Source organism: Tenacibaculum sp. MAR_2009_124, from assembly GCF_900105455.1.
Lineage (GTDB): Bacteria > Bacteroidota > Bacteroidia > Flavobacteriales > Flavobacteriaceae > Polaribacter.
In genome coordinates, this window is record NZ_FNSF01000002.1 from 463,530 (window position 1) to 578,872 (window position 115,343).

120 protein-coding genes, 2 tRNA genes, 1 pseudogene and 1 riboswitch (2 of these 124 cut by a window edge) are annotated in these 115,343 nt (G+C 32.7%); of the genes and pseudogenes, 74 read left to right on the plus strand and 49 right to left on the minus strand.

Annotation, left to right across the window (positions count from 1 at the left end):
* On the minus strand, positions 1-342 hold the 5' portion of the coding sequence (locus tag BLW23_RS08505) for a zinc ribbon domain-containing protein (protein WP_093668814.1). 429 nt of this gene lie to the left of the window's left edge; the window shows 342 of its 771 coding nt (coding positions 1-342); it begins with the start codon at positions 340-342; the stop codon falls past the left edge of the window.
* A 3-nt stretch (positions 343-345) separates the two neighbouring features.
* Positions 346-1,440, minus strand: coding sequence for a Nif3-like dinuclear metal center hexameric protein (locus BLW23_RS08510; protein WP_093668815.1), 1,095 nt, complete (start codon positions 1,438-1,440; stop codon positions 346-348).
* A 60-nt stretch (positions 1,441-1,500) separates the two neighbouring features.
* Here BLW23_RS08510 and lpxK point away from each other — a divergent pair, with 60 nt between their 5' ends.
* Both lpxK and BLW23_RS08520 read left to right on the plus strand, forming a co-directional pair.
* Positions 1,501-2,532: a tetraacyldisaccharide 4'-kinase gene (gene lpxK, locus BLW23_RS08515; protein WP_093668816.1), complete on the plus strand. Its 1,032-nt coding sequence runs from the start codon at positions 1,501-1,503 to the stop codon at positions 2,530-2,532.
* Positions 2,533-2,576: 44 nt separating this feature from the next.
* A complete protein-coding gene (locus BLW23_RS08520; RefSeq protein WP_093668817.1) occupies positions 2,577-3,032 on the plus strand; it encodes a thioredoxin family protein in 456 nt (151 codons plus the stop codon).
* Between the two features lie 11 nt (positions 3,033-3,043).
* Here the strand turns inward: BLW23_RS08520 and BLW23_RS08525 are convergent, their stop codons facing one another.
* The 12 genes from BLW23_RS08525 to BLW23_RS08580 all read right to left on the minus strand — a co-directional run bounded on the left by BLW23_RS08525 (position 3,044) and on the right by BLW23_RS08580 (position 19,656).
* Positions 3,044-4,108: a mannose-1-phosphate guanylyltransferase gene (locus BLW23_RS08525; protein ID WP_093668818.1), complete on the minus strand. Its 1,065-nt coding sequence runs from the start codon at positions 4,106-4,108 to the stop codon at positions 3,044-3,046.
* A 23-nt stretch (positions 4,109-4,131) separates the two neighbouring features.
* Positions 4,132-4,764 (minus strand): SprT-like domain-containing protein, encoded by a 633-nt coding sequence (locus BLW23_RS08530; protein WP_093668819.1) that lies wholly within the window; start codon positions 4,762-4,764, stop codon positions 4,132-4,134.
* Complete coding sequence (locus BLW23_RS08535) at positions 4,727-5,410, minus strand: SDR family NAD(P)-dependent oxidoreductase (protein ID WP_093668820.1); 684 nt, start codon at positions 5,408-5,410, stop codon at positions 4,727-4,729. Before BLW23_RS08535 ends, BLW23_RS08530 begins: the two co-directional genes overlap by 38 nt.
* A 90-nt stretch (positions 5,411-5,500) precedes the next feature.
* Entirely contained in the window at positions 5,501-6,454 is a 954-nt protein-coding gene (locus BLW23_RS08540) for a YjgN family protein (protein ID WP_093668821.1), read from the minus strand.
* A 98-nt stretch (positions 6,455-6,552) separates the two neighbouring features.
* Positions 6,553-7,221, minus strand: coding sequence for a hypothetical protein (locus tag BLW23_RS08545; RefSeq protein ID WP_143032130.1), 669 nt, complete (start codon positions 7,219-7,221; stop codon positions 6,553-6,555).
* An 87-nt stretch (positions 7,222-7,308) separates the two neighbouring features.
* Entirely contained in the window at positions 7,309-8,451 is a 1,143-nt protein-coding gene (locus tag BLW23_RS08555; protein ID WP_093668824.1) for a hypothetical protein, read from the minus strand.
* A gap of 11 nt (positions 8,452-8,462) precedes the next feature.
* Complete coding sequence (locus tag BLW23_RS08560; RefSeq protein ID WP_093668825.1) at positions 8,463-9,899, minus strand: SusD/RagB family nutrient-binding outer membrane lipoprotein; 1,437 nt, start codon at positions 9,897-9,899, stop codon at positions 8,463-8,465.
* 11 nt (positions 9,900-9,910) lie between these two features.
* Positions 9,911-10,471 (minus strand): hypothetical protein, encoded by a 561-nt coding sequence (locus tag BLW23_RS23655; RefSeq protein ID WP_255362770.1) that lies wholly within the window; start codon positions 10,469-10,471, stop codon positions 9,911-9,913.
* Positions 10,444-13,158, minus strand: coding sequence for a SusC/RagA family TonB-linked outer membrane protein (locus BLW23_RS08565; RefSeq protein ID WP_255362771.1), 2,715 nt, complete (start codon positions 13,156-13,158; stop codon positions 10,444-10,446). Before BLW23_RS08565 ends, BLW23_RS23655 begins: the two co-directional genes overlap by 28 nt.
* A gap of 416 nt (positions 13,159-13,574) precedes the next feature.
* Positions 13,575-14,900: a SusD/RagB family nutrient-binding outer membrane lipoprotein gene (locus BLW23_RS08570; protein WP_093668826.1), complete on the minus strand. Its 1,326-nt coding sequence runs from the start codon at positions 14,898-14,900 to the stop codon at positions 13,575-13,577.
* Positions 14,901-14,912: 12 nt separating this feature from the next.
* Positions 14,913-18,086: a SusC/RagA family TonB-linked outer membrane protein gene (locus tag BLW23_RS08575; RefSeq protein WP_093668828.1), complete on the minus strand. Its 3,174-nt coding sequence runs from the start codon at positions 18,084-18,086 to the stop codon at positions 14,913-14,915.
* 124 nt (positions 18,087-18,210) lie between these two features.
* Positions 18,211-19,656, minus strand: a complete 1,446-nt coding sequence (locus BLW23_RS08580; RefSeq protein WP_143032131.1) for a BamA/TamA family outer membrane protein — start codon at positions 19,654-19,656, stop codon at positions 18,211-18,213.
* A gap of 341 nt (positions 19,657-19,997) precedes the next feature.
* Here BLW23_RS08580 and rpsL point away from each other — a divergent pair, with 341 nt between their 5' ends.
* From rpsL to BLW23_RS08780, 40 genes are all read left to right on the plus strand, one after another.
* The gene (rpsL, locus tag BLW23_RS08585; protein WP_093668831.1) at positions 19,998-20,378 is read left to right on the plus strand and encodes a 30S ribosomal protein S12; all 381 of its coding nucleotides are present in this window, start codon (positions 19,998-20,000) and stop codon (positions 20,376-20,378) included.
* Between the two features lie 32 nt (positions 20,379-20,410).
* Positions 20,411-20,887 (plus strand): 30S ribosomal protein S7, encoded by a 477-nt coding sequence (rpsG, locus tag BLW23_RS08590; protein WP_093668833.1) that lies wholly within the window; start codon positions 20,411-20,413, stop codon positions 20,885-20,887.
* 5 nt (positions 20,888-20,892) lie between these two features.
* Positions 20,893-23,010 (plus strand): elongation factor G, encoded by a 2,118-nt coding sequence (gene fusA, locus BLW23_RS08595; RefSeq protein WP_093668835.1) that lies wholly within the window; start codon positions 20,893-20,895, stop codon positions 23,008-23,010.
* Between the two features lie 5 nt (positions 23,011-23,015).
* Positions 23,016-23,321 carry a 30S ribosomal protein S10 gene (gene rpsJ / locus BLW23_RS08600; RefSeq protein ID WP_075342599.1) on the plus strand — a complete coding sequence of 102 codons (306 nt, stop codon included), beginning with the start codon at positions 23,016-23,018 and terminating at the stop codon, positions 23,319-23,321.
* A gap of 299 nt (positions 23,322-23,620) precedes the next feature.
* On the plus strand, positions 23,621-24,238 hold the full coding sequence (rplC, locus tag BLW23_RS08605) for a 50S ribosomal protein L3 (protein ID WP_093668837.1): 618 nt from the start codon (positions 23,621-23,623) through the stop codon (positions 24,236-24,238).
* A complete protein-coding gene (gene rplD / locus BLW23_RS08610) occupies positions 24,238-24,867 on the plus strand; it encodes a 50S ribosomal protein L4 (RefSeq protein WP_093668839.1) in 630 nt (209 codons plus the stop codon). Before rplC ends, rplD begins: the two co-directional genes overlap by 1 nt.
* An 8-nt stretch (positions 24,868-24,875) precedes the next feature.
* The gene (gene rplW, locus BLW23_RS08615) at positions 24,876-25,166 is read left to right on the plus strand and encodes a 50S ribosomal protein L23 (RefSeq protein WP_093668841.1); all 291 of its coding nucleotides are present in this window, start codon (positions 24,876-24,878) and stop codon (positions 25,164-25,166) included.
* A gap of 11 nt (positions 25,167-25,177) precedes the next feature.
* Positions 25,178-26,002 (plus strand): 50S ribosomal protein L2, encoded by an 825-nt coding sequence (rplB, locus tag BLW23_RS08620; protein WP_093668843.1) that lies wholly within the window; start codon positions 25,178-25,180, stop codon positions 26,000-26,002.
* Positions 26,003-26,008: 6 nt separating this feature from the next.
* Positions 26,009-26,287 carry a 30S ribosomal protein S19 gene (rpsS, locus tag BLW23_RS08625; protein ID WP_093668845.1) on the plus strand — a complete coding sequence of 93 codons (279 nt, stop codon included), beginning with the start codon at positions 26,009-26,011 and terminating at the stop codon, positions 26,285-26,287.
* 10 nt (positions 26,288-26,297) lie between these two features.
* A complete protein-coding gene (gene rplV / locus BLW23_RS08630) occupies positions 26,298-26,702 on the plus strand; it encodes a 50S ribosomal protein L22 (RefSeq protein WP_093668847.1) in 405 nt (134 codons plus the stop codon).
* 11 nt (positions 26,703-26,713) lie between these two features.
* Positions 26,714-27,433, plus strand: a complete 720-nt coding sequence (rpsC, locus tag BLW23_RS08635; protein ID WP_093668849.1) for a 30S ribosomal protein S3 — start codon at positions 26,714-26,716, stop codon at positions 27,431-27,433.
* Positions 27,434-27,452: 19 nt separating this feature from the next.
* The gene (rplP, locus tag BLW23_RS08640; RefSeq protein ID WP_093668851.1) at positions 27,453-27,884 is read left to right on the plus strand and encodes a 50S ribosomal protein L16; all 432 of its coding nucleotides are present in this window, start codon (positions 27,453-27,455) and stop codon (positions 27,882-27,884) included.
* 11 nt (positions 27,885-27,895) lie between these two features.
* Complete coding sequence (rpmC, locus tag BLW23_RS08645; protein ID WP_093668853.1) at positions 27,896-28,087, plus strand: 50S ribosomal protein L29; 192 nt, start codon at positions 27,896-27,898, stop codon at positions 28,085-28,087.
* An 18-nt stretch (positions 28,088-28,105) separates the two neighbouring features.
* Positions 28,106-28,363 (plus strand): 30S ribosomal protein S17, encoded by a 258-nt coding sequence (rpsQ, locus tag BLW23_RS08650; RefSeq protein WP_093668855.1) that lies wholly within the window; start codon positions 28,106-28,108, stop codon positions 28,361-28,363.
* Between the two features lies 1 nt (position 28,364).
* The gene (rplN, locus tag BLW23_RS08655; RefSeq protein WP_093668857.1) at positions 28,365-28,733 is read left to right on the plus strand and encodes a 50S ribosomal protein L14; all 369 of its coding nucleotides are present in this window, start codon (positions 28,365-28,367) and stop codon (positions 28,731-28,733) included.
* Positions 28,734-28,746: 13 nt separating this feature from the next.
* On the plus strand, positions 28,747-29,055 hold the full coding sequence (gene rplX, locus BLW23_RS08660) for a 50S ribosomal protein L24 (protein ID WP_093668859.1): 309 nt from the start codon (positions 28,747-28,749) through the stop codon (positions 29,053-29,055).
* 2 nt (positions 29,056-29,057) lie between these two features.
* Positions 29,058-29,606 carry a 50S ribosomal protein L5 gene (rplE, locus tag BLW23_RS08665; RefSeq protein WP_093668861.1) on the plus strand — a complete coding sequence of 183 codons (549 nt, stop codon included), beginning with the start codon at positions 29,058-29,060 and terminating at the stop codon, positions 29,604-29,606.
* A gap of 4 nt (positions 29,607-29,610) precedes the next feature.
* Positions 29,611-29,880 (plus strand): 30S ribosomal protein S14, encoded by a 270-nt coding sequence (rpsN, locus tag BLW23_RS08670; protein WP_093668863.1) that lies wholly within the window; start codon positions 29,611-29,613, stop codon positions 29,878-29,880.
* A gap of 291 nt (positions 29,881-30,171) precedes the next feature.
* Positions 30,172-30,843 carry a LytR/AlgR family response regulator transcription factor gene (locus BLW23_RS08675; RefSeq protein WP_176829781.1) on the plus strand — a complete coding sequence of 224 codons (672 nt, stop codon included), beginning with the start codon at positions 30,172-30,174 and terminating at the stop codon, positions 30,841-30,843.
* A gap of 204 nt (positions 30,844-31,047) precedes the next feature.
* On the plus strand, positions 31,048-32,172 hold the full coding sequence (locus BLW23_RS08680) for an acyltransferase family protein (RefSeq protein WP_093668867.1): 1,125 nt from the start codon (positions 31,048-31,050) through the stop codon (positions 32,170-32,172).
* A gap of 306 nt (positions 32,173-32,478) precedes the next feature.
* Positions 32,479-32,877 (plus strand): 30S ribosomal protein S8, encoded by a 399-nt coding sequence (rpsH, locus tag BLW23_RS08685; protein WP_093668869.1) that lies wholly within the window; start codon positions 32,479-32,481, stop codon positions 32,875-32,877.
* A 15-nt stretch (positions 32,878-32,892) separates the two neighbouring features.
* Positions 32,893-33,438, plus strand: a complete 546-nt coding sequence (gene rplF, locus BLW23_RS08690; RefSeq protein WP_093668871.1) for a 50S ribosomal protein L6 — start codon at positions 32,893-32,895, stop codon at positions 33,436-33,438.
* 20 nt (positions 33,439-33,458) lie between these two features.
* Complete coding sequence (gene rplR / locus BLW23_RS08695; protein WP_093668873.1) at positions 33,459-33,809, plus strand: 50S ribosomal protein L18; 351 nt, start codon at positions 33,459-33,461, stop codon at positions 33,807-33,809.
* Between the two features lie 11 nt (positions 33,810-33,820).
* Complete coding sequence (gene rpsE, locus BLW23_RS08700) at positions 33,821-34,342, plus strand: 30S ribosomal protein S5 (protein WP_410529750.1); 522 nt, start codon at positions 33,821-33,823, stop codon at positions 34,340-34,342.
* An 11-nt stretch (positions 34,343-34,353) separates the two neighbouring features.
* Positions 34,354-34,536, plus strand: coding sequence for a 50S ribosomal protein L30 (rpmD, locus tag BLW23_RS08705; RefSeq protein ID WP_093668877.1), 183 nt, complete (start codon positions 34,354-34,356; stop codon positions 34,534-34,536).
* Between the two features lie 11 nt (positions 34,537-34,547).
* Positions 34,548-34,997, plus strand: a complete 450-nt coding sequence (gene rplO / locus BLW23_RS08710) for a 50S ribosomal protein L15 (protein WP_093668879.1) — start codon at positions 34,548-34,550, stop codon at positions 34,995-34,997.
* Between the two features lie 14 nt (positions 34,998-35,011).
* Positions 35,012-36,337 carry a preprotein translocase subunit SecY gene (gene secY / locus BLW23_RS08715; RefSeq protein ID WP_093669386.1) on the plus strand — a complete coding sequence of 442 codons (1,326 nt, stop codon included), beginning with the start codon at positions 35,012-35,014 and terminating at the stop codon, positions 36,335-36,337.
* A 1-nt stretch (position 36,338) separates the two neighbouring features.
* Positions 36,339-36,554, plus strand: coding sequence for a translation initiation factor IF-1 (gene infA, locus BLW23_RS08720; RefSeq protein WP_093668881.1), 216 nt, complete (start codon positions 36,339-36,341; stop codon positions 36,552-36,554).
* Positions 36,555-36,566: 12 nt separating this feature from the next.
* A complete protein-coding gene (gene ykgO / locus BLW23_RS08725) occupies positions 36,567-36,683 on the plus strand; it encodes a type B 50S ribosomal protein L36 (protein WP_010181906.1) in 117 nt (38 codons plus the stop codon).
* A gap of 2 nt (positions 36,684-36,685) precedes the next feature.
* A complete protein-coding gene (gene rpsM, locus BLW23_RS08730) occupies positions 36,686-37,051 on the plus strand; it encodes a 30S ribosomal protein S13 (protein WP_093668883.1) in 366 nt (121 codons plus the stop codon).
* Positions 37,052-37,084: 33 nt separating this feature from the next.
* Positions 37,085-37,471: a 30S ribosomal protein S11 gene (gene rpsK / locus BLW23_RS08735; RefSeq protein WP_093668885.1), complete on the plus strand. Its 387-nt coding sequence runs from the start codon at positions 37,085-37,087 to the stop codon at positions 37,469-37,471.
* A 115-nt stretch (positions 37,472-37,586) separates the two neighbouring features.
* Positions 37,587-38,192: a 30S ribosomal protein S4 gene (rpsD, locus tag BLW23_RS08740; protein WP_093668887.1), complete on the plus strand. Its 606-nt coding sequence runs from the start codon at positions 37,587-37,589 to the stop codon at positions 38,190-38,192.
* A gap of 97 nt (positions 38,193-38,289) precedes the next feature.
* Positions 38,290-39,282, plus strand: coding sequence for a DNA-directed RNA polymerase subunit alpha (locus BLW23_RS08745; RefSeq protein ID WP_093668889.1), 993 nt, complete (start codon positions 38,290-38,292; stop codon positions 39,280-39,282).
* A gap of 60 nt (positions 39,283-39,342) precedes the next feature.
* Positions 39,343-39,825 (plus strand): 50S ribosomal protein L17, encoded by a 483-nt coding sequence (gene rplQ / locus BLW23_RS08750; protein WP_093668891.1) that lies wholly within the window; start codon positions 39,343-39,345, stop codon positions 39,823-39,825.
* Positions 39,826-39,911: 86 nt separating this feature from the next.
* On the plus strand, positions 39,912-40,607 hold the full coding sequence (locus BLW23_RS08755; protein WP_093668893.1) for a hypothetical protein: 696 nt from the start codon (positions 39,912-39,914) through the stop codon (positions 40,605-40,607).
* 257 nt (positions 40,608-40,864) lie between these two features.
* On the plus strand, positions 40,865-41,971 hold the full coding sequence (gene carA / locus BLW23_RS08760; protein ID WP_093668895.1) for a glutamine-hydrolyzing carbamoyl-phosphate synthase small subunit: 1,107 nt from the start codon (positions 40,865-40,867) through the stop codon (positions 41,969-41,971).
* 127 nt (positions 41,972-42,098) lie between these two features.
* Positions 42,099-43,388 carry a phosphopyruvate hydratase gene (eno, locus tag BLW23_RS08765; RefSeq protein WP_093668897.1) on the plus strand — a complete coding sequence of 430 codons (1,290 nt, stop codon included), beginning with the start codon at positions 42,099-42,101 and terminating at the stop codon, positions 43,386-43,388.
* A 321-nt stretch (positions 43,389-43,709) separates the two neighbouring features.
* Positions 43,710-44,462 carry a hypothetical protein gene (locus tag BLW23_RS08770; RefSeq protein ID WP_093668899.1) on the plus strand — a complete coding sequence of 251 codons (753 nt, stop codon included), beginning with the start codon at positions 43,710-43,712 and terminating at the stop codon, positions 44,460-44,462.
* A gap of 350 nt (positions 44,463-44,812) precedes the next feature.
* Positions 44,813-46,099 carry a citrate synthase gene (locus BLW23_RS08775; protein WP_093668901.1) on the plus strand — a complete coding sequence of 429 codons (1,287 nt, stop codon included), beginning with the start codon at positions 44,813-44,815 and terminating at the stop codon, positions 46,097-46,099.
* Between the two features lie 116 nt (positions 46,100-46,215).
* Positions 46,216-47,169, plus strand: coding sequence for an arginase (locus tag BLW23_RS08780; RefSeq protein WP_093668903.1), 954 nt, complete (start codon positions 46,216-46,218; stop codon positions 47,167-47,169).
* A 61-nt stretch (positions 47,170-47,230) separates the two neighbouring features.
* On the opposite strand, the gene BLW23_RS08785 is transcribed toward BLW23_RS08780, so the two are convergent.
* Positions 47,231-48,103: an MBL fold metallo-hydrolase gene (locus BLW23_RS08785; protein WP_093668905.1), complete on the minus strand. Its 873-nt coding sequence runs from the start codon at positions 48,101-48,103 to the stop codon at positions 47,231-47,233.
* 131 nt (positions 48,104-48,234) lie between these two features.
* On the opposite strand from BLW23_RS08785, the gene BLW23_RS08790 reads away from it, so the two are divergent.
* The 9 genes from BLW23_RS08790 (at position 48,235) to moeB (ending at position 56,265) form a co-directional block, all read left to right on the plus strand.
* On the plus strand, positions 48,235-48,564 hold the full coding sequence (locus tag BLW23_RS08790; protein WP_093668907.1) for a winged helix-turn-helix transcriptional regulator: 330 nt from the start codon (positions 48,235-48,237) through the stop codon (positions 48,562-48,564).
* A gap of 249 nt (positions 48,565-48,813) precedes the next feature.
* Positions 48,814-48,908, plus strand: a riboswitch (TPP riboswitch).
* Between the two features lie 67 nt (positions 48,909-48,975).
* The gene (gene thiS / locus BLW23_RS08795) at positions 48,976-49,176 is read left to right on the plus strand and encodes a sulfur carrier protein ThiS (RefSeq protein ID WP_093668909.1); all 201 of its coding nucleotides are present in this window, start codon (positions 48,976-48,978) and stop codon (positions 49,174-49,176) included.
* Positions 49,177-49,218: 42 nt separating this feature from the next.
* Entirely contained in the window at positions 49,219-51,078 is a 1,860-nt protein-coding gene (gene thiC, locus BLW23_RS08800) for a phosphomethylpyrimidine synthase ThiC (RefSeq protein WP_093668911.1), read from the plus strand.
* A gap of 74 nt (positions 51,079-51,152) precedes the next feature.
* Entirely contained in the window at positions 51,153-51,755 is a 603-nt protein-coding gene (locus tag BLW23_RS08805; protein WP_093668913.1) for a thiamine phosphate synthase, read from the plus strand.
* 3 nt (positions 51,756-51,758) lie between these two features.
* On the plus strand, positions 51,759-52,514 hold the full coding sequence (locus tag BLW23_RS08810; RefSeq protein ID WP_093668915.1) for a hydroxymethylpyrimidine/phosphomethylpyrimidine kinase: 756 nt from the start codon (positions 51,759-51,761) through the stop codon (positions 52,512-52,514).
* 79 nt (positions 52,515-52,593) lie between these two features.
* Positions 52,594-53,235 (plus strand): thiamine phosphate synthase, encoded by a 642-nt coding sequence (gene thiE / locus BLW23_RS08815; protein ID WP_093668917.1) that lies wholly within the window; start codon positions 52,594-52,596, stop codon positions 53,233-53,235.
* A 24-nt stretch (positions 53,236-53,259) separates the two neighbouring features.
* On the plus strand, positions 53,260-54,027 hold the full coding sequence (locus BLW23_RS08820; protein WP_093668919.1) for a thiazole synthase: 768 nt from the start codon (positions 53,260-53,262) through the stop codon (positions 54,025-54,027).
* Between the two features lie 15 nt (positions 54,028-54,042).
* Positions 54,043-55,155, plus strand: a complete 1,113-nt coding sequence (gene thiH, locus BLW23_RS08825) for a 2-iminoacetate synthase ThiH (protein WP_093668921.1) — start codon at positions 54,043-54,045, stop codon at positions 55,153-55,155.
* Between the two features lie 54 nt (positions 55,156-55,209).
* Entirely contained in the window at positions 55,210-56,265 is a 1,056-nt protein-coding gene (gene moeB / locus BLW23_RS08830; RefSeq protein WP_093668923.1) for a molybdopterin-synthase adenylyltransferase MoeB, read from the plus strand.
* 8 nt (positions 56,266-56,273) lie between these two features.
* On the opposite strand, the gene BLW23_RS08835 is transcribed toward moeB, so the two are convergent.
* The 5 genes from BLW23_RS08835 to BLW23_RS08855 all read right to left on the minus strand — a co-directional run bounded on the left by BLW23_RS08835 (position 56,274) and on the right by BLW23_RS08855 (position 61,806).
* Complete coding sequence (locus BLW23_RS08835) at positions 56,274-56,489, minus strand: hypothetical protein (RefSeq protein ID WP_093668925.1); 216 nt, start codon at positions 56,487-56,489, stop codon at positions 56,274-56,276.
* Entirely contained in the window at positions 56,479-57,618 is a 1,140-nt protein-coding gene (locus BLW23_RS08840) for a hypothetical protein (protein WP_143032132.1), read from the minus strand. The genes BLW23_RS08835 and BLW23_RS08840 overlap by 11 nt, the downstream gene beginning before the upstream one ends.
* A 391-nt stretch (positions 57,619-58,009) precedes the next feature.
* Positions 58,010-60,652: a T9SS type A sorting domain-containing protein gene (locus BLW23_RS08845; protein WP_093668929.1), complete on the minus strand. Its 2,643-nt coding sequence runs from the start codon at positions 60,650-60,652 to the stop codon at positions 58,010-58,012.
* Positions 60,653-60,731: 79 nt separating this feature from the next.
* Positions 60,732-61,163 carry an SRPBCC domain-containing protein gene (locus BLW23_RS08850; RefSeq protein ID WP_093668931.1) on the minus strand — a complete coding sequence of 144 codons (432 nt, stop codon included), beginning with the start codon at positions 61,161-61,163 and terminating at the stop codon, positions 60,732-60,734.
* Positions 61,164-61,236: 73 nt separating this feature from the next.
* On the minus strand, positions 61,237-61,806 hold the full coding sequence (locus tag BLW23_RS08855; RefSeq protein ID WP_093668933.1) for a Crp/Fnr family transcriptional regulator: 570 nt from the start codon (positions 61,804-61,806) through the stop codon (positions 61,237-61,239).
* A 171-nt stretch (positions 61,807-61,977) separates the two neighbouring features.
* Here BLW23_RS08855 and ctlX point away from each other — a divergent pair, with 171 nt between their 5' ends.
* The 3 genes from ctlX (at position 61,978) to BLW23_RS08870 (ending at position 64,530) form a co-directional block, all read left to right on the plus strand.
* A complete protein-coding gene (ctlX, locus tag BLW23_RS08860) occupies positions 61,978-62,910 on the plus strand; it encodes a citrulline utilization hydrolase CtlX (RefSeq protein ID WP_093668935.1) in 933 nt (310 codons plus the stop codon).
* 6 nt (positions 62,911-62,916) lie between these two features.
* Positions 62,917-63,447 carry an alpha/beta fold hydrolase gene (locus BLW23_RS08865; protein WP_093668937.1) on the plus strand — a complete coding sequence of 177 codons (531 nt, stop codon included), beginning with the start codon at positions 62,917-62,919 and terminating at the stop codon, positions 63,445-63,447.
* A 219-nt stretch (positions 63,448-63,666) separates the two neighbouring features.
* Positions 63,667-64,530 (plus strand): OmpA/MotB family protein, encoded by an 864-nt coding sequence (locus BLW23_RS08870; protein WP_093668939.1) that lies wholly within the window; start codon positions 63,667-63,669, stop codon positions 64,528-64,530.
* A gap of 74 nt (positions 64,531-64,604) precedes the next feature.
* Here the strand turns inward: BLW23_RS08870 and BLW23_RS08875 are convergent, their stop codons facing one another.
* The 3 genes from BLW23_RS08875 to BLW23_RS08885 form a co-directional block, all read right to left on the minus strand.
* Positions 64,605-65,057 carry a hypothetical protein gene (locus BLW23_RS08875; protein ID WP_093668941.1) on the minus strand — a complete coding sequence of 151 codons (453 nt, stop codon included), beginning with the start codon at positions 65,055-65,057 and terminating at the stop codon, positions 64,605-64,607.
* 195 nt (positions 65,058-65,252) lie between these two features.
* A complete protein-coding gene (locus BLW23_RS08880) occupies positions 65,253-68,147 on the minus strand; it encodes an FAD-binding and (Fe-S)-binding domain-containing protein (RefSeq protein ID WP_093668943.1) in 2,895 nt (964 codons plus the stop codon).
* Between the two features lie 2 nt (positions 68,148-68,149).
* Entirely contained in the window at positions 68,150-68,608 is a 459-nt protein-coding gene (locus BLW23_RS08885; RefSeq protein WP_093668945.1) for an Lrp/AsnC ligand binding domain-containing protein, read from the minus strand.
* A gap of 244 nt (positions 68,609-68,852) precedes the next feature.
* Between BLW23_RS08885 and BLW23_RS08890 the strand changes: the two genes are divergently transcribed.
* Complete coding sequence (locus BLW23_RS08890) at positions 68,853-69,665, plus strand: DUF1338 domain-containing protein (protein ID WP_093668947.1); 813 nt, start codon at positions 68,853-68,855, stop codon at positions 69,663-69,665.
* 123 nt (positions 69,666-69,788) lie between these two features.
* On the opposite strand, the gene BLW23_RS08895 is transcribed toward BLW23_RS08890, so the two are convergent.
* The 4 genes from BLW23_RS08895 to BLW23_RS08910 all read right to left on the minus strand — a co-directional run bounded on the left by BLW23_RS08895 (position 69,789) and on the right by BLW23_RS08910 (position 75,333).
* Positions 69,789-70,904 (minus strand): WD40/YVTN/BNR-like repeat-containing protein, encoded by a 1,116-nt coding sequence (locus BLW23_RS08895; protein ID WP_093668949.1) that lies wholly within the window; start codon positions 70,902-70,904, stop codon positions 69,789-69,791.
* Positions 70,905-71,210: 306 nt separating this feature from the next.
* The gene (locus BLW23_RS08900) at positions 71,211-71,645 is read right to left on the minus strand and encodes a hypothetical protein (RefSeq protein ID WP_143032133.1); all 435 of its coding nucleotides are present in this window, start codon (positions 71,643-71,645) and stop codon (positions 71,211-71,213) included.
* A gap of 18 nt (positions 71,646-71,663) precedes the next feature.
* On the minus strand, positions 71,664-74,177 hold the full coding sequence (locus BLW23_RS08905; protein ID WP_093668953.1) for a T9SS type A sorting domain-containing protein: 2,514 nt from the start codon (positions 74,175-74,177) through the stop codon (positions 71,664-71,666).
* Between the two features lie 61 nt (positions 74,178-74,238).
* On the minus strand, positions 74,239-75,333 hold the full coding sequence (locus BLW23_RS08910) for a bestrophin family protein (RefSeq protein ID WP_093668955.1): 1,095 nt from the start codon (positions 75,331-75,333) through the stop codon (positions 74,239-74,241).
* A gap of 276 nt (positions 75,334-75,609) precedes the next feature.
* Between BLW23_RS08910 and BLW23_RS08915 the strand changes: the two genes are divergently transcribed.
* From BLW23_RS08915 to BLW23_RS08935, 5 genes are all read left to right on the plus strand, one after another.
* Positions 75,610-77,106: a sulfatase gene (locus BLW23_RS08915; protein WP_093668957.1), complete on the plus strand. Its 1,497-nt coding sequence runs from the start codon at positions 75,610-75,612 to the stop codon at positions 77,104-77,106.
* Positions 77,107-77,357: 251 nt separating this feature from the next.
* A complete protein-coding gene (locus tag BLW23_RS08920) occupies positions 77,358-79,856 on the plus strand; it encodes a M14 family metallopeptidase (protein WP_093668959.1) in 2,499 nt (832 codons plus the stop codon).
* A gap of 103 nt (positions 79,857-79,959) precedes the next feature.
* Positions 79,960-80,115 (plus strand): YqaE/Pmp3 family membrane protein, encoded by a 156-nt coding sequence (locus BLW23_RS08925; protein ID WP_093668961.1) that lies wholly within the window; start codon positions 79,960-79,962, stop codon positions 80,113-80,115.
* 79 nt (positions 80,116-80,194) lie between these two features.
* On the plus strand, positions 80,195-80,536 hold the full coding sequence (locus tag BLW23_RS08930; RefSeq protein ID WP_143032134.1) for a hypothetical protein: 342 nt from the start codon (positions 80,195-80,197) through the stop codon (positions 80,534-80,536).
* 175 nt (positions 80,537-80,711) lie between these two features.
* Positions 80,712-81,077, plus strand: coding sequence for a hypothetical protein (locus tag BLW23_RS08935; RefSeq protein ID WP_093668965.1), 366 nt, complete (start codon positions 80,712-80,714; stop codon positions 81,075-81,077).
* An 11-nt stretch (positions 81,078-81,088) separates the two neighbouring features.
* Here the strand turns inward: BLW23_RS08935 and pafA are convergent, their stop codons facing one another.
* A complete protein-coding gene (pafA, locus tag BLW23_RS08940; RefSeq protein ID WP_093668967.1) occupies positions 81,089-82,729 on the minus strand; it encodes an alkaline phosphatase PafA in 1,641 nt (546 codons plus the stop codon).
* 116 nt (positions 82,730-82,845) lie between these two features.
* On the opposite strand from pafA, the gene BLW23_RS08945 reads away from it, so the two are divergent.
* The 4 genes from BLW23_RS08945 to BLW23_RS08960 all read left to right on the plus strand — a co-directional run bounded on the left by BLW23_RS08945 (position 82,846) and on the right by BLW23_RS08960 (position 84,680).
* Positions 82,846-83,586, plus strand: coding sequence for an MlaE family ABC transporter permease (locus BLW23_RS08945; RefSeq protein ID WP_093668969.1), 741 nt, complete (start codon positions 82,846-82,848; stop codon positions 83,584-83,586).
* 1 nt (position 83,587) lies between these two features.
* Positions 83,588-84,352, plus strand: a complete 765-nt coding sequence (locus BLW23_RS08950; RefSeq protein ID WP_093668971.1) for an ABC transporter ATP-binding protein — start codon at positions 83,588-83,590, stop codon at positions 84,350-84,352.
* A gap of 133 nt (positions 84,353-84,485) precedes the next feature.
* Positions 84,486-84,558, plus strand: a tRNA-Lys gene (locus BLW23_RS08955).
* A gap of 39 nt (positions 84,559-84,597) precedes the next feature.
* A tRNA-Tyr gene (locus BLW23_RS08960) sits at positions 84,598-84,680 on the plus strand.
* 91 nt (positions 84,681-84,771) lie between these two features.
* On the opposite strand, the pseudogene BLW23_RS08965 reads toward BLW23_RS08960, so the two are convergent.
* Both BLW23_RS08965 and BLW23_RS08970 read right to left on the minus strand, forming a co-directional pair.
* Positions 84,772-85,727, minus strand: a pseudogene (locus BLW23_RS08965) (ISL3 family transposase).
* Positions 85,728-85,746: 19 nt separating this feature from the next.
* Entirely contained in the window at positions 85,747-86,100 is a 354-nt protein-coding gene (locus tag BLW23_RS08970) for an ISAon1 family transposase N-terminal region protein (protein WP_093669388.1), read from the minus strand.
* A gap of 304 nt (positions 86,101-86,404) precedes the next feature.
* On the opposite strand from BLW23_RS08970, the gene BLW23_RS08975 reads away from it, so the two are divergent.
* Together BLW23_RS08975 and BLW23_RS08980 are read left to right on the plus strand one after the other, a co-directional pair.
* Positions 86,405-87,613, plus strand: a complete 1,209-nt coding sequence (locus tag BLW23_RS08975; RefSeq protein WP_093668973.1) for a DUF4200 domain-containing protein — start codon at positions 86,405-86,407, stop codon at positions 87,611-87,613.
* Between the two features lie 132 nt (positions 87,614-87,745).
* Positions 87,746-88,597, plus strand: coding sequence for a CPBP family intramembrane glutamic endopeptidase (locus BLW23_RS08980; RefSeq protein ID WP_093668975.1), 852 nt, complete (start codon positions 87,746-87,748; stop codon positions 88,595-88,597).
* 62 nt (positions 88,598-88,659) lie between these two features.
* On the opposite strand, the gene BLW23_RS08985 is transcribed toward BLW23_RS08980, so the two are convergent.
* Positions 88,660-91,506, minus strand: coding sequence for a C10 family peptidase (locus tag BLW23_RS08985; RefSeq protein WP_093668977.1), 2,847 nt, complete (start codon positions 91,504-91,506; stop codon positions 88,660-88,662).
* A gap of 395 nt (positions 91,507-91,901) precedes the next feature.
* Here BLW23_RS08985 and BLW23_RS08990 point away from each other — a divergent pair, with 395 nt between their 5' ends.
* The 4 genes from BLW23_RS08990 (at position 91,902) to BLW23_RS09005 (ending at position 97,622) form a co-directional block, all read left to right on the plus strand.
* Positions 91,902-94,304 (plus strand): TonB-dependent receptor, encoded by a 2,403-nt coding sequence (locus tag BLW23_RS08990; protein ID WP_093668979.1) that lies wholly within the window; start codon positions 91,902-91,904, stop codon positions 94,302-94,304.
* A gap of 78 nt (positions 94,305-94,382) precedes the next feature.
* Positions 94,383-95,495, plus strand: a complete 1,113-nt coding sequence (locus BLW23_RS08995) for a C1 family peptidase (protein ID WP_093668981.1) — start codon at positions 94,383-94,385, stop codon at positions 95,493-95,495.
* Between the two features lie 137 nt (positions 95,496-95,632).
* The gene (locus tag BLW23_RS09000) at positions 95,633-97,081 is read left to right on the plus strand and encodes a DUF389 domain-containing protein (RefSeq protein WP_093668983.1); all 1,449 of its coding nucleotides are present in this window, start codon (positions 95,633-95,635) and stop codon (positions 97,079-97,081) included.
* Positions 97,082-97,190: 109 nt separating this feature from the next.
* Positions 97,191-97,622, plus strand: a complete 432-nt coding sequence (locus BLW23_RS09005) for a hypothetical protein (RefSeq protein ID WP_093668985.1) — start codon at positions 97,191-97,193, stop codon at positions 97,620-97,622.
* Positions 97,623-97,653: 31 nt separating this feature from the next.
* Here BLW23_RS09005 and BLW23_RS09010 read toward each other — a convergent pair whose 3' ends face one another.
* From BLW23_RS09010 to BLW23_RS09045, 8 genes are all read right to left on the minus strand, one after another.
* Entirely contained in the window at positions 97,654-97,863 is a 210-nt protein-coding gene (locus BLW23_RS09010; protein WP_093668988.1) for a hypothetical protein, read from the minus strand.
* A gap of 6 nt (positions 97,864-97,869) precedes the next feature.
* On the minus strand, positions 97,870-98,610 hold the full coding sequence (locus BLW23_RS09015; RefSeq protein ID WP_093668990.1) for a hypothetical protein: 741 nt from the start codon (positions 98,608-98,610) through the stop codon (positions 97,870-97,872).
* A gap of 49 nt (positions 98,611-98,659) precedes the next feature.
* On the minus strand, positions 98,660-98,857 hold the full coding sequence (locus tag BLW23_RS09020; protein WP_093668992.1) for a hypothetical protein: 198 nt from the start codon (positions 98,855-98,857) through the stop codon (positions 98,660-98,662).
* Between the two features lie 461 nt (positions 98,858-99,318).
* On the minus strand, positions 99,319-100,419 hold the full coding sequence (locus tag BLW23_RS09025; protein ID WP_093668994.1) for an OmpA family protein: 1,101 nt from the start codon (positions 100,417-100,419) through the stop codon (positions 99,319-99,321).
* Positions 100,420-100,536: 117 nt separating this feature from the next.
* Positions 100,537-101,433 (minus strand): Ppx/GppA phosphatase family protein, encoded by an 897-nt coding sequence (locus BLW23_RS09030; protein WP_093668996.1) that lies wholly within the window; start codon positions 101,431-101,433, stop codon positions 100,537-100,539.
* 8 nt (positions 101,434-101,441) lie between these two features.
* Positions 101,442-101,930 (minus strand): SixA phosphatase family protein, encoded by a 489-nt coding sequence (locus BLW23_RS09035; protein ID WP_093668998.1) that lies wholly within the window; start codon positions 101,928-101,930, stop codon positions 101,442-101,444.
* Positions 101,931-101,960: 30 nt separating this feature from the next.
* The gene (gene pdxH / locus BLW23_RS09040; protein WP_093669000.1) at positions 101,961-102,608 is read right to left on the minus strand and encodes a pyridoxamine 5'-phosphate oxidase; all 648 of its coding nucleotides are present in this window, start codon (positions 102,606-102,608) and stop codon (positions 101,961-101,963) included.
* A gap of 143 nt (positions 102,609-102,751) precedes the next feature.
* Complete coding sequence (locus BLW23_RS09045) at positions 102,752-102,955, minus strand: hypothetical protein (protein WP_093669002.1); 204 nt, start codon at positions 102,953-102,955, stop codon at positions 102,752-102,754.
* A 284-nt stretch (positions 102,956-103,239) separates the two neighbouring features.
* On the opposite strand from BLW23_RS09045, the gene BLW23_RS09050 reads away from it, so the two are divergent.
* The 3 genes from BLW23_RS09050 (at position 103,240) to BLW23_RS09060 (ending at position 106,612) form a co-directional block, all read left to right on the plus strand.
* On the plus strand, positions 103,240-105,399 hold the full coding sequence (locus BLW23_RS09050) for a TonB-dependent receptor (protein ID WP_093669004.1): 2,160 nt from the start codon (positions 103,240-103,242) through the stop codon (positions 105,397-105,399).
* 136 nt (positions 105,400-105,535) lie between these two features.
* Positions 105,536-105,955 carry a DUF2141 domain-containing protein gene (locus tag BLW23_RS09055; protein ID WP_093669006.1) on the plus strand — a complete coding sequence of 140 codons (420 nt, stop codon included), beginning with the start codon at positions 105,536-105,538 and terminating at the stop codon, positions 105,953-105,955.
* A 33-nt stretch (positions 105,956-105,988) separates the two neighbouring features.
* Positions 105,989-106,612, plus strand: a complete 624-nt coding sequence (locus BLW23_RS09060; RefSeq protein WP_093669008.1) for a hypothetical protein — start codon at positions 105,989-105,991, stop codon at positions 106,610-106,612.
* 143 nt (positions 106,613-106,755) lie between these two features.
* Here the strand turns inward: BLW23_RS09060 and BLW23_RS09065 are convergent, their stop codons facing one another.
* The 8 genes from BLW23_RS09065 to BLW23_RS09100 form a co-directional block, all read right to left on the minus strand.
* The gene (locus tag BLW23_RS09065) at positions 106,756-107,184 is read right to left on the minus strand and encodes a DUF1801 domain-containing protein (protein WP_093669010.1); all 429 of its coding nucleotides are present in this window, start codon (positions 107,182-107,184) and stop codon (positions 106,756-106,758) included.
* Between the two features lie 83 nt (positions 107,185-107,267).
* Positions 107,268-107,756 (minus strand): DUF2938 family protein, encoded by a 489-nt coding sequence (locus BLW23_RS09070; RefSeq protein WP_093669390.1) that lies wholly within the window; start codon positions 107,754-107,756, stop codon positions 107,268-107,270.
* Between the two features lie 157 nt (positions 107,757-107,913).
* Entirely contained in the window at positions 107,914-108,768 is an 855-nt protein-coding gene (locus tag BLW23_RS09075) for a helix-turn-helix domain-containing protein (protein ID WP_093669012.1), read from the minus strand.
* 44 nt (positions 108,769-108,812) lie between these two features.
* Complete coding sequence (locus BLW23_RS09080; protein ID WP_093669014.1) at positions 108,813-109,316, minus strand: hypothetical protein; 504 nt, start codon at positions 109,314-109,316, stop codon at positions 108,813-108,815.
* Complete coding sequence (locus tag BLW23_RS09085; protein WP_093669016.1) at positions 109,317-109,799, minus strand: GNAT family N-acetyltransferase; 483 nt, start codon at positions 109,797-109,799, stop codon at positions 109,317-109,319.
* A gap of 204 nt (positions 109,800-110,003) precedes the next feature.
* The gene (locus tag BLW23_RS09090) at positions 110,004-110,501 is read right to left on the minus strand and encodes an SMI1/KNR4 family protein (protein ID WP_093669018.1); all 498 of its coding nucleotides are present in this window, start codon (positions 110,499-110,501) and stop codon (positions 110,004-110,006) included.
* Positions 110,447-111,055: a hypothetical protein gene (locus tag BLW23_RS09095; protein WP_093669020.1), complete on the minus strand. Its 609-nt coding sequence runs from the start codon at positions 111,053-111,055 to the stop codon at positions 110,447-110,449. The genes BLW23_RS09090 and BLW23_RS09095 overlap by 55 nt, the downstream gene beginning before the upstream one ends.
* A complete protein-coding gene (locus BLW23_RS09100) occupies positions 111,048-111,635 on the minus strand; it encodes a hypothetical protein (RefSeq protein WP_093669022.1) in 588 nt (195 codons plus the stop codon). The genes BLW23_RS09095 and BLW23_RS09100 overlap by 8 nt, the downstream gene beginning before the upstream one ends.
* A gap of 496 nt (positions 111,636-112,131) precedes the next feature.
* Between BLW23_RS09100 and BLW23_RS09105 the strand changes: the two genes are divergently transcribed.
* Positions 112,132-113,844: a CDC27 family protein gene (locus BLW23_RS09105; RefSeq protein ID WP_093669024.1), complete on the plus strand. Its 1,713-nt coding sequence runs from the start codon at positions 112,132-112,134 to the stop codon at positions 113,842-113,844.
* A gap of 181 nt (positions 113,845-114,025) precedes the next feature.
* Here the strand turns inward: BLW23_RS09105 and BLW23_RS09110 are convergent, their stop codons facing one another.
* Together BLW23_RS09110 and BLW23_RS09115 are read right to left on the minus strand one after the other, a co-directional pair.
* Positions 114,026-115,096: a phosphotransferase enzyme family protein gene (locus tag BLW23_RS09110; protein WP_093669026.1), complete on the minus strand. Its 1,071-nt coding sequence runs from the start codon at positions 115,094-115,096 to the stop codon at positions 114,026-114,028.
* A 196-nt stretch (positions 115,097-115,292) separates the two neighbouring features.
* Positions 115,293-115,343: the final stretch of a nucleotidyltransferase family protein gene (locus BLW23_RS09115; protein WP_093669028.1), read on the minus strand. The gene runs 858 nt beyond the window's last position; the window shows 51 of its 909 coding nt (coding positions 859-909); the start codon falls outside the window, past its right edge — the gene reads right to left on this strand; the stop codon is at positions 115,293-115,295.

Below are 115,343 nucleotides of genomic sequence, written 5' to 3' on the forward strand. Positions count from 1 at the left end.
TGATAACTGAATTTCTAACTCTTGATATTCAACTTCTTTTGTTAATGAATCAAATTCACGGTTATTTCGAACATTTTTTTGTTGATCTTCGTATTTAGCGATCGAACTTTTAGCTTCAGTTATTGCTTGTTTTTTACTTGCAATATCACTTTCTAAACTAGCTACATCACTAGCAAGGTTTGAAAGTCTTGTGTTTAATCCGGCAACTTCATCTTCTAAATCTTCAACTTCTAAAGGTAATTCTCCTCGAACGTTTCTAATTTCATCAATCCTTGAGTCAATTAGCTGTAAATCATATAACGCTCTTAATTTCTCTTCTACCGTTACTTCTTTTTTTGCCATCTTTTATATATAGTATATTGGATTTGTACTTTCTTCACTTAAAATAATTGCAAAAGTACTAATTTTTTTGTTAAGATAATCAACCAAAAGATTTTTTGTAAACTGTTCGCTCTCATAATGTCCGACATCCAGTAACAATATTTTCTTTTCAGCTTTAAAAAACTCATGGTACTTAAAATCAGCACTAATATAAGCATCTGCATTAGCTTTTATAGCGGCATTAATAGCAAAACTTCCGGAACCTCCCAAAACAGCAACTTTCTTAATTGATTTTTGCAATAATTCGGAATGTCTAATGCAATCAGTTTTAAAAGTTTCTTTAATAAAGTTAAGGAACTCTTTTTCGTTTAGTTCTTTAGGTAACTCACCAATCATTCCCATACCAATATTTTGGTTTTTATTGTTAAGAGTTATGATTTCGTAGGCTACCTCTTCGTATGGATGATTGTTAAATAATGTTTTTAAAATAGTGCTTTCTCTAAAACTATCGTAAGTTACAGTTATACATGTTTCTTCTGCAAATACTTGTTCTCCTTTTTTCCCTAGAGAAGGATTTGAATCATCACTTCCTTTAAAACTTCCGATCCCAGTAGTATTAAAAGAACAGTTGTCATAGTTGCCTATATTTCCCGCTCCAGCTTCAAAGAGTTTATTTCTGAGCTTTTCTGCATTGTTGTTCGGTACATAAGTGGTGAGTTTTTTGATAGTACCTTTTTTAGGTATTAATGTTTTTGGGTTTTGTAAGCCTAAAACCTCGCACATTTTACCTGAAACTCCTTGTTTAACATTGTCTAAAGCTGTGTGAATTGCGTAAATAGCAATATTATTCTGAATAGCTTTTAAAACAACTCGTTCAACATAATTGTTCCCATTTAAGCGCTTAAGTCCTGAAAAAATAATAGGATGAAAGCTAATTATTAAATTACAGTTCTTTTCAATGGCTTCGTCTACAGTTTTTTCTAGTGTATCAAGAGTAACGAGTACTCCTGTTACTTCTGTGTTATAATTCCCAACAAGTAGTCCAACATTATCGAAATCTTCAGCATAGGAAAGAGGAGCAAGTTTCTCTAAATAGTTGGTAACATCTTTTATTTGCATAATGGCTTTTTCATGATTTACTAATCATCAAAGTTAAGATTTTTAATTATTTTCGTCGTGATGAAAGTACTACGTTTTTTACTGTTTCCTGTTGCCATTGTTTACAATATAATTACATCTATAAGAAATCTGTTTTTTGATATAGGTTTTTTTAAACAAAAAGAGTTTGATATACCTGTTGTTGCTGTTGGTAATTTAAGTGTTGGAGGGACAGGGAAGTCACCTCAAGTGGAATACTTAATTAGATTATTGAAAGAAAAGTATCGAATAGCTACTCTAAGTAGAGGGTATAAAAGAAAAACTAAGGGATTTCAATTGGTGAATGAAACTCATTCAGCGGAGGATGTGGGAGACGAACCAATGCAATTTTATAAAAAATTTAAAGAGTTAACAGTGGCTGTGGATGCCAATAGAGTGAATGGAATAGATCAATTAATAGAAAATAGTAAAGCCGAAGTTGTATTACTAGATGATGCATTTCAGCATAGAAAAGTAAAAGCGAGTTTCTATATTTTGTTAACTAAATATGATGATTTATATTCCGATGATTTTGTTTTACCAACCGGTAACTTAAGAGAGAGTAGAAGAGGAGCGAAAAGAGCGAATGTAATTGTGGTTACTAAATGCCCGAATAATTTATCCGAGGAAAGACAACGAACAATTGTAAAGAAACTTAAGATATCAGGTAGTCAGCAGGTATTTTTTTCAGGGATAAAGTATGGGCAAAAGATATATTCTTATAAAGAGAGTATGAATTTGGGTGATTTGAAAAATTCGGAGATAGTTGTGGTAACAGGAATTGCTTCTCCAAAGTCTTTGCTACAGTTTTTGAGAGAACAAGAAATTGATTATAAACATATAAAATTTCCTGATCATCATAATTTTTCGGAAAGGGATCTTAGTGATATTAGAACGACTTTAAAAAGTATACCAGCAAAAAGAAAACTTGTGTTAACAACTGAAAAGGACTATGTTAGATTGGGAGAGTCGATTGACAATCTTTATTATTTACCTATAGAGAGTAGCTTTTTGAATAAAGAAAAAGAGTTCAATATTATGGTTTTAAATCATATTGATTCTATAAGAAGTTAATTCTGGTATCGTTTTTGTTATCTTTAAATTTTAATTGTAGAATTATGAAAACTAATTGGTTTATTTTGTTATGCTTTGTTTCTTTGATTGTTTTCTCGCAAGAAAATCAGACGATGGAATTCAAAGTAACTGCTAAATGGGAGTCAACGTTTGAGATTGCAAAAAAAAGGGCTAAACAAGAAAGAAAACCGATTTTAATTTACTTTTCAGGCTCAGACTGGTGTGGTCCTTGTATTAAATTGGATAATGAGTTATTTCATACAAAGAAATTTCAAGATTATTCAAAAGATAAATTTATTCTCTATATGGCAGATTTCCCTAGAAATAAAGATTTAGTTTCAGGCAAAGTGAGTAAAACAAATAAAAAATTATCGAAAAAGTATAATAATTCTTTCCCTATGGTGTTGGTTATTAGTAAGAAAGGGAAGGTTTTAGGTGAGCGCAGAGGTAGTTATTTACCTGACTCATATTATTCTTTTTTCGAATCAGTCTTAAATTAAAAAAACAGGTTTTAGATTCCGAATTTATCTTTTGCGCTTGCCGCAATTTGCTTAATTTCCTGTTCGTTTTCTTTTGGGCAAATTAAAAGAACATCATCTTTCTCAACAATAATAAAATTATCTAGTCCTTGAATGATGACTTTTTTATTATTTTCAGTTCTTACCATGTTACCATTCGAATTTTCAAAAATAGTTTGCGCTCCAACGATGGCATTTTCATTTTCATCTTTATTTAATTTGTTATAAAGAGATCCCCAAGTTCCAAGATCATTCCATCCAAAGTTTACAGGAATAACAAAAACATTTTTCGCATGTTCCATAATCCCAAAATCTATAGAAATGTTTTCACATTTAGCGTAGTTTTCTTCAATAAAAGACTTTTCTACGTCTGTATTGTAAACATTTTCTATATCTAATGTTTTTACCATTTCAGGAAGAAATTCACTAAAGGCTTTTATGATACTTTTTGCTGACCATACAAATATACCAGCATTCCAAAGAAAATCTCCACTCTTTAAAAATTGTTTAGCTTTTTCGAGGTCGGGTTTTTCAGTGAAATTTTTAACAGCTTTTATGTTGGAAGAGTTGTTTTCAAATTGAATATATCCATACCCTGTGTTAGGGGAGTCTGGTTTAATACCCAGGGTCATTAAAATATCTTCTTTTTCACAAGTATCAAAAGAAGTTTTGATATTGTTTATAAATTCAGATTCGTTTTCTATCCAATGATCGGAAGGAGCAACAAGTATAACCGCATCTGGATTCTCTTGGTATATTTTTAGCGCAGCATATAATATACAAGGAGCTGTATTTCTCATGGCAGGTTCTAAAAGAACTTGGTTCTTATGAACATCAGGAAGTTGATTTAATACTAGCTCTTCATAATCTTTATTGGTAGCAATTAATATGTTCGATGAAGGTATAAGTTCGTTAATTCTATTAAAAGTTTTTTGAATTAAAGAATCACCAGTTCCTAACATGTCGTGAAACTGTTTCGGATATTCTTTGGTGCTAACTGGCCAAAACCTTGAGCCAATTCCTCCAGCCATTATAACTGCGTAATAATTACTTTCCATACTATCGTATTAATTTCTTTTGATTACTCTATGAGTATAACTTCGGCATTTTGGTTAAAAAGATATGTACGTTTATTGCTCAGATTTAAACACTCATAACGAGTTCTTCTTTTGTTACCTCTCTTGTATAAAACGTCTTTAAATTTAAAGATACCATTATTAGGAATTTCAAAGATAAAATTCTTTCCTTCTCCCGCCACTCCATAGCGCAAAGCTAACGATAAATTTACATCTGTATCGGTACTTGCCTTAGGATTTTTTAAATAATTAGCAAGATGTGGTAATATAGATAAAGGATAAATTTCGGGCTTTAAAAAAGGAAGCATTAAATGCTGAAAAACCGTTTTCCACTCTTTTCCATGTGGTTGAACTCTTCCAAATTTTGTATGTGTAACATGGTGGGCAATTTCATGAACAAGTGTCAATAAAAATTGATGTGGGTTCAGATTATTATTCACTGTAATTTGCATTTTTCCATTTGGAAGACTTCTAAAGTCACCATGTTTTGTTTGACGCTGTCCAACAATTTTTAAGGTAACTCTATGTTTATTAATTAAATACTCTATTAAAGGTAAAGCTTTTTCTGGAATATAGTTGCTTAGAGCCAAAAAATAAATATTAAGGGGTTGAACTAGATACTTGTAACGTTTTTCCATTGTAGTATTTGTTCCCATTTAAGGAAAAATCAAATACATAGTCGGCCATTTCACTAGCTGATAAAGGGGCTTGATACCCTGGGAAGGCTTCTTCTAACATTTCAGTTTGAACAGCTCCTAAAGCAAGTACATTAAAAGCTATTTGCTGTTCTTTGTACTCTTCTGCAAGTAATTCCGATAAGGTTATGACAGCGCCTTTAGCGGAACTATAAGCAGCTAGTCCCGGAAACTTCATACTTCCTTGAATTCCTCCCATACTACTAATCGTTACAACATGGCTTTTTAAAGGCATAAAAGGAATTATTTTTTTTGTTAATTCAGCTACGGCAAACACATTTACTTTATAAACCTCTTCAAAATCTGAAAATGAAAGTTCTGAAAAGGGTTTATTAATTAGCTTACCGGCATTATTTACTAAAATATCCACTTGTTTCCAATTAGATTTGATGAAACCAATGGCGTTATCAAGACTATTTATGTCGGATAAATCGGTAGATATTGAAGTGATATTTTCTAATTTAAGTGCTTCCGTAGGTTTAGTGTTTCTTGAAAGAGCAAGAATTTGATGTCCGTCTTTTGCAAGTTTTTTTACGAGTTCAAAACCAACACCTCTGCTAGTACCAGTAACAACAATATGTTTTTTCATTAGTAGAGTTCTTTATTAAGAGTATAATGTTTAATACAGCTATTTATTTTTTTAGGTAATTAAAATATCAAGTTATCTTGTAAATAGTACTTAAACTAATTTGAAATCTAAGAAACCTTCTTTCGAATCTGTTTTATAGCTTGTCTGTTGAATTTCATTTATTTTTAAATTGTCATCAATTTCTATAAATGAAGCTAAAGCTGCGTATGTTCTTGTAATTACCCATGGTGTTGCTATACCAAAAGAAAAAATTATTAGAGCAAAATTAACAATATATAAACTAAAAACATCTCCTACCTTAATATTTAAAGTTAAGTTTGTTTTGGTTTCATCTTGATTCACTTCAATATTATTAACATAGAAGTCCAAGAGCTCTTTAATGTACCAGAAAGTGTATATACCTAGTGTAAGGGGAGATAGAAGGATGAGTTTTAATTGTATCCAAAACAATTTTGCGCCGTCTCCCTGGAATTCAAATGAGAGGTTACCAAACCTTAAATGTCTAATAACATATCTTCTTATTTCAATTACAAACCAAGGAGTATATATTCCTAAAGTTAGAAAAGTAATTAATAATCCAGAGATGAATTTCCAAAATAACTCTGATTTAGAACCGAGATAGTTAAATTGAACACCTTTCCATGTTGTTTTTTGGCTCCTATACTTTAAAGTTCCATGGATGATTAGAGGAGCTAGAACCATAAGTGTTAAGTAGGAACCAATTAATAAGATGGTTTGAGTAATACTACTATTACTAGCGACAGAAGTAAATAGCAAGCTATAAGCAACTATTATAAACAAAAAAACAACTAGGAAGCTTTTAAAAACATCCTTAGGATTTCCGTGAAAATTGAAATTATTATCTTTTAAAATGGTTGAGTTGCTGTGAAATTTTAGCAATTCAATTTTAGCCCATGGATAATAAATTCCAAGGGTCAATATTGTTAACAGGACGTTTTTAAAGAAAATTAGTGCAAATTCTGATCCGTTTCCTTGGTATCTTAATTGCTTGTCTGCTGATTTATTTTGAGTTAACTTTTGCATTAATAGTCTGTTTTTATTAATCAAAAGTCCAAATTTATTTCAAGTTGTGCAAATTCTGGTTTCGATATTGAAAAGTTAATCAAATACTAGAAGAGAAATTAAGACTTTAATATTTCTATAAGATCTTCGTCTTTTTTAACGTTATATTTTCTGAACTTTCTTTTTTGATCTTCTTTTCCTAGTAATTTTAAAATTTTTGATTTTGAAGAAGGAAGTTTAATAAGTTTTCCATTTTGTATTAAATATCTACTGGATTTGGCGGAAACAGTTTGATGGTAAAGACCTAAAGATTGTTTTGAAGCTACTGAGTTCTTTTTTAAATAATAAAATTTGACCAGTTTTAATTTTTGATTTGAGAATAAGAGCTGATAGTATTTATTGTCAATGGGTAAATCAATGTCAGTTGGTTTGAAAATTTTTTGCTGGAAAGTAATGCTCTTTATGGAGTTTTTCTTTAATAGAATAACTTCATTATCAATAAAAATTTCCATTCTCTTGTCGTATACATTGTAGTTACATTCTTTAAAATTGAACGTTTTATTATCTATTGTTTGCACTTTACACTTATTCCATTCTTTAGAAAAATAGTAGGTTCCTTGCGATTTAACTGAATGTTCTCCGTTGTTGCGTGATTTTACTTTTATCATTGCAAAGTTTTCGAAGTTATTGTTAAATACTCCATTCGTAAATGGAACCGCTCTTCCTTGGGCATTTGAGTTTATCGAAATGCAAAAGATTGATAATAGTAGAATTAGTTTAGTTTTCATAGGTTATATAATCTGGGGTTATAAATTAAAAAGAGGAAGATATTAGCTTCCTCTTTATTAAATTTAATAGTAAAAAAAGAGTTGTATCTATTCGAGTATACTACCTTCTTTATAAGTAATATTTACTTCTTCGTTTCCATTTGTATAAACGATGTCTCCGATTTTAATCATACCATAAAAAGTTGTACCGTCTCTCAAAATTTTATAAAGATAAATGTCGTTAAGTTCTAATGGTGTTATTGATGAAATGCTTGAGCCAGCATTAAAATCATCTCTTATCATGAATAAATCTCCCGCACTATAATAATCTTCTAAGTCCTGTCCAGATAGGTTGAGCTTTAAGAATGCAATAGATCCAGCAGATGTTATAGTAGAGGCACTATAAGTAACTTCTGCGGTTGCCGATTCAGAGAAGCTAAATTCATTGTTGCTATTCGAAAAAAGATTATCTCCTGCCGTATTTGTTGTTTGTGTATTAATAGCAACAGAAGTTTCTATTGATTCAGAAATACTTCCTTTTTTAGCTGTTACTCTGTAGTATAGAGTATCTCCTATTTGTAAATTATACTCGTTTATATAAGCTAAAGTTTTTAGATCAATAATATCAGATTCAGTATTGAAAGAATTTCCTGTGTCAGAATAAGTTCCATTGCTGTTTTTTTTCCATTCTACTATAACCTCATCAATCGAAGCCTTGGCTGTAAATATGTCATATGAAATTTCTTTTTTGACGGCATTGCCATTTTCATCAGGTTGATTATAAGGATTTTTATATTCAATTTCACTAACTTCTGTTTCTAAGGATAAGGCCTTTTTAACAGTAACAGGATGTTCGTTATCAATTGTTTTTCCATTTGATAATTCAGTAACTATTGATACATTAAAAACACCATAATCAACGGTATTTCCTTGATCGTCTTGAAATTGATTATATGGAGCTAAAGATGAAGCATTATAGGTAGCTTTTTCATCCGAGATTATTGAAGCATCCGAGACTCTGTTTCCATCTTTTAAAATGCTAATCGATTGGATCGAAATATTAGCGTCAGTGAATATTTTTAAATCGAGATCCTCATTAGTGTCAAAATTAGTAATACTAGAATTTACAGGTATTACATTCCCTCCTAAGTCATCAAAGTTATAGGGAGATTCATTGGTGTCACAAGATGTTAGTACTAATAAGCTTAGGGCAGATGTTGCTAGTAAGCTTTTATAAATTGATTTTTTCATTGTCCTAATTTTTAATTTATATCCCAAAATAACTTATTCGTTTTAGTATCTCCACCGATTGCACTAGAAGCTGAACTGTATTGGGCTCCATTTAATGTAGCTTCTGAAACAGGGTATAAAAACCTTGTAGGGATATCTGCAGAGGTCATGCCAGCTGGAATATTTAATGTTGGTTGATCAAAAACTCTCCAAGTTGTCCAACCTTCAAAACCGTTGTTATACATAGCAATCCATTTTTGAGTTGCTATTTTTTGTTTCCAGTCTCCAGCAGCAGTTGTATAAGCAACACTTGCTTGAGTAAGATAAGCAGTAGCTTCAGCTGCTGATTTTTCCCATTCAAGAATTGAAGTCGTAATACCAGCGTTATAATATTCTTCAATAGTATTTGATACTGTATAAGATCTTGCCGCTGCTTCTGCTAATAAGAAGTTTACTTCAGCAGCAGTAATAATATTACCTACTAAATCAGGTTGTTTCATTAAATTAGAAATAGCAGAAGCACCACCTGGCGAATTGGCACTTCCGTAAGTTCCTCCAGTATATATTCCACTTAGCATTTCATAATAAGAACTTAAACGAGGATCGTTTAACGGATTCATCGCATCTACTAAGGTGTTAGCAGCAACAAAATCATTTCTTCCACTCTGAACTAAGGCTACCCAAAGAGGATTTGTGTTTGGAGCCGAAGAGAGGTACTTGATCCCAAAATTATCATTATTAGAAAGAATTGGTCCAGCTGAAGCAGCCTCCTCAGCTTTTTGTTGTGATAAAGCAGGGTTGCTATCAGCAATACGCATTGCCAATCTTAATTTTAAAGAAATGGCTGCTTTTTTCCATTTGTTAACATCACCTTGATAAATTGGGTCTTGAGCACTTGAAAAGCCAGCTCCTGTTCCAATTTTAGAAATTGCATCATCTAATCTAGTAAGTAAATCTGTGTAAATTGTTTCTGCGTCATCATATGCAGGGGTCGGATTTAAAGGGTCTAGTGCTTCTGTATATGGAATATTACCAAAAGTATCTACCAATATAGAATAAGCGTAAACCTCTACAAAGTTAATGATCCCAAGCTTGTTTGGTAGGTCTGTTTGTAAAGTAGCATCTATAGAGGCCTCTTTGGCTAATAATTCTTTGGCTCCTTTTAAATCTTGTAGTACATCCCTGTATAGAGTATTCCATATACTTCCTCCGATATTTCTAGTTACCTGATTATATTGACTTTCATCAGGATAGGTAGTTTGAGCAAAATATTGAGCATATAGCCTAAATACATTATTGTTTACACTGGTAGAGTTCATTAAATCAAATAGGTTTCTAACCCCATTTGTAAACAACCCAGATGCAGGAACAGTACTTGGGCTTTTAGTGTCAATGTTCAAGCTTTCATCTACTTCGCAAGAGGTAAATGCAATCATCAAACAAATTGCTGAAATTATATATTTTTTCATGATTTCTTTTTTTAAAATTCAAAGTTTAAGTTTAAACCAATGGTTCTTAACGTAGGGAAAGAACCTGATAAATAACCTTGAGCATTTCCTGCTCCTAAACCAGATTCAGGGTCAGCAAATGGTACATTTTTATGGATTATCCATAAATTTCGTCCTACTAAAGAAAGATTCGCATTACTTATGGCTCCGTTGAATAGGTTGTCAACTGGTAGGCGATATGTCAATGCTAATTCACGTAATTTTACATATGAAGCATCGTAAATCGTTAAAGCAGCTGGGTTTCTTGAAGAGTTACCCCAATAGAATACACCCGCATAGTAATCGGCTCTAGCTCTTATTGTATTAGTACTTCCATCCTCTAAAACCCCTGGGTTAATGACACCTCCTCCATTGGCAAGTGTGTTTCTCAAGGGATTGCCAAGGTCGTTTAATCCAGCTGTATAATAGGGAAGACCAGTTCCTTGACCGTAATGAGTATCTAAAGAATAAACATCACCACCTTTCTGAATATCAATTAAGAAGTTTAATGTAAAATCTTTGTATTTTAAGGTATTTGTAACCCCCCAGTCCACTCTGGATTAGCATTACCAATAACCTGATCCGCTACGGCAACATAATATCCGCTATCATCTACTATTTTTTGTCCATTTTCGTGATATTTAAAACCAGTACCTCTAATTGTTCCATAAGGTTGCCCAACTGTAGCGTTTACTGAAATACCACCTTGAAAACTATTTAATACTAAATTTTCTTGATCACCGTATAATTCCATTACTAAGTTTTCATTTTTTGCCCAGTTAACAGCAATATTCCATGAAAAGTTATCATTTGAAATTGGAGTAGCTTTTAAACCAATTTCAATACCTTTGTTTTGAATTGTTCCAGCATTAACCCATCTTCTGGTGAAGCCTGTAGATGCTGTTGTTTGAACTGGCATTAGTTGGTTTTCAGTACGCTTTCTGTACCAGGTGAAATCTAAAGCAACTTTATTATTGAATAGTCTAGATTCTAAACCAAGTTCAATTTCTTTGGTTCTTTCAGGAACCAAATCTGAATTTTGTTTAGTGCCAGGGAATGAGAATAAAGCTGAATCACCAAAATTATTGTTAGTTGCAAATGTATCAAAAACATTGTTTGCAGGAAGGTCATTACCAACTTCAGCATAACCAGCGCGAACTTTTCCAAAGCTCAGCCAATCGACATCTCTCATTAACTCAGAGAAGATAAAACTTGAACTTAAGGCGAAATAATTATAAGCATTATTACCTTCAGGGAGTGCCGAAGAAACATCATAACGATCTGTAAAATCGAAATAAACCATATCTTTATATCCAAATGTTCCTTGGATATAGTACCCATTTACTTGCTTCTGATTTAAAATTTCTATAGGTTTAGGATTAGGGTTTTTCGAATTACTTAATGCGTAAAATTCAGGAACAGTTAAGCCACCAGCTGTAGATTGATGCAAGAAATCATAAGTTTCTCTTCTTACGTTAATACCAGCAACTCCATTAAGGCTTAAATCTTCGGTTAAATCTTTACTGAAGTTAAACATTAAATCGTAATTGTACTCACTGAACTTAACGTCTTTTCTATCGTAACCAGAGCTTTCGCTATCTCCTAAAATCCCAAAGGCAGTTGCAACTGATCCATTGGCTCTTCTTTCTTCTCTTAATTCAGTATAGGTGTCTACCGAAGCTTTACCTGTGGCACTTAACCAATCATTAATAGTGTAAGTGGCAAAAACATTTCCTACAAAACGATTTCTTCTATCTGTTTGGAAGTTTCTATACCTTGTCCAGTAGGGATTGTCCCAGTAATGTGGCTGTAAAACACCTTTACCTCCAGGTAACGCACCTTCGTGATTCCATGAATAGTTTTTTTCAGTTTGCTCGTAAATTTTTCTTTGCTCATCAATATCAACATTTACTTGCCACCATTGTCTGAATTGAGACATTAAGTTATCACTATATCCAGTTGAATTTCTACCTTTCGTTCTTTGAACAATGAACGTTCCGTTGGCGCCAACATCAATTTTATCATTAACTTTTAATGTTCCGTTCATGTTGAACGTATTTTTGTTAATTTTTGAGTTTGGTAGCATTCCTGTAGCATCGAAATTTGTATACCCTAATCTATAGGTCATTTTATCGTTTCCACCAGTAAATGCTATGGAATTATTGTACTGAAATGAAGTTTCAAAGAAATCTGCAGGTGTAGCATTTCCAGCTAAATAAGGTGTTGCTTTTTGATAGTTTCTATGTTCAGGAACGAAGGAATCCCATTGATAAACTAAACTACCATCTAATGGAGCACCATAAGAAGCATCATCATAAGTTGGTACAGCTAAATCAGCCGTTCCGTCTCCGTTTACATCAATATCTTCGAAGTAACCTGTACTACCATAATAAGGACCGTAACCGGCACCATATTTATCTTGATATTCTAGGAAAGTAGAACGATCAATGGCTCCTATTGTTGTGCTCGAAGCAACGTTGATCTTAGAAACTCCTGATTTACCTCTTTTGGTTGTAATGATTACAACACCATTGGCTCCACGCGAACCATAAATAGCTGATGCAGCGGCTCCTTTTAATATGTTGATAGATTCAACATCATCTGGGTTAATGTCAGATGCAGCATTACCATAATCATAACCTTTACCACCTCCTGCTTGGTTAGCAGTGTTGTTGATTCTGTTAGACATTGGTATTCCGTCAATAACAAAAAGAGGTTGATTATTACCCGTTAGGGAACTTACTCCTCTAATAAGAAAGTTGGCTGATCCTCCGAAGTTATTATTGGCTTTAATTTGTACACCACTAACTTTACCACTTAATGAGTTTACAACGTTATCAAGTCTTACTGTAGAGACTTCTTTGCCTCCAACTTCTTGAGATGAATAACCTAAACTTTTCTTGGCTCTTTTGATCCCGAGTGAGGTTACTACGACTTCGTCTAAAACGTTATCACTTGCCATTACAACATTGATTGTGTTGGCTGTTCCAATGATTCTTTCAATAGTTTCCATTCCAACAAAACTGAAGACTAATACGTCTCCTGATTTTGCAAGGATAGAATACTTTCCATCGAAATCAGTTTCGGTTCCTTTGGTAGTCCCCTTTTTTAAAACGGTTACCCCAGGTAGTGGACCAGATTCATCTGAGACAATACCCGAAATCGTTTTTTCTTGTGCATACGAGAGTTGCACTACTAACGCTAGTAGAAGCGTTAGTAATCCGTTAAACTTTGTTTTCATTGCGTAATTGTTTGAATTAATTGATTCAAAAGTCTTAAAATAAATTTTAAGAAGCAAAGAAAACGTTAACTAAATGATAATTTTAACGTGTTTATGCTGTGTTTATTGGAGTTGTTTTGGTTTTTTGGTCTTGTTTTTAGGGATATGGTAATATGTTAACATTTATTATAATAATGTAAAGGTATAAACATTAATTTGTTGATGTTGTGGTTTTTACTTGTTTTAAGGTTCAAGATGGATGCTCTAAAGTCAAAAATAGAGTTAACCGATTATGATGTTATTATTGAAAGTTTAGTTGTGAGGGTTTGAGTATGTTTTTTTATTTGAGGAGATTTATAATTTTTCATTAAAAAAGAAAAACACCTTAAAGACTTTTCTTTAAGGCGTTTTGTATTTAGTTGTATAATGAGATTTTCTTAGTTGGTATCCCAGTCAACTTTATCGGTTACAGTAACCGAAGGTGTGTTAGAGTTAAGTTGATTCTCAGTTTGAGGATATAAGAATCTAGTTGGAATTGCTACACCATTGTTTGGAGTTAAAGCAGGGAATCCAGTTCTTCTCCAATCTGAATATGCTTCAGGATCAGTGTACAACGCTAACCACTTTTGAGTGATTATATTTTCTAAGGTAAGATCAGCTGCTGGGTTTACGGCATCTTGAGCAGTATAAGCTGCATAATCTGCACTAAGTCCCATGCCGTTAAAAGAGCTATTGATTCCAGCTAGATAAGCGGTTCTAATATCTGCTTGACTTCCTCCTGATTGTAAAAGAGCTTCAGCCTTAGCAAACATTAATTCAGTATAACTAACTAAAGGTAAAGATCTTCCTGCAGTAAAATACTCATGAGTATCAGTATCTGCTAAGAAAGTAGATGTACCGTCTCCGTCGTATTTGTCAAGCCTTGGATCAGAAAGATTTGTCATTACAGTATTCATTGTTGAATTGAATCCGATATCTCCTCTATCTCTGTTAAACTGGTACCAAGGACCAGCAGTAGTCGCTCCATCTACAAAATCAAAAGTCATGTCTTCAGATTCAGAACTAAATGCATTATCAATAGAGGTAATAGCATTGTTATAGTTGTTACTATCAAGTAAACTTTGATGTAAATAAGCTCTTGCTTGAATAGCATGAGTTGCTTTCATCCATGCAGCTGTATTTCCTCCATAAATTAAGTCACCGCTAAGTGCTAATCCTCCATCAGAAGATCCTAAAGAGGTTCTAGCTTCTGTTAAAAGTTTATGTACTTCCGTAAAAATATCAGCTTGAGAATCAAATGTAGGTTGAAGGTTAGCAACACCACTCAATCCATTTGAATAAGGAATACTATTCCAGAAATCCGTCATTAATAATAAAGAGAAAGCTTTTAAAGCTTTTCCAACTCCTATATAATGATTGTATCCAGCAGTTTCAGATTGCTCAATCATAATATTTAAGTTGTTTAAAACATCAACATAAAGTAATTGCCAGTCAGAATCAAAGTTCGCAGCGATTAAAACATAGTTGTTAAAAGAAGCCCATTGTCTGTCCATTCCTTCAACTTGTTGAACAAAAAGACCAGAGTATCTTGAAAAGTTACCACCGTATTGGTATGCAATAACCGTTTCAGCAGGAGCTAATAAGGCTGCAGGAGAAACTGAGGTAGGATCATTCGGGTTTTCATTAGTCCCTTTAAGGAATTCTTCACACGAACTCATTGTAAACATAGTGAAGATTAATCCCAGTATATATATTTTTTTCATTTCTTTCGTTTTTTAAAAAGTTACATTTACACCGAAACCAAAAGACTTAGTTCCTGGGTTGTTGAAATAATCTACTCCTTGTGCGTTACTTCCAGCACCAGTTAAACTTGTTTCAGGATCAACACCTCTATAAGGAGTGTCAAGCCATAAATTATTACCACTAAATGTTAGAATGATACTATCGAAATAGCTGCTATTAAGATCTTGAGTTAAATCATAACTTAGGTTTAATGTTCTTAGTCTTATCCAAGAAGTATCTTGAATAAAGGCCTCGTCAACGCTACCAAAACCACTTAATCCACTTGATTGATAGTAGTATTGGTCAATTGTAGCAACAATATCATTAGGAGATCCATCAGATTGTTTAACTCCTTCAATAACTAATTGCTCGCCCCTGTTTTCTGTAATTTCTGATCTACCGAAGAAACTTAAAGCCCACTCGGTTCCATTCCACATTTCTCCTCCTTCTTTCCATTCTAGCAAGAAGTTCAATGACCAGTTTTTATAGGTAAAAGTATTATTGAATCCCAGCGTAAAATCGGGTGTAGGATCACCAATAACCTTTAAATCAGGGTCAGCGATTTGTAAACCATAATTAGCACTGTTAGGATCATCGTCAATAAGAATATTACCGTTATCATCACGTAAGAAAGATCCACCAAAAATTTGACCATATCTTTCACCTGGTATGTTGTAAATAACAAATCCTCCTATAAATTGGTTTTCAACTCCATCGGCTAATTTATTTACAATCGTTTCACTCTTATCAAAGTTAATTCCAAGATTCCATTTAAAATCTTCTTTGTCAATAATTTTAGCATTAATAGTGGCTTCGTATCCAGTAGTTTCCAGCTCTCCTGAGTTTAAGAAGCTTGAAGTATATCCAGTAGAGTTTGCGATTGGTACTGCTAAAATTTGATCTTCAGCAAGTCTATTATAGTATGCAAAATCTAAAGTGATTCTGTTGTTGAACATTCTTAAATCTGTCCCGATTTCATAAGATGTTACGGTCGAAGGAACAAGATTATTGTTGCCTAAGGTATTGTCGATTTGGAAACCAGCATTCCCACTATATGGGAAGTTGTATCCATTGGCCCATCCGTCGCTGAAAGAAGCTGTTTCGTAAGCTGTAGAAGTTGCGTATGGAGAAGGAGCTCCAGCACCAACTTGTGCCCAAGATAATCTTAATTTACCAAAATTAAGGAAATTATCTTCTCCTGTTAGCTCAGAGAAAACGAATCCTAGGTTGGCTGAAGGGTAGAATAAGGCAAGATCGTCTAAATTAAAGTTAACAGGGTCTTCTAGTGTTGATAAGTAATCTTGTCTTCCTGTTACAGTTAGGTATAACATTCTCTTATAGTTAAAGTCGAGTTGACCATAAAAACCTATGTTCTTTTCTCTAAACAAATCGTGATCCGCAATTACTGTTGAAGCATTTGTTATGTTATCAAACCCTTTAATACCAAGATCGTCTCCTTGGGTATAGTTTCTAGTATATTGTTCGGAATAAATGTTAGCCCCTAAAATATATCCCATATTAAAATCTTCAGTAACATCGAAGTTTCCATTTAAGTTGAAGTAACTATCCATATGTCTGTAGTTATAATCATCTAAGAATATAGTACCTGCTGGAGATGTTCTTGATCCAATATCAAAAAACTGTTTTCTTGTGTCAGCATAAGTATCAAGACCAATATTAGCGTTGAAGCTCATCCAGTCCGTTACTTTATAGTCAATACCTAAACTTGCAGTAAACCTGTTTACTTCATCAGTGTAGGGAGTATTATTGATTACCCAATATGGGTTGTCATATCCACCACCACCACGGTAATTTCTTTGAGATCCATCTTCAAATTCATAAGCAGAAACTTGATTATCTGCGTTAGAAAAGCCATTTGAGTTGTCAAAAGAATTAGGTGTTCTTAAAAGCCCTAACATAATACCTGAAGTATTACTACCTTGCTGAATTCTATAAGAATCGGAGTTGGTATAGGTACCAGATAAAGTAACATTTAGTCTGTCATTTACTTTAGCTGATCCTGAGAAATTTAACGTTCTTCTATTAAATTCATTCTTAGGAATAATACCTTCTTCTTTAAAGTCAGAATAAGACATTCTGAAAGTTGTTTTTTCTCCACCTCCTGATAAAGAAACCGAGTTTTCAAAAGTTGCTCCAGTTTGGAAAACTTCTAAAACGTCATAAGGTTGGAATTTTTTTAATGATCCAGTCGTGTTTCCTACAACAATCCTACCGTTTTTGTCATAGTCATATGAAGACCCATCCCAGTATAAATTATCTTTGTTTGGACCCCAGCTACCACTAGTTCCAGTTTCTGGACCACTCCAAACTCCATTACTACCTTGAACGAAGGTGTTTTGAAGTTTAGGAAATCTATTAGCTTCAGAAAAAGTAACATTCGATCTAAGGTTAACCTTAATTTTTCCAGATTTACCTTTTTTTGTGGTAATTACAATTACACCATTACCTCCTTCAACACCGTATAATGCAGCAGCAGCGGCACCTTTAAGAACGTTAATAGATTCAACATCGGCTGGGTTAATATCCATACCCCTGTTTGATCCTGCAACACCAGCAACTCTAGATTCAGTATTAAACTGAGAGTTATTGATTCTTACACCATCTACGATAAGCAGAGCTTGGTTATCTCCGTTAAGAGAAGTTTGACCTCTAATTACAATTCTACTACCGGCACCGGCAGAACCAGAAGCGTTTATAACTTGTACCCCAGATGCTTGACCTGTTAAGGCAGATATTGCGTCGTTCGCATTTGAATTGTTTATAGTTTCGGCACCAACTTGTTGGACTGCGTAACCAACAGCTCTGGTGTCCTTTTTAATACCTAAGGCTGTAACCACTACTTCATCAAGGATGTTGTCTCCTTCCATAGTTACATTCATTGTGTTTGAGGCACCAACCGTTTTTTCAACAGTTGTCATTCCTACAAAACTGAAAACTAAAACATCACCTGATTTGGAATTTAACGAATACTTTCCGTCAAAGTCTGTTTCAGTACCTTGTGTAGTGCCTTTTTTTAATACTGTAACTCCAGGAAGAGGTCCACTTTCATCAGAAACAGTACCTGAAATTGTTTTTTCTTGTGCGAAAGAAATCTGCACAAACAACGCAAAGAAGAGCGTTAAAATCCCATTAAACTTTGTTTTCATTGCTTAATTGTTTAAATTTATGGTGTTAAAAGTCTTAAATAAAACTTAAAAAAACAACAAATTAGTTAATTAAGTGTTAATATTAATTAACATTCCTTGGTTTTACTTGGTCTTAGGTAAGAATTTAAAAATAGGTTAGGACTTTGATAGATAAGAAAGAGTTGTTGAAGTTAAAGCTTTCTTGATTGCCTTTCCCAATGGCATATTCAATGTTGATTAATGTGTTGTTTCTTAATTGCGAATAACCTATTCCAGTAGAAAGAAGATTGTTTGATTTATTAAAATAGTATTGCGCTAGGTCAAAAAGTGGATAAATTTGAGTTTTTTCGTTGATAAGGTAATTGTATTGTGTTTTAAGAATAAGGTATTTGGAAGAAGGGATGCTGTTAGGTAAGAAGCCTCTTATAGAAAGTGGACCACCAATTCTAAATAATTCATTTTCGAGATAAGAGTCCGATTCAAGATAACCGATTTGAGATTGAAGGAGTAAAGAGCCTTTATTTGATAATTTTTGAAGGTGTTGAGCATGAACTATAAATTTGATTTGATTCGCTTTGGTATTATTTGAATTTCTGGAACCGAATAGTAAGGAGGTTTTTAAAAAAGAGTCTTCTGAAAAAGCAAACGCTCTATCTTTTATAGTTGTTCTATAAGAAAGACCGTAGAAAGAGTTGGTGAATGAATTTACATTCGTTTTTTCATTATCTAAAAGGTTAGAAGATGTGTTTGACTCGTAGTTTATAGATATAATAGATTTAGCCGATATTTGATAGGAAAGCTTTGTTTTAACTTCAGAGTTTAAGAACGTAGAGTCTTGTTTGAAAATATTGAAGATAAGTTCTGGTGTTATTGGGCTATTAAATAGGAATGGTGTTTTTATATTAATGTTGAAAGAGGTGTTATCTGTATTTGAATTCCAGTTTAAGTTAAAACTTTCGCCTTGATTAAAGATGTTGCTTAAACCGAGAGAAAGTTGTCCATTAAACTTTATTGTGTTGTTTCTTGGAGAAGCGTTTATAAACCCGTCAAAGTAATTTTTACTTTTCTTTTTCAGATAGAAGAAAATAAAAGTTGAATCCTTACTAAATAATAATTGAGGTGGTTTTGTTTCCGTTACAAATTCTAAAGTTTTTAATTGTTCCGATAAATGTTTTAATTTACCCTTGCTTACTGCTGTTTTCTTTTTGATATTAAGGAAGTTCTTTAAATATGATGTAGGGAAATCTTTATATCCTTTAATTATTATTTTGTCAATATAACGTATTTGTCTTCGTTTTATATAGAGACGAGCGAATAGAGTATCTTTTCGTATAGTAATATTTGACAATTTTATTTCAGAGAAAGACTCGCCTTTTTTATCGAGTTCATGCTGTTTGGATAAAATATATTCTTCTAAATGGGGTACATTCAAAGTTCTTGGATTGTCTCCATCATTAATAACTGCTATTGTAATTTTCTTACCTAAATTTAATCGACAGATGTATAAGTTACTTTGTTTTTTTAGTTGATGAGAAACTTTAAAAAAGCCTTTTTTATTGAGTTTATCTTTGATTAATGAAATTTCAGTCATAATACTTTTTTCCGAAGAATGTTTTTTAGAAAAAAAAATATCTTCTATTATTTTTTTTTCTGCCTGAATATTGCTGGTGAGAACCAAAGAGTACTCTTGTGAAAAGAGGAGGCCTTGAATAAGTAGCAGAAGGATTGTTGCGTATTTTTTTTTATGGAATTTTAACACAGATAAAAAAGTATATTTAAGAAAGTTCAATTTAAATGAATTGCTATAAAATTGTTACGATGTTTAAAAATAACTTGTTGATTTTTGAATAATTAGAAAATTATTGTACATTTGCCGTCTCTTAAAAATAAGAGAAATTATTTAAGTACAACGAAAAATAGTAATTATTTAGTATGCCAACTATTCAACAATTAGTTCGTAAAGGAAGAACCAAAATAACTAAGAAGAGTAAATCGGCTGCTTTGATGTCATGTCCTCAAAGACGTGGAGTTTGTACGCGTGTTTACACTACCACACCGAAAAAACCTAACTCAGCAATGCGTAAAGTTGCTCGTGTTAGATTAACAAATGGTAATGAAATTAACGCGTATATTCCAGGTGAGGGACATAATCTTCAGGAGCACTCGATAGTATTAGTTAGAGGTGGAAGGGTAAAAGATTTACCAGGGGTGAAATATCATATTGTACGTGGAGCATTAGATACTGCGGGAGTTGATGGAAGAACTCAACGTAGATCTAAATACGGTGCAAAACGCCCAAAAGACAAAAAGTAAAAAATAATTAGTAACTTTTTTAATGTAAAGACATGAGAAAAAGAAGAGCTAAAAAAAGAGTTCTCTTACCGGACCCAAGATTTAACGATCAGTTAGTAACACGTTTTGTGAATAACTTAATGTGGGACGGTAAAAAATCTGTAGCATTCAAAGTTTTTTACGATGCAATTGATATCGTAAATGAAAAGAAGACTGACGAGGAGAAGTCGGCTTTAGAAATATGGAAAGATGGTTTGTCAAATGTAATGCCACATGTGGAGGTTCGTTCTCGTCGTGTTGGTGGTGCAACATTCCAAATTCCAATGCAAATTCGTCCAGACCGTAAAGTATCTATGGCTATTAAATGGATGATCTCATACGCTCGTAAGCGTAATGAGAAGACTATGGCACAACGTTTGGCGTCAGAGTTTTTAGCAGCTGCTAAAGAAGAAGGTGCTGCCGTTAAGAAAAGAGTGGATACTCATAAAATGGCTGAAGCAAACAAAGCATTCTCACACTTTAGATTTTAATAAACATGAGTAGAGATTTAAAATACACAAGAAATATTGGTATTGCTGCGCACATTGACGCAGGTAAGACTACAACTACTGAGCGTGTCCTTTTTTATACAGGAGTGTCTCATAAAATTGGTGAGGTGCATGATGGTGCTTCAACAATGGATTGGATGGAGCAAGAGGCTGAAAGAGGTATTACAATTACTTCTGCAGCAACAACTTGTACATGGCAGTTCCCAACTGAAAATGGAGAGCCGACTTCTGATGCAAAAGGATATCACTTTAATATTATTGATACTCCTGGTCACGTTGATTTTACTGTTGAGGTAAACCGTTCATTACGTGTATTAGATGGTTTAGTATTCTTATTCTCTGCAGTTGACGGAGTTGAACCTCAGTCAGAAACTAACTGGCGTTTAGCTGATAACTATAAAGTACCTCGTATCGGTTTTGTTAACAAAATGGACCGTCAAGGGGCTAATTTTTTAGCTGTTTGTCAACAGGTAAAAGATATGTTAAAGTCTAATGCAGTGCCAATCGTATTAAATATTGGTGACGAATCTGATTTTAAAGGTATCGTTGATTTAGTTAAGAACCGTGCTATTGTATGGCATGATGAGAACTATGGTTCAACTTTTGATATCGTTGATATTCCTGAAGATTTGAAGGATGAAGCTAGAGAGCTACGTGGTAAGTTAATCGAAGAGGTTGCTGCTTATGACGAAGATTTGTTAGAAAAATATATGGAGGATGAAGATTCTATTACAGAAGAAGAAGTGCACGCTGCACTTAGAGCTGCTGTAATGGATATGTCTATCATTCCTATGGTATGTGGGTCTTCATTTAAGAATAAAGGAGTACAATTCTTATTAGATGCTGTTTGTCGTTATTTACCTTCACCTGTAGATAGAGATAATATTATTGGAACGAATCCGGATACCGGAGATGAAGAAACTCGTAAACCAGATGCGAAAGAACCTTTTTCTGCATTAGCGTTTAAAATTGCTACAGATCCTTTTGTAGGGCGTTTAGCTTTCTTCCGTGCATACTCTGGTCGTTTAGATGCAGGTTCATATGTGTTAAATAACCGTTCAGGTAAAAAAGAACGTATTTCTCGTATTTACCAAATGCATTCGAATAAGCAAAATGCAATCGATTATATTGAAGCAGGAGATATCGGTGCAGGAGTTGGTTTTAAAGATATTAAAACAGGAGATACTTTATCGGATGAAAAGAATCCAATTGTTTTAGAATCTATGGACTTTCCTGATCCAGTAATTGGTATTGCTGTTGAGCCTAAAACGAAAGCTGATGTAGATAAATTAGGAATGTCTTTAGCTAAATTGGCCGAAGAAGATCCTACATTTACTGTAAGAACTGACGAAGCTTCAGGACAGACTATTATATCTGGAATGGGTGAGTTACACTTAGATATCATTGTTGATCGTTTAAAACGTGAGTTTAAAGTAGAAGTTAACGAAGGTCAACCACAGGTTGAGTATAAAGAAGCAATTACTGCTGCTGCTGATCATAGAGAGGTTTATAAAAAGCAATCTGGTGGACGTGGTAAGTTTGCTGATATTGTATTTACTATGGAGCCTGCTGATGAAGATGTTCAAGGATTGCAATTTGAATCAGTAATCAAAGGAGGGAATGTTCCTAAGGAATTTGTACCGTCTGTTGAGAAAGGATTTAAAGAGGCGATGAAGAATGGTCCTTTAGCTGGATATGAAATGGATTCGATGAAAGTTACATTGAGAGATGGATCTTTCCACCCTGTTGATTCAGATCAATTATCATTCGAATTAGCGGCTAAATTAGGTTATAAAGCAGCGGCAAAAGCTGCAAAAGCTAAAATAATGGAGCCATTAATGAAACTAGAGGTGTTAACTCCTGAAGAAAATATGGGAGATATCGTAGGAGACTTGAATAGAAGAAGAGGTCAGGTTAACGATATGAGTGATCGTGCTGGCTCTAAAGTTGTGAAAGCATTAGTTCCTTTATCTGAAATGTTTGGATATGTGACGGCTTTAAGAACGATGTCTTCTGGTAGAGCAACTTCTACCATGGAATTTTCTCATTACGCAGAGACACCATCAAATATATCGGAAGAGGTAATTGCAAACGCTAAAGGTTAATCAAAATGAGTCAAAAAATTAGAATAAAATTAAAATCTTACGATTATAATTTAGTTGATAAATCTGCTGAAAAAATCGTAAAGACTGTAAAGAGTACTGGAGCTGTAGTTAACGGTCCAATACCTTTACCAACACATAAAAAGATTTTTACTGTATTACGTTCACCACACGTAAACAAAAAATCTAGAGAACAATTTCAATTATCTGCTTACAAGCGTTTATTAGATATCTATAGTTCTTCATCAAAAACTATTGATGCTTTAATGAAACTTGAGTTACCAAGTGGGGTTGAAGTTGAAATAAAAGTATAAGTATCTCATAACTTTCGGTTTAATTTTGTTAAACCGAAAGTTTTTTTTACTTTTGCACACCGAATTTAGGTTCAGTGTGTATAAACAAAGCATTGAATTGTTAATTCAATGAACATGTCCTGAGGGTTTCGCGAAGGAAAAACGGTAAAAACACTTATAAAGAGCTAAGAGTGTTTTAGACTCTTTTTTTTTGAGCGACTTTTGAAGGGGATTTTAAAAATGAAACTTTAGTTTCAAATAAGTAATTATTAATTGACGCGCTGGATAATAATATATCTAACGTCAGAAAACAAACAAATATGTCTGGGTTAATTGGAAGAAAAATTGGAATGACCAGTTTATTCGATGAGAACGGGAAAAATATTCCTTGTACGGTAATCGAAGCGGGTCCTTGCGTTGTTACCCAAGTCAGAACCGAAGAGGTTGATGGTTATAACGCTTTACAACTTGGTTTCGATGACAAAAAAGAGAAAAGCTCTAACAAAGCTTTAGATGGTCACTTTAAAAAAGCTGGTACATCTGCAAAAAGAAGAGTTATTGAATTTCAAGGTTTTGATGGAAATCACAAATTAGGTGATTCACTTACTGTTGAATTATTTGCTGAAGGAGAGTTCGTAGATGTTTCTGGAACTTCTAAAGGTAAAGGATTTCAAGGGGTTGTTAAACGTCATGGTTTTGCTGGAGTTGGACAAGCAACTCACGGTCAACATAACCGTTTAAGAGCACCTGGTTCGATTGGTGCAGCTTCATACCCTGCAAGAGTATTCAAAGGAATGCGCATGGCAGGACGTATGGGAGGAGATAAAGTTAAAGTTCAAAATTTAAGAGTATTAAAAGTAGTTCCTGAAAAGAATCTTTTAGTTGTTAAAGGTGCCGTTCCAGGTCACAAGAACTCTTATGTAACTATCGAGAAATAATGAAAGTAGCAGTATTAGATATCACAGGAAAAGATACTGGTAGAAAAGTTGAACTTTCTAGCGAAGTATTCGGAATAGAGCCAAATGATCATGCTATCTATTTAGATGTAAAGCAGTATTTGGCAAATCAAAGACAAGGTACTCACAAGTCTAAAGAAAGAGGTGAGATTACTGGTAGTACAAGAAAGATTAAAAAACAAAAAGGAACTGGTACTGCTCGTGCAGGAAGTATTAAGTCTCCTGTGTTTAGAGGTGGTGGTCGTATTTTCGGTCCAAGACCAAGAAACTATTCTTTCAAATTAAATAAAAACTTAAAGCGTTTAGCTCGTAAATCAGCTTTAAGTATTCAAGCAAACGATAACAATTTAGTAGTAGTTGAAGACTTCAATTTCGAAGCTCCAAAAACTAAGAATTTTGTTAATGTATTAAAAGCTTTAGAATTAGACGCTAAGAAGTCTTTATTTGTTTTAGGTGATGAGAATAAGAATGTATACTTATCGTCTCGTAACTTGAAAAATTCTAAGGTTGTAGATGCAACAGGAATTAACACTTACAGCGTGTTAAACGCAGGTAAAGTTGTAATTACTGAAAGTTCATTAGAAGGAATTGAATCTAATTTAAGTAAATAGGGAAAGAAATGAGTATTTTAATAAAACCTATTATTACAGAAAAAGCAACAAAAGATAGCGAAGTATTTAATCGTTATGCATTTGTTGTGAATAAAAAAGCTAACAAGTTAGAAATTAAAGGTGCAGTTGAATCAGCTTATGGTGTTGCAGTTAAATCTGTAAGAACCTTAATCCAGCCAGCAGAGAGAAAAACTAAATATACTAAGAAAGGTTTAGTTTCTGGATTAACCAGTGGATACAAAAAAGCAATTGTACAGTTAGCAGAAGGTGAATCAATTGATTTTTATAACAATCTTTAAGACAATTTAGAATGTCAGTTAGAAAATTAAAACCAATAACACCAGGTCAGCGTTTTAGAGTTGTAAATGGGTTCGACACCATTACTACTGATAAGCCGGAGAAATCTTTATTAGCTTCGAAAAAAAGATCTGGAGGTCGAAATAGTCAAGGAAGAATGACTACCCGTAACATAGGTGGTGGTCATAAAAAGAAATATCGTGTTATCGATTTTAAAAGAGATAAAGACGGTATACCTGCAACAGTTAAAACTATTGAGTACGATCCAAACCGTACTGCATTTATTGCATTAGTTGTTTATGCTGATGGAGAAAAGCGTTATATAATCGCTCAAAACGGATTAAAAGTAGGTCAAAAAATAGTTTCTGGTAAAGAAGCTACTCCAGACTTAGGAAATTCAATGTATTTAAGTGATATTCCTTTGGGAACAACAATTTCATGTATTGAATTACGTCCTGGTCAAGGAGCTGTTATGGCCCGTTCAGCCGGATCTTTTGCACAGTTAATGGCAAGAGATGGTAAGTATGCTACAGTAAAGTTACCTTCAGGTGAAACAAGATTAATCTTGTTAACATGTAAGGCAGCTATAGGGGTTGTGTCTAACTCAGATCATCAATTAATTGTATCAGGTAAAGCTGGTAGAAGCAGATGGTTAGGAAGAAGACCTAGAACTAATGCAGTAAGAATGAACCCAGTTGATCACCCAATGGGAGGTGGTGAAGGACGTTCTTCTGGAGGTCACCCAAGATCTAGAAACGGTATTCCAGCTAAAGGATTTAAGACTAGATCTAAAACTAAAGCTAGTAATAAGTATATCATAGAACGTAGAAAGAAATAATAAGTCATGGCAAGATCATTAAAAAAAGGACCTTACGTTCACTATAAATTAGAGAAAAAAGTTTTAACTAACGTTGAATCTGGAAGTAAATCAGTTATTAAAACTTGGTCTAGAGCAAGTATGATTACTCCTGATTTCGTTGGACAAACTATTGCCGTGCATAACGGACGTCAGTTTGTTCCAGTATACGTAACTGAAAACATGGTAGGTCATAAATTAGGAGAATTTTCACCAACTCGTTCATTTAGAGGACATGCTGGTGCAAAAAATAAAGGTAAAAAATAAGTAGGAAATTATGGGAAGTCGTAAAAAAAACATGGCAACGCAGTTAAAAGAAGCTAGAAAGCAAAAAGCTTTCGCTAAGCTTACTAACTGTCCTACATCACCAAGAAAAATGCGTTTAGTAGCGGACTTAGTAAGAGGTGTTGAAGTTGAAAAAGCTTTACAAATCTTAAAGTTTAGTCCAAAGGAAGCATCTCGCAACTTAGAAAAGTTGTTATTATCTGCGATTGCTAACTGGCAAGCGAAGAACGAGGGTGCGAGTATTGAAGATGCTGGATTATTCGTGAAATCTATTTTTGTGGATAGCGCTGGAATGTTAAAAAGATTAAGACCAGCTCCACAAGGACGTGCTCATAGAATTAGAAAACGTTCTAATCACGTTACTTTAGAGTTAGGAAGTAAAAATAAAAGTAATTAATCAAAGTAGAAATGGGACAAAAAACAAATCCAATAGGAAATCGTTTAGGAATCATCAGAGGATGGGAGTCTAACTGGTATGGTGGAAATGACTACGGAGATAAAATTGCTGAAGACAATAAGATAAGAAAGTATATTGATGCTAGATTATCTAAAGCAAGTGTTTCACGTGTTATTATCGAGCGTACTTTAAAACTTGTAACCGTTACTATCACTACTGCACGTCCTGGTATTATTATCGGAAAAGGAGGTCAAGAGGTAGACAAGTTAAAAGAAGAGCTTAAGAAGATTACAGGAAAAGAGGTTCAAATTAATATTTTTGAAATCAAACGTCCTGAGCTAGATGCGAATTTAGTAGCTGCTAGTGTAGCACGTCAAATCGAAAACAGAATTTCTTATAAGAGAGCTATTAAGATGGCCATTGCCGCTGCAATCAGAATGAATGCAGAAGGAATCAAGATTCAAATATCTGGTCGTTTAAATGGTGCTGAAATGGCGCGTTCTGAGCATTATAAAGAAGGAAGAATTCCTCTTTCTACTTTTAGAGCGGATATCGATTATGCACTTAATGAAGCTCATACTACATACGGAAGAATCGGTGTGAAAGTATGGATTATGAAAGGTGAGGTTTATGGAAAACGTGAATTATCTCCGTTAGTTGGATTATCTAAGCAAAAAGGTAATAACTCTAACAAAGGTGGAGGAAAGCGTCAACCTCGTAGAAGAAAATAATTTTTAAAAGAAATTAGACATGTTACAGCCAAAAAGAGTAAAATTTCGTAAAGTTCAGAAGGGCAAGGGTAATATGAGTGGTAACTCTGGCAGAGGAACTCAACTTTCAAATGGAATGTTTGGGATTAAATCGCTAGATCAAAACTTACTTACCTCTCGTCAGATAGAAGCAGCTCGTATCGCGGCAACTCGTTATATGAAAAGAGAAGGGCAACTTTGGATTAAAATATTTCCAGACAAACCTATTACTAAGAAGCCATTAGAAGTACGTATGGGTAAAGGTAAAGGTGCACCTGATCATTTCGTAGCAGTAGTTAAACCTGGAAGAATCTTGTTTGAAATTGGTGGTGTGCCAATGGAAGTAGCTAAAGAAGCTTTACGCTTAGCAGCTCAAAAACTTCCGGTGAAGACTAAGTTTATCATCGCAAGAGATTTTGATTTTAACGCTTAATTCTAGAAACAATGAAACAATCAGAAATTAAAGAATTATCAACAGCTGATTTACAAGATAAGCTTGGAGCGTTGAAGAAAAATTATACTGATCTTAAGATGGCTCATGCTATAACTCCATTGGAGAATCCTTTAGAGTTACGTACCTTAAGAAAAACTGTGGCAAGAATTGCTACAGAGTTAACTAAAAGAGAATTACAATAATTCTAGTCAGTTTTAAAGATGGAAAAAAGAAATCTTAGAAAAGAGAGAATAGGTGTTGTATCTAGCAATAAGATGGAGAAATCTATCGTGGTAAGCGAGGTAAAGAGAGTAAAGCACCCAATGTACGGAAAGTTCGTTTTGAAAACGAAGAAGTATGTTGCACATGACGAGAATAACGATTGCAACGAAGGTGATACTGTTAAAATAATGGAAACTCGTCCATTAAGTAAATCTAAGCGTTGGAGATTAGTAGAAATCCTAGAAAGAGCTAAATAATATGTTACAAACAGAATCAAGATTAAAAGTAGCAGACAATACTGGTGCCAAAGAGGTTTTAGTAATTAGAGTTTTAGGAGGAACAAGAAAGCGTTACGCTAGCGTTGGAGATAAAATCGTAGTTACGGTAAAGTCTGCAACTCCAAACGGAACTGTAAAGAAAGGTCAAGTATCTCGTGCAGTTGTTGTTCGTACTAAGAAAGAAGTTAGACGTAAAGACGGATCATATATCAGATTTGATGATAACGCATGTGTGTTATTAAATCCAACTGAGGAAATGAGAGGAACTCGTGTTTTCGGACCTGTGGCTCGTGAATTACGTGAGAAACAATTTATGAAGATAGTATCATTAGCACCTGAAGTGCTTTAAAATCGAAGATAAGATGAAGAAGTTTAAAATCAAATCAGGAGATACTGTTAAAGTTATCGCTGGAGACCACAAGGGGGCTGAAGGTAAAGTATTAAGTATACTTAAAGATACGGACAGACTAGTAGTTGAAGGGGTTAATATGGTTTCTAAGCATACTAAACCTAGTGCTACTAATCCGCAAGGAGGTATCGTAAAAAAAGAAGCTTCATTACACATTTCTAACGTTGCACTTGTTGAAGACGGTGAAACAGTTAGAGTAGGTTACAGAGTTGATGGAGATAAGAAGGTAAGATTTTCAAAGAAATCAGATAAAGCAATATAACCATGAGTTACGTACCAAGATTAAAAGAGGAGTACAAGAGCAAAGTTGTAAAAGCTCTTACTGAAGAATTCGGTTATAACAATCTAATGCAAGTGCCAAAATTACAAAAAATCGTTGTAAGCAAAGGGGTAGGTGCAGCTATAGCTGATAAGAAATTAATTGAATATGCTATTGAGGAATTGACTACAATTACTGGGCAGAAAGCAGTTTCAACTATATCTAAAAAAGATGTAGCAAACTTCAAACTACGTAAAGGAATGCCTATTGGAGCAAAGGTTACGTTAAGAGGTAATGTTATGTACGAGTTTTTAGATCGTTTAGTCACTGCTTCTTTACCGCGTGTTAGAGATTTCAACGGTATAGCTAATGGTTTTGATGGTAGAGGTAATTATAATTTAGGAATTACTGAACAAATCATTTTCCCAGAAATTAATATTGATCAAGTGAAAAAAATTAGTGGAATGGATATTACATTTGTAACATCTGCAGGAACTGATAAAGAAGCGAAATCATTATTAGCAGAATTAGGATTACCATTTAAAAAGAATTAATAAGATGGCTAAAGAATCAATGAAAGCGCGTGAGCGCAAAAGAGCTAAAACGGTAGAGAAATACGCTGAAAAGAGAAAAGCTTTGAAAGAAGCTGGAGACTATGAAGGCTTACAAAAGTTACCGAAAAATGCTTCACCGGTTAGAAAGCATAACCGTTGTAAATTAACTGGACGTCCAAAAGGATATATGCGTCAGTTTGGTATTTCACGTGTAACTTTCCGTGAAATGGCGAACCAAGGGTTAATTCCTGGAGTTAAGAAAGCAAGCTGGTAAAATATTTATTTTATTATATAAAAAAGGTCATACTGTTAAAGTATGGCCTTTTTGTTTTGTAACGATTAAACAATAATTGACATTTCGTATGTTTGAGGACATATGAAAAACAATATTACGACATACTTAAACAGAGTGTATCCATATTACTATAATTTAAGAAACACGATAATTATAGGGGGATTAGTTTTGTTGTTGTCTGTTTGTTTTAGCATTTTTTTTGAGCCGTTTGAAGTTAATCAAGGTGAACTTAAGTTTAGTTTTTTTCTGGTTTCTTTAATACATTCTTTGTTGTCGCTTGTAGTTTTTTTTATACTAGTATTGGTTTTACAATTATTCAGAACTAATGGTAAAACATGGAGAATAAAAGATGAATTTGGATTCTTATTGACTTTAATAATAATAATAGGAGTGTTTCAGTTTTTAATACGAGATTTTATTTATGATAAAGATGATAATTGGTCTTTAAGATATTTATACGAGGAAGTTAGAAATACAATCTTAGTAGGAGGTCTTTTAATTTTTATAATTACGTCTATTAATGCTAAAAGATTAAATTTAAAAAAGGAGTCAAAGGAAAAAGAGGGGATGTTTAGTAAGGACTCTATTCCTTTTGTATCAAATGAAATAGCAATAAAAACACAAGTAAGGTTAGATGATTTTGTTTTAAATATTAATGAGTTTGTTTGCGCCAAGTCGGATAAAAATTATGTAAAGATTGTTCTAAATAATGATGTAATGTTAAAAAGAATGACCATAAAGAGTTTAGAGGATCAATTGTGTTCCTATAAATTTATCTTTAGAACTCATCGTTCATTTATTTTAAATCTAAAAGTAGTCCAATCAGTAGAAAGAAGCTCACAAGGCTATAAAGTTTTAATTAGAAATTTTAAGGAAATAGTACCCGTTTCTCGAGCAATGATTATTGAATTTGATAAGAAGAATAGAACCATTAATAATTAATTTATACTGTTAATAATCAAATTTAGTTTGTAATTAGGGCTATATTTATAATCTAATTATAGTAAGAGGAACTATATATTCTTGGATTTTTAGAGCTACTTGATATTAGTAACATATTTTATGCTATTTGTCCCAAATAGCCGTAATACTGGGCTAAACGGATTTCATGTATCTATTTTCGTAAAAACTATTTAATTTTTTAAAATGGATAAAATAAGAAGGTACGATTTGGATTGGTTACGTGTAATTTCGGTTTTTGCGGTTTTTTTACATCATGTATTAATGCCTTTTAATGGAGATGGATTTCATATTATAAATGAAGAATCGAGTAAAGTATTAGATGACACTATGGTGTATTTTGAACAGTTTAGATTACCCTTGTTGTTTTTGGTATCTGGAATAGGAACAGTGTATGCGTTTTCTAAGAGGAACTGGTTGAGTTTTATGAAAGAGCGAAGTAAAAGATTGTTAATTCCATTGATTTTTGGAGTATTGGTATTAGTACCGCCTCAAATTTATTTCGAATTCTTGAATGAGCACGAAAGTTTTCTTATTGAATATCCAACTATCATGAGTAAACTGGAAGTCAATCATCTTTGGTTTATTGAGAATCTTTTTCTGATGTCTTTGGTTTTTATTCCATTTATAGTTTTTTTTAATTCGAATAGAAGTGCTAAAATAAAGCGGTACATACGGAAAGTAACAACTAACTACGGCTTGTTTTTATGGGTAACTTTGTTAATAGTAATAAGGGTTATAACTAAACATTATTTTCCAAGTGATTCTAAAAGTTTCACGAATCCCTCGACAACGTTATACTACAGTTTCTTTTATGCAAGTGGAATAGTTATTTCAAGTACTAAGAGCTTATGGAAGGTGCTATTGAAAAATAGGAGGAGAAATTTAATTATATCATTATTGTGCAGTTTAATTTTCTATGGTTATTATTATATTCCTAATGAGTATGTTTCTCCTTATTTTTCTTTAACAACGAGATGGCACTTGTGGTATATTGCCTGTTCTTTAGTTTCTTGGTCTGTCATAATATGTTGTTTAGGGTATGGGCAAATATTTTTAAATAAAAGAAGTAAATTATTATATAAACTTAACGAAGCTGTATATCCTTTCTATATGCTACATCAAACGGTAATAATTGCTATTGGATATTATGTTTTAAAAATTAAAGCAGATATATCGGTAAAGATAGTTGTTTTAAGTATTAGCTCATTCTTTGTAATAACAGCAATTTATTTATTGTGTGTATATCCGTTTAAATGGATGCGTTTTTTATTTGGTATGAAAGAAAAAAAAACAGTGCTAAAAAACTAAAAATATAGCATGCTTGATTGTGTTCAAGATTTGTACCTATGTAATACGAATTGACAATAAATTAATAGTCAAACTGATAATTGGTAAAAGCCTTTTTTTTTCGAAAACTTTATGTATATTTGCACTCTGTTTTTTATGGGGTAATTACGCCTTGTAATGAAATTTTATGTAAAAAGGTTTCATTTTTTAGAGCATAATTGTCATAAAAACAAAAAATAAATATTAACTGGTTTCAGGTTTAGTAATTACGATAAGTCGTAGGTACTATAGAAATTACTAAAAACCAAAACCGCAAATTAATTAATTATGTACACAGATCCAATCGCGGATTTTCTAACTCGAGTGAGAAATGCAATCGGTGCAGGTCACAGAGTTGTTGAGGTTCCTGCTTCAAAGCTGAAGAAGGAGATGACCAAAATTTTGTTCGATCAAGGGTACATTTTAAGTTATCAATTCAATGATGAATCTGTACAAGGTTCAATCAAGATAGCTTTAAAGTACGACAGATCAACAAAGGAGTCAGTTATCAGAAAGATTCAAAGAGTTTCAACGCCAGGTTTACGTAAGTATGTGGGAGCTAAAGAAATGCCTAGAGTTTTAAACGGTTTAGGTATTGCTATTGTGTCAACATCGAGAGGTGTAATGACTAACAAGAAAGCTCGTCAAGAAAACGTAGGGGGAGAAGTATTATGTTACGTTTACTAAAAACACGTTTGTAAAATGAGTAGAATAGGAAAAAATCCAATCGCATTGCCACAAGGTGTTGAAGTTAAAGTAAACGATAACGTGGTAACAGTAAAAGGTAAATTAGGAGAATTAACGCAAGAGTTAACTTCTAATATTACTGTAAAAGTTGAAGATGGTACTATTACAGTTGAAAGACCATCAGAAACTAAAGAGCACAGAGCTAAGCATGGTTTATACCGTTCTTTAATCAATAATATGATTGAAGGAGTTAGCAAAGGTTATACGAAAGAATTAGAGTTAGTTGGAGTTGGTTATAGAGCTTCAAATCAAGGTCAAAAATTAGATTTAGCTTTAGGTTTTTCTCATAACATAGTTTTAGAATTAGCTCCAGAAGTTAAAATAGAGACGGTTTCTGAAAAAGGTAAGAACCCAATCATAAAGTTAACTTCACATGATAAGCAATTAGTAGGTCAAGTTGCCGCTAAAATTCGTTCATTCCGTAAGCCAGAACCTTACAAAGGAAAAGGAATTAAGTTTGTAGGAGAAGTATTAAGAAGAAAAGCAGGTAAATCTGCATAATAAATAAGAGAAATATTATTATGGCATTATCAAAGCTTGAAAGAAGACAACGTATTAAGTATAGAATAAGAAAAATAATAACTGGAACTGCTCAAAAGCCAAGGTTATCTGTTTTTAGAAGTAATAAAGAGATCTATGCTCAATTAATTGACGATGTTGCTGGAGTTACATTAGTATCAGCTTCATCAAGAGATAAAGAGGTTTCATCTAGCTCTAAAGTAGAGGCAGCTACAGCAGTTGGGAAATCTATTGCTGAAAAGGCTGTTAAAGCTGGAGTGGAAACTGTTGCTTTTGATCGTAACGGTTATTTATACCACGGAAGAGTAAAAGTATTAGCTGACGCTGCAAGAGAAGCTGGTTTAAAATTTTAAGAAATTATATTATGTTAGGATATAAAAACGTAGAAAGAGTAAAACCAAGCGGATTAGAGCTTGTAGATAAATTAGTTGGCGTACAACGTGTTACTAAGGTAACTAAAGGTGGTAGAGCATTCGGTTTTTCTGCAATTGTTGTTGTTGGTGATGGAAGTGGAGTTGTAGGTCACGGATTAGGAAAGTCTAAAGACGTTTCGTCTGCAATTGCAAAAGCAGTTGAAGAAGCTAAAAAGAATTTAGTTCGCATTCCTCTTTTAGATGGTACTTTACCTCATGAGCAAAAAGGTAAATTTGGTGGAGCTAGGGTTTTCATTAAGCCAGCATCACATGGTACCGGAGTTATCGCAGGTGGAGCTGTTCGTTCAGTTTTAGAATCTGTAGGAGTAAAAGACGTATTATCAAAATCTCAAGGTTCTTCTAACCCTCATAATGTGGTTAAGGCTACTTTCGATGCATTGTTACAATTACGTAGTGCAGAGACTATCGCTAAGCAAAGAGGAATTTCTTTAGAGAGAGTTTTTAACGGATAAAATTTAAGACGATGAGTAAAATTAAAGTTACACAAGTAAAAAGTCAAATTGGTCGCCTTAAAAATCAAAAAAGAACTTTAGAGGCGTTGGGTTTACGTAAAATCAACCAAACTGTAGAGCACGAAGCATCGGCTACAATTTTGGGGATGGTAAATAAAGTTAAACACTTAATTTCTGTTGAAGAAATTAAATAAGATATTATAAAATGAGTTTACATAACTTAAAACCAGCATCAGGATCTACTAAAAGCGGTAAAAGAATCGCTCGTGGAGAAGGTTCTGGTCACGGAGGTACTTCTACAAGAGGTCATAAAGGAGCTAAATCTCGTTCAGGATATTCTCGTAAAGTAGGTTTTGAAGGTGGTCAAATGCCTCTTCAAAGACGTGTACCAAAATTTGGATTCACTAACAGAAATCGAGTAGAATATGTTGGTGTTAATTTAGATAAATTACAAAATTTAGTAGACAAGGGTAGAATAACTGATACTGTTACTTTAGACATATTAGTAGAAAACCGTTTGGCTCGTAAAAATGACCTAGTAAAGATATTAGGGAATGGAGAGTTAAAGACTAAATTGAATATTACTGTGCATAAATTTACTGCATCAGCAAAAGCTGCAATAGAAGCAGTTGGTGGTGACGCGGTTACCTTATAAGAAAACTGTAAATGATGAATTTTATAAATACTTTAAGAGACATTTTCAAGATTGAAGAGTTAAAAGAAAAAATACTTTTAACCATTGGTTTAATTGCTGTATATAGATTTATGGCGGCTGTTCCTTTACCTGGAATAGATCCAACTCAATTAGCAGCATTAAAAGACCAAACTGGAGGTGGTCTTTTAGGTTTATTAAACGCATTTACAGGTGGGGCATTTGCTAGAGCGTCAGTAATGGCACTTGGTATTATGCCATATATTTCTGCATCTATTGTTGTTCAGTTAATGGGTATTGCGGTACCGTATTTACAAAAGCTACAGAAAGATGGAGAGAGTGGTAGAAAAAAGATTACTCAAATTACTAGATGGCTAACCATTTTAATCACTTTGGTTCAAGGACCAACTTATATTACAGCTATCAAAACACAATTTGGTTTACCAGATGCAGCATTCCTAGTTTCAGGAGCTACCTTCTGGGTGTCATCAATGACTTTACTAACAGCAGGTACTATTTTTGCTATGTGGTTGGGTGAGCGTATTACTGATAAAGGTGTTGGTAACGGTATTTCGTTATTAATTACTGTTGGTATTATAGCTAATTTCCCAGTAGCATTTTTACAAGAAGTTGTATCAAAAACAGAAAACGCTGGTGGTGGTGGTATCATGATGATCTTAATAGAACTAATTGTTTGGTTTGTAGTAATTTTATTAACCGTGTTATTAGTAACAGCCGTTCGTAAAGTTGCTGTTCAGTACGCTCGTCGTACTGCAGTAACGAATATAAAGGAAGTAGATGGCGCTAGACAGTACATTCCTTTAAAGTTAAATGCGGCGGGTGTAATGCCAATTATATTTGCTCAAGCTATTATGTTTTTACCAGTAGCTTTAGGTCAAAAATATCCAGCATTAAATAGTTTAGCTGATAATTTCGGTTTATGGTATAACGTTATATTTGCTATCTTAATTATTGTCTTTAGTTACTTTTATACAGCGATTACAATTCCTACGAATAAAATGGCTGAAGATTTAAAGAGAAGTAATGGTTTTGTTCCTGGATATAAACCAGGAGAAGAAACGGCAAGCTATTTAGATTCGGTGTTATCTAAAATAACATTCCCAGGATCTTTATTCTTAGCGGCTTTATCTATTTTACCAGCAATTATTGTAAAGTTTGGAGTTACTCAAAACTGGGCAATGTTTTACGGTGGAACATCCTTAATCATTATGGTAGGTGTTGCAATTGATACAATTCAACAAATTAACTCGTACTTATTAAACAGTCGTTACGATGGTTTAATGAAGTCAGGAAATAGTAACAACAGAAAATCATTAAAATAATATGGCTAAACAAGCAGCAATTCAACAAGATGGAACTATAACCGAAGCATTATCAAATGCTATGTTTCGTGTAGAATTAGAGAATGGACATATTGTTACGGCTCACATTTCAGGAAAAATGAGAATGCACTATATTAAGTTATTACCTGGTGATAAGGTAAAACTTGAAATGAGTCCGTATGATTTATCGAAGGCAAGAATTACTTACAGATATTAAAAAACAAAACTGATGAAAGTAAGAGCATCATTAAAGAAAAGAAGTGCCGACTGCAAAATTGTTCGCAGAAAGGGCAGATTATATGTAATAAACAAGAAGAATCCTAGATTTAAACAAAGACAAGGGTAGTTATGGCAAGAATCGCAGGTATTGATATTCCAAAGAATAAGAGAGGCGTTATCGCTTTAACTTACATCTTTGGTATAGGAAGAAGCAGAGCTAAAGAAGTTTTAGCAAATGCTAAAATAGATGAGAGCATCAAAGTTCAAGATTGGACAGATGATCAAATTGCAGCAATTCGTGAGCAAGTTGGAATTTACACTATTGAGGGTGAGTTACGTTCTGAAGTTCAATTAAGCATTAAGCGTTTAATGGATATCGGATGTCAAAGAGGTATCCGTCACAGACTTGGTTTACCTTTAAGAGGTCAGAGAACTAAAAATAACTCTCGTACGAGAAAAGGTAAGAGAAAAACTGTAGCTAACAAGAAAAAATAATCACTAGGTTATTTTTACTAATAGTAATGAATTATGGCAAAGTCTAAAGTAACAAAAAAACGTAAAGTTGTAATTGAATCAGTTGGTGAAGCACACGTAACTGCATCATTTAACAACATCATTATATCGTTAACAAATAAAAAAGGAGATGTAATATCTTGGTCATCAGCTGGTAAAATGGGCTTCAGAGGATCAAAGAAAAACACTCCTTATGCAGCACAATTAGCAGCAGAAGATTGTTCTTCTGTAGCAAAAGAAGCTGGATTACGTAAAGTTAAGGTATATGTAAAAGGACCTGGAAATGGTAGAGAGTCGGCGATACGTGCTATTCACAACTCAGGGATAGAAGTAACCGAAATCATTGATGTAACTCCAATTCCTCATAACGGGTGTCGTCCACCTAAAAGAAGAAGAGTATAAGCTGAAGTAATTTCAGTTTATATTTATTTTAAAGTAATATAAATTTTAACCTAGCAGGAGAACGATTATCGAAGGAATACGCCTTAATTCATAATCCCTGCTTAATAATATAGAAATGGCAAGATATACAGGACCAAAAACTAAAATTGCTCGTAAGTTTGGAGAAGCAATTTTCGGAGAGGATAAAAGTTTTGAAAAAAGAAATTATCCTCCAGGACAGCATGGATCAGGAAAGAGAAGAGGTAAGAAATCTGAATATGCTATTCAGTTAAGTGAAAAGCAAAAAGCTAAATATATTTATGGTGTTTTAGAACGTCAATTTAGTAACTTATTCAAAAAAGCATCTTCTTCTAAAGGGATTACAGGTGAGGTTTTACTTCAATTATGTGAATCTCGTTTAGATAACGTTGTTTATCGTTTAGGTGTTTCTAACTCTAGGAGAGGTGCACGTCAGTTAGTTTCTCACCGTCACATTACTGTTAATGGTGAAATCGTTAACATACCATCATATAGCGTAAAAGCTGGAGATGTAGTAGCGGTAAGAGAAAAGTCTAAATCTTTAGAAGCTATAGAGAACGCATTAGCTTCTAATAGTAGTGTTTATGAATGGTTATCTTGGAATTCTGATCAGAAGGCTGGTACTTTTATTAAAGCTCCGGAAAGACTTCAGATTCCAGAAAACATCAAAGAGCAGTTAATCGTAGAATTATATTCTAAGTAATAAATTAATCATATTGGTATTTAGCCAAAGGGTTTGTTGGAATTTCTTCAATCTTATAAACCGCGCAACTGAATAACAATTAAAACGAAGAAAACAAATGGCAATTTTAAACTTTCAAAAACCTGACAAAGTAATAATGGTCGAATCTACTGATTTTACAGGAAGATTCGAATTTAGACCACTAGAGCCAGGTTTTGGATTAACAGTTGGTAACGCTTTAAGGAGAGTATTATTATCATCTTTAGAAGGATTTGCAGTTACATCATTACGTATTGATGGAGTAGATCATGAGTTCTCAACAATAGAGGGAGTAGTGGAAGATGTAACAGAAATCATCTTAAACTTAAAGCAGGTTCGTTTCAAGAAACAAATTGAAGAATCTGATAGAGAAACTGTTTCTATTGCTATTTCAGGACAAGAGCAGTTAACGGCAGGTGATTTGCAGAAATTTATCTCAGGTTTTCAAGTATTAAATCCAGATTTGGTACTTTGTAATATGGATAAATCAGTGAATTTGAACGCTGAAATTACTATCGAAAAAGGTAGAGGTTTTGTACCAGCTGAAGAAAATAAAAGAGCTGGAGCTCCATTAGGGACGATTTTTACAGATTCAATTTACACTCCTATTAAGAATGTAAAATATGCTATAGAAAATTTCCGTGTAGAGCAAAAGACTGATTACGAAAAACTTGTTTTCGATATTGATACTGATGGTTCAATTAACCCAAAAGACGCTTTAACAGAAGCTGCTAAAATTTTAATCCACCACTTTATGTTATTCTCTGATGAGCGTATCACTTTAGAGGCGGATGAAATTGCACAAACTGAAACATATGATGAGGAATCATTACACATGCGTCAGTTGTTAAAGACAAAATTAGTTGATATGGATCTGTCAGTTCGAGCATTAAATTGTTTAAAAGCTGCAGAAGTTGATACTTTGGGAGACCTAGTATCATTTAACAAAAGTGACTTAATGAAGTTCAGAAACTTTGGTAAGAAGTCATTAACTGAATTAGAAGAGTTAGTGCATAACAAAGGGTTGAATTTTGGAATGGATTTAAGCAAATACAAATTAGATAGAGATTAACCTTTCATATTTTGCTCCTTATGATGAGTTGCAGCAAGATGAAAGATAAAGCCAAATGTCATGAGACACGGAAAGAAAATCAATCATTTAGGAAGAAAAACTGCGCATAGAAAAGCTATGTTAGCGAACATGTCTTGTTCTTTAATAGAGCACAAGCGAATCAACACTACTGTTGCTAAAGCTAAGGCATTACGTAAATTTGTTGAGCCTTTAATTACTAAATCAAAGGCGGATACAACTCACAATCGTCGTATTGTGTTTAGTTATTTACGTGATAAATTTGCAGTTACTGAGCTTTTCAAAGAGATATCAGTAAAAGTAGCTGATAGACCAGGTGGATATGTTCGTATTATCAAGTTAGGAAACCGTCAAGGAGATAACGCTCCTATGGCTATGGTTGAATTAGTTGATTACAACGAGTTATACGATCCTAAAGGAAATAAAGCTAAAAAGTCTACTCGTCGTAGTCGAAGAGGTGGAAAGAAGAATGCTGAAGCAGCTCCTGCAGCAGTTGAAACTCAAACTTCTCAAGAAGAGGAATAGTCTAATTTTTAGGTATTTAAAAAAGGGATAAACATATGTTTATCCCTTTTTTTGTTATTTTTGAGAATCACACTAAATGATTGATCATGAGAAATTTAATGATAGTTATGTTGTTGTTCTCTTCGTTTTATATAAAGGGACAAGATAATGATAATGTTATTTTAAATAATGAAGCCCTAAAAATGGGAATATACGCCATAAACACCCAGTATGGAAGTTCAACATGGGTGAACAACCCTTCAAGAAGTATTGAAGGGTCAGTATTCCTTTTTGAAAATTGGTCTAACACTGGAGTATTTCATACGAGAGATAAAAAGGAGCTTACTTTAAAAAGTATAAATATTAATTTATCCGCGAATATTTTCGTTGCTCGTTTTGGAAAAGGTTTGGACTCTCTCTTCACTTTCGATAGCAATAAAATCGGAAAAGTTAGAATTGGTAAATCGAGTTTTAAATTTGTAAATATTGATGGGCAGAATAGAATCGCGGAGGAGTTATTAAACGTTGAAGATTATGCTTTATATAAATACACGTTTCTTGGGATTATTGAAGGATCGGTCAATCCCATGTTAAGTAGGAAGTCTGATAAATATGTAAAAAAGAGCCAGCTGTACTTTCAAAATGAAGAGATTCTAACTGAGATCAAACTGAAAAAGAAAAGCATCTTAAAAGTAGTAGCACAATCAGAAGAAGAAAGGAAATCAATAGAGCGTTTTTACAAGAAAAACAAACTATCCTTTAAAAAGATTGAAAGCCTAAAAAAATACTTAACTACCTTATAAGCGTATTAAAAATGTTTTAATCTGTAAAGATTTAATTAAACATATTGTTTCTAATATTGTAGTACAATCTAATAGATCGATTTAAAAATCTGTTTAATCATAATACCAGCGAAGTATTTATATACTGTTGAAAGGTGATCTTCTTAATTTTAGGACTTATTTACTTAAAAAAAGATAAAAAGTGTTGATTATTAAACTCGTTAATTAGTACTTTTGCATGATTTATTTAATGAGTAAATAGAATTAATATAGTAAAGATGAAGTATCAACAAAGAAAACAGGCTTTAGTATTATTAGCTGACGGGACAATTTTTTACGGTAAATCTGTTGGAATTGAAGGAACAGCAACTGGAGAGATTTGTTTCAATACTGGGATGACGGGCTACCAAGAAATTTTTACGGATCCTTCGTATTTCAGACAATTAATGGTTACAACCAATGCTCATATTGGAAACTACGGTGTCAATAGTCAAGAAGTAGAATCTGATGGAATTAAAATTTCTGGTTTAATCTGTAGAAATTTTAGCTTCACACACTCAAGACCTGACTCTGAAGGAAACTTAAAAGACTGGTTTGAAAAACACAATTTAGTTGCAATATCAGATGTTGATACAAGAGCATTAGTTTCTTATATTAGAGACAATGGGGCTATGAATGCGGTTATTTCTACTCAAGTTGATAATGTTGAAGAATTAAAGAAGCAATTGCAAGAGGTTCCTAGCATGGAAGGATTGGAGTTGGCATCTAAAGTATCAACAAAAGAACCTTATTTCATAGGAGAAGAAGATGCACCAATTAAGATATCAGCGCTTGATATCGGTATTAAGAAAAATATATTAAGAAACTTAGCTAAAAGAGGAGCTTATATTAAAGTATATCCTTATAACTCAAGTTTCCAAGATTTGAACTCATTTAATCCTGACGGTTATTTTATTTCTAATGGCCCTGGTGATCCAGAACCTCTAGTAGACGCTCAGAATACTGCAAAACAAATTATAGAGAAAGATTTACCGTTATTTGGAATTTGTTTAGGACATCAAGTAATAGCCCTAGCAAATGGAATTTCTACTTATAAAATGCATAATGGGCATAGAGGAATTAATCATCCCGTGAAAAACTTAATAACAGGAAAAGGAGAAATAACTTCTCAAAACCATGGTTTTGCTATCAATAGAGAAGAAACTGAAGCACATCCTGATGTTGAAATTACACATGTTCATTTAAATGATAATACAGTGGCAGGTATTAAGATGAAAAACAAAAATGTTTTTTCAGTTCAGTATCACCCTGAAGCGAGTCCTGGACCAAATGATGCAGAGTATTTATTTGACCAGTTCATTGAAAATATTAAGAAAACAAAATAAGAATAATTCCCACTAAACAGTGGGAATTTTACTTTGACAACGTTTTCGCAGAATCATTATAAATTAAAAGAATTAAAGGGTAGTATTTTGTAACTTGGCTACCAGAAATTACTAACAAATTAACACTATGAGTATTATAATCAACATCCATGCACGTCAAATTTTTGATTCAAGAGGGAATCCTACTGTAGAGGTAGATGTAACTACTGAAAATGGAGTTGTGGGTAGAGCAGCAGTTCCTTCAGGAGCATCAACTGGAGAACATGAAGCCGTAGAATTGCGTGATGGAGGAGATTCATATATGGGAAAAGGTGTCTCAAAAGCAATAGAAAATGTAAATACACTTATTGCTCAAGAGCTTTTAGGCGTTTCTGTTTTTGAACAAAACATAATCGACAAAACCATGATTGATTTAGACGGTACTCCAAACAAGTCTAAATTAGGAGCAAATGCAATTTTAGGGGTGTCTTTAGCAGCAGCAAAAGCAGCGGCAAACGAATTGGGATTACCTTTATATCGCTATGTAGGAGGGGTTTCTGCAAATACACTTCCTGTTCCAATGATGAACATTATTAATGGAGGATCTCACTCTGATGCACCTATTGCTTTTCAAGAGTTTATGGTAATGCCAATTAAAGCTAAAAATTTCACAGAAGCGATGCAAATTGGTTCTGAGATATTTCACAATTTAAAGAAAGTATTACACGATAGAAATCTTTCAACAGCAGTTGGAGACGAAGGAGGTTTTGCACCTACTTTAGAAGGAACTGAGGATGCTATTGAAACAATAGCTTTGGCAACAAGAAATGCAGGATATAAATTCGGAGAAGAAGTTATGATCGCATTAGATTGTGCTGCGGCAGAATTTTATGTTGACGGAAAATATGACTATACGAAGTTTGAAGGAGACAAAGGAGCCGTTAGAACTTCAGAAGAACAAGCTTCTTATTTAGCTGAGTTGGCTGGGAAATATCCAATTATTTCTATTGAAGACGGAATGGATGAGAATGATTGGGACGGATGGAAATCATTAACGGAAAAAGTTGGAGATAAAGTACAGTTGGTAGGAGATGATTTATTCGTTACAAATGTAGAACGTTTATCTCATGGTATTTCGAATGGTATCGCTAATTCTATTCTAATTAAAGTTAATCAAATTGGTACTTTAACAGAAACGATTGCAGCTGTAAACATGGCACATAACGCAGGATATACTTCTGTAATGAGTCACAGATCTGGTGAAACAGAAGATAATACTATTGCAGATTTAGCCGTTGCGTTAAATACAGGTCAAATAAAAACGGGTTCTGCATCACGTTCTGATCGTATGGCAAAATACAATCAATTGTTACGTATTGAAGAGCAGTTAGGAGATGTTGCTTATTATCCACAAGAACGAGCTCTTAAAGTAAAATAAAAATAGAAAAATTTCAAAGCAAGGTTTTTTTCTAACAAGAATGGAATTTTAGATCTCAGAAAATAGGTTTCTGAGGTCTTTTTTGTTTTTTACAGTTGTTAAAGAAGAGTAATGAGATTAAAATAATTAGTGTAGTTGTGAACTTTTAATTGAAATATTAGGGTTTAAGTACTTGTTTGTTAGTGTTTTGTGTTTGTTTTTGCGTTGACTGTGTTTTTTTTGGTGTTGTTAAGATAGAATATTTCTTTATAGAATAGGTGTATTGTAAATTATAACGAACAATCAATCCACTTTAATATGAATTAACAAAAAAACAATATAATGAAAACCTTTCTAAGATACTTTTTAATAAGCGGATTTATTTACCTGGCTTCATGTTCGGGAAATGAAGATGAGAATATATTACCTCAATCTTTATTGAATAAATCAATAGAAAAAGATACGAATTACAAAAATTTATTATTTAATGGACCAGATGCCTTTGATCAGGTACCATGGCCAGTGAATTACGAGATTTGGGGCGAATCGATTCCTATCCCGGGAGATCATACTTTAACTGGACCAAATCCTGTATTAGATGAACTGAATGATTTCAAGGATTATGTTTCAAATGTATCACTTACTTTAGAAGTAAGTAGTACAGGTGGATCTTGGTATAAACGATATAAATACACATTTACAAACCGTTCGCAAGAATCAATGCATGTTGACGCGGCGGTTTTCATGTTTGTAGGTCCAAAAAATACCAGTGGAGAAAGACATGTTTCTATTTTAAACAATGTTGATGGTCATGGGCATCCTCAGCAAGATTTTGTTGAAGTTCCGCTTGGGAATGGTGCAGATTCCTACTATATAGCTCGATTGGTGTTTCATGATGTACCAGAAGCAAAGAGAACATTAACACCAGGAAGTTCTCTCGTCTATATGATTGGATTCCCAATGAATCCGTTTTCTAGTCCTTATGGAATATCCGTTGAAAATTCGATGAAAACAGTGAGATTTATAGCGGATCTTTCAGGAAATAAAAACGAAGATTTAGTTAGAAAATATGGAACAAAAAGATATACTAACTAACCGTTTAACTTAAATTTTAATTAAGATATTGGATTGTTATTGTTTGAAATAATTCAGGATCGCTGAAAATTAACTTTCAGCGATCTTTTACTTTTAAATAATTGTTGTAAAAATTACTAGGTTAGATGAAATATCGAATTTATTAAGAAGAGAATTTATTTATAAGATTAATTTATTTGATTCTAGGAAAGTATATTTTTAGACTTTATTTACCAGGGCTTTTTTATGTCTAATAATTATAAAAAGATGTTATCTGAAAATGATAAAAATCTATTCGTCGCATCTTTCAAAATTTTATAAAAAATGGTATCTTCGCAAATGACTACAATTATAAAAAATTAAGATACAAAATGTCAGATATAGCAAAATTACAAATTGGCGAAAGCATATATGAGTTTCCTTTGGTAAAAGGGGCGGAAAATGAAACTGCAATTGATATAAAAACTCTTAGAGGTGCAACTGGAGGAGTAGTTACAATTGATCCAGGTTTCAAAAACACAGGTTCTTGCCAAAGTGCTATAACATTTCTTGACGGAGAAAAAGGTATTTTAAGATATAGAGGGTATTCAATTGAAGAATTGGCCGAAAAAGCAGATTTCTTGGAAGTTGCTTATTTATTAATTTTTGGTGAATTACCTACGAAGGAGCAGTTAGATAAATTCTATAATGATATATTAGATAATGCTATAGTAGATGATGACATTAAAAAAATATTAGATGCATTTCCAAAGAATGCACACCCGATGGGAATTTTATCTTCATTAACTTCTGCACTAACTGCATTTAATCCTACTTCTGTAAATGTTGATTCAGAAGAAGAAATGTATAATGCAATTGTGAAGATAATGGGGAAATTTCCAGTTTTAGTTGCTTGGTCTATGCGCAAGAAGACAGGAATGCCTTTACATTACGGTTCTCGTAAATTAGGATATGTTGAAAATATCTTAACAATGATGTTCCAAAAACCTAACGACGAGTATGATATAAATCCTATCTTGTTAAATGCGTTAGATAAACTTCTAATTTTACACGCTGATCATGAACAAAATTGTTCAACCTCAACAGTAAGGATTGTAGGATCTTCTCATGCTGGTTTATTTCCATCAATAGCAGCAGGTATTTCTGCGCTTTGGGGGCCTTTACACGGAGGCGCGAACCAAGCGGTTTTAGAAATGTTAGAAGGAATTAAGGCAGATGGAGGAGATACTAAAAAATATATGGGGAAAGCGAAAGATAAAGAAGATCCTTTCCGTTTAATGGGATTCGGACACCGTGTTTATAAAAACTTTGATCCAAGAGCAAGAATAATAAAAAAAGCAGCAGATGAAGTTTTAGCAGATTTAGGTGTTGAAGATCCTGTTTTAGATATAGCAAAAGGATTGGAAAAAGAAGCTTTAAGTGATGAGTACTTTGTAAATAGAAAATTATATCCAAACGTAGATTTCTATTCAGGGATAATTTATAGAGCAATGGGAATACCTGTTGAAATGTTTACAGTTATGTTTGCACTTGGGCGTTTACCAGGTTGGATAGCGCAGTGGAGAGAAATGAGGTTACGTAAAGAGCCTATCGGTAGACCTCGTCAGGTTTATACAGGAGCAAACGAAAGATCATTTGTTAAGTTAGAGGACAGATAAAAAATAACCAATAACCGAATGTCATTTAAATATTTAAATGGCATTTTTTTATTGAAGAGAGAAAAGAAAAGATTAAATCATTTTCATCGACTTCAATAAGTTTTAAAATTTTAGAGATGAAGGAAATTAAAATAATTAAAAACCGATCTGATATTGGAGCAGGAACGCGGGGTTCTGATATGGGAATTGATGCTATTGAAATAGCAGCCATTAATAAAGGAAGTAATTATTTCGATAGATATGATTTTGAAGATGTAATTACAGAAAATGAATCTATTTACGATAAGAAAAATAATTCTTTTGCGAAACGAATTGAAAATGTTTTCAATCAATGTAAACGACTTTCAAATCATGTAAAAGTAAATCTTCAAGAAGGAAAGTTTCCCGTGGTAATATCAGGTGACCATTCATCTGCGTTAGGAACTATAAGTGGTGTAAAAGCTGCGAACCCTACAAAAAGAGTTGGGGTTATATGGATTGATGCTCATGGAGATTTACATTCACCATACACCTCTCCTTCTGGAAATATTCATGGTATGCCTTTGGCGGCCGTAATTGCGGATGATAATTTAGATTGTCAAATAAACGATATCGATAGAGAAACTTCAGAGTTTTGGGATAGAATGAAAAATATTGGTACTCCTGGACAAAAAGTGTTAGGAGAAGATATCGTGTTTTTTGGTGTTCGTGACACAGAGATGCCTGAAGATAAGCAAATGGAAAAATTCGGAATCAAAAATTATATGGTTGCCGAATCTCGTCACAGGGGAATTGACGTTTGTGTTAATGAAGCATTAGAGAAATTAAGTAACTGTGATGTTTTATATGTATCTTTTGATGTAGATGCAATGGATTGCGATATGATTTCTTACGGTACAGGAACACCTGTGTCTAAAGGATTTGATCAGTTTGAGGTGATAGAAATCATTAAATTGTTACTAAAAAGTACAAAGGTAGCCTGTCTGGAGCTAGTTGAAGTAAATCCTTTATTAGACAACAAAGGGAATAAAATGGCTGAAACGGCTTTTGATGTGTTAGATTCAATTACTCAGGAGATTGAAAATCTCTAAAAAATAAAAAATTAAAAAAGTCTTGTGTTTAACAAGACTTTTTTTTTGAAATGAATATTCATTATAATTTAATAGTTTCGCCTTCAAAAGGTATTTGAAATCTACTTTTAATACTTTTTACTTGAAATTTAACATGTTCTTTTAAACTTTCTTTAGATAAACTGCAATGGTTAATAGCATCCATATGCATGGGAATAATAACTGCATTTTGATGTTCTTTAGCAATTGTAATAAGCTCCTCTTTTGTGAGGGTCATGGTTATTCCAGGAGATAATACAGGGTTTACTTGAGAAAAACTGCACTCACCTGTATTTGCAACAATAAAGTCAGGAGAAATATTTAGTAAAGCATTTTTTAAATAAGAATCCAATATAGCATCTCCAGTAATAAATATACTTTTGTTCTTGTTAGATATGGAAAATGAAGAAGATTCTCCGAAAGGAGGTGTTCCCGTAGCTCCTTCATGATGATGCACTTCGAATCGATTTATTTTAATATCACCCCAAAAAGTTTCCTTATCAATGCTTTTAACATTTGTGAAGCCTTTGGATAGAATCATTTTTAGATCATAAGGTTGACAAAATATTTTTTTATCCTTAGGGATAAGCTTTTCGGAGGCTATATCAAAGTGATCTGGATGATAGTGTGTAATAAGAATAGCATCTGAACTATTTATTATTTCGTCAGTAGATATTGGTAATTCATTTTGTGGGTTTCGATTATTGTTTGAAAAAGGAATAGGTTCTAGTTCTCCTTTTTTAGATAAAACAGGATCGACAAGAAGTCTTTTTGAATTTATGGTCAGTATAAAAGTGGCTTGTCTAATAAAACGTATAGAGGTTTGAGATTTATTCGAATTTAGTATTTGTTTTGTGTTCTGACATGAAAAGTAAATGATAAAAATAAATAGACATAAAAGAGATCTTTTCTTCATTATTGGTTTAATTTTGTTATTTACCGACAAAACTAAGCTCCAATAAGTACTTAAACAATACGTTACTTTTTGGTGTTTAACGTACCTTTTAGTTAGTCTTTTTGTTTATCAATTATTTATCAAATAAAAAAATGCAAAAAAAAATCACATATTGCCCTTTAGATACTGCAGTAAATATTATTAGTGGCAAATGGAAGCTGTTTATTTTGGTTAGGTTATTGGAAGGACCGCTGAGATATGGACGTATTAAAGCTTCTTGCACGAATATTTCGGAAAAAGTACTAACAAATCAATTGAGAAGCCTTGAAGATTCAGGTATTATTATAAGAAAAGTATACCCTGAAATTCCCCCTAAAGTTGAATATTCTATTTCTGAACTAGGTATGGAATTAATGAATGCCCTTAAACCTTTATATGAATGGGGTGTGAAATTCGAAGGTACAACGGATAATATAAATTGAAAACCAAAAATAATAGCCTTGAGTAGACTTGATTAAATGATAAAGGATCTTTACCTAAAGATTCACATATGATTTCTCTGTAATGTTTGTCGTGATTTCTAAGTTTTTTGTTTTATAGATATTTAATGTATTGAAAAACATGAGTTTGTTTTGTTTTTGAGTTCTGGTAATTCATTTTTTTAGGTTGGAGTAATAGAAAATCCAGAAGAAAAGAATGTAATTCATTTAATAAAGGCTTATATTTGTACTTGTAAACTTTAGGAGTAGCTAGATTACTAGCTTGAGAAATATCCTTAGAACCTGATATGGTTAACACCAACGTAGGGAAAAGTTGTGAAGATAAACTCACTCAAATAAATAGGTTGAATAAAATCTATTTAACTTCTATAGTTTGCTTAAAATATTCATTCAATGCTTATAAAAGTAAACGAGACTCAAAAAGAAATTTCAAGTAATTTAACAGTTAAAGAGCTTGTTGGAGAATTAAAAATCTCTGATAATGGAATTGCCATCGCCATCAATAATAGTGTTGTAAAAAAAGATGATTGGATCAATCATAAACTTCAAAGTAACGATAATGTATTAATCATCCGATCTACTCAGGGAGGATAATTTTCTATAAATATAAACTTGACAAAAACTAATAATCTTATAATGAAGAAAAAAGATACAGCCCCAAAACAAAACGGTGTGACGAGAAATCCGTTCCCGAATTCTAAAAAGATTTATGTTCCTGGAAAAATACATCCACACATTAAAGTAGCGATGAGAGAAATTGAGTTACACGATACAGTGGATTCAATTACAAAAAAAAGAACTCAAAATGAATCTGTAACTGTTTATGATACCTCAGGGCCATATACCGATCCAAACATGGAAATAAATGTACACAATGGATTAGAGCGTATCAGAGAACAATGGATTATTGATCGAGGTGATGTTGAAGAACTTAGTAAGTTTACTTCTGAATACTGTAATGAGCGTTTAAATGATGAAAAACTGGATCATTTGAGATTCAATTTAAAACATAAAGCGAAAAGAGCTAAAAAAGGAAAGAATGTTTCTCAAATGCATTATGCAAAAAAAGGGATCATTACACCTGAAATGGAATATGTAGCGATTCGAGAGAATCAACGAATTGATGAAATGACACTTCTTTCTAAGCAACATCCTGGACTAGATTTTGGAGCAAGTATACCAGAGAAGATAACTCCTGAATTTGTTAGAGAAGAAATAGCAAGAGGAAGAGCTGTTATTCCATCAAATATAAATCACCCAGAAGCAGAGCCTATGATTTTAGGAAGAAACTTTTTGGTAAAGATAAATGCAAACATTGGTAACTCAGCAACAACATCGTCTATTGAAGAAGAAGTTGAAAAAGCTGTTTGGGCTTGTCGATGGGGAGCGGACAATATCATGGATTTATCTACTGGTAAAAACATTCACGAAACTAGAGAATGGATTGTTCGTAATTCACCAGTACCTATAGGAACGGTTCCTATTTATCAGGCTTTGGAAAAAGTAAATGGAGTAGCTGAGGATTTAACTTGGGAAATTTTTAGAGACACGTTAATAGAGCAAGCTGAACAGGGAGTTGATTATTTTACAATTCATGCTGGGGTTAGGTTAGCATATGTTCCAATGACAGCAAAACGTATTACTGGAATTGTATCTCGTGGAGGATCTATAATGGCAAAATGGTGTTTGGCACATCATAAAGAAAGCTTTTTATATACTCATTTTGAAGAGATTTGTGAAATTCTTAAATCGTACGATGTTGCATTTTCTTTGGGAGATGGTTTACGCCCAGGTAGTATTGCAGATGCTAATGATGAAGCACAATTTGCTGAATTAGAAACATTAGGAGAGTTAACAAAAATAGCTTGGAAGCACGAAGTTCAATGCTTTATTGAAGGTCCAGGTCACGTTCCTATGCACATGATAAAGGCAAATATGGATAAGCAATTGGAGGCCTGTGGTGAAGCTCCATTTTACACCTTAGGTCCATTAACTACTGATATCGCTCCAGGATATGATCATATTACTTCAGGAATTGGAGCAGCGATGATAGGATGGTACGGTACGGCAATGTTGTGTTATGTAACTCCAAAAGAACATTTAGGTTTACCAAATAAAGATGATGTACGTACTGGGGTAGTAACTTATAAATTAGCTGCTCACGCTGCTGATTTGGCAAAGGGACATCCAGGTTCACAACATAGAGATGACGCTTTAAGTAAAGCTCGTTTTGAATTTCGATGGGAAGATCAGTTTAACTTGAGTTTAGATCCAGAGTTGGCAAGAGAATATCATGATGAAACATTACCAGCGGAAGGCGCAAAAATAGCTCATTTCTGCTCAATGTGCGGCCCTAAATTCTGTTCAATGAAAATATCTCAGGAAGTTCGTGATTACGCGGCTAAGAAAGAATTGGAATCAGAAGCTGCTATATCAGAGGGAATGAAGGAAAAATCAGAAGAATTTAAAGCAAAAGGTTCGGAGGTTTATTTATAGAATATAAAATGATAGTTATGAATTACGAATGTTAACATTTTTAAATTCGTAATTCATAATTTAAAGTGAAACATATGATTATTTTAATAGCCCCAGAGAAAGATGTAGAAAATGAAATAGAGATTTTACATCAATTATTTGAGGCAGGTTTAACCAACTACCATTTAAGAAAACCATTTAAAGGATACGAAGAGCATTCAGAATATTTGAAGGCTATTGATAAAAAATATCATAATAGGATTGTTGTACACTATTTTCATGAATTACTTAATGAATTTAATTTGAAAGGAGTTCATTTACAGGAGCAACCTAGAGTTGATTTGAAAGTTCATTTACAGGAATATGTTGAAAGCTTTAAATGTAAGGGGAAATCTGTAAGCAGTTCTTTTCACGAGCCAGAAATATTGCATAATTGCTCAGTTAATTTTGATTATCATTTATTAAGCCCAGTATTTTCTTCAATATCAAAATCAGGATATAAAGGAAAAGGATTTGATGTAAATCATATCAATCGAACAATTATAGGGATGGGCGGAATAAATCATTCAACAATAGAAAGAACTTTAGAATTAGGATTTAAAGGTGTTGGTGTTCTTGGAGGAGTTTGGAATGCAGAAAACCCTATTGAAAGTTTTCAGAAAATAAAGAATGTTTTTGAAATGAGTGTTAGTAGCTAAAATATGGATGATAAAAAGTACATACTTACAATAGCAGGGCTTGACCCTTCGAGTGGAGCAGGAATTACTTCTGATATCAAAACATTCGAATCGTTTGGATTGTATGGACTTTCAGTTTGTACAGCAGTTACTGTTCAAAACGATGTTGATTTCAGGAATTGTGTTTGGATAGGAGAAGCAGTGATAATTCAGCAGATTGAAACCTTGTTTGAAAGATTTGAAATACCAATAGTCAAAATTGGAATTATAGAATCATGGGAAGTTCTACTTAGGATTCAAAAGATACTTAAAAAACTAAACCCTCAGATTGTAATTGTGTTAGATCCTATATTAAAGGCAAGTGCAGGATTTAATTTTCATTCAGAGAAGAACTATGAAACATTTAATGAGGTATTAAATCTCTGTGATTTCATAACACCTAATTATGATGAAATAAAGGCGTTATTTTCAGAAAAAACAGTGGAAGATACCATTGATCTCATTGCTCAAAAAACCAATATTTATTTAAAAGGAGGGCATAGAAAAGATAAGAAAGGATGGGATGAGGTGTATCATAGTAAAATTGTTATGGTAAATATTCCTCCTATTTCTAAATCTGTACATCAAAAACACGGAAGTGGATGCGTTTTGTCAGCAGCACTTGCAGCAAATTTTTACAATAACCTACCTATAGAAGATAAAAGTAGAAATGTAAAAAAATACATAGAAGAATATCTTAACTCAGATACTTCCCTTTTGGGAAGGCATAAATATATTTAAGTTAATAATTGACTGATTAGAGAAAAACAACAAACAACAAACAACAAACAACAATAACAACTAAACTACATAAAACGAAATGATTAGTAAACTACAATATATAACGCAAGGGAATACCCCAGAGGGACATATAGAAAATTTACAAAAGGCCTGTTCTTATGGTGCAGAGTGGATTCAACTTAGATTAAAGAATGTTGATGAGCAAACTATTTTAGAAATAGCAAAAGAAGCAAGGGCCATTACAAATCATTTTCAAACTCGATTAATAATAAACGATTATTATCAAATAGCAAAAGAAGTTACGGCCGATGGTGTTCATTTAGGTAAGAAGGATACTTGTCCTTTAGTAGCGAAAAAATATTTGGGAAAGATGTATACTGTTGGTGGTACAGCCAATACGTTAGAAGATTGTAAAGAACTAGTTAAAAAAGGTGTAAACTATATTGGTTTAGGACCTTTTAGATTTACCGAAACAAAGAAAGATTTAAGTCCAGTATTGGGGATACAAGGCTATCAACTAATTGTCGAAGAGTTGGCTAAAGAAATACCAATTGTAGCAATAGGAGGAGTAACGTTAAAAGATGTTTCTCTTTTATTAAAAACAGGAATACATGGAGTGGCTGTATCTTCCGAAATAACTCAAAGTTTTAGTACAATTCCTGCGTTTCACACGCTTCTAAAAGGAGGAAGTACAATGGAAAAAGTATATAAGTTTAGCTAGTATTAAACTTTTTTAAATAAAATCATGACAACATTAAAAATAGCAGATAAAACATTTAACTCTCGATTATTTACGGGAACTGGAAAATTTAGCTCATCTCAATTAATGAGAGATGCGTTATTGGTTTCTGAAAGTGAATTAATAACTGTTGCTTTAAAAAGAGTAGATGTTCAAAATGAAGAAGATGATATTTTAACTCATTTAGGGCATTCTAGAATTAATTTATTACCTAATACTTCAGGGGTAAGAACGGCTAAGGAAGCAGTTTTTGCAGCAGAGTTATCTCGTGAAGCATTAGAAACAAATTGGGTTAAATTAGAAATTCATCCTGATCCTAGGTATTTATTACCAGATCCAATTGAAACATTGAATGCCGCTGAGCAATTGGTAAAAAAAGGTTTTGTAGTAATGCCATATATCCATGCTGACCCTGTTTTATGTAAGCGATTGGAAGAAGTAGGTGTTCAGTGTGTAATGCCCCTTGGAGCGCCAATAGGAAGTAACAAAGGCTTAAAGACATTAGAATTTCTTGAGATTATTATAGAACAATCAAATGTACCAGTGGTTGTGGATGCGGGGATCGGTTCTCCATCACATGCAGCACATGCCATGGAACTAGGAGCAGATGCAGTATTGGTAAATACAGCCATTGCGGTATCTCAAAATCCGGTAGAAATGGCAAAGGCGTTTAAAATGGGAGTTGAAGCTGGAAGAATGGCTTATGAAGCGAAATTGGCACCTGTAAAAAAACAAGCAGAAGCAAGCAGCCCATTAACAAGTTTTTTAAATTAAAAGATTCATTTAATAATGGATAATTCTTTTAGAGATATATTCGATCAATATAATTGGGACGAAACTCTTTCGAGTATTTTAACAAAAACTCAAGAAGATGTTCTGTATGCATTAGGAAAGCAGAAAAGAGACTTAGAAGATTTTAAGGCTTTAATATCTCCTGCCGCCAAGCCGTTTTTAGAACAGTTGGCACAGATGAGTAGAATGCTAACAAAAAAACGTTTTGGGAATACAATTCAAATGTACGCTCCAATGTACCTTAGCAATGAATGTCAAAACATTTGTACGTACTGTGGATTCAGTTTTACGAATAAGATTCCGAGACGTACATTAACTGATGCAGAGATATTACAAGAGGTTAGTTTTTTAAAAGAGAAAGGATATGATCATATATTGCTAGTAACAGGGGAAGCTAATAGAACCGTAGGAGTTGACTATATAAAAAATGCAGTAGAACTTATTCGATCTAAATTCTCGAACATAACCATTGAAGTTCAGCCTTTAGATCAAGAGGAATATGAGTCGTTGATAGAGAGTGGTTTGTATGCTGTTTTAGTGTATCAAGAAACTTATCACGAGCAAGAGTATAAAAAACATCATCCAAAAGGGAAGAAGTCCAATTTTTACTACAGATTAGAGACACCAGATAGGTTGGGTAAAGCGGGAATTCATAAAATCGGTTTGGGAGCATTGTTTGGGCTAGAGGATTGGAGAGTAGATAGTTTTTTCACTGCATTGCATTTAAAATATTTGCAAAAAAATTACTGGAAAACAAAATATTCTATTTCTTTTCCAAGATTGCGTCCTCATTCCGGAGGACTTGAGCCTAAAGTAGAAATGAAAGACAAAGATCTAGTACAATTAATTTGTGCTTTTCGCTTGTTGGATGAAGATTTGGAATTATCAATGTCGACTAGAGAAAGTGAAATCTTTAGAAATAATATTGTTAATTTAGGAGCGACTTCTATCAGTGCCGAATCTAAAACAAATCCTGGAGGTTATAGTGTAGCACCTCAGTCATTAGAGCAGTTTGAAATTTCTGATGAAAGGAGCACAGAAGAAATTGTGTCTATGCTAAAACAACAAGGATTAGAGGTTGTTTGGAAAGACTGGGAGCATTTTAAATAATTAACCTTAGTTATTTAAAATTTAGAAAAGACACCCAGAAATTAAAAGCTTAATATAATGTTCACAAAGGAAGAACTTAAACAATATAATCGACATTTAATTCTAGATAAAATAGGAGAGGACGGTCAGTTAAAATTAAAACAATCTAAGGTTTTAGTTATTGGAGCAGGAGGCCTAGGTTGTCCAATTTTACAGTATTTGACTGCCGCTGGAGTAGGAACTTTAGGAATTATTGATGAAGATGTTATCGATCAAAGTAATCTGCAACGACAAATATTGTATAGCTTCGATGATATTGGGAAATCAAAGGCACAGACTGCGAAGAAAAGATTGTCGAGGTTAAACCCTTTTATAAAGTTTAATGTTTATAAAGAGCGATTAACAAAAGAAAATGCACTTTCTCTTTTCGAAATGTATGACGTAATAATCGATGGTAGTGATAATTTCGCAACTCGATACTTGACTAACGATGCCGCCGTTTTAACCAATAAACCTTTGGTATATGGGGCTATTTTTAAATTTGAAGGGCAAGTAAGTGTATTTAATTATGAAGAGAGTGCAACGTACCGATGTTTGTATCCGACTCCGCCGAAACCAGACGAATCTCCTAATTGCTCAGAAATCGGAGTACTTGGTGTGTTACCAGGAATTATAGGAAGTTTACAGGCAAATGAGGCTATTAAGATTATTTGTGGAGTGGGAGAGGTTTTGACGAATAAGTTATTTATGTTTGATACTTTAAGTATGCGTCAAATGACTTTGAAGTTCGAAAGAACAGAGAGTGCTGAGGTGGAACAATTGGAAGATGATTATGATTTTTTTTGTGGAATTAAAACGGCAGAAATTGAAATAAGCTTGGTTGAATTAGAAGCTGAAAAAGAAAAATATAATCTATTAGACGTAAGAGAATATTGGGAACGAGAAACATCGCATATTGGTGGGCAGCATATCCCATTGGGAGAATTATCTGTACGATATAAGGAGCTTAAACATGATAAACCAGTAGTAGTTTATTGCAAATCTGGAATAAGGAGTAAAGCGGCGATTTCATTTTTGAAAGAGAAAAATGTCGACATGATATGCATTAACCTAAATAATGGAGTAGGTTAGTTAGTTGGTCATTCATTTTTATTGCTAAAATAATAACCAATTACAACCCCTATTATTCCCGAAAAGAAGGACGTAGCGCTATTTAAAGTTTTAAATAATATGTTTTCCGTTGCGGCATGACCGTCTAGAGTGGTAACAAAGGGATAAATGATAATAAATGCCAATATTGAAAAGCAAGAAACTAAGGTAATAACTGCTAATTTATTTCTAAATTTATTTTCCATTAATACATTTTTTTAGTTCGGTTCGTAAAGGTTCGAAATTGTTTTTAGAAAGATCAGTTCTGGCAGGATTACTCAAAGTTCTATTAGGACTTTTAAAATACTTAACATTAAATTTTAATTGCCCTTTTTTCGAGAGGTCCACAGAGAAAACTTCAATAAGATAAAAATCTTTAAATCTGGTTTCTATTAAATCGACATCCTTATAAAAGTAAAGTATTCCATCGGGATGATAATACCGGTAATTTTTTAGTTTTCCTCTGAAGAAATCATCTCCAACACTACATTTACTATTTATGGGATATTCAATAACAGTTTGATCATAAGGAGGAGTGTCTTCATAGAACTTTTTATATTTGGTAAAAAAGTTTTCGTTATAAACAAGTTCGCATTCAACAGCTTTCCAGCTAGTTAAACCGCCCTTTTGAACCAATACATCCTTTACAATAGTTTTATAAGTGGCAGGAATATTTTTTTCCTTCACTCTTGATTTTTCATAGGTTATGTTTTTTACAATTGTTTGGTATGTAGGAGGAATATCGAGTTCTTCATTGTTTGAAACTGAACGCTTCAAAGAGTATTTGATATAAAACTTTTTTTGAGCGGGTGTTTCTACAACCTCTTTTTTTGAGTCATTTGATAAAATTTTCACATCAAATGTTTCATATTTAGCCGGTGTCGACACATAACACCAATAATTTCGATCCCCTGACTTTTCTGAAGAGCAACTATATTCGGGTTCTTGAGAACTCCATTTGGCGCTAGCTGCCTTTATTTCAATAGTTTCCTTGTTATAGGAAAATGTTGCAGGAATTATATTAAAAGTTTTTGTCGGTTCAATAGCATGATAATAAATAGTGTCAATTTTCCAACTATCCAATCCTAGATCAATTTTACTATTATGAGCAGGTTTTACTAAAACTTTTTCTTTTACTTGATTATACTTCGCAGGTATGATCTCGAGTTTTTTATAGGCAGGAGTTAGCTTAATTTGAATCTGTTGTTTTTCATAAACATCAGGTGTAACATATTTCACATAACATTTTCCGGGCTCAGGTGTTGTCGGTAAATCTTGACCTTTAACTGAATATATAGCGAATACAAGAAAGATAGGTAATATAACTTCTTTCATTATGATAGGTTTGTTTGGTTGAGCTTTTATTGTTAGATAAAAAATGTTCCTATAAACTTTAGTAACCAAAAGTTCTCTAAAATTCAACAATTTTATCTTTTAATAAAATACTTTGTTAGTTTTTAATCTGTTGAAAATAAATGTATTGAATTAATTTCACAGGATGTTTGTAGATATTGCAAATAGCCATGAATCAGATGATTATAAATTGCAATTTTTGATAGGTTACGATTGAAGTTATGCAGAAAGGTTTCCAATCATTCTTTCGGTGAACCATGGAGTTTATCGCAGTTGTAACTATAATTAAGTTCTTTTAAAGAATGTGAAATTTAAAAATGTAAAAAAGGAAGTTAAGATTTTATCCCCCTGTTTAGGGGGATTTTATTTGAGGTTACTCGATGATAAGTTTTTTAGATATTATGGAACCAGCATCGTTTTCCAATCGGACAATATAGATACCTTGTGAAAGATTTGACACGTCAATTTTACCGATGTTGTTTTCAAAAACCACACTTTTTTCCATCAATATTTTTTTCCCATCAAGGGAAATGATTGAAATATTTAATCCAGATTTAAAAGAATCTTTAAAATTAAGATATACATGATTTTTGGTAGGGTTTGGATAAATATTGAAACTTTCAACAAGACTGGAATTATCTGTGCCTAAAGAGGTTTCTTCTATTGAAAAATCTAGTATTCCTGATCCCCAAGAACCGAAACGAACGGTATTTGTTGAAGCAATATAATCAACATCCATAGCATTAAAAAAGCCTATTCCCTCTGCTATTGAATACCAAGTTTCTTCTTCTACATCAAAAGCAAATGGACCAATGTCCGTACCAGCGAAAACGAATTTACCGTCGTCAGATGCAACCAAACCACTGGTTTGAGCGTCAATTCCACTAGGGAAAATACCAGTAACATCCATCCAGGATTGTCCTCCATCTTTGGATAAAATTGATCCAACCTCGTTGTTGCTCGGACCACAAAAAAGGATCCAATTATCGTTAGTAGGAAGCACGATTCCACTCCCTATATCACCTCTAACCCAAGCTTCTGTTGTTTTAGAAAATGGGGTTTGAATACCCTCATCGAAAGTGTCTCCTCGATCATTTGAACTAAAAACCTTTGCATCTTGTAACATGTAAATATGGTTAGGAGTATTTTTTGCCTGGGCGAGTGCTGCGACATGATTTGTTCCTTTATCAACAATATGACTAGTTAATGATCCATTATTCCAAACAACTCTTTTTAGGTCTCTGGATAAAAGCCAAATTCTTTTATCAGATTCATCTCTGTCGATATAAGTTTGTATCCATCCCATGACAGAATTTTTAGTTAAACTAATCGAATTTTCGTTAGAGAATTGGGAGTTAATTTGACCGATTGATTGAAAGTTGCCTGCGTTAGAGTAAACTTTAACAGGGGCAAATACTTTTTTTCCCTCTCTTTGCCATTTCCAAGCATGTTCTCCATCATAACTATCTATTGGAGGGCCATCTCCACCTATACTTTGATAGAAATCAAGAACATCTTCATTCGTATCTTCAATGATACTTCCACTTCCTTGGTCTTGAGTACTATAGTATATGTGGTTCGGATTGTTTATGCCCGTAAACAAGTTTTTTCGATAAATTAATGGGTTTATTGTATGAAGTACGTTGATGTTAATATAATGGGAATTTTCATAACCGTTATTATTGAAAGCCGTTCCTTCGTCTGGAAAATCCAACCACTCTTTATAAGAGACAAAGATACCTCCATCGGAACATCGAGTACTAAATAAATCGCCAGAGCTATTATAGAAAAATTGTGAAGCTTGAAAATCAGGATGGTAATTAAAACGAATTCGATTGTAATAATCGGGAGCATTTAAATTTGTTCCATTTTGATATCTTCCCCAGCCACTGGTTGTAGAAAGAGCATTATCTAATTTATCAAAGGATATGATAGGTTGTGCATATCCACCCAAAGAAATATTTGGGTTTTCTGGATGAGCAGAAAAGAACTTTCCAGCAGACATTTTTCCTGTTCTATCGCCATACCAATTTCCTTTAGGGAATTTTTCCACCCAGTTAACCCCGTTATCAGTAGACACCCAGTAGTTTTTTGATTGTGTAACATAAAGTACTCTTTTATCTCCTCCTATGCTAAACTGATTTTCTCCATGATTCGAGGAATAGGAACCTTTAAGAACAAAATCTGTTTTAGCTGCATTAAGCATATAAAAGTTTCCAGACCTTGCTAGATATACAGAGTTCGCTTCTTGTTGAATAGTATAGCGCGGCGTGTATAAAAAAGAACTCTCAGAAGAACCAAAATCTTTCAATTCAGTGAAATTCTGCCCAAAGTCGGTCGAGTAATAAATTTTACGATTGTCAGTAACATAAACAACATGATTATCCTGACGGTTAACAATAGAACTTTTAAGTGTGTCGGGAAGGCCATTAGAACGTACCCAAGTTTGCCCGTCATCATCAGAAAAATACAAAGGGCCATTTTCAATATGAGCTATCAACCTGACAGCTCCGTTAATCTCAAATGCAAATAAATTTTGGTATCTATTGGGCCAGTTTTCAGTAAGTAGTTGAAAATCATCTCCGCCAGAACCTCTTTCTGGATTATAAACGGTTCCTTTAAAAATATAAGATTTCGAGTTATATTCACCAACATAGTGATTATGGGTTACTCCATAAATAACATCAGTTCCGTCAAGCATTTCCGCAAATTTAAATGCTCCGGGCATATTTTTTGGCCCTCGATTTTTCCAGTTACCCTTCAATTTTCCATTTGCATAAGTATTCGAATTCAAGTTTCTTTTGGGTGATTTTACCTTTGAGGCTCCAATTTTTTCTAATATTTTTTGATGTCTAATGGCCTGTTCGGGTGTCCAAATGGCATTTTTATCAGGGTTATGATCTTTTTTTTCTTTTTTATATTTATTCAGAGGTTTGGTGATTTCTGAATTGTCTTTGGTTTTGCATGTCGAAAATAAAATAGTTAATACAACTATAAAAAAGTATCTTTTTTTCATGGAGTTAGGGGTAAGTGGTTGTATTCCATAAAAGTAAATAAAAAAAAGTAATTTGATCTTTATAATAAAAAAGAGCTGTTTACGCTTTTTGTTCGCAGTATACTTTTAATGCATTATTCATTAATTCAAAGCCTTGTTTGGTATTGGATAAATCAAAATACTTGATAAGAAAACCACTAAAAATTTCACCATGGATAAAAGTACATGTTCCATTGTTATTGTCTATTAATTTAAAGAAATGTTCACCATCGAAGATTCCTTTAAAAAGTAATTTCCCTTTCCATATTAAGAGCTCATTCTTTACGTAGTTAAGAATTATAGGTTTAAAGACCATTTTCGAAGACTTGTTCTTTTGAATAGTTACGGTTATAGTATTGCCAATTTTAAAAACTCCTTCAATTTTTTTAATGAAAGGATTCCATAATGAATACGAGTCTGTGTTTACTAGAGTATTCCACACTTTTTCAGGGGGAGTGTTTATGATGATTTGAGTAGTGATGTTTTTTGTCATGATATTTTAATTATTATTAACACAACAAAAATGTTTAAAGAATCGTTAGGTTCTCTTGATATAAATCAAGAACTTAAAATTTACGTTTTCTAATTCTACTGAAAGTTTCAGGGGTCATACCTAAAATAGAAGCTAAATATTGCAAAGGTACCTGATTGAACAAGTCTTTGTTTTGTTCAAAATATTGATCGTAACGCTGTTCAGCTGTCATAGACAAATGAGAAAAAACTCTATTTTCAAGTACTCCGAAGCATTTCGCCATAAAATTCCTTTCAACTTTATTCCATTTAGGGAATTCATTGCAGAGTTTACTATAGTTTTGTTTATTAAGAGTTAGGAGTTCGACATCTGTTAAAGCCTGAATGGTCCATCGATTAGGTTCATTAAAAAAGAACCCACTAATATCTGTGACAAAGTAATTTGACGAAGAAATCCATTGTGTAATTTCTTTGCCGTCGGCAAGAGTATAAATTCTTAAGAGGCCACTTTTAACAAGACTTAAACGATTACAGTAGCCATTAGATTTTGAGAAGAAATCATTTTTTGAGAATTTTTCTTCTTCGAAAAAAGAACGAAGTAAATTTAGTTCATCTAAGGTTAACGCTCCAAAATATTCTTTAATTACAGAATTGAAAGTATCCATTTTTATAGCTTCAATAGAAACAAAAGTACTAGATTATTTGGCTAAACTAGTTTTTCATTAGATTTAGTTTCAATAAAACCAGCTATAATCTTTCAATAGAAGTGAAAGTATGATATCTTTTTATAATTTCGCAATGCACAAAGCAATGGTTATAACGATATAGATGATCAAATGAAACAGATTACAAATACTTTAGTGATGGTTCGTCCAACGAGTTTTAGAATGAATGAACAAACAGCAGTTAATAATTACTATCAGCAAAATACTGCACTGCTACCCGCAACTATTAATAAAAAAGCTCAGCAAGAATTTGACAATTTTGTGGATAAGTTAAGAGCAGTTGGGGTTGAGGTTATTGTAATTAATGATACAGAAGTACCAAGCACACCCGACGCTTTGTTTCCTAATAACTGGATTTCTTTTCATGAAAATGGCGATGTTGCCATCTATCCAATGTTTGCCGAAAATAGGAGGCAGGAGAGAAGGGAAGATGTATTAGAAACATTGGAAGAAAAAGGTTTCATAATTGAAAACGTAATTGATTATTCAGAAGCAGAGGATGAAGGTTATTTTTTAGAAGGAACGGGAAGTATGATTTTGGATAGACAAAATAGAAAGGCCTATTGTGCAATATCACCTCGTGCTGATGAAGAATTGTTTATCGAATTTTGTGAAGATTTCGAATATACACCTGTAGTTTTTATCGCTAATCAAACAGTAAATGGAAAGAGAGAACCTATTTACCATACGAATGTTATGATGTGTGTTGCAGAAAAGTTTGCGATTGTTTGTATGGATGCTATTGATGATAAAAAAGAAAAGAAAAACTTGTTAAAACATTTAAAATCGGATGGTAAAGAAGTAATTACCATATCCGAAAAACAGGTAACTCAATTTGCTGGTAATATGTTACAACTTATAGGAGGTGAAGAGAAGCCATATCTGGTAATGAGTTCTTCAGCATTCAATTCTTTGAATGATAATCAAAGGAATACTATAAATAAGTACAGCAAAATTATACATAGTCCGTTAGAAACTATAGAAACATGTGGAGGAGGAAGTGCTCGTTGTATGATGGCTGAAGTATTTTTACCTAAAGAATAATTTTTTATGAAAAATAACGAAAAGAGAAAACTCATTATCCTTTCTGATCTTTGGGGGAATAAAGAAATTGATTGGATCTATGGATATGTGTCGGAGCTTCGAAACAAATTTGAAATTGTTTTTTACGATGTTCGAGAATTGGCAAGTATTGATACTTCAAAAGAAGAAGAGGAATCAATTCATAAGGAGTTTTTGAGTGGAGGAATTGAAAGAGCCATTGAAAGGTTGAAGTTAGAAGAATTAACGAAAGACTCAATTCTTTTAGGCTTTAGTATTGGAGGAACCATAGGCTGGAAGTATGCTATTGAAACAGGATTGGTAGCTAAATTAATTTGTATTTCTTCAACTAGACTGAGATATGAAAAAGTTAAACCAAGTTGCGAAATAGATCTTTATTTTGGAAATAAAGATACTTATGCACCCGATGAGAAATGGTTTGAAGAGCTAGCCATAAACAAAATCACTTTAGAAGGAGGACATACTATTTACAAAAAAGAGAGTTTTTCAAAGTTCATCTCCTTTCAATTACTTCAGTAAGTTAAAACCAGGAGTTCATCTTATTTTTTACGTTTAAAGAGGTTTTATAAAAATCAGGTTTTAATTGCGATAGTTTTCAATTGAGTAGGGGGAATTGGATTTTAATTGTTTAACTCTAAAACTTACTTTATATAATAATTTTTTAATTGGGGAATTAAAGTGAAATAATTATTAGAAAAAGAGGTTATATCTGAAGATTAATACACTAAAAATAAATAGATGAGAAAACTAGCGTTATTTATAACGGCGACAATACTAATGACTTCTTGTGTGCCGAAAAAAAAGTATGTTGCCTTAGAAGAAAAGTATAAAAATACTCGAGGAACTTTGCAAAAAACTAAGTTAGAAAAAGAACAGCTAGAGCAGAGATTTGCTAAAATAGAGAAGCGAGTTGATAATTATAACAATAAATTAAACTCTTTACGAGATATAAATTCTGGTTTACAAAAGGAAAATGATGTGAAATTAGATGTTGTTGGTAATACAGTGATCTCAAATTCGATGAAAAGAAAAATGAGAGAAACTTTAAAAAACGTTGATCAAACTAAATTAGCCAAGGCAAAAACGTTACAAGATTCGATGAATTTGGCGGTTTCGTATAGTTTAAAGAAATCTATAGATACTTCTGATCTAGAGAACTCTGATGATATCGATATTAATATAGATAATACAGTAGTAATGATTTCTGTTTCGGATAAAATGTTATTTAATACAGCTAGTTATAGAGTAAATAGAAGGGCTCATAGAATATTGAAAAAATTAGCGGATATTATTAAATCAGAACCAAGTATGGAAGTGATGATTGAGGGGCATACAGACTCAAGATCTATTAGAAATGAAGTAATAGAAGATAACTGGGATTTAAGCGTGAAAAGAGCTACCTCTATAGTAAGAGTGTTAGAAAAGAAATATGGAATTGAATCTGATAGATTAATTGCAGCAGGAAGAGGTTCTTCTGTGCCTTTAGTTAATAATACTACAAGCAAGAACAGAGCAAGAAATAGACGTACTAAAATTATGATTTTACCAAACTTAGATAAGTTTTTTGGTTTAATGGCGAAAGAAGAAGTTTTACAGCCTTAAACAATATAAGTTGATAAAAAAAGCGGTTTTTACTAGTAAAAACCGCTTTTTTCATTTCTTTAATTTGAAAAACTCTATACCAATGCAGTATTTGAAACTTTGTAGTTCTTGTAATATTGCATTAAAATAAAAGCACAAGTAACAGAAGAAGCTATTCCTTCTATAGCCAATGCAAAAACAACAAGAGGTAAACTCAGGTTTTTACCCCAAAAAGAGGAGTTTTCTAGAACACTTAAAAACGCTCCATCTATAAAGGAAACGTAAATAATAAGTCCTACAATTGTCAATCCAACTGCCAGAATTGAAGTTCCTGCTCCAATTAATAGATTTTCAAAGTATAAGGTTTCTTGATTTGTTTTAATGTTTGTTTTTATAGCTCTGTTTATTCCCCAGAACACAAAAACAAAATTTAAAAAACGTAATTCAGAAACATTATCTAACCCTGAAAACTTCATAATAAAGAAGAACCCGATGATGCCAGCAAAAATTAACAAAGCATTGTTAATGATTATTTTGTTTTTAGACATATTAGGTAAATTTATATTACACAATAGTTAAAAATACGAAATAATTGCTGTATAACTTGTTGTTTGTTAGTTTCTTGTGTGTTTGGTGGCGATGGTTTACTAATTAGTTACGATCTTGTTATAATTTAAAATTTCTTAATTAGACGAAGATACTTTATGTTATAAATTCAGAATCACACGTAATGATAATTATCTTTAACACAATAAAGCTTCTTTTAAAATACTTATTGGATGTTTAGCAATACGATAAGTTCCATCATAAATTTGATGCCTACAACTTGTTCCTGCGGCTACAATTTCAGTATCCTTATCACAATTTCGAACTTTAGGGAAAAGAGTATCTTCCCCAACTTGCATACTTACTTGGTAATGCTCCTTTTCATATCCAAATGACCCAGCCATGCCGCAGCAACCAGTATTCATAATGGTAACCTTAAAGTTTTTTGGAATGTTTAATACTTTAAAAGATGAATAAGTACTTGATAAAGCTTTTTGATGGCAATGACCATGAATTTTTAGATCTTTGGTTTCGTTTGTGAATAACGAAACTTCAATGTGATTTTTTTCATACTCGTTCGCTAAAAACTCTTCAATTGTAAAAGTATTATTGGCAATTCTTTGCGCTGATTCTTTATCGTCAGCTAATCGGATATATTCATCTCTAAAGGTTAAAATAGCTGAAGGCTCAATTCCTATCAACGGAGCGTTTTCAGTAATTAAATCTTTAAAGATGGATACATTTTTATTAGCAATAACTTTGGCTTCCTTTAAGAAACCTTTTGAAATATAACTACGACCACTTTCTTCATGATTACTGATCTTAATTTGATATCCCAATTTCTCTAATACGAAAACAGCGTCTTTCCCAATTTCAGTGTCATAATAATTGGTAAACTCATCGTTAAAAAGATAAACGACTTTTTCGGATGTAGTTTCTTCATAGTTTTTAAACCAAGCTTTTAAAGATTGTTTCGCCAGCTTAGGAACGGTTCTTTCAGGAGCTACTCCCATAACCTTTTTAGCTAACAAAGTATTTGTAAAGAAGTTCGTTAGCAATGGGAGTTTACTTCCTAGTTTGTTGTACTTTGCATTGTTGGCAAACAACTTACTTCTAAAAGAATATCCATTAGTTTCTTGGTATTGATATAGAAACTCAGCTTTCATTGAAGCAATGTCAACATTACTAGGACACTCACTAGCACAAGCTTTACAACTTAAACATAAATCCAAAACTTGTTTTAACTCTTTAGAATCGAATTTATTTTTTGCATCATTATTTGTTAGTACCTCTCTTAAGGTATTAGCTCTTGCTCTGGTGGTTTCTTTCTCATTTCTGGTGGCACGATAGCTAGGACATAAAGTTCCGCCTGCTTCAGGAGACTTTCTACAATCTCCAGAGCCATTACATTTTTCGGCTAGTTTTAAAATACCTTCACTATCTGAAAAATCTTGAATAGTTGCAATTTCTAGTTCCGTACGATCAATTTCATAACGTAGGTTCTCATCCATTGCATAAGCATCTGTTATTTTACCTTTATTGAAAACATTATTTGGGTCGAAGGCTTTTTTAATTCTTCGTAATAACTCATAGTTCTTTTGACCGATCATTAAAGGAATAAATTCGGCACGAACAATTCCATCACCATGCTCTCCACTAAATGAACCTTTATACTTTTTGACTAATTCAGCGGTTTCGGTAGTTATTTTTCGAAACAACACTACATCTGCCTGTTTTTTTAAATTTAAAATAGGACGTAAGTGCAGTTCACCAGCACCGGCATGAGCATAATAAACAGCTTCTTGCTCATATTTCGTCATAATTTGTGTAAACTCTTCGATATATTCGGGTAAGTCTTCTAAAGCGACAGCAGTGTCTTCAATACAAGCAACTGCTTTTTTATCTCCGACCATATTTCCAAGTAAGCCTAAACCTGCCTTACGTAAATAATGAACTTTATGTATATCATCACCATATACTTTCGGATGATGATATCCAAACCCATTAGATTTTAAATCTTCGATTAATTTGTCTGCTAAAACTTCAGCATCTTCAATAGAATAGGCACTAACTTCGAGCATTAAAACGGCTTCTGGATCACCTTGCAGAAAAAACCTATTTTTTGCTTGTTCACGATTGTTTTTTGTGCAATCGAGAATTACTTTATCCATAAGTTCACAAGTATATAAATTGTGATTCATGGCAGTTACGGTTGCTTTCAAGCTATCATTTACGCTCGTAAAATGAGGACAAACCATAATACTATGACTAGGAGGTAGGTCATCAAGTTGAATTGTAATAGCTGTAGAGAAGAACAAAGTCCCTTCACTTCCAGATAGAAATTTAGCAGGATTTATAGTTGTATCTGTTCCTCCAAATAAATCAGAATGAAGGAATTCGTCTACAGCATATCCCGTATTTCTTCTATGAATACTTTTTTTAGGAAACTCTTTTAGTATTTCTTGTTGAATTTCTGACTGAGATAATTCATTGTAAATAGTCTTATAGATATTACCTTCTAGAGTTTGTTCAAGCCTTTTTTGTTTAAACTCTTGCGAACTTATTTCATAAAAAGAAGCTTCACTACTATCGCTCAATAGTCCTCCAATCGCAACTACTTTGTCACGGGTTACACCATATTGAATAGAAGTGCTTCCTGAAGAGTTATTTCCAACCATTCCGCCAATCATACAACGATTGGATGTTGAGGTGTTGGGACCAAAAAACAATCCGTAAGGTTTTAAAAATCGATTTAAATCATCTCTAATAATACCTGGTTCAACAGTAATTGTTTTAGCTGTCTCATCAAAGGCTAACATATTGGTAAAGTATTTTGATACATCAACCACAATACCGTCACCAACACATTGTCCAGCAAGAGATGTTCCTGCGGTTCGAGGAATTAAGGTAATTGAATTCTCATTAGCAAAAGAGATTAATTTTTTAATGTCTTGCTTATTCTTAGGATAGGCAACAGCTAAAGGAATTTTCCGGTATACAGAAGCATCTGTAGCATATATGTTTTTATGTAGATTATCAAAAAGAACCTCCCCTTCTAATGACTGATGTAAATAGTTTAATTTGTTGCCCATTGTTACTTTATAGGTAAATTACGTTTAAAGCAAGTGTCAAATGAAATAAATGTATCGGTGCCCGCTACTCCGTTTATTAAATGAACCTTGTCATATAATATTTTTTGTAAATGTTCATTATCCTTTGCAAAAATGAGAATAAAAATAGCATAATTACCTGAAACAAAATTGCATTCTACGATTTCTTCTATTTTTTCTAATTCTTTCATAGCACTTTTAGCGAATCTTGCCTCTCGCAATCGAATTCCTGTGTACGATTTTGTTTTGTAACCAAGTTTTTTTTCATCAAGGATAAATTCTGCATTTTTTATGACTTTATCGTTCGTTAGTTTTTTTATTCGTTGATGAATCAGTGAATTAGAGACATTAAGTTCTTCGGCGATTTGCGAGAAGGCTTTTCTCGCATCTGAACGAAGCTTAATAAGTATTTGCTGATCTATATAATCAAATTGATTTTCCATGGATGATTTGAATAAGGTTAAAAAATCTTTTTATATACGATATCTTAATTTTAAAATCAAATTAATATAAAATGATGTTTACGAGTGTGAAATTAGCTATAAAATAAGTTTTAAAAAAGTAAAATGACTTAGTTTTGTTGTCAGGATACTAAATATGAATAGATAAGGTATTCGAATAGAATTATAACGAAACGATAAATATTATTGAGTATTTAACCTCATATAGTAAGTAAAATATTTAGTTATGGATGTAGCAACAATTTTCGATAAATTATGGAATGAGTATACGGATAGAACACCTTCTGCTCAAAAAATTAAAGATTTGTTTACAGATAAAGGAAATTCAGTGTATAACGACCATGTGGCCTTTAGAACTTTTGATGACGAAAGAGTAAATATAGAAGTGCTAGCAGCGCCTTTTATAGAGGCTGGTTACCAAGAAATGGGAGACTATACTTTTGAAGCCAAAAAATTGTATGCGAAGCATTATGAACATAAAACAGAGAAAGATGCACCGAGAGTTTTTATTAGTCAGTTAAAAACCAATGAATTTTCGGAGGGATTACAAAATGAAGTTAAGCGATTAATTGATAGTATACCGACTGAAGAATTAACCCCTATAGATTTGGTTTTTAAGGGGCGACTTTGGGAGCAACCTAGTATTGATCTTTATGAAAAGCTACAAACGGAAAGCGAGTATGCTGCTTGGTTATATGTAAATGGTTTTTGCTCAAATCATTTTACAGTCGATGTAAACAGATTAAATAATTTTGAATCATTGCAAGAAGTAAATGAGTTCTTGAAAGAAAACGGATTTAAAATGAATGCTTCGGGTGGAGAAGTTAAAGGTACACCTGAGCAATTTCTTGAGCAATCGAGTGTTTTGGCTGATAAAATTCCAGTTCAATTTCAAGAATTAACAAAAGAAATAACTTCATGTTACTATGAATTTGCTTTCCGTCATCCAATGGAAAATGGAGAGTTATATTCAGGTTTTATTGCGAAATCAGCGGATAAAATTTTTGAAAGTACCGATATGAAACTTCAGGAAGCATAAGTTTTTTTTAATAATTGGGTAAAAAAGAGGTTGTGATATCACAACCTCTTTTTGATTATTTAAATCAATTTTCGTTAAAAAAATATGCCATTTCAATATCAATATAGATATAAGAAAATTGTTTTAATTGATGGTTAACTTTATCAACAGTCCATTATATCCAATAACTAAAAATTCTGTTTGAGAGATCGCAAAAACATCGTTCCACTCCGCTGTTACATATTCATGTGGGATTCTATTCCAATTTTGACCTTCATCCTTTGAATAGGACAAAAACTCGCCATCTGAAAGATTATTCGATTTATTTCTCCCTGCGATTACAATAGTGTTTTCTTTCATTTCAACTGAAACAATTTTATTAGTAGCATTATAATCAATAGAACTCCATACTCCAGAATTTGTATCATAGCTACATAAGCCACCTCTTTCGGAAGTACTGTTGGTTTGCCCATTATTTCCTCCAGCGACAAGAAGTCCATCTTTAATTGATAGATCCATTATTTTGGTAGGAATAACGCTATTTGTAACATCCCAAAAGTTATTGTTTTTAATTGATATTTTTCCTTCTGACCAAATTCCTCCACCAAAGATTAAAGCATCTGTAGGAGGATAGTAAGTTATGGTTCTTAAAATATTATTTGTTAACATCTCTGTATAATCCAAATTTGGATTGTTGTTGCTGGCTTCTAAGTCAGACCAACTATTACCGTTGTTTTCTGTTTTTAAAATGAAGCCCTTAGTATTACTACCTCTCTGTCCAACAATATATGCATTGTTTTCATCGGTAAAATAAATATCGGTCATATAATAACCTCTATTTTTAAAAGTTTCATTTAGTGTCCATGTATTCCCTCCATTATTGGATATAACAATGGTACCATTGTTTGTTACAGCATAAATTTTGTTTTCACTTTTTATATGGATTTTGTTAATGTAAAAAGTATTATTTGCGTAAACTTTTGTCCACGTTTTTCCTCCATCAAGAGAACGTAGTATTTCACTTTCAGGAGCGGGATAGGCCTTACCTGAAGCAATGAAACCTTTTTGGTTTTCAAAGAAATCAACGGATTGTAATGTAAGTTCTGAAGGAACTGCTATTTTTTCAATAGTAAAATTATTCCCGTTGTTATCAGGTGTTTCATTTGTTGGGTCCTCCATGTTATTGTTGTCATCGTTATTGGAACAACTTGAAATGAAAATGATTAAAAGGGTAAAGGCTAAAGATTTTAGTGTTTTCATAAAAAAATAATGTGGTTGTTTTTACTTGTTTTTCTTTTTACACTTTTTAAGGGAGGGAATTTTTGAGAAAAGCTTTGAGAAATATGATTTTTTTTTTTGCCAAAAATAGGATTTGATGCATGATAAATCTTCCCAATCATATGTTAATTTTGAGAGAGGAGTGTTAAATAATATGAATGATTAATACCTCAGGAATTTAAGGTTATATTTTAACGTAAAGTGATTAATTGAGTAGGAAAATAAATTGTCTCATTTTGATTGAGGGGCTAAATAAAAAAAGAGAAGTTTTTAAACTTCTCTTTTTTGTTATCTCATCGTTTTGGTCTCTTCTGAAAATACCGAAATTTTTAAGCTATTTGGTTTGCCATTTTCTTCATAATATATTAGAAGTTCTTCTTCTTTATTATCACAGTTGGAGGTTGAAATAATATACTTGTCCTTTAGAGGGATTTCAAGAATATAATTACCTTGTTTCGATATTTTGTTTAAATATGAAGTTCCTTTTTGTTCCTTTAGCAGATAACTACAGGTATAGCATGTACCTTTACTTTTTACTTCAACTCTGTCAATTTTAATAGAAGAAGTATTCATCGTTTTAAAGTTAACTTTATAGTTACTATAAGACGGTATATTAGGACGCCCTGGAAGAACCGTTTCTTTTATACTAGAAATAAGAATTAAGTTACTTTTACAGCTCATAAGTATAAAAGAAAGAGAGAGAATAAAGAATGTTTTTCTCATCAGAATGTCTATGTTAAATTATTTTACAATTAATTTTTTGGTGATTTCTCCTTGTTCATTGTTCACCTTTACAAGATAAATACCACTTGAATAATTAGATAAATCAATAAGCTCTTCGCTATTCTTAGTAGTAATGTCCTTAACAACAGTTCCGATAACATTGTAAATAAGAATATTATTTTTACCATTAAGGTTATTCATTTTAAGGGTGAATAATTTATTGTTAGTTGGATTAGGAAACATTGTAACTGTGTCATTAGAGAGTACTTCATCTTTTGTGTCTAAAGACGCTTCATCTATGGAAGTTTCCCAAACACCTCTACCATAAGTAGCAGCTCTTAGTTTGTTGGTAGCATAATGAATTTCTATATCATGCGCAATAACATAAGGAAGACCGTTTCCTAATCTTACCCAGTCGTTTGTTGAGTTCTTCCAGTAATAAACTCCAATGTCAGTAGCAAGAAACAGTTCTCCATCTGTGGAGCCTGTTTTATAAATAATTTTGTGAGCAGGAACATTCGCTAATGAACCAGATATATTTGTCCAAGTATCACCTCCGTTTGTAGATTTATATACTCTTCCGTCTAAATACCCTGAATAAGCAATATAAACTTCAGAGGGATTTGTAGGATGCACTTCTATACTTTTTACAGAACCAAAAATAGGTAGGTCAATAACCGTCCATAAAGTTCCTCCATTTGTTGTTTTTTTAACAGTTCTATTTTTTCCAGCACCATAAATAACATTAGGGTTAGAAGGAGCAATGGAAATAAACTCAACAGATCCAATCCCCGAATTCAAATTTGTCCAGTTATCACCTCTATCTGTTGATTTATAGATGTCTCCAAAACCTCCATAAATGGTGTTCGGGTCAGTTGGGTGTATTTCTAATTCCCATACGAATGGTGCTCCACTGGGAGTACTGATAGATTGAGCTGCGGTTTGGAAACCGTCGAGGGTTCTTCTCAGGCTTCCTGCTTGGCTGGCAGACCATGCTATGTTTGAGTCAGAATAACTCCATAGACCTTCAACTCCATCACTTCCTGGATTTTCACCTTTAAATCCATTATTACCATCATAAATGGCAATATCATTGTCTTGAGCTCCTAGAATTAACTTCCCTGCATTTTGAGGCGTTCCTGAAACATTGTAGTATTGAGTGATTGCTAATCCCGATGATAGATCTGTCCAAGCAACATCTGTTGAAGCGTCGCCTTTAAAAACACCGCCGTCGTTTACCGAGAAAACTTGATTTGAATTCGGTAAAAACATCATGTCATGATGATCTGAATGAACGTAGAAATAAGGATTTCCTGTAGTCCAGTAACCATCTAGGTATCTGTGCCATGTTGATCCACCATTTGTTGATCTCCATCCGTGAACTCCTCCAGCTACCATTAAGTCCTTATTGATAGGTGAGATAGCCAAAGCTATATCAAATCCTCCTTGCGAAGAATATCCCGAAAGAAAAGTAAGTGTCGTCCAAGAAGTTCCTTGATTTATAGATTTCCTTACCACTCCTCCTCCGTCAATACTAAGAAGTAAATCAGGATCATTTGGCGTTTGCGCAATATCAAGTCGGTCGGAAGTCGGTTTAGAAGCCTCTTGCCAAGAAGTTCCATTATTCGTAGAAATATAGAACTTTCCAGTTTTTGACGTGGCATAAATAACTGAGTCACTATTGGTTTTATATTCAAGATCGTTGAAGTAAACATTACTATCCGTGTGAACATCAGTCCAACTAGTTCCTCCATTAGTAGATCTTTTGATGTTATTTCTGGTAGCAGCAAAAATTGTATTCGTATTGTTAGGATCAATTAATAATTTACTAATAGAATTAAAATCAGTTAGATTAAAGGTTAAGCCTGTTAAACTCCAGCTTTCTCCAGCATTTATTGATTTTATAACACCAATAGAAAGATTGTTTCCACCATCCCAGTCGCCTGTTGCGGCAAATAAAACATTATTGTCGGTAGGTGAAATTACAATATGAGAAACTCCTATATTCGGTAAATTGTCCGATTGAGATGCCCATGTTGATCCTCCGTCGGTAGTTTTCCAAATACCACCTGCAGGAGTTCCGACATACATTATATTCGTGTTGTTTTCTTGGAAAGCTAATGTATTGACTCTTCCCATACCTGGATAAAACTCAATAGATGACTGTGGTGGTACGGTTGGACCTAATAGAGACCATGAACTGTTATTGGTGTTTCTCGATGCACGACGCTCAGAATATCTATTATTATCTTTAGCCCACTCATTATAGGTATGCATAGGAGAAATGAAATTTCCATTTGGAGAAATTCTATCTCCCCAAAAATCGGCCCAACGTTCAAATTGTTTTATTTGTTTTTTATTTTCAAGTGTGTTTTGAGATCTTAGTTCTTGCTGATTTTCTCTATTTTTCGAAACAATATCGAAATAATTACTTTTTTCAATAGAAATATTCCTCCATTCATAATTTTGTGCTAAAAGCACAACAGGAAAAAGTAAGAGAAAGTTTAAAAGGGGTAAAGCTTCTTTTTTCATTTTAGTTCTATATGTTTTATATTATTTTAAGACAGGTGTGTTATGAGTTACCCTAACTATTTTATAAAATGACATCGTTTTTCCATTGGTATGGCTCGGGGATATCATCATCATCGATTAGTTGTCTAATATCTATTTCAATTCCTCTCGATAAATCAGTAATAGGAACATCATTTGGACCACCTTCGAAAGGGTTTTCAGAGTTTTCTCCAATAGCTTCCATAGTAAAAAACACCCATGATATTAGTGTGCTAAAAGGAATGGATAACCAAACAAAATGTTCGGCAATAAACTCCTGTAATTGATGCATAATTGCTGTATGGGACTTATGATTAGCTAAAGCTTCTAGTATTTTATCGCCAATGTTTTCGAATTCTTCCATAATTCCAAATGGTAATAGAATGATAAACACCCATAGAAATATGAAATTGAGTGTTGCAAATTGTCTGGGATAAGGAAAGTTTTTAATCCTTTCAGATTTACCTTGAAGAGTATATAACTCCACAATTGACTTTTCAATTTCCATATGGCGAAAGTTGTCAATAAGACCTTGTTTGTGAATTTCTTTGAGTCTTTTTGATTGGATACCCAATAACTGTGAGGCTTGATTTCCTTTGGCAAAAATTTCTTCAACTTCTGAAGGAGAAATATAATTTGAAATAACATCTTTAATAGGAATATTATCTTCTATAACATACATGTTTTGAGATCTGAATTCTTCGTTAGATTTGTCTTTTTTCAAATGATTTTCCCAAGGCTTGTCCTTTCTTAATTGATAGCGCAGAGCAGTCATCCATGCAATATGTCTATGGACAAGTTCTTTGTGAATTGAATTTAGGTTTTTTTCTGAAGTCTTTCCATTATCGACTATAAAATCTTTAACCATTACTGTAAAAGACCTTGAAGTATTAACAATACCTCCCCATATTTTACGAGCTTCCCAAAGTCGATCATAAGATGCGTTGTTTTTAAAACTAACAATAAATGATACAGCCGTACCCAAAACTCCTAAAGGAAGCCAAGGTACATGTAGCCATTTCCAGCCCATAATGTCAAATAGAAAAACAGGAATAAGACTAAATAATAAGAATAAATAAATGTAGCGTCTCGTCCAGTGCAACAACCCTTTTAAAGGGTAGGTTTTTCTAATATACATGAAATAATATTTAAGTATCTGATTATAAAAGTAATAAAACTGATTTAAATGTTCTTTTTGAAATTTTTAAGTGCTTAAAATATTGTTTTTGTTTTGACTACTTTTTCGGTAATTATGATGATTGACTTTAGATCTTTTTTATTCATGTAACATAATGTTATGCTAAATACGTAACAGCGGATGTTATTGTTTTTTATATTTTATCTTATATGTTCTAAAAAAACTTAGCATAAGATGAATCGAATAAACAAAATCAAAATTTTAATCTGTGGTATCATGATAGTATTGTTTTCTTGTTCATTTATTTCTCCCATTAAAGAGAAGAAAAACAATAAAATACCAAATATCATTATTTTTCTTGTTGATGATATGGGACTTATGGATACTTCCGTTTCTTTCTTAACAGACGAAAAGAATTGCCCTAAAGAGTTTTATTTAAATAAACTGTATTCAACACCTAATATGGAGAAATTAGCAAAACAAGGGGTGCGTTTTTCAAACTTTTATGCCCATTCCGTTTGCTCTCCCTCTCGAAGCACAATACTAACAGGCCAAAATTCTGCGCGTCATGGTGTAACAAATTGGATTAGACCTGAATTTAATAATAAGGGCGATTTCGGACCAACTAATTGGAATTGGGAAGGGCTTACCAAAGATAAAATAACCTTACCAAAAATTTTAAAAGAAGCGGGGTATAAAACAATTCATATTGGAAAAGCGCATTTTGGTCCCATTGGTAGTGAAGGAAGTAATCCAATGAATTTAGGTTTTGAGGTTAATATTGCCGGTAGTTCTATTGGTCAACCAGGAAGTTATTTGGGAACAGATAACTTTGGTAATTCAAAAGGAAAAAAAAAGAGGGCGGTAAAAGGATTAGAGATATACCATGGTAAAGAAGTTTTTTTAACAGAAGCACTTACTTTAGAGGCAAAAGAAGTAATTACTCAATCTAAAGAAGAAGGAAAGCCTTTTTTTCTGTATATGTCGCATTATGCGGTTCACTCTCCATTTCAATCAGACATTCGATTTAAAGAGAATTATGAAAACAAGAACATTTCAGAAAAAGCAAAAGCATTTGCTACTTTAATTGAAGGAATAGATAAGTCTTTAGGCGATATTGTTCGTCATGTTAGAAACTTAGATTTAGGAGAAAATACGATACTGCTTTTTGTTGGAGATAACGGATCAGATGCTCCTCTCAAAATTGAAAACAATTACAGTAGTTCATTTCCTTTAAAAGGAAAGAAAGGAACTCATTGGGAAGGAGGTATGCGTGTTCCTTTTATAGCTTCATGGATTACACCTACTGAAAAGAATCTACTACAAAGAAAACTACCAATTAAATCTGGTTATATTCAAGAGCAAATGGGGTCAATCATGGATTTTTTGCCAACGCTTTGTGATATTACTAGTACCACCATTCCTGAAAATTATATAATGGATGGTTTTAATTTGAAAAAACAATTTTTAGGGAAGAAAAATCGTAAAAGAAAAGAGAGCTTTTTAAATCATTATCCTCATAAACATAGAAGTAGTTACTTTACAAGTTTGGTTGAGATGAACTGGAAAGTAGTTTACCATTATCAAGTAGAGAATACACCAAAATATGAACTATATAACTTAAAAACCGACCCATTTGAATCAACGAATTTGGCGTCAAATAAGCCGATACGCTTGAAGAAAATGATGAAAGCGCTGCAATTTGAATTACAAAGTAAAAATGCATTGTATCCGATAAGGAATAACAAAGTTCTAGAGGTTGTCATTCCTTAATTTCTTAAGATGGGTAGATAAACGCTGTTTTTTTTAGTAGAAGAAAGTGTAAGTTATTGGAAAGTAGTCTGTAATGGTTAGTGTTGTACTCTAAATTAGTTCTTAAAATAACGTTAAAAAAAACTGGCAAAAAAATTAAAAGAGCTGTATTGAGTATCTTTAACAACACATTGAAATGCTTATTAATATTTAATTTATTTCATGATTAAATTTAAGAGTCTTTCAATAGAACCATAAACAAACTAAATAAAGTGAAAAAAATACTCTTACTATTAGTACTTGCTATAGGTGCCAACACCCAAGGGCAAGTAAGTTTAAATTATTATCTCCCCAAAAATGTAACGTACAATAAAAACATTCCAGTTCCGGCTTCTGTGATAGATCATGAAATAGGAGAATGGCATATAACACATGATAAACTTGTGAATTATATGAAAGAGCTGGCTAAGTCATCGGACAGAATCTCTATAGAGAATCGAGGAGAAACTTTTGAAGGAAGGCCTTTACTGTTGCTAACCATAACCTCTGCAAATAATCATACTAGAATTGATGAAATAAGAAAAAAACATATTGAACTTACAGATAACGAAAGTTTAGACGTTTCAAATGAACCAATAGTTGTATACCAAGGATTTTCTATTCATGGAAACGAGGCAAGCGGTGCAAATGCGGCATTAGCATTGGCATATTATCTTGCAGCAGCTGAGGGTAAGGAAATTGAAAGTTTACTAAAGAATACAGTTGTTTTATTAGATCCAGCAATGAACCCTGATGGTTTGCAACGTTTTGCATATTGGGCAAATACGAATAAGGCAAGTAATATAAACCCCGATCCTAATGATAGAGAGTATCATGAAATATGGCCAGGAGGAAGAACGAACCATTATTGGTTTGATATGAACCGTGATTGGCTACCTGTGCAATTGCCGGAAAGTACGGCTAGGGTTAAAACTTTTCATGATTGGTTGCCAAATATTTTAACCGATCATCACGAAATGGGAACAAATTCTACATTTTTCTTCCAGCCAGGAATTCCAGAAAGAACAAATCCATTAACTCCTGAATTAAATCAGGAATTAACTAAAGAGATAGGAAAGTACCATGCAAAAGCATTAGATAAAATAGGCTCTTTGTATTATTCTGAAGAAGATTTTGATGATTTTTATTATGGAAAGGGGTCAACGTTTCCAGATGTTAATGGTAGTATTGGTATCTTATTTGAGCAAGGAAGCTCAAGAGGGCATGCTCAGGAAAGTGAAAATGGATTGTTAACTTTTCCTTTTACGATCAGAAATCAATTTACGGCATCATTATCTACTTTAGAAGCTGCTCATAAAATGAGAGCGAAAATTTTAAACTATCAACAAAGTTTTTATAAAAAGTCGAGAAGCTTATATGAAAATAAGGCCATTGTTTTTGGAGATGAAAAAGACGCAGGGAAGTCATATGAGTTGGCAAAGGTGCTAAAAAAACATAGAGTGAAATTACACTCAATTAAAAACGATTTCGAGGCGAACGGAAAAAAGTTTAAAAAGAATTATAGCTATGCTATTCCTTTAAATCAAAAAAATAATCGTTTAGTACAAGCGATGTTTGATACAAGAAAAAAATTTAAAGATAGCTTGTTTTACGATGTTTCTGCTTGGACATTTGATGCAGCATTCGGAGTAGATTTGGTACGTAATGTTTCTTTGAGTAAAGTAGGGGAGGAAATTAAAGACCTTCATAAAAATATCGGACGGGTGACTAACAATAGTCATGTTGGATACTTAATGCCTTGGAATGAGTATTATACACCTAAAGCGTTAAATAAAATCTTAGAGAAAGGATTGAGGGCTAAAGTAGCTATGAAAAACTTTAATAACGATGGAAATTCATATGACTATGGAACTATTTTTATTCCAGTTCAAAATCAAAAGTTAAATCAAACTGAGTTATATTCTTTCTTAAATGAGGTAGCTAGAGAGAGTAAATTATCAATTTTTGGGGTAAGTACAGGACAAAATATTGGAATTGATTTAGGAAGTAGAAATTTCAGAGCTGTAAAAAAACCTAAAGTAGCCATGTTGGTTGGAAATGGTATCACAAGTTATGATGCTGGAGAAATTTGGCATATGTTGGATCAGCGATTCGATATGAAATTAACGAAGCTTGATACCGATTATTTAGGGAGAGCCAATATAGACAAGTACACAACTATTATTGTTCCGAATAGTTATGGTTTAAATGCGGATGTAAAAAACAAATTAAGTAAATGGGTAAAGAATGGCGGCGTATTAATAGGTTATAGAAACGCTATACGATGGTTTAAGAATGCGAGTCTTTTAAATGTAGATGTTACATCTACGAAAATTGATGAGGTCAAAAAGGTTTCATTTGAAGATCGTAGTTTGCATTCAGGTGCTCAGGTAATCGGAGGTGCTATTTTTAAAGCAAAAATTGATCGTTCTCATCCAATAAACTTTGGGTATAAAGATAGTCAGATTTCTTTATTTAGGAATACAACGTTGTTTATAAAACCAGATAAAAAAAGTTATAATAACCCAATACAGTATACTGAGTCTCCTTTATTAAGTGGTTATGTTTCTGAGAAAAATCTTGAGAATTTAAAAAATACAGTACCATTTAAAGTTCAAAGATTGGGTGCAGGTAGAGTTTTAGGTTTTACAGATAATACAAACTTTAGAGGTTTCTGGTTTGGAACCAATAAGCTTTTAATGAACGCTATATTTTTTGGAAAATTGATGTAATCAAAACACATATTTAAATAAAAAGCTGGAAAGACTCATCTTTCCAGCTTTTTTTGTAACATTTTACCTGCAAAACAGTCTTTTATATAAAAGAGAATTAACTATGAGTATACTACGAGTTTTACTAGCCATTTTTTTTCCACCATTAGCTGTTATTGGCAGAGGATGTGGTTCTATTGTAATCGTATTTCTTTTAACACTTTGTGGATGGGTTCCTGGGGTAATAGGAGCTTTGGTGATTTTAAATAACCCAAATTAATAAAGTTTATTTTTTATTTGGTGACTTTTGTATTGATAATGAGTCATATAAGTAGTAGGAATTATTAAACGATAAAAAAATGAAGTCACTAAAAAATGTTGCAATGATTTCTTTATTTGCATCAGCTTTTATGATGTCTTCTGAAGTTATCTCTCAACGGAAAAATGAAACGAGTTCAAAATTAGAACTAAAAATTGAAGCTGATTCGGATCACAGCTCTATTTGCAAGGGTCATTCAGATGTTAAAGAGGAAAGTTCAATCAAGGGGGGCAAAAAGATTAAAAAGGGAAGAAAGAAATTGACGGCAGCGGAAGCTGAAGAAATGTTAGGGCATGGAAATTTTATTCGATATCGAAAAAGAAGATCCGGTTCTAAATGTTATGCCAAAGATTCTGAAAAAAGTCATAACAAGCAATGTTAAGAAAAAGAAAGCGCTCTATGGAGCGTTTTTTTTTGAACTAAACTCAAACTATCTTCTTGAAAAGAATCAGAGATATTCAATAGAAAAGAAATTATTTTAATACGAATTTTAGAAATTGTGACTTTTTAATTGATACTGTGTCATATAAGTGTAACAAGTAATTAAAAACAGTAAAATGAAAACATTAAAAAACACAGCAATTATAACATTATTTTTATCTTTATTTATGATGTCACCTGCAATGTTTTCTCAGGAGGTGGTAGTGGAAGATAATGTAGAATATATTGCAGACTCAGATAGTATAGAAGATGAAAATTCGTTAAATTCAGTTTTATTAAAGAAAACAACTGCTAAAAAACGAAAAAACAAAACAATAAAAAAGAAGAAGAGCAGATCTAGAAGGATTACTGCAAAAGAAGCGGAGGAAATGCTAAGACACGGAAATTTAAGATTCAGAAAGAAAAGAACATCTACTAAATGTTTTATAGAGAAAGAATCTGAAGAAAAGTGTGATAGTAAAGAAGAAAAAAACGCTCAATAAGAGCGTTTTTTTTATTTTATTACTTCTTCTATTATTTTCCCAGTACTTCCATTTGGGAATTCGACGTTCAATAAATTTGAAATTGTAGGAGCGATATCTATAATTTCATACTTTCTTTTTGAAGAACCTTTATTAATCTTTTTACCATAAAAAATAATCGGAACATGAGTATCATAAGAATATCCTGAACCATGTGTAGTACCTCTTTTAGGGTAAATAATGGTAGAAGGGGTAGGTATCAATAACACATCACCCGAAAATTTTTGATTATAACCGTTTTGTAAAGAATTTAAAATTCCACTCGTAAAAGTTGTCGATTGCATAGTTTTAGCCGCTACTGCTTTGTATATTCCCTTATAGGTAATTGAAGCATTAGCAATAACATTAGCAACCTCTTCAAGGTTCAAATTAAGACTCTCAATTTTCTCTTTATTTAGGAAAATTTGAAAATTAGAAAAGTCTTCGATAAGTCTATCTGAGTTAAAATGTTTTTTTGTTTTCTCTTTCAAAAAATTCATGAACTTAACAGGTTCAATATAATTACCAGGAATTTTATTTGCTTTTAAATAAGATGGTACTTGGGTTGCTGCATGATCTGCCGTTAAAAATAGTGTATAATTACCTTCTCCAATTTTTTCATCTAAAAAATTAAATAAACTAGCCAAGTCTTTATCTAAACGCAAGTAGGTGTCTTCAATTTCTTTTGACGCAACTCCAAACTGATGACCAACATAGTCTGTAGAAGAATAACTAATACTTAAAAAATCAGTATGCTCTGATTGTCCAAGGTTTTCACCAATAATGGCCGCTTTAGCAAAATCAGTCGTAAATGAGTTACCAGCAGGAATGGCTTTTAAAATACTATAGTCGTTATTACTTTTTCTTAACTCAGGAATGTTGTGAGGAAATATTGGTTTTTCTTGTCCCTTAAATGGAGCTTCGAAATCATTATCATCTTCAATGCTTTCTGTGTAGGAACTAATATCATATAGGGTGTTCCATGGAAGGCTCAAATATTCATCAGCCTTTTTTGATTTATTAAAATCATGAGCCCATTTTGGTAATGAATTCATATAGTAAGTTGAAGTAACCCAGTCACCTTTTTTTCCACCATCAAACCAATAAGCAGCATTTGCTGTATGCCCCACAGGTAAAATAGCTGAACGATCTTTAATTGCAATACCAATAGATTTTCCTTTCATGTTTTGAGCCAAACGAAGCTGATCTGCAACTGACGTCGTAATTAATCGGTAGGGTGATTTTTTACCACCATTACCATCATTACCTACGGTTTCATACTTTCGATCATCTACGCAATAAATAGATAGTTTTTCGTATTTATCGTACCAATTATTTCCAATGATTCCATGATTTGAAGGAGTTGTTCCAGTAAAAATGGAAGCATGTCCTACGGCTGTATAGGTTGGAATATAATTATAGTGGGCATTTTCAAGAGAAAATCCATTATTTAATAATCTTTTAAAGCCATCGGAACCATATTTTTTATCAAAACGAGTTAGATAATCATAACGCATTTGGTCGATAACTATACCAACAACAAGTTTTGGCTTTTCCGAATAATGTTGTTGCCCAATAAGTTTGGCATTTATTAATAAAATAAATGCGAATAAGGCAAAATTACTTTTCTTCATTTAATTTAATTTGTTTTCCTGTTCAAAAGTAATTAAATCAGCGCTTAAAACACATAAATATGGTAAGAGTTAATGGTTTTTTATACATTAGCAAATGAATAAATCAATTTTAATTAATGAATTATATTGAACACATCGGTAAATATTTTCTGATGTTAAAACAAGTGTTTACTAAACCCCAAAGGGCCAGAGTTTTTAGAGAGGCATTAATGAGAGAAATTGAGGAATTAGGACATAAATCTATCGGAATAATTGCTTTTATATCTTTTTTTATTGGCGGAGTAATAGCCCTTCAAACAGCGTTAAATTTGGAGAGTCCATTTATTCCTAAAAGTTTAATTGGGTTCGCAGCAAAACGTTCGGTAATTCTAGAATTTGCACCAACATTTTGCTCTATCATTTTAGCAGGAAAAGTAGGATCATACATAACTTCTAGTATTGGAACGATGCGTGTAACGGAACAAATAGATGCATTAGAAGTAATGGGGATTAATTCATTAAACTACTTGGTGTTACCTAAAATTATAGCAACTGTTTTATTCTATCCATTCTTAATTGTTTTGGGGATGTTTCTTGGAATTTTCGGAGGCTGGGTTGCTGGTGTTTTTTCTGGGTTATTTTCAGGAACTGATTTTATTGCTGGAGTTCAAATGGAATTTAATCCTTTTCTAATTAAATATGCGCTCATAAAAACAGTCGTTTTTGCATTTCTTATAGCAACAGTACCATCATATCATGGATACTTTGTAAAAGGAGGTTCTCTTGAAGTAGGAAAGGCAAGTACACAATCCGTTGTATGGACGATCGTAGTGATTGTAATTGCAAATTATTTCTTAACTCAAATGTTGTTGACTTAAAATGATTGAAGTTAAAAATTTACATAAAGGATTTGGTGATGTTGAAATTTTAAAAGGAATAACAACGTCATTTAATCCAGGAGAAACGAGCCTTATTATAGGTCAAAGTGGTTCAGGAAAAACGGTATTTTTAAAGTCGTTGATTGGATTACACACACCCGAAGCTGGAACAATAATATACAATGGACGTGTAAACACTGAAATGACCATTGAGGAAAAAAGAGAGTTTAGACAAGAATTAGGGATGGTTTTTCAAGGGAGCGCCTTATTTGATTCACAAACTGTAGAGGAGAATGTAATGTTTCCGCTTAAAATGTTTACTAAAAAGCCAAATGATGAAATGTTGGATAGAGTAAATATTGTTTTAAAAAGAGTAAATCTTGAAAACTCAAATACCAAGTTTCCGGCTGAATTATCAGGAGGGATGCAAAAGAGGGTCGCTATTGCCCGAGCCATTGTAATGAATCCTAAATACCTGTTCTGTGATGAACCAAACTCAGGTTTAGATCCGCAAACAGCTATTGTGATCGATAATTTAATTCAAGAGATAACCGACGAATATCAAATAACTACAGTTATAAATACACATGACATGAATTCGGTGATGGAAATTGGAGAAAAGATCGTTTTTCTTAAAAATGGAAAGAAAGCGTGGGAAGGAACGAATAAAGAAATCTTCAAAACGGACAACGAAGCAATAGTCAATTTTGTGTATTCTTCGAACTTATTTAAAAAAGTTAGAAAAGCTTACTTAAATGATTTATAGGGTAACTTTCTGTCTTTTAGAGAGGTAAAAAAAAGCTTGTTTTTTTTCTTTAAATAACCTCAAAAAAAGTTTGCGAGATCAATAAAAGATTCTATCTTTGCACCCGCAAACGCAGATATGCAAAAGCAAAAATGACCGGGTAGCTCAGTTGGTAGAGCATCTCCCTTTTAAGGAGAGGGTCCTGGGTTCGAGCCCCAGCCCGGTCACAAAAAGCTTCTTATCGAAAGAAGCTTTCATTAGCTCTAGGGGAGATTCCAGAGCGGCCAAATGGGACGGACTGTAACTCCGTTGTCTTACGACTTCGCAGGTTCGAATCCTGCTCTCCCCACAAAAATCTCAATCATTTAGATTGAGGTTTTTGTTTTTTATGTAAATTTGCAAAAAAGAAATTGCTTAGGGATCAAGACTAATAGTTGTGTTTAGGCAAAAATTTGGATTAATCTAAAAAGAAAGAATTCTACGTTTCTTACCCCCCTGAACTGCGCTCTAAACGCTTTCACTTTCGCATTAAAAGATTCTGCTGCTGCATTTGTACTTCTGTTGTCAAAATAATTAAGGATGGATTGGAATTTAAACTAATGGAGTTTGCTACTATATTAAAAGCTTTAAACCCTGAATCTTCAACTTCTTTAAACCATTTAGCAAGTTTTGTATAAGCTACCGCTTTAGTTATTAATCGGTTATTAAATATAGTTCTGAGTTTTTGACATATTACATATGCTTTTCTAATGTCTGGGAATTGTTCAAATAAAATCTGAGCTCTAATCTTTTGTTTAGTTGTCCAGTTTGCTTGCGTCTTATAAAGTAAATAGCGGCTTCTAGCTAAAAGCTGTTTTAAAGTATCTCCGTTACTAAAAGTTATAGGGGTATATGTATTGTTATTGTTTTTAGCATCTTTTATATCATTGTTTTCCTGATCTATTGCTTCCCAACGATGTTTTATGCGTATATCTTGTAAAGCATCTAAAGCCAATTTTTGCACATGAAATCTATCGGTAACCTGCGTGGCTTTAGGAAAGCATGTTTTAGCTATTAGTTTCATGGTATTGGCCATGTCTAAAGTGATTTCCTTAACCTTATTTCGTTTGGAGTTTGGAATTTTAAGGAGCTTACCACTAACGTCTTCAGCTTTGGTTCCAGCAATAATAGCTACAATACTTCCTGCTTTCCCTTTCGCTTTTTTATTAGTAACAATAGTATAAAGTTCTCCTTTAGATAAAGCAACTTCATCAATAGAAAGCTGTTTTCCTATATTTTCAGGAAATAGCAACCAATCTTTAGCATGTGACTTCTCTTTCCACTGTTTAAAATCACTTAAATAATCTTTAAACTGACGTTGTAATTTTTTACCATTGAGCCCGTAAAAACCTGCTATAGTATGACAGTCATTCGCTTTAGTACTGACTAAGTGCTTTTAAAAAAACAGCAAACTCAACGGTCATGCGAGTTCCCTGTGCTACTAAATCCCAATCTCTTTGTACTACTTGTTGAGTTTCTTTATTTAGCCATCTGCGACGTTTAATATGAAGTAATACTGTTTTACCTCTCAAGGGAAAGTCTTCAATAGTGGTTTCTTTATGAAAACCATGAGATATAATTAACCCTTTTGAAAACTCATCTGGAATAGCTTTCTTTTCTTCAAAATAAAGATGTAAATCTTTCCCTTGTACTTTATGAGTTGTTAAATTAAAATGTGTGATTAATAACTCAGGGAGTAGAAATTTTAAAACATCTAATGATAAATCCAAATCTCTCTTTTTTGCAAAAATCAACATTTAATATTAATTCACACACAACTTTTGTGACTGATCCTTGCTTAGCATCTTCATGTATGCTATGAAACTAAATTCTAATACGATTTGTGATTAAAAATTTCGTATAAATTAATTGAATTATTATTTCATTATACAAGACAAAAAAAACAAAGCATAGCCGATAGCTACGGTTTCTTTTTTTAACGCATTAGAATGTAAAAAGAAGCTGTTCATATGCGAAATGTTTACTTGTAAATCGTATAATACATATTAAACTATTTTATAAATTCAAATTATTATGAAAACAACAATGAAAATTGCTGTCATTGCCGTGATGGGAATGAGTTTTGGGTTGAAAGCTCAAGATAACAAAATTAGTACTACAGGTGATGTAGGAATAGGAACAACAAGTCCAAGTCATAAATTAAGTGTTTCGTCAAGCGATAATTCAGTATTAGAATTATCGAGTGATACTTCTGGAACATGGATGGATTTTGAGAATACAGAAGCATCTGCAGGTTCAAGAGTATGGAGTATGGGGCATCTTGGAAGTTCAGGAAAGTTTGGTATATATCAAAGAGATAATACAAACGAGTATCGTTTTCTAATTACGAAAGAAGGAAAAGTGGGTATTGGAACTTCTGGGCCTAGTCATAAATTAAGTGTTTCGTCAAGCGATAATTCAGTGATGGAACTATCGAGTGGAACTTCAGGGACATGGATGGATTTTGAGAATACTGCGGCATCTGCAGGTTCAAGATTATGGAGTATGGGGCATGCTGGAAGTTCAGGGATGTTTGGTATATATCAAAGAGATAATACAAACGAGTATCGATTTCTAATTACGAAAGAAGGAAAAGTGGGTATTGGAACTCCTGGGCCTAGTCATAAATTAAGTGTTTCGTCAAGTGATAATTCAGTAATGGAACTGTCGAGTGATACTTCTGGAACATGGATGGATTTTGAGAATAAAGCGGCTTCTGCGGGTTCAAGGATATGGAGTATTGGACACAATGGGAGAGGTGGAGCTTTTGGTATTTATCAAAGAGACAATACAAATGAATATAGATTGTATATTACTAACGATGGAAAAGTGGGAATTGGAACAAATAATCCGAAAGGATTTCAGCTAGGTGTAAATGGAAAAGTAGCAGCGACTGAGGTCAAGGTAGCGACATATTCTAATTGGTCTGATTTTGTATTTTATGATAATTACCAATTGCCGACACTGAAAGAAGTGGAAGCTCATATTCAAGAAAATGGGCATTTAAAAGATATTCCAAGTGCTGAAGAGGTTGAGAAAGATGGTTTCTTTTTAGGAGAAATGGATGCGAAACTATTACAAAAAATTGAAGAACTGACTTTGTATACCATTCAGCAAGAGAAAAAAATAGAATCATTGCAAGAGCAAAATAGTAAAATCGAAAGTCAACAGAAGCAAATTGACGATCAAAAGAATGAAATCGAAGAGTTAAAAAAGTTGGTTCAATCTTTGTTAAAAAACTAAGGTTACTATCGGTATAAATATAAATGGTTTAAGAGAGATTCTTAAACCATTTTTTTTGTTCTTGCCTAAAAAAGTTAACCTTAATTATTAAAATAAATTGGTTTACTTTGATTTAAGATTATCGCTGCAGTCATGGAAACAAGCATTATTTTGATATACGGAACACTTTTATTGAGCGTTATTTCAATTTGGACGGAAATTAAACTTTTAAAAAGAATACCATTATGGATTATTTTGCTTGGTCTTTCTTTTACTCTAGCTGTTATTTTTAAAAGAGTATCAATTGTCGGGTTAATCTATTCTGGTGTATTCGGACTATCCATCTTTTATTTTTATAAACGAAAGAACATTTGGTTGTTTTTATTAATAATTAGTCTAGCCATCCCTTTGTTTTTTCATTTCTCATTTACTAGTTTCAATAATTACAAATACTTAAATAGTGTTTCCTTATCACCGCATTCAATATCCTATAGTTTATACTTTAATCTAGATAAAACGTTAATAGGACTGTTTATTATTGGTTTTAGTTTTAAGAAAATGGATATATCAATAATGTCTTTATTGAAACGGATAGGAATATCACTGTTGATAATGTCTATTTTCTTTTTTGTATTAACGAGTGTTTTAGATTATTCCAAATTCGATCCGAAGTTACCAAGCTTTACAATCGTATGGATTCTATGTAATTTGTTCTTTATTTGTATGGCTGAAGAAGCTTTATTTAGAGGTTTTGTTCAAAAAGAATTGGAGATTTTTATCAAAGGAAAATTGTCGGGAATTATAAGTGTTGTTATCGCTTCTTTAGTTTTTGGAATGGCTCATTTTAAAGGAGGTTTAATGTATATAATATTATCTTCAATAGCAGGGCTGTTTTACGGATACGTTTACTTTAAGACAAAAAGAGTTGAAAGCTCGATGCTTTTGCACTTTCTGTTTAATCTCATTCATTTCTTACTTTTTGCTTATCCAGCATTGAAGCAATAAAAAAGAGCCTAGAATTTCTAGGCCCTTTCAAAATCAAATTAATTACAACTCTCGCGGGAAAACTATCGTTTCGACTTCACAAATGTGGCAGAATGTTGTTCTTTATGGTTTGTTATTTTAATAAAATACAAGCCTGCAGGAAGTTCTTCAATATTAATAGATTTATTAAAAGTATTTTGCTTCATTACTTTTCCATTGGCATCTGTAATGATATAGTTTGCATTTAAAATATCCTTATTACTTGAGATATTCAAAACATGACTTGCCGGGTTCGGATATATCGAAACATTTATAAGTTCATTGGTTATTTTGGGAGTATCCGTTTTTTCAGCTACGCGTAATGCGGTTTGAACAATGTTAATGGTGTAGTCTTCAACCTCTCCATCGTCAAACATTTCACAAGGAGTTGATGAACTATTGTATTTCAATGAAACACGCATTCTTGTTTCTCCTAATTTCGCTTCAACAGGTGTTTTTATTGAGAAAACTAAATTGTCACTTTTGGATATAGAAGTAGAAACAATTTTTTCGTTGTCATCAAATTGCCCATTTTGATTATAATCTATCCAAACGGTGAAGTATTCTGTATAAGGTCCTCCGTTGAAATTACAACTTAATGTTAAATCATTTGTCGAATTCGAAATAATGGTTGCAGTTTTAGCAGTAAAATCTCCATATCCTGAATCTGCATTGGATGCATTTGTCATGTCTCCATAAGAAACAAAATCGATCCATTCATACTGAATGTTCTTTCCTTTTGATTCACAATATCCAATACTATCGCTGGTAGTCGTTATCTCAATGCTATTACTGTTTTCAGAAACGTTTCCTGCGTAGTCAATTGCCTTTACAAAGAAAGAATAGGTACTATTTTTAGCGAGTTTTTCAACATTGAAACTCGTTCCGTTTGCAGTCGCTATTTTAGAATTATTACTGTAAATTTCATAAGTCTTTACTTTGACGTTGTCATTAGAAGCAGTCCAATTTAAGTTCACTGAAGTATCAGAAATATCACTTGCTTTTAAATTCATTGGAGCTTCAGGAGCGATCTCGTCGAGGCCAATTGTCTTATAAGAGATGTTATCGATTTTAGCTAAATCATTTCCTTTTTTTACAGAACTATCTTTTTTATATGTCCAAGATAAGGTATGTTGACCAGCAGGAACTTTAAAGCTTGTAGTTGCCCAAGGCTTTTCACCACTCCAACGCTTTTGCTGCTTATCGTCGATTTTAAAAATTAAGAAGTCATACCCTCCCTCAGAAGAAACCATATAATCGAATTTAATAGTACTTTCAACTGTAAAGTTTTCTGTAAGTGTTAAAACAGATTCTTGGTTGTCATTGACTGAACCAGATTGTGCGAAGTGATTGCTATTGTTCCCGATACTGAAAGAAGCTTGTCCAGAATTAGAAAAACTCGCTTGACTGAAATCTGCCGTTTCGAAATTTATAATATGATCCTTAATAACCTGATCGTAACCAAGTACGGTTATTGTGAATTCTTGATTGCTTGTATTTGTTCCATCACTAGCTGTTATGCGTACCTTATAAGAACCTTTCGCGTTATCGTCAGGAGTTCCTGTTAAAATAAACTTTCCATTAACCTTGTTTAGGGTTAACCAACTTGGAGTTTCGACAAGAGTTACTTCAACTGTGTCTTGACGATTTTCGTCAATTACATTAACTATGTACTCATAATTTTCACTGGTTCTGATAACGTTTTTAGGTGATGAATTAAATAAAGGTGCAAGGTTTGTAGGGTAAACGTCAATCATAATAGCATTGTTATCGATCCAATTATACTTACCGCCATGAGTTATCATTTCAGTAAGATAGAAATATCCATTACTTCTACCTGCCCAACCCCAGTTGATGTGAAAGTAATCTCCTTGATCCGTAGCGTCATATCCATCCAAGGCAAAAAGATGTCCTGCACCTCCAGCATTTGGGTCTTGAAGGTTTTTGCTCCTTCCAGAATATAAAACAGGTCTTTTTTCATTAAGTTGTTCCTTAATTAAACCACTCCAATTGTCGTCAGAATAATTATAACGATACACCATTCTGGCTCCGCTATTGTACTTAAAATACTTTTTCAAAGCTGATAAAGCATCGGCTGAATAAGCACCTGAACCACCATTAGCAGAGGTTCCGTAGTTCATGGAAACGGCAATACCACAATGATATGATAGTTTTGCGTTTTCGTTATCAGCATTAGTTTTGGACATGTTGTCCCAATCGTATAGTTGTTCCTCAAAATTAACGGAAAGACTCCCGTAAGTGCCATGGTTGTATGAACGCTGTCCTTTACCCATTTTTGGAAATTCCCAATAGCGCATTACTTGCGCCATAGCTGTGGCTACACAACCTACTATTGCTTGACCATCATCATTTTTAGGGCAGTATTTTTGAAAACCGCTAGATTGGGTGTAAAGAATATCGTCCATAAAAGGAGGGATAACAGTGGCTCTTCTTTGATTTCTTTTTGAATTAAATAAAGAATTCCATCCAGGGTGAGCAATTGCGGTTCCTCTTTGCTGTCCTTGATTATTGGCACTTTCAACAATAAATTCCTTGTAAGCATTCAACAAGTCTTTTGTTGTTTCGTTTTGCATGTTGTTATCGAAATAAGCTGATTCCGAATACGCCAAAATAGGTTTAGTTGCATCATCGGCAGATACAATTACAAAACCACCATTGTGGTAGTTAATTACAAAGTAAACAAGTTGGGTTTCATTGTAAACTTCGTCAATGGAAATGATTTTCTTAATTGAGTTCTTTGTAGAACTCCGTTGTTGTAGCTCAACCCATTTATTGGCAGCTGAAATAGCTTTTTTCTTGCTAATTGGGTTTGCTAGAATTCCTTGAATACAAAGGAATAGCGTGGTTAAAATGGTAATTTTTAGTTTCACTTTAAAATAATGTTTAAATTCAAAGGCAAAACTATGAGATACTATGCGTGCATAAAATAAGTGGTTTTACGAGAAATGTTATTGGTAGAGTTCCTAGTTTTTAATAGGGGTAAGGAGGAAGCTATATAGGGTAATTAGGTGTTTGAAATTCAACAATACTACCTATTTTGTTTTTTATTAAACATTTAAAACGGTATAATGTAGGGCTTTATGATGTTACTTTTATTGTTGGAATTACAATTAATAAAAATATAATGTTTAACTTTTTATTAAAATAGATAAACAAATATTATATTTGCTGATAATTAAACATTTAGAATTGATTCAGGTCATTTATTCAAAAGTATGACAACTACGAATTGTATTTGACTGGTAAAAATTATAAAAGAAAACGAATGAGAAAACTTGTTTTAGTATTGTGTGTATTGCAATCTATTTTTATAAACGCGCAAGATGTAGGGATGATAAAAGGAAAAGTAATTGATGCGAAAACGAGAGAACCTCTTCCTTTTGTAAATATTTTAATTGTTGGAACCGAAAATGGAGGAATGACGGACGATTTAGGAGAGTTTACAATTAAAAATGCTCCACTTGGATATAGACAAGCACGTGCTTCATTTGTTGGTTATAAGACAGTTACTTCTGATGATTATTTAATTACAAAAGAAAAGGTGCCCTATATCACTATTGAAATGATAGAAGATGCAACTCAACTTGCAGAAGTGGAGGTAAAAACCAAACTATTTAAAAAAACATTAGAAAGTCCAGTATCCTTGCAATCTTTAGGGGTTGCTGAGATTGAGAGGAATCCAGGAGGTAATAGAGATGTTTTAAGAGTTATTCAGTCCTTCCCCGGTGTAGCTTCAAATCCAGGATTTAGAAACGATATTATTATTCGAGGTGGAGCCACTTCCGAAAACAAATTTTATGTGGATGGTATTGAAGTTCCTGTAATTAATCATTTTCAAACACAAGGAGCCACTGGTGGTCCAGTAGGTATTATGAATACAGATTTAATTCGAAAGGTAGATTTTTATTCGAGTGCCTTTCCATCAAACCGAGGAAATACCTTAAGTTCTATTATTGAGTTCACGCAGAAAACAGGAAACCCAGACAGATTAAATGTAAGAGCAACATTAGGTACATCAGATGCAGGTATTACAATAGATGGACCGATTGGTGAAAATACAACGTATATAGCTTCGTTTAGGCAATCGTATTTAAAGTTCCTTTTTAAACTTATTAAACTCCCTTTTTTACCAACCTATAATGACTTCCAGTTTAATGTGAAAACTAAGTTGAGTGATAAAAGTGAATTGTCTTTTATCGGTTTAGGAGCCATTGACGATTTTGAAATCAACACTGAGGTTAACAATGGTGTAACAGATGAAGAACAAAGAAAGGCAAATCAATATATTTTAAATACAGTTCCAGTAAATGGACAATGGAATTATACCGTAGGTGTTAATTATAAACGTTTTGGAGAGAATTCTACGCAACAATTTGTGTTTAGTAGAAATGAATGGAAGAACTTCGCAACGAAGTACTTTATGAATGATGAATCTAGTCGAGACAATTTATTGTTGGACTATAATTCGAAAGAAACAGAAAATAAATTTCGTTTTGAAAATACATTGAGAAGAGGGAAGTATACTTTGAATCTTGGGATGAATCTTGAGTTAGCTAATTATACGAATGATACGGAGCAGAAAATAGTGAATACCCAAAATGTAGCATTGAGAAAATTTAATTCTGAAGTAAACTTTTTTAAATATGGATTGTTTGGACAATTTTCTACTTCGCTTTTCAATGATAAGCTAGGGGTTTCTTTTGGATTCCGATTTGATGGAATTGATTATAACAGTGAAATGAAAAACTTGTTCAATCAATTTTCACCAAGAATTGCTACCACCTATAATTTCAGTGATAAATGGTCTTGGAATAGCTCTTTAGCTATTTATAAGCAGTTACCTTCTTATACTATTTTAGGATTTAGAGACAACAATAACGAATTGGTAAATAAAAGAGGATTAAAATACATTGAATCTCAACATGCGGTTTCTGGTTTAGAATTTAGACCAGATAATCTAACTAAATTGAGCGTTGAAGGTTTTTACAAAAAATATAATGACTATCCATTTTCGGTTAGAGATCAAATTAGTTTAGCAAATTTAGGAGCAGACTTTGGTGTTGTAGGGAATGAAGAAGTAGTATCTAATTCAACAGGAAGAGCCTATGGATTTGAAATTTTGGCACAAAAGAAATCTTATAAAGGTTTATATGGAATAGCAGCCTATACCTTTGTTAGAAGTGAATTTAAAAATAGTGTAGGGAATTATATTCCATCAACATGGGATAACAGACACTTGTTAACGATTACTGCTGGAAAGAAGCTGGCGAAAAACTGGGAAGTAGGAACTAAGTTTAGATTAGTAGGAGGAAGACCTTATACTCCTTATGACTACAATGCTTCTTCGTTAATAACTAATTACAATGTTAGTAACGGAGGTATTTTAGATTTTGCTCGTTTAAATTCTGAAAGATTTGGAACCTATACTCAATTGGATTTTAGAGTTGATAAAACGTGGTTTCTTAAAAAGTTATCGATTAACTTGTTTTTAGATATTCAAAATGTATATGCTAGTTCAGCGGATCGACAATTATTCTTGTTACCACAAGAGGATGCTAACGGTACGCGATTAACAGATCCAAATGATCCTTCAAGATACTTGCTAGAGGAAGTAGGAGATTCTTCTGGAAGAGCCATCCCTAGAATTGGGGTAATTGTAGATTTTTAAATTGTTTTATTATTTATTGTTCTTTTAATTAGTATCAAAAAAGCTAAATTGCCCTAACAACTAAATAATTTAAAAATAATGAAGGAATTACTATTAGGGGCTACTATCTTTTTCTTAGGATTTGGAACTGTAAACGCCCAAGAATATCAGTTCAAAACCATTACTGATATTGAAAGTACACAGATAAAAAGTCAGGATATAACGGGAACTTGTTGGAGTTTTTCAACAACATCGTTTTTGGAATCAGAAGTAATAAGGTTAACAGGAAAGGATATTGATTTATCTGAGATGTTTACGGTAAGAAATACCTATTCCGATAAAGCTATAAATTATTTATATCGACAAGGTAAGGCACAGTTTAGTGAAGGGGGCTTAGCACATGATGTAATCAATTCAGTTGAGAAATTTGGATTGGTTCCTGAAAACGCTTTTACGGGATTACAAACCGGAGAAGATAGGCATAACCATGCAGAATTGATTGCAGTATTAAAAAATATGTTAGATACTTATATTAAAAATCCAGCTGGGCAATTAAGTACAAAATGGAAGCCGTCTGTAGAAAGTGTTCTTGATGTATATTTAGGAGAGAATAAAAAAGAGTTTGTGTTTGAAGGTAAAAGATATACTCCAAAATCATTTGCTGAATATGTTAAAATAAACCCTTCGAACTATATTACATTAAGTTCTTTTGAGCATGTTAAAAAATACACGCCTTTTGTACTAAGTATTCCTGATAATTTTTCAAATGGTTCTTTCTATAATATTTCTTTAGATGAATTGGTTTCTGTTACCAAAAGCGCATTAAAAAACGGATATACTGTTGCGTTAGATTGTGATGTTTCAGAAAAAACCTTTTCTTCAATGGCGGGCGTTGCAGTAATACCTGCATCGAGTTCGAATAAGAAGAAATCACTAAAGCAGCTTGTGCAAGAGAAAAATATTACTCCAGCTTACAGGCAAGCAGAATTTGAAAACTTTAATACAACAGATGATCATTTAATGCATATTGTTGGAATAGTTAAAGATCAAAAGAATAATACTTACTTTAAGGTGAAAAATTCTTGGGGAACCAAACAAGGAAATAATGGATATGTTTACATGTCTGTTCCTTATTTCCGATTAAAAACAATTTCAGTATTATTGCACAAAGATGCCGTATCAAAAGATATAATAACAAAATTAAAACTTTAGATTAACGTATTAGTTTATATGTATTAAAAACACTCAAGAATAACTTTCTTGGGTGTTTTTTTATGATTAAAGTTAAAACTTAGGTTAAACGTGGAATTTTGTATCTTTCCAGTGTTAACAAAAAAATCGATTAGATTATGGAAGAAAAGTTGAATAGCGGGGAATCCGTAGAACAATCTAAACAAGCTGTTCAGGACGATGCAAAAGGTCTATGGGAAAGTTCCAAGAAATTCTTAATGGAGCTTTTAGATTTTAGACATGATACTGATCAAGAAGCAACAATTGAAGCGATTAAAGGAGATATTGCTTTTAAAGGAGCCACAGCTTGGATTTTAATTTGTTCTATTTTCGTTGCATCGATAGGTTTAAATGCCAATTCAACTGCAGTGGTTATCGGAGCCATGTTAATTTCTCCACTAATGGGACCTATTTTGGGAATAGGAATGTCTATTGCTATTAACGATATTGATACATTGAAAAAATCGCTAATAAACTTGGCGACAATGATTGTACTGAGTTTATTAACTGCTTTTTTGTTTTTCTTTGTGTTTCCATTAAAGGAAGAAACATCAGAGCTTCTCGGACGCGTTCAACCAGATATCCGAGATGTATTAATCGCTTTTTTTGGTGGGTTAGCTTTAATTATTGCAAGAACTAAAAAAGGAACAATTGCTTCAGTAATATTTGGAGTGGCGATTGCTACTGCATTAATGCCTCCGCTATGTACGGCTGGATACGGTTTAGCGATTGGGAAATTTGATTACTTTTTTGGAGCGATGTATCTTTTTACAATCAACGCCATTTTTATAGCACTAGCAACATTTGTTGTATTGAAAGTGTTGGGATTCACGATGATGCGTTATGTGAATTCTGCAAAACGAAAAAGAATTGCACGTTTGGCTTCTTTTGTAGCAATATTGGTAATGATCCCGGCTATTTTTACATTTATGAGGGTGTATAATGAAACAATGATAATGGCAAACTATAGGTCATTCATTAAGGAAAAAGTTGAGGAAAATGATAATTTATGGTTGCAAAAAAAGGATATAGATAAAAAAGAGAAAACTATTAAGTTGTTTTTTAATGGTGAATTATCTGCCGCAATTAAATCTAGTTTAGAAAATGAATTAAAAAGCTACGATAAGATAAAAGATTTCTATATTGACTTTAATGAGAATGGAGTTAAAAGCCTAAATGATTTGTCTACATCATTACAAAGGTCATATGCAGATATCGATGAAAAAAATAACATTATAAAAGGCCTTCAAAAAGAAATTGATGATTTAAAACTAACCATTTCGGATTTAAACACAAGAATTGAACAAAATGCCTTAGAAAAGGATAAAAATTCAGTTCCCTTTAATTCAATAATGAAAGAAGCTAAAATCCGATATAACGATATTACATCGATGAGTTTTACCAATAGATTAGTCTCTAAGGATTTTATTAAAGTAGATACCGTTCCAGAAATGACTGTATCTTGGAGTAAAAAACTGCACGACTCTACGATAGTGAAAAAGGAAAAAGAACTAAAAGAATGGCTGCAAAAAGAATTGTCTATTAAAAACTTAGAACTAAAAAAGTAATAGCAAGAAGTATAAAATTAGAAGTTTAGAGAAAAACATGGTTTTGGGATCATGTTGAGATGTCATATGTTGCACATACGATAATTTTAAATATTTTATTGAGTAAAAAATGATAGTTAAAAGATTAAAGGAAGTAATAACTTACAAAGGAATTAGTACTCAGGAGTTTTCCAATGGAACTAATCTTAATACAGAAGAATTAGAGAGTATTTTAAATGGAAATACACCGGTAAATGAGAGGTTTTTAAAATCTGTTTTAGAATCGTATCCCGAAATTAATGCGAATTGGCTCATTTTGGGAGAAGGAGAAATGATAGAAGCAAACAATAATTGGGGAAAATATGTAAAGAACTTAGATCAATTGGTTCCTGAAGAAATTCTTGATTACATACTTACGAATTCGAGTAAGTTCAGAGGAGAACCTAAAATTGATGCGATAGTGGATTTATTCTCAAATTTTGAACAGCAAAGAGAGTTACAAAAAATGTATGATAAAATTGAAAGGTACGAGAAATTGTTAGAAGACAAGATAGGGGACTAAGGGGAGAATAATTATAGAGTTGTTGTGTTATTTAAAACTGGTACATGTGAGCTTTGTTCAAAAACTCACTCATTTTTTGATCTAGTTGATTATTAAGTTTAGCCGTTTTGCTTTCTTCTTCGACCACTTTCTTGGCGATTTCAATAATGGTTTTTTTCTCTCTATTTTCACGTTGCTCTTTGGTAGAGTAACGCTTTTTTCTGAAAAACCTTCTTAATATTTTGGCTATAAGTTTTTTCATAAATAGTTAAACGTCTTTTAGAGTGGTTAGAATATCATTATCAAAGGCATCGGCGTTTTCTCTTACCGTGTCTGTTGCCAACATGGCTTTGTCATTTCTTTCAGCATACAGCGCTTTTAGCGCCACTCTTGGGTAGTGTATAGTTTTTATTTTATCGATTAAAGACAGTTGCTTTAATATAATGTCATCTTTATAAGTATAATTCTTTACTAAAAAGTAGGTGAAAAAAGTAGCAAGGCAGGCGCAAACTAGAATCATTAAAATATAGCTGTTTTTGGAGAAATCACTTTGAGTTAAAAATATTAAATGGATCATCCAAAAAAAAGATACAGCTATACCTGTCAAGGAAATGAATTGAAAACGATAGGTGCTGCCATTGACAATATCGTCATACAAGGATTTACAACTAAAAAACATAAGAGCAGATACTAAACCAAAAACAAAAATCCAAAAGTGAAAACTCTTTCTCCCACGGAAAGAATGTTCATCAACATATTTTCGTTTTGTTCTAGTGTATTCTCTGAGTTGTTCGTTAGACAGTTCTTTATGCGTTGTATAGTCTTTAATGAGTTTTTCTGAAAGAACTAGGATTGAATCTCTGTTTAATGTTACATTTAAATCTTTTTGGTAATTTTCTAATATCTCTATTGTACCTAAATCTCTTTTATCGATTATTGTTTTATATTTTTTTTTGTGGTTTAAGTACTTTTCAGAATTGGGAGCAAAAAATATATGAAATAAAGACAAGGTCACTAGAATAAAAGCGACCGAGCCTTTTATTATGATATTGATGTTTTTAATCACCAGTCTCTTCGTCCTCTCCATCATCTTTACTTCCTTCATCATCTGGGTCGACGCATGAGAAGATGTCGAGTTGTGTATTTTCTTCTGTTTGTTGTTCATTTTTATTTAAATCCTCTAATGAATTATCTGTACAATTTACAAATAATACCATCGTAAAAACAAGTGCGAAAAGTGTAATAAGTTTTCTCATGATTACTTCAAAATTTTATATTAATAGTGAAGTAAAGTTAGAACATTAATTAAATCTGTTCGCTTGTTATTTTCTGTTAATCAGTACCCATACCGAAATAACGTCAAACTTAGGGTGTTTATCTTATAGTTACAATACCTATTTACCCTAGATGTTTTTTAAGGGTTTTCCCTAGTTTTTATTATTTAAATAAACGAAAGAAATAAAACTGAAATTTTTGATTTTCATTAAAAAGAATCTAATTAATTGGAAGTATGGGTTTTATAGAATAGGGTTTTTCGTAAAGAACTAAACTTTAGGCTATGATCAAATTGAAGGCTTTAGAGAAAAAGAGCCAAAATGAAACAATTTGGTAAGTTTTGTTAAAAATGGAAGAATATACTTATAAAATCAAAAACCGAGCATTGCTCGGTTTTCTTTTTTGATCTTTGTTAGAACGTAGTAAGTTAGAACTTTATGGGTTATTGGTTAACAACTCTAAATGTCGTTCTACGATTTGCTGAGTGCTCTCTTTCAGTACAAGAAACACCATCGGCACATCTATTTGTTAATCTATTTTCACCGTATCCATTCGCTGATAATTGACTTGGGTTAATTCTTTTTGAAATCAAATAGTTAACAACAGCTTGCGCTCTTCTTTCCGATAATGATTGGTTACTGGTTTTTGATCCTCTAGAATCTGTATGAGACTCTATAGCAACAGCTACTCCATCTTTTAGTATTGGTAATAGTCTACCATCTATAATTCTTTTAGCTCCGGCAGTTAACGTTGCACTACCTAAATTCCAATTGATAGGAAGTGGTGTGTTTTCAACTAATTTACATTCAACTTCTTTCCATGAAGTCAATCCTCCTTTTGATACTAAAACTTCTTTAGTTACGGTTTTGTATTTAGCTGCAACTGTAACTTCTTCTTGCCAAGCGTCTTTTTCTAATACCGTTTTCTTTACGTCTTTATAAACAGCAGGTATTTCTATTTCTCTTACGCTTGGAGGACTTGTCATTACTCTCCTGGTATACGTTTTATCGAAACCATTTACAGGAGTTTTTTCTGTTGAAGCATCACTTGATAGCTTTGTGATAGGAATCGTTTCAAAATTGGCTGGAATAGGTTTATAACACCAATATCTACAGTCATTAGGATCGCTTGATTCACAATCAGGAGCTTTTTCGCTCATTTCCCAACGAGCAGATGCCGCTTTTGTTTCAATAGTTTCTGAATCTGAAACAAAACTAGCTGGTACTACCCTTAGTTTATTGGCATCTTCTTTTGCAGTATAAGAAATTGATTTATTTTCCCAAACAGCAGGAACAATCTCTAAACGTTTGCCAGCTTCTTTTACTAATACTTTTTCTGTTACTGTTTTATATGCTGCAGGATAGGTTACAATTTTTTTGTAAGCTGGTGCAACTTCTATTTTTACTTCCTCGTTTTTCCAAACATCAGGAGTTTTACATCGCACATAACATTTCCCTGGTTCTGGATTGCTAGGTAAATCTTGAGCAGAGGCCGTTGTTATTGCTAGAGCAAATGCCCCAATCAAGAATAATTGATTTTTCATAAGATAAAAATATTTGTGATTAAATGGTTTCACTTTTATGACCCTTCAAGGGAAGTTAAGTCACATATACACAAATATATAAAAAACAGCGAGTTGTTAAAGGAATGTTAAAGTTTTTTATAACTTATTGAAATATAAACTTTTAATGATTCCGTCTGACAAGCCTATTTTAGGTACGAAAATTTTTCTTGCTCCACTCCATTTCATTGCTGAAAGGTAAATTTTCGTCGCAGGAATAATCACATCTGCTCTGTCGGGGTTTAATCCTAATTCAGAAATTCGTTCTCGATAAGACATCTTTTTCAAAAACTGATACTGGGCATTTAAATATATATAGGAAATTGGTTTTCCAAGTTCACGCCCCGACATTTTAAAAAGTTTGTTAATATTGCCGCCTGATCCAATTAATGAAATTCGCTTGTAATCTTCTGTATTTTCCTCAATCCAACGTTGCACTTTTTTAAAGATTAATTTATTTTCAGCTTTTGCGTTATTAATTAATCTCACAGTTCCTATTTTAAACGATTTAGAGTTCACAATTTTCCCTTTCGAAAATAAAGTGAATTCGGTACTACCTCCACCAACATCTACATATAAGTACGTAGAATCCGATTTAATCAAAGAACTCAAATCAGTTGATGAAATGATTGCCGCTTCTTTTTTACCATCGATAATATCAATGTCAATTTCGGTTTCTTTTAAAATTTTATCTACTACTTCTTTACCATTAGAAGCTTCTCGCATGGCCGAAGTAGCACAAGCTTTGTATTTTGAAACACCATGAACTTTCATTATTAATTTAAAAGCATTCATGGCATCAATCATTCTGTCAATATTTCCATCAGAAATTTGTCCACTAACAAAAGCATCGGCTCCCAGTCGGATAGGAACACGAACTAAGGATGACTTTTTGAACTGAGGTTCTGCATCTTCGCTTTCTATAATATTTGCAACTAACAATCTTACCGCATTCGAACCAATATCTATGGCACCGTACTTTGTTATTTTCAAAATGTAATATTTTATCTATGATACTTTGGAAATTCAACCAAAACAGTAGTTCCTTTTTTGATATCTTTCCAATGTTTTTCGTTAAACTTAATTCCAATTACACCACAGGTTGGTACATGAGCAAGAGGTTTGTTTCCAAATTTGTTTACAAATGTATTAATTCCATGGTCATGGCTAAAGACTATGGCGCTACTGAAACCGTCATCAAGAGCTTTTACAGTTTTTACTAAGTATCCATCACTGAAACTGTAAAGTTGACGTTTAATTTGTAGGTTCGATAAAGGATAGTCAAAGTTTTCGCAAAATATAACCGCAGTATGCAGGGCTCTATTGGCGCTACTAGAAACAAAAACATCGGGTTTTTTAAGTTTCTTTGCCAATATTTTTGATAGTAAATGCGCATCGTTGATACCCCGTTTTTTTAACGGTCTATCAATATCTTTTACGCCATCATATTCCCATGATGACTTTGCGTGTCTAACAATATATATTGTCTTCATGTACGTTTTAAAGGATGTGTAAATATAAAACTAAGGAGCTAAACGTTCAAGTTTCCAAGAAAAATCTTTTTGTAAAGTATATCTGATTCTATCATGTAAACGATTTGGACGCCCTTGCCAAAACTCAATTGAAACAGGTTTTACTATAAAACCGCCCCAATGTTCAGGTCTAGGTATTTCAATATCTTTAAACTTCTTTTCATAGCTTGAAAGACTCCCCTCTATTTCCTCACGAGAAGAAATTATTTGACTTTGATTTGAAGCCCATGCCCCTAATTTACTACCATCGGGCCTAGATTCAAAATAACCATCAGATAAATTAGAAGGAACCTTTTCTGCTTTTCCTTTAATGATTATTTGCTGTTCCAAAGCTGGCCAAAAAAATGACAAACATACTTTATCGTTTTCAATAATAGCCCTCCCTTTCTCTGATTCGTAATTGGTGTAAAAAATAAAACCTTCCCAAGTGTATTTTTTTAAGAGAACAATTCTATTTTTTGGAAAACCATCAAAACCTAGTGTTGAAACATTCATAGCATTAGCTTCTTCTACCATTCCAGATTCGTCGGCATTTAAAAACCAATTTCTGAATAACTCTATAGGAGTTTCTGGGCAATTTTCTTCTAGCAACTCATGCTTTTCGTAAGACTTTCGGTAATTACTTAAATCGTGCGCCATTACATCATTTTTTTTATCTCTGTAAAATTACTTATTTAATTGTGAAAAAACGAGAGTGACAATAGTGAAATATTATAACTGTTAGCATAAATAAGACATATGTATCAAGCAAGTTGGTGAATCAACAATTAAAAACTTTCAATTTATTTTTCTGTTTCTTTCAGTTTATTTTTTCCTCCTAAAATGAATAGAGCAAGTCCGAGAACAACAAAAGAAATCTTTATAACCCAAGCCATAGTTTTTCCCCAATCATATATCCAAACTAAAAGTTTAGGTACTCTGCCTATTAAACCAAGAATAATTGCAAATACTCCAAATAATGCAATGTATGTTCCAATTTTTCTCATCAGTATGTTTTTTGTTCAATTTGTTTCAGTCTGATATAAAAGTACTAAATCAAAATAGTAAGAAGAGGAATAAGGGTAAAATTGTTTTATAGTATTTGAGTTTTTAACAAATAAAGCAAGATTTGTATAGTACGTAGCAAGAAATGTAAGGTTGCATTATACCTCTCTTATCTACTTTTGAAGCTATACAGTTCGTCATTTAAAAACAACAACTGGGTATCTCTTTTTAGTAGAAGAGATTTTTCTGTTACACTTTTGAAGTGTCAAAATAAGCAAGAAACAAGATGAAACAAATACTATTTACTGCGGCATTAATTTTAACAACTCTCTTCGGTTATTCACAAACAGTTATTTCAGGAAAAGTAACTGATAAGAAAGGAGAACCTATTATGGGAGCCAATATTTTTTTAGAAGGTACTTATGATGGAACATCTTCTGATGAGGAAGGCAATTTTAGTTTTTCTACTGAAGAAAAAGGCGTTCAAACATTGTTGGTTTCGTTTATTTCTTTTGAAACTTATAAAAAAACCGCCAATGTTTCACAGTTTAAAAGCTTAGGAATAAAACTTAGAGAGAATGTAAATACTCTAGATGCTGTGACCATAAATGCGGGAACTTTTGAAGCTGGTGATAATGCAAAAGTAACAGCCTTAAAACCTTTAGATGTTGTAACAACAGCAAGTGCTCTAGGAGATTTTGTTGGAGCCATTCAAACTTTACCAGGTACGACTACAGTTGACGAAGATGGCCGTTTATTTGTTAGGGGAGGAGAAGCTGAGGAAACTCAAATATTTGTTGATGGTATTCGTGTATTTACACCTTATGCACCCACAGCAAGAAATATCCCAACAAGAGGTCGCTTTTCTCCATTTTTATTTAAAGGGTTTTCTTTTTCTACAGGGGGATATTCTGCAGAATACGGTCAAGCTTTATCGAGTGTTTTAGAAATGAATACTGTTGATGCTCCTACTCAAGAAAAAACAGATATTTCGCTAATGACAGTTGGTGCGGGGCTAGGAAATACTCAAATATGGGGAGACAATTCATTAAGCTTTAATGCGTCTTATATAAATTTAGGGCCTTATCAAGAAATTTTTCCAGATCGAAATACATGGAATCGACCTGTGCAATCTGCTAGTGGAGAAATGGTATACAGGTATAAAACGGGTGACACTGGTTTACTGAAGTTATATAGCGCCTTTAGTTATGCTGATTTCGATTTAATTCAAGATGATATTAATTTTAAAGATGGTTTTCGTTTCGGACTCAATAATAGGAATTTGTATTTCAACGGCTCTTATAGAGATAGATTAGGCGATGGTTGGAAAATTTCTGGTGGATTGAGCTATACGAATGATGTTTCAAAAGTAACTGTTGTTGATGATAAAATTAGAGATGATGAGAATTCAATTCATGCCAAAGTAAAACTTCAGCATAAAGTATCTAATCGATTCAAGATTAATTTTGGAGCGGAGTATTTCTTAACCTCGTTTAAAGAAGAATTTGACGGGTTTTCAACGGGAGAATTTCAGACTAAATTTAAAAATGATATCGCCGGCGCTTTTGTAGAAACGGATATTTATTTTTCTAAAAGATTGGCATCAAAAGTAGGAGTTCGTTTTGAGAATTCAGGTTTGTTAAATCAAATAACTGTTTCTCCAAGACTTTCTCTTGCTTATAAAACAGGTAAAAATGCACAGATGTCTTTGGCTTATGGGCGTTTTTATCAGAATCCGAGAAACGAATATTTAAAATTTGCCAATAATTTAAAAGCAGAACAAGCAACTCATCTTATAGCTAACTATCAATATGTACACAATAAACAAATTTTTAGAATAGAAGGCTATTATAAAGGGTATAATGATTTGGTGAAGTATGATTCGGAGTTTTTATTACCATCAACAAATTTCACTAATGAAGGAAATGGATATGCAAAAGGGATTGATGTTTTTTGGAGAGATGGTAAGAATATTAAAAATACAGAATATTGGTTGTCATATTCTTATTTGGATACGGAAAGAGATTATAAAAATTTTCCAACAAAAGCAACTCCTGGTTTTGCGGCTTCTCATAACATGTCGGCTGTTGTAAAACATTTTCTAAAAGATTGGAAAAGTCAGTTAGGGTTGAGTTATAATTTTGCTTCCGGAAGAAGGTATACCAATCCAAATAATGAAGGATTTTTAAATGAGAAAACCATCAATTATAACTCTTTAAGTTTTAACTGGGCGTATCTATTAAGTCAACAGAAAATATTGTATTTCTCAGTAAATAATGTTCTTGGGACACAAAATGTATTCGGATACAATTATAAAAACACACCAGATACAAATGGACTCTATGCTAGACAGGCAATTACTCCTGCAGCAGATACTTTCTTTTTTGTGGGATTCTTTTGGACAATTAGTGATAATAAAAAGGATAATCAACTAAATAACTTGTAAGAAAAATGAGTGTTTTTTTGAGTTTGCTATGAAATCAAACAGTTCAGCCTAAAAATCCTACAATTGGGGAACTCAGTTTTCTTAAAACTTAAGAATAGAAAGATATTTGAATAACAACTATAAAAATTAAGTAATCATGAGCAAAATAGTAATCACACTTACCTTGTTTTTAGGAGCAACTTATATGGCAATTGCCCAAGAAACGTACAAAATAACTGTTGAGTTTTCTGGTATGAAAACAGATAAAGGAAACCTATATGTTGGACTTTATGATAATGCTGCAAGCTTTTTAAAAAATGGAATTCAAAACAAATTAGTTTCTGTAAAGGGTAAGAAAGCTAAAGTCGTTTTCGAAGGAGTGAAGCCAGGAGAATATGCTATATCTTCTTTTCATGATGAAAATGATAATAAAAAAATGGATACTAGAATTTTTGGAATTCCAAAGGAGCCAGTAGGACTGTCAAAAGATGCAAAAGGGTTTATGGGGCCTCCAAAATACAAGGATGCGAAATTTATTGTAGATAAAGATATCACGCTTAAAATTAATATGTATTAAAATAATTTAACTAAAAATATTAAACATAATCACATGAAAAATATAATGATAGCATTTGTTGTTTTAACGTCGTTTACTATAAATGCACAAAACTCTTACGAGAAAGGAATGGAAAAAGCTTTTGCGCTTTGGGGAGAGAATAAAACTACGGAGGCTGTTCAATTGTTTGAGAGAATAGCAAAAGTAGAAAAAGACAATTGGTTACCTCCGTTTTATGTAGCTACTATTGAAATTTTAGGGAGTTTTGGTTTGAAAGATGAAGCAAAATTAGAAGCAAAACTTAAAAAGGCACAAGAATATTTAGATGAAGCCAAAACGTTGTCTGAAGATAATCCCGAAATTATGATTACCCAAGCACTTTTAAATACGGCATACATTGCGTTCGATGGTCAGCGATATGGTATGAGTTTGTCAACTAAGAACATCATTCTTTATGCTGAAGCAGAAAAACTAGCGCCTAAAAACCCAAGAGTAGTTTTAGGAAAGGCAGAGTGGAATATGGGAAGTGCAGAGTTTTTTAATCAGCCGATTGATCCATATTGTAAAAATGTTGAAAAAGCACTGAAACTTTTAGACACAGATAATCCTGAAAAATATCATCCGAGATGGGGCAAAGAGCGTGGAGAGCAATTATTAAAAAAATGTAAGAAAGGGTAATAATTTAACTCCTCGCTAATGAATAAATTCTCTGGGAAGAAATATGTCCAGAGAATTTGTATTAAAATTGTTTTGGATTGAATTTTTCCAATAGCGAGATTCCATAATCCTTAAGTATTTTTCTAGCGAATTAAGAAAGAAAACTAAATACCAAGAGTAGGTAAATGTTTTACTTTATGATACAAAAGAGCAGATTTAATGCAATGTTTTAGTTTTTCTTTTGGAATTTCTTCATCAAGCTGAAAAACAATAGCTCGTTTTCCTTCGTATGAAAAAGAATCTGGAAAAATTACTTTAAAAGTTTCAACCAGTCTACTTGAACATTGAAAATACATGGCATACTGTTCAGGAGTTTTTACTTTCCAATCCATCCTTAAAGTACTTCCCGTTTTAGTAACATAGCTGGGTTCTCCCCACTTTAAAGTTTCTTCTATTTTCGAAACTTGCTCAAGTTCTTCAGCTGTTTTCAAAACAAGTTCTCTTAAAGTCTGCATTTGTTTTTTTACTTTTTCAGGGTAGTTTTTAAAAATAAGTGCTACTTCTGGATGACTCGTTATGGTAAGTGTGCTCATAGCTTGGGCTTAGTTAATTCTCTATAATCAAATATACTAAAAAACAAAGGCTTATGTTTAGATGATATGTCAACCTTTCTAGTTTAATTTTTAAGGCTATTACTAATGATAATGGCAGAAAAATATAGTCCAATACCATATACACAATGAATTATAAGGCTCATCATTCTAGCCTTATTTGGGTTAGGTAAATTTGAACCTGCAATTCCAAAACCAAAAGCTGGTTGTAAGATAAAGAAAGGAGCTATAATAGTAACAATGCCAATAATTATAGCCGTTGAAAATGTGGGAGCTTGAAACCATTTTTTTCCGAAAATGAAAAACAGTAGAAAGGAGAAACTAATGCCAATGAAATAATGAGCAACCCAACCCATAATTTGCTCATAGGGTATGATGGATGAATCCATTATTTTTTTATGAAAGAATTTTCCTTTCGGGAAATGACCAATCCATCTTCCTACAAAACGATAATCTAAAGTTTTTACTTGAAACATTTTTAGAATTAAAGAATAAATATCCATGGTTAAAGTACCACCAATGCCTACTAAAATTACGTGTAATATTGTTTTCATTTTTAAGTTTTTTGCAATATTAACCCTCACTTCAATAATGCTTGTAGGACAATTTTAAAGAAGAACAGGACTTCTTCCTGTTAGAAAAGAATATTATGAAAGACTTATTATACTTTGAAAGTGTAAATGATATTACTTGGGAATATAGAACAAATGGTTATTGATACTTTTTTCTAAAATTATCGGGAGTATATCCTGTGTGCTTTTTAAAAAAACGAGAAAAATAGGAAGGATCGTCATAGCCCAATTGAAAAGCAATTTCTTTCACTTGATTTGTGGTAGCTAATAAGTTTCGTTTAGATTCCAAGACTAGCTGTTCGTTGAGTAATTGTAAACAGGTTTTTCCTAATGTTGTTTTTAAAACAGAATTTAACTGAAAAGCTGTTAGATTTAATGATAGAGCATAAAAGGAAACTTGCTTTTGTTGGTGAGCATTATGCTCTATTAGTTCAATAAGGTTTTCTAAAACTTCTTCTTCATAGGAACCAGTTTTTTTTAAAGAGATATCGTTTTTTAGTAGTCGAAATAGTTCAATGTAAATTAAAGTTAAATGAGTGATGATGCTTTTTTTGAAAAGCGATTGTTGTGAAGTGTGTTCATTGTAAATAGCATCAAAGTGTGGTTTAATATTTTGAAATGAATTAAAAGGAATAGAGAAAAGGTTTACGCGATTTACCGTGTTAAACACTTTCTTGGTTTGAATGTCTTGGATCTGATAAAAATCGGTTTCAAAACAGATTAAATACCCTTGAGAGTCTTTTTTTAAATACAATTGATGTACTTGTCCTGGTTTTAAAATAAAAATGGAATTGCCAGAAATATTGAAGTTTTCGAAATCTATTTGATGGTTGCCCTTTCCAGAATGAATTACAAGAATATAGAAAAAGTCATGGCGATGTATTTTTTCGAACATATCTCCATCCTTTAATAGTTGAGTTAAATTTTGAATAGAAAAAATTCCAGGATTATGTGGCTCTTTGATCGAGCGAATTTGAATGTTTTGAGTTTTCAAGTCTGATTAGATTATATAATGAAATTATAAAAATTAGCATGATATTACTCGTCTAATTTTGAAATTAACATTACTTTAAACTTTTCAATTTGTCGTCGATGTCTTAAAATATGAACTATGGCATGTTCAAAAAGTTGTTCAATATCGTAAAGTTGTCCCCAACGTACTTTAATTTTTTTAGAAGGATTGTGTTCGCTTAAATGTAAATTAGGATAATCTTTGAATAATTGTTCGTTAAACTCGAACATTTTTTGAAGTGCAATTTCATATTCTTCCAAAGAATTAAGAACAATTTTGTTTCTGTATTCTATTGATTCGCCTAACCATTTTCTAATAGCTATTACATAATTATATCCGCTAGAAACTACATGCGTCAAAATGGATTGGATAGATTTACAGTCCTCATCTTGTGTTTGATTATCAACAGTATGAGGTAATTGTTTTCGAGTAATTCCTTGAATTATGGTGATAAGATCTTCAACAGATTTTTCGTATTCATCTAATATGGCACCTGCGGCTCCATTATCTCTAAAATTTTTATTTCTCATTTATAATTGCTTGAACATTATATAAGTATCAACATATCCTAAGGTACTATGTTTATAACCATTTGGGGTAGTTCCAATAATTTTGAAACCAAATTTTTTCCATAGAGCTATGGCTGCTTTATTGGTACTTACCACAATGTTAAACTGAATACCTTTGTAGGATTCTTTTTGAGCAACATTTATAGAGTGCTCGCATAACTTTTTGCCAACACCTTTTCCTTGGGTGTTGGGATGCACCATATAACTGCAATTGGCAATGTGTTTTCCTAGCCCAATTTGATTTGGTTTTATAATATAGGTACCAAGAATTTTTCCATTTCCTTCAATTACATAAGTTTCCATATATGGAGCGAACCAATGCTTTTTTAAGTCTTTTTTCGGCGTAGTTTTCTTAAAAACATAGGAGTCTTCAGTTTTAATGACTTCTGAAAATAGTTCCCAGATTTCGTCGTAATCGGAAGTTTGCGCTTTTCTAATATTCAAAAGTAAAAATATTGATAGTTAGGAATCAATGTTATAAAACTCAATATAAGAAAATTAGATGAGGTTTAAACGAGTTCAATATTTTTCTTCTTAGCAGTTTTTAGCAATGTTTTTTAACTCGGTTCTCAATAGTTATTTTGTAATTATTAAAATAAAATAGCAGAAAAGTAAGGGAACTTGCTTGCTCTTCTGCTATCCATTTTTCTACTCCTCTTCGTAATCGTGATACAAACGATTTAAAAAATCGTCAAAGTTATCAGCAATTTTAATTGGAGCGTTGTATTGACTGTCCATGTGAACTATGCAGGGTTCATCATTTGCAGAATTGCAATCTCTGTAGTCTAACATGACTACATCGCTTCCTAAGGAGGGACAATCGCATATAAGCAGTAGTTTCGTGGCTTCATGACCTAGAACTTGTTTTGACCAATAGTTAGAGGCATCTAGGTTAATATCACCATTCTCTTTTGTTTCTATTCCTTTAATGTCAAGAATAGCCACATGATCTTTAGCCCAACTCGTATGGGTATTTGTTTTTACATTATCTCTTATTGGAATTCCTCCATTAGACATTTGTAATAATTCTTGGTATCTCTTAGGTAGTTTGTAAGCAAATTTTTTCTCGAATTTAGTTATTAATTCATTACTCAATTCAGCGTTGTACTGGTCTGGATGTTTCCAAAAGTTGTTAATATTTTCCATAATTTAATTCTGTTAATAGTTGATGATTCTAAATTATAATAACTGCCTTCTAGCAATGTTTTTACAGAACTCCGCTCTTGTCGGTTCATGGAAAGATGAATAGGTGAGTCAAAATTTTTAACATCACTAGCTTTTTGCCAGCAAGATGATAACCACTCGTCAACGATATCATTCATTGGCGCAATGATTTTTTCAAAGTATAAATCTTCTGTTATTTTATAATAGGAAGCTACTTTGTGAATAATTTCTTGCTGCTTGTTAAAAGGTAGAAACAAAGGCTTATTAAAGAATCGCTCATCTTCTCTGTTGAGTAGTTCTTCTCCAAACCCGATTTGCGGACGGTATATAATGTTTAAAGCCCGGCAATGGTTAGTGAAATCACTTATATGTTTTTTTAAATTTTTATTATGGATGTCTTCTTGAGATTTGTACATTTCTTCTCTCTTTTCAATACCACTAAGGCATTTTACGAATAAGCTAATGCATTTTTCCGAGTGATAATTCAGATCCATTTCTGAAAGGATACTGTTTTTTATGGCTATCTGGCTATTCATATTTTTTTGCAAGTGTTTCCAAGTTATACTTCTTACCGTCTAATAAGTTAATTGAGTTCTCCATGGAGTCATGGTAGTAATAATATAAAGGATATGATACTTTTTTTGCACTATTGGCACTTTGCCAACAGGACGATAGCCAGCTTTCTACATTTTTTTCATAAACTCCTTCTATTTCAGATGAAAGATCAAAATAATCACTTTCTTTTGGAAAAATAGTTGCTCGTTGACGAGTTTCATTTAGCTCATCAATCTTCTTAGCAATCCGTATTCCAATTTTCACTTGGTTTTGAAAAGGAAGAAACTTTGGAGTGTTAAAAAAACTTCTGTCTTCGGCAGTTAAAGTCTGCGCAGAAATATGCTGTTTAATGGATGAAATGAAGCTTAGTTTCATTTGTAAATCATCCATTACTTCCATATATCCAGTAACTTTTTTTGTGTTTTTAGTTACTGAATTTACAGGTTGACTCTTGTGATAAGAATCTATAAATTTTTCAAATAAGGAAGTACATTTAGTAGTGTAAGCTTCCAATCCCATTTGCTCCTTAATGAAGGAATTAATTTCATTATTAATATCCATAAGATAGGTGTATTCATTAAATGAACAGCCTTACTGTCTATTCAAGGGTGGAAAGTAAATGGTCGGGTTCGGTTTGTTTAGCGATCTTAAAATTATGATTTTCAATGGATAAAAGCAAAAAAAACATGAATATTAATATTTGCGATTTTTGCAAACCCCGAATAAAATGAACTTACTTTTTCATTTTTTACTGGATAATATTCAAAACGTCTTATGGTCTTTTAATTTGAGTATAAAGTGATGTTTTTTAGTAAAGTCATAGAATTGTTATAAACTTAACCATGCTGTTTTTCATAGTCTTTTCGAAATGATGTAAGTACGGTCTTAGAGTAGTTTTTGTTACTGTAAATATACATTAAAACCTTAGTTATAGAAAGAAAAGCAATTGACGGCAGTTGGTCATATTTTGCGGGTAAGTTAAGTTCTTTAAAAAAATAGAGGCAACCTTTTCGTATATCTTTTTGTCTTTACAATACACTAAATATATCTAAAAATAATGAATTCAATAAAAACCTTAAATATTCTCATTTTATTTATTCTTAATGTTTCTATTGTTTCGTCGCAAACGAAAAACAGTTATCAGAAAGATAAAGTCGAATATTTTTTCAAGAGAAGTGCCGCGGTAAACTTAGTAAAGAAAGGGAAATGGCAAGAAGCGATTCCTATTTTAGAAGGGCTAAAAAAACTGAATCAAAACGATTCAGATATTTTCTACCTATTAGGTCTTTCTTATTATGAATTAAAAGAATATCAAAAAGCCATTATAGCGCTAAAGAAAACACTTGATCTAGGAGGAACTATTTTAAGGGGAATCCCAAAAGGTTCTGCACCTTCCAATGATATTATGATAAAAATAGCCAAAGCATATGCCAAAGATGAAGATAAGAATAATGCATTACTGTGGTTACAAAAAGGGTTTGCAGCGCGTTATGATGAAAAACCTTTTTTAAAGGGAAGTTCCGCATTTAAAAAGTTTAGTGAAGATGTTGATTATGAAAGACTATTTGGTATAAACACTAAAAAAAATATGACAAGAAACGATGAGTGGTCTCAAGATTTGTTGTATTTAGAAAAAAGAATTAATGAATTACATTATAGACTCAAGAACCCAATTTCGAAAGAAATTTCTGAGATAAAAAAAGACATACCTTTATTATCTGATGAACAAATTGTAGCAAAAATTATGAAGGTTGTTGGAAGTTTAGGTAACGGGCATAACCTAATTATTCCGACATCTACAAAGAAGAATACTTTAAAAAGGCTACCTGTTCAGTTTTATCAGTTTAATGATGGAGTTTTTATTGTCGATGCAGATGAAGGTTTTCAGCAATGGGTTGGTTGTAAGGTAGATGCTATTGGAAATACACCAATTAGTGAAGCTCTTGAAAAGACAAATGTAGTAAATGCTCGAGATAATGATATGCAAACACTTTGGCTAGGATCCTATTATTTAAGGCTACCAGATGTTTTAGAAGACTTGGGGATTGTTAAGGATGCCAAACAAGTAACGGTTACCTTAGTAAATCCAAAAGGAAAATCTCAAAAAGTAACAATGGAACCTGTTTCTTGGAATTTTACTGATTTTCCAAAACTTCCGAAATTGAAAAACGAACAACAGCCGTTATTTTTATCAAATAAAGAAAACCCTTATTGGTATAAATTATTGCCAGAAGTTAATAGCATCTATATTCAGTTTAATATAGTAACTCAAAAAAAAACACAGTCTCTGGAAGAGTTCAATTTGGAAGTGCAAAATCAAATGACTCAAAATGGAATAGAAAATTTAATTTTAGATTTAAGGCATAATCATGGTGGAAATGGCTCAATATTACCTCCAATGTTAAGAACCATGATTAATTTTGAAGTTATGAACCGCAAAGGAAAGCTTTTCGTAGTAATAGGACGAGAAACTTTTTCTGCTGCGCAAAACTTATTGACCGAAATCACAAAATATACGAACCCCATTATAGTAGGGGAACCTAGTGGCTCAAAACCAAATCATATTGGAGAAGCGGGTTGGTTTAAATTGCCGTACTCAGGGTTAATGGGGATAATTTCAACACAGTTTCATCAAACTTCTAAAGCAGAAGATTATCGTAAATGGATCGCTCCTCATATTCCAGTAGATTTATCATCAATTGATTATTTTAAAGGGAATGACAGAATAATGAATATTATAATGGAAGTTATTAGAGCTGATAACAATTAAATTTAGGAGTAAGATTTAAACACAATTTTTGTTATCCATCGGTCATTTGATAGTAAGAGATATAGTTGGAAAAAGAGGTATAGTTATAAGATACATTTTATTTTACAAAATAAAATGTATCTTCTTGTTAGATAGGTGTTTGTAGGTTGTGGAAAGTCTATCAATAATAAGTAAATAGGTATTACTTATATTGTTTTAAAACATAATCAAGCATTTCATCGTACTTTTCAATAATATCTTTTAAAAGTTCAATTTGAACTTTAGTTCTTATTAAGTTGTTTTCTGGATAGGAAGTTTGATAATAGATATCTCCGTTTAAATAATCAGCTAAAAAACGAATAGCTTGTTCGTATGTGATTGTTTTCGCTCCTAAAACAAGGGTTTTGATTTCTTCTTTTGTGATAAACTGTTTAGAAGCTTTGGCATAACCTTTAGCAAAAGGCTTAAATAAATTCATGTTCAAACTAGCTTTTGAGATATCTTTTTCTTCTTCACCAGCGGTGTTCATTCCAGTTCTTACAGCATCTCCAAAGTCATAACATAAATATCCAGGCATGGTAGTATCAAGATCGATAATACAAAAGTCATCGTTGTCAGTATTGAAAAGAATATTGCTCAGTTTGGCATCTTGATGAATGCTTCTTAAAGGTATTTTTTTTTGATTTCCAAGAGCAACGATATCTCCCATTTCTGGAGCGAGATTTAGGAGGTAATTAATCTCTTCACCCGCATTTTCTTTCCGATTCTCAAAATTGACAGTAATTGATTTATTAAAATGTTCAATTCTTAAAGGTGTATTGTGAAAATCGGGAAGAATTTCGAATAAATTAGGTGCAGGAAGATCGATTAGTAATTTTTGATAATTACCAAAAGCTTTACCTAAGGAATTGGCTTGTTCTATACTTTCTAAAACTTCAAATGTTGTAGAATTCTCCAGATAGTTGAACATTCGCCAATAATTCCCTTCTGAATCTTTATAGAAACCTTCATTGTTTTTAGAGGGGATTACTTTTAAAGTAAAATCATCTTTGCCTTTTGAAGCTTTGGAAGCAATATGCTCCGTAATTCTAATGATGTTTTTTGAAAGCTCTTCTACATTTTTAAATATAGAATGATTTATCTTTTGAAGAATATACGATCGATTGGCAGTTGTTGCTTTGTAAGTTGTATTAATGTAACCAGAAACAATTGTTTCAGATGAAACAAAACTTCCTTCTATTTCAAAAGAATTAATAATAGTATCTAATGTCATTTAAATAAAATTAAAACGTTTAGTTCTAGAAAATGGAGAACAAAAAAAAAATAATTATGATTCTAATATCTTCACCTTTTTAGCAACTGGTTTTAAAGTAATCATACCGGTTGTGAATTGTAATTACTGTAAAACAAAAAGGTGTTTTATTACAGTAATTTCAATTGGTAAATGGTACAATTCCTTGATAAAAGGTTTAACTATTCCATAGTTTTTCAGGGTATTCTCCTGATTCAGTTAATATTTT

Excerpts from the sequence above, each read along its gene's own strand:
- rpsE (WP_410529750.1), top strand. The coding sequence starts at position 33,821 with ATGTTAGGATATAAAAACGTAGAAAGAGTAAAACCAAGCGGATTAGAG.
- BLW23_RS09050 (WP_093669004.1), top strand. The coding sequence starts at position 103,240 with ATGAAACAAATACTATTTACTGCGGCATTAATTTTAACAACTCTCTTC.
- rplC (WP_093668837.1), top strand. The coding sequence starts at position 23,621 with ATGTCTGGGTTAATTGGAAGAAAAATTGGAATGACCAGTTTATTCGAT.
- rplR (WP_093668873.1), top strand. The coding sequence starts at position 33,459 with ATGGCATTATCAAAGCTTGAAAGAAGACAACGTATTAAGTATAGAATA.
- rpsG (WP_093668833.1), top strand. The coding sequence starts at position 20,411 with ATGAGAAAAAGAAGAGCTAAAAAAAGAGTTCTCTTACCGGACCCAAGA.
- BLW23_RS09020 (WP_093668992.1), bottom strand. The coding sequence starts at position 98,857 with ATGAGAAAACTTATTACACTTTTCGCACTTGTTTTTACGATGGTATTA.
- BLW23_RS08875 (WP_093668941.1), bottom strand. The coding sequence starts at position 65,057 with ATGTCTAAAAACAAAATAATCATTAACAATGCTTTGTTAATTTTTGCT.
- BLW23_RS08870 (WP_093668939.1), top strand. The coding sequence starts at position 63,667 with ATGAGAAAACTAGCGTTATTTATAACGGCGACAATACTAATGACTTCT.
- BLW23_RS08520 (WP_093668817.1), top strand. The coding sequence starts at position 2,577 with ATGAAAACTAATTGGTTTATTTTGTTATGCTTTGTTTCTTTGATTGTT.
- rplP (WP_093668851.1), top strand. The coding sequence starts at position 27,453 with ATGTTACAGCCAAAAAGAGTAAAATTTCGTAAAGTTCAGAAGGGCAAG.
- ctlX (WP_093668935.1), top strand. The coding sequence starts at position 61,978 with ATGAAACAGATTACAAATACTTTAGTGATGGTTCGTCCAACGAGTTTT.
- BLW23_RS09060 (WP_093669008.1), top strand. The coding sequence starts at position 105,989 with ATGAAAAATATAATGATAGCATTTGTTGTTTTAACGTCGTTTACTATA.
- BLW23_RS08535 (WP_093668820.1), bottom strand. The coding sequence starts at position 5,410 with ATGAAAAAACATATTGTTGTTACTGGTACTAGCAGAGGTGTTGGTTTT.
- BLW23_RS09005 (WP_093668985.1), top strand. The coding sequence starts at position 97,191 with ATGATAGTTAAAAGATTAAAGGAAGTAATAACTTACAAAGGAATTAGT.
- BLW23_RS08745 (WP_093668889.1), top strand. The coding sequence starts at position 38,290 with ATGGCAATTTTAAACTTTCAAAAACCTGACAAAGTAATAATGGTCGAA.
- rplO (WP_093668879.1), top strand. The coding sequence starts at position 34,548 with ATGAGTTTACATAACTTAAAACCAGCATCAGGATCTACTAAAAGCGGT.
- BLW23_RS08790 (WP_093668907.1), top strand. The coding sequence starts at position 48,235 with ATGCAAAAAAAAATCACATATTGCCCTTTAGATACTGCAGTAAATATT.
- BLW23_RS09080 (WP_093669014.1), bottom strand. The coding sequence starts at position 109,316 with ATGAGAAATAAAAATTTTAGAGATAATGGAGCCGCAGGTGCCATATTA.
- rpsJ (WP_075342599.1), top strand. The coding sequence starts at position 23,016 with ATGAGTCAAAAAATTAGAATAAAATTAAAATCTTACGATTATAATTTA.
- infA (WP_093668881.1), top strand. The coding sequence starts at position 36,339 with ATGGCTAAACAAGCAGCAATTCAACAAGATGGAACTATAACCGAAGCA.
- BLW23_RS08545 (WP_143032130.1), bottom strand. The coding sequence starts at position 7,221 with ATGAAAACTAAACTAATTCTACTATTATCAATCTTTTGCATTTCGATA.
- BLW23_RS08510 (WP_093668815.1), bottom strand. The coding sequence starts at position 1,440 with ATGCAAATAAAAGATGTTACCAACTATTTAGAGAAACTTGCTCCTCTT.
- BLW23_RS08995 (WP_093668981.1), top strand. The coding sequence starts at position 94,383 with ATGAAGGAATTACTATTAGGGGCTACTATCTTTTTCTTAGGATTTGGA.
- rpsC (WP_093668849.1), top strand. The coding sequence starts at position 26,714 with ATGGGACAAAAAACAAATCCAATAGGAAATCGTTTAGGAATCATCAGA.
- BLW23_RS08945 (WP_093668969.1), top strand. The coding sequence starts at position 82,846 with ATGAATTATATTGAACACATCGGTAAATATTTTCTGATGTTAAAACAA.
- thiH (WP_093668921.1), top strand. The coding sequence starts at position 54,043 with ATGGATAATTCTTTTAGAGATATATTCGATCAATATAATTGGGACGAA.
- BLW23_RS08910 (WP_093668955.1), bottom strand. The coding sequence starts at position 75,333 with ATGTATATTAGAAAAACCTACCCTTTAAAAGGGTTGTTGCACTGGACG.
- BLW23_RS08950 (WP_093668971.1), top strand. The coding sequence starts at position 83,588 with ATGATTGAAGTTAAAAATTTACATAAAGGATTTGGTGATGTTGAAATT.
- rpmC (WP_093668853.1), top strand. The coding sequence starts at position 27,896 with ATGAAACAATCAGAAATTAAAGAATTATCAACAGCTGATTTACAAGAT.
- BLW23_RS08820 (WP_093668919.1), top strand. The coding sequence starts at position 53,260 with ATGACAACATTAAAAATAGCAGATAAAACATTTAACTCTCGATTATTT.
- rplB (WP_093668843.1), top strand. The coding sequence starts at position 25,178 with ATGTCAGTTAGAAAATTAAAACCAATAACACCAGGTCAGCGTTTTAGA.
- rpsM (WP_093668883.1), top strand. The coding sequence starts at position 36,686 with ATGGCAAGAATCGCAGGTATTGATATTCCAAAGAATAAGAGAGGCGTT.
- fusA (WP_093668835.1), top strand. The coding sequence starts at position 20,893 with ATGAGTAGAGATTTAAAATACACAAGAAATATTGGTATTGCTGCGCAC.
- pdxH (WP_093669000.1), bottom strand. The coding sequence starts at position 102,608 with ATGGCGCACGATTTAAGTAATTACCGAAAGTCTTACGAAAAGCATGAG.
- thiC (WP_093668911.1), top strand. The coding sequence starts at position 49,219 with ATGAAGAAAAAAGATACAGCCCCAAAACAAAACGGTGTGACGAGAAAT.
- BLW23_RS08835 (WP_093668925.1), bottom strand. The coding sequence starts at position 56,489 with ATGGAAAATAAATTTAGAAATAAATTAGCAGTTATTACCTTAGTTTCT.
- BLW23_RS08575 (WP_093668828.1), bottom strand. The coding sequence starts at position 18,086 with ATGAAAACAAAGTTTAATGGGATTTTAACGCTCTTCTTTGCGTTGTTT.
- rplN (WP_093668857.1), top strand. The coding sequence starts at position 28,365 with ATGTTACAAACAGAATCAAGATTAAAAGTAGCAGACAATACTGGTGCC.
- rplQ (WP_093668891.1), top strand. The coding sequence starts at position 39,343 with ATGAGACACGGAAAGAAAATCAATCATTTAGGAAGAAAAACTGCGCAT.
- BLW23_RS08855 (WP_093668933.1), bottom strand. The coding sequence starts at position 61,806 with ATGGATACTTTCAATTCTGTAATTAAAGAATATTTTGGAGCGTTAACC.
- rpsK (WP_093668885.1), top strand. The coding sequence starts at position 37,085 with ATGGCAAAGTCTAAAGTAACAAAAAAACGTAAAGTTGTAATTGAATCA.
- rplW (WP_093668841.1), top strand. The coding sequence starts at position 24,876 with ATGAGTATTTTAATAAAACCTATTATTACAGAAAAAGCAACAAAAGAT.
- BLW23_RS09000 (WP_093668983.1), top strand. The coding sequence starts at position 95,633 with ATGGAAGAAAAGTTGAATAGCGGGGAATCCGTAGAACAATCTAAACAA.
- BLW23_RS08845 (WP_093668929.1), bottom strand. The coding sequence starts at position 60,652 with ATGAAAAAAAGATACTTTTTTATAGTTGTATTAACTATTTTATTTTCG.
- BLW23_RS08935 (WP_093668965.1), top strand. The coding sequence starts at position 80,712 with ATGAAAACATTAAAAAACACAGCAATTATAACATTATTTTTATCTTTA.
- BLW23_RS08925 (WP_093668961.1), top strand. The coding sequence starts at position 79,960 with ATGAGTATACTACGAGTTTTACTAGCCATTTTTTTTCCACCATTAGCT.
- rpsL (WP_093668831.1), top strand. The coding sequence starts at position 19,998 with ATGCCAACTATTCAACAATTAGTTCGTAAAGGAAGAACCAAAATAACT.
- rplD (WP_093668839.1), top strand. The coding sequence starts at position 24,238 with ATGAAAGTAGCAGTATTAGATATCACAGGAAAAGATACTGGTAGAAAA.
- BLW23_RS08850 (WP_093668931.1), bottom strand. The coding sequence starts at position 61,163 with ATGACAAAAAACATCACTACTCAAATCATCATAAACACTCCCCCTGAA.
- secY (WP_093669386.1), top strand. The coding sequence starts at position 35,012 with ATGAATTTTATAAATACTTTAAGAGACATTTTCAAGATTGAAGAGTTA.
- BLW23_RS09110 (WP_093669026.1), bottom strand. The coding sequence starts at position 115,096 with ATGACATTAGATACTATTATTAATTCTTTTGAAATAGAAGGAAGTTTT.
- BLW23_RS08755 (WP_093668893.1), top strand. The coding sequence starts at position 39,912 with ATGAGAAATTTAATGATAGTTATGTTGTTGTTCTCTTCGTTTTATATA.
- BLW23_RS08885 (WP_093668945.1), bottom strand. The coding sequence starts at position 68,608 with ATGGAAAATCAATTTGATTATATAGATCAGCAAATACTTATTAAGCTT.
- BLW23_RS08975 (WP_093668973.1), top strand. The coding sequence starts at position 86,405 with ATGAAAACAACAATGAAAATTGCTGTCATTGCCGTGATGGGAATGAGT.
- BLW23_RS08915 (WP_093668957.1), top strand. The coding sequence starts at position 75,610 with ATGATAGTATTGTTTTCTTGTTCATTTATTTCTCCCATTAAAGAGAAG.
- BLW23_RS09105 (WP_093669024.1), top strand. The coding sequence starts at position 112,132 with ATGAATTCAATAAAAACCTTAAATATTCTCATTTTATTTATTCTTAAT.
- rplV (WP_093668847.1), top strand. The coding sequence starts at position 26,298 with ATGGGAAGTCGTAAAAAAAACATGGCAACGCAGTTAAAAGAAGCTAGA.
- BLW23_RS09065 (WP_093669010.1), bottom strand. The coding sequence starts at position 107,184 with ATGAGCACACTTACCATAACGAGTCATCCAGAAGTAGCACTTATTTTT.
- BLW23_RS09055 (WP_093669006.1), top strand. The coding sequence starts at position 105,536 with ATGAGCAAAATAGTAATCACACTTACCTTGTTTTTAGGAGCAACTTAT.
- rpsS (WP_093668845.1), top strand. The coding sequence starts at position 26,009 with ATGGCAAGATCATTAAAAAAAGGACCTTACGTTCACTATAAATTAGAG.
- ykgO (WP_010181906.1), top strand. The coding sequence starts at position 36,567 with ATGAAAGTAAGAGCATCATTAAAGAAAAGAAGTGCCGACTGCAAAATT.
- BLW23_RS08810 (WP_093668915.1), top strand. The coding sequence starts at position 51,759 with ATGGATGATAAAAAGTACATACTTACAATAGCAGGGCTTGACCCTTCG.
- rplX (WP_093668859.1), top strand. The coding sequence starts at position 28,747 with ATGAAGAAGTTTAAAATCAAATCAGGAGATACTGTTAAAGTTATCGCT.
- BLW23_RS08525 (WP_093668818.1), bottom strand. The coding sequence starts at position 4,108 with ATGGAAAGTAATTATTACGCAGTTATAATGGCTGGAGGAATTGGCTCA.
- eno (WP_093668897.1), top strand. The coding sequence starts at position 42,099 with ATGAGTATTATAATCAACATCCATGCACGTCAAATTTTTGATTCAAGA.
- BLW23_RS09035 (WP_093668998.1), bottom strand. The coding sequence starts at position 101,930 with ATGAAGACAATATATATTGTTAGACACGCAAAGTCATCATGGGAATAT.
- pafA (WP_093668967.1), bottom strand. The coding sequence starts at position 82,729 with ATGAAGAAAAGTAATTTTGCCTTATTCGCATTTATTTTATTAATAAAT.
- BLW23_RS08770 (WP_093668899.1), top strand. The coding sequence starts at position 43,710 with ATGAAAACCTTTCTAAGATACTTTTTAATAAGCGGATTTATTTACCTG.
- BLW23_RS08990 (WP_093668979.1), top strand. The coding sequence starts at position 91,902 with ATGAGAAAACTTGTTTTAGTATTGTGTGTATTGCAATCTATTTTTATA.
- BLW23_RS08555 (WP_093668824.1), bottom strand. The coding sequence starts at position 8,451 with ATGAAAAAATCAATTTATAAAAGCTTACTAGCAACATCTGCCCTAAGC.
- BLW23_RS08780 (WP_093668903.1), top strand. The coding sequence starts at position 46,216 with ATGAAGGAAATTAAAATAATTAAAAACCGATCTGATATTGGAGCAGGA.
- BLW23_RS08680 (WP_093668867.1), top strand. The coding sequence starts at position 31,048 with ATGGATAAAATAAGAAGGTACGATTTGGATTGGTTACGTGTAATTTCG.
- BLW23_RS08905 (WP_093668953.1), bottom strand. The coding sequence starts at position 74,177 with ATGAAAAAAGAAGCTTTACCCCTTTTAAACTTTCTCTTACTTTTTCCT.
- rpsH (WP_093668869.1), top strand. The coding sequence starts at position 32,479 with ATGTACACAGATCCAATCGCGGATTTTCTAACTCGAGTGAGAAATGCA.
- BLW23_RS08890 (WP_093668947.1), top strand. The coding sequence starts at position 68,853 with ATGGATGTAGCAACAATTTTCGATAAATTATGGAATGAGTATACGGAT.
- carA (WP_093668895.1), top strand. The coding sequence starts at position 40,865 with ATGAAGTATCAACAAAGAAAACAGGCTTTAGTATTATTAGCTGACGGG.
- rplE (WP_093668861.1), top strand. The coding sequence starts at position 29,058 with ATGAGTTACGTACCAAGATTAAAAGAGGAGTACAAGAGCAAAGTTGTA.
- BLW23_RS08560 (WP_093668825.1), bottom strand. The coding sequence starts at position 9,899 with ATGAAAAAATATATAATTTCAGCAATTTGTTTGATGATTGCATTTACC.
- BLW23_RS08895 (WP_093668949.1), bottom strand. The coding sequence starts at position 70,904 with ATGAAAACACTAAAATCTTTAGCCTTTACCCTTTTAATCATTTTCATT.
- rpsN (WP_093668863.1), top strand. The coding sequence starts at position 29,611 with ATGGCTAAAGAATCAATGAAAGCGCGTGAGCGCAAAAGAGCTAAAACG.
- thiE (WP_093668917.1), top strand. The coding sequence starts at position 52,594 with ATGATTAGTAAACTACAATATATAACGCAAGGGAATACCCCAGAGGGA.
- BLW23_RS08580 (WP_143032131.1), bottom strand. The coding sequence starts at position 19,656 with ATGACTGAAATTTCATTAATCAAAGATAAACTCAATAAAAAAGGCTTT.
- thiS (WP_093668909.1), top strand. The coding sequence starts at position 48,976 with ATGCTTATAAAAGTAAACGAGACTCAAAAAGAAATTTCAAGTAATTTA.
- BLW23_RS08980 (WP_093668975.1), top strand. The coding sequence starts at position 87,746 with ATGGAAACAAGCATTATTTTGATATACGGAACACTTTTATTGAGCGTT.
- BLW23_RS08840 (WP_143032132.1), bottom strand. The coding sequence starts at position 57,618 with ATGAAAGAAGTTATATTACCTATCTTTCTTGTATTCGCTATATATTCA.
- BLW23_RS08930 (WP_143032134.1), top strand. The coding sequence starts at position 80,195 with ATGAAGTCACTAAAAAATGTTGCAATGATTTCTTTATTTGCATCAGCT.
- BLW23_RS09045 (WP_093669002.1), bottom strand. The coding sequence starts at position 102,955 with ATGAGAAAAATTGGAACATACATTGCATTATTTGGAGTATTTGCAATT.
- BLW23_RS08900 (WP_143032133.1), bottom strand. The coding sequence starts at position 71,645 with ATGAGAAAAACATTCTTTATTCTCTCTCTTTCTTTTATACTTATGAGC.
- BLW23_RS09010 (WP_093668988.1), bottom strand. The coding sequence starts at position 97,863 with ATGAAAAAACTTATAGCCAAAATATTAAGAAGGTTTTTCAGAAAAAAG.
- lpxK (WP_093668816.1), top strand. The coding sequence starts at position 1,501 with ATGAAAGTACTACGTTTTTTACTGTTTCCTGTTGCCATTGTTTACAAT.
- BLW23_RS08540 (WP_093668821.1), bottom strand. The coding sequence starts at position 6,454 with ATGCAAAAGTTAACTCAAAATAAATCAGCAGACAAGCAATTAAGATAC.
- rplF (WP_093668871.1), top strand. The coding sequence starts at position 32,893 with ATGAGTAGAATAGGAAAAAATCCAATCGCATTGCCACAAGGTGTTGAA.
- BLW23_RS09070 (WP_093669390.1), bottom strand. The coding sequence starts at position 107,756 with ATGAAAACAATATTACACGTAATTTTAGTAGGCATTGGTGGTACTTTA.
- rpsD (WP_093668887.1), top strand. The coding sequence starts at position 37,587 with ATGGCAAGATATACAGGACCAAAAACTAAAATTGCTCGTAAGTTTGGA.
- rpmD (WP_093668877.1), top strand. The coding sequence starts at position 34,354 with ATGAGTAAAATTAAAGTTACACAAGTAAAAAGTCAAATTGGTCGCCTT.
- BLW23_RS08805 (WP_093668913.1), top strand. The coding sequence starts at position 51,153 with ATGATTATTTTAATAGCCCCAGAGAAAGATGTAGAAAATGAAATAGAG.
- BLW23_RS08530 (WP_093668819.1), bottom strand. The coding sequence starts at position 4,764 with ATGGAAAAACGTTACAAGTATCTAGTTCAACCCCTTAATATTTATTTT.
- BLW23_RS08785 (WP_093668905.1), bottom strand. The coding sequence starts at position 48,103 with ATGAAGAAAAGATCTCTTTTATGTCTATTTATTTTTATCATTTACTTT.
- BLW23_RS09025 (WP_093668994.1), bottom strand. The coding sequence starts at position 100,419 with ATGAAAAATCAATTATTCTTGATTGGGGCATTTGCTCTAGCAATAACA.
- BLW23_RS08775 (WP_093668901.1), top strand. The coding sequence starts at position 44,813 with ATGTCAGATATAGCAAAATTACAAATTGGCGAAAGCATATATGAGTTT.
- BLW23_RS08865 (WP_093668937.1), top strand. The coding sequence starts at position 62,917 with ATGAAAAATAACGAAAAGAGAAAACTCATTATCCTTTCTGATCTTTGG.
- BLW23_RS09090 (WP_093669018.1), bottom strand. The coding sequence starts at position 110,501 with ATGGAAAATATTAACAACTTTTGGAAACATCCAGACCAGTACAACGCT.
- BLW23_RS09100 (WP_093669022.1), bottom strand. The coding sequence starts at position 111,635 with ATGGATATTAATAATGAAATTAATTCCTTCATTAAGGAGCAAATGGGA.
- BLW23_RS09095 (WP_093669020.1), bottom strand. The coding sequence starts at position 111,055 with ATGAATAGCCAGATAGCCATAAAAAACAGTATCCTTTCAGAAATGGAT.
- BLW23_RS08880 (WP_093668943.1), bottom strand. The coding sequence starts at position 68,147 with ATGGGCAACAAATTAAACTATTTACATCAGTCATTAGAAGGGGAGGTT.
- BLW23_RS08565 (WP_255362771.1), bottom strand. The coding sequence starts at position 13,158 with ATGAAAACAAAGTTTAACGGATTACTAACGCTTCTACTAGCGTTAGTA.
- BLW23_RS08570 (WP_093668826.1), bottom strand. The coding sequence starts at position 14,900 with ATGAAAAAAATATATATACTGGGATTAATCTTCACTATGTTTACAATG.
- rpsQ (WP_093668855.1), top strand. The coding sequence starts at position 28,106 with ATGGAAAAAAGAAATCTTAGAAAAGAGAGAATAGGTGTTGTATCTAGC.